The sequence below is a fragment of the Amycolatopsis sp. 505 genome, from assembly GCF_031625235.1.
GTDB lineage: Bacteria > Actinomycetota > Actinomycetes > Mycobacteriales > Pseudonocardiaceae > Amycolatopsis.
Map to the genome: position 1 here is coordinate 1 of NZ_JACKQP010000012.1, position 113,869 is coordinate 113,869.

The following is a 113,869-nucleotide window of genomic DNA, read 5'->3' on the forward strand; positions in this document are numbered from 1 at the left end:
GTAGTGTTTCGGTGGTTATAGCGTCAGGGAAACGCCCGGTCCCATTCCGAACCCGGAAGCTAAGCCTGACAGCGCCGATGGTACTGCAACCGAAGGGTTGTGGGAGAGTAGGACACCGCCGAACTTAATTTAGGAGAGGGCCTGGGCCCGGTCGAGACCAACAGTCTCCCGGCCCAGGCTCTTTTCTCATGTCCGGGACACGGTCAGCTCGGCCGAGCCGGCGGCCGCCGCCGCAATGGTGACGACAACACCAGCGATGTGCTCGTCTCCCCGTACCGCTGCACCTTCTCCAGCAGCTCCTCCAGCTCCGCGGTGTCCCGGCACAGCACCCGCAGGACCCAGCACTCCTCACCCGTCACGTGATCCGCGGCCACCACCTGCGGCAGCGGCAACACCGCCGCCCGGAACCGCGGCGTGTCCAGGCTACGCACCCGCGCCCGGACCAACGCCTCGATCGGCAGCCCCAGCTTCGTCGTGTCCACGCTCGCCGCGTAGCCCGTGATCACTCCGCGCTCCTCGAGACGGCGGACCCGCTCCGTCACCGCCGAGCCCGACAGCGATACCCGGCGCCCCAGCTCCGAGAAACTCAGTCGGCCGTCCTCCTGGAGGAGCTCCAAGAGGCGCCAGTCGACGTCGTCGAGGTGGTCCACCGCAACTCTCCCGGATTCGCAGGGCCAGAACAGGGAAATCCCCGGCCGGGCCGGGCTTCCACGCCGATTCTGCCCTGTCCGGAAACCCGCTGTCCCAGCAGGATTTACCCCATGACGCGCACACTCGCCTTTCCCGCCGCCGCACCCGAGGCCGCCGCCGCGCACTTCGCGGCCGAGCTCGGCTTCGAGGTCGATCCCGACGACCTCGTCCAAGACCTCGAAGCCGCCCGCACGGACGGCTACATCGTCGTCGAAACGCGAGCGCCCGAAGCCTTCGCCCACGCCCGCATCCCCGGCGCGATCAACCTGCCCTACCGGGACATGACACCGGAAAGCACGCAACACCTCGACCGCGACCTCGTGTACGTCTGCTACTGCGAAAGCACCGTCTGCAACGCCGCCACCAAGGGCGCACTCAAGCTCGCCCAGCTCGGCTTCAAGGTGAAACGGCTCTCCGGCGGCATCACGAGCTGGATCGCCGCCGGCTACCCCGTCGAAGGCACCACGGCAGAAGGAGTCAAGACAGAGGGAATCCGCTGTGCCTGCTGACCTACCCTGGACAACGTGACCCGAATCCTGATCATCCAGCCGGACACGTCGGACCCGCTGGGCCCCCTCGGCGACTGGCTGACCGAGGCCGGCGCGGAACTCGACGTCCGCCTGCAGCCGGAGCAAGACCTGCCCGAGCTCGACGGCTACCAGGCCGTCGTCTGCCTCGGTGGCGGCATGGGCGCCGAGGACGACGCGAAGCACCCGTGGCTCGCCGACGTCCGGCGGCTGCTGGCCAAGGCCGCCGCGAAGAACCTGCCCACCCTGGGCATCTGCCTCGGCTCGCAGCTGCTGGCCGTCGCCACCGGGGGCCGCGTCGAGGTCGCCCCGGACGGGCCGGAGGTCGGTCCGCACCTCGTCAGCAAGAAGGACGCGGCGTGGACCGACCCGCTGTTCGCCGACCTGCCGCTCGTGCAGGACGTCCTCCAGTTCCACACCGACGCCATCACCCGGCTCCCACCCGGCGCCGAGCTGCTCGCGTCCTCCCCGCGCTACGCCCACCAGGCCTACCGGCTCGGGCGTTGTGTCTACGGTGTCCAGTTCCACATCGAGACGACGCCCGAAGTCGTCGAGAGCTGGGCCGCGGAATGCCCCGAAGAAGCCGAATTCGCCCGGCCCGGCTCGCTCGAGCACGACTCGCTGGTGACCGTGCACGCCGACATCGAGGAGACCTGGCGCCCCTTCGCCCAGCGGTTCGTCAAGCTCGCCGCCGGAGAACTCGAACCCGCGCTGACAAGTCAACGGACGTTACCGCTGGCTTAACGACAGAGGTCACAACCAGCAACGTCCTGTTAACGCCAGGCGTACCCGTCAGGTACCTTGCGGGAGGAGTCCCCACAAGGGTGCGGAGGTCGGGGTGCAACCCTCGTTGCTGGTCGTGGTCGTCGTCGTCACGGCCCTCATTTTCGATTTCACGAACGGGTTCCACGACACCGCGAACTCGATGGCCACGTCGATCGCCACCGGGGCGCTCAAGCCCCGCGTGGCCGTCGCGATCTCGGCGGTGCTGAACCTGGTCGGCGCGTTCCTGTCGGTCGAGGTCGCCAAGACGATCTCCAGCGGCCTGGTGGACGACACCAGGATCGGCCCGGCGATCGTCTTCGGCGGGCTGATCGGCGCGATCGTCTGGAACCTCGTGACGTGGTTCGTCGGCCTGCCGTCGAGTTCGTCGCACGCGCTGTTCGGCGGCCTGATCGGCGCCACCTGGATCTCCGCGGGGACCGACTCGGTCCACTTCGGAAAGATCGTCGAGAAGGTCCTGCTGCCGGCCGCGGCCAGCCCGGTCATCGCCGGGCTCGTCGCGATGACGGCCACCTACCTCGTCTACCGCTTCCTGGTCCGCGGCCGGCCCGCCACCCGCGGGTTCAAGGTCGGCCAGATCGTCTCGGCGTCCCTGGTCTCGCTCGCGCACGGCACCAACGACGCGCAGAAGACGATGGGCGTCATCACGCTCACGCTCGTCACCGCCGGCAGCCTCCCCGCGGGCGCGTCGCCGCCCATCTGGGTGATCATCAGCGCCGCGTGCGCGCTCGCGCTCGGCACCTACCTCGGCGGCTGGCGCATCACCCACACCCTGGGCAAGGGCCTCACCGACATCGAGGGCCCGCAGGGCTTCGCCGCCCAGACGAGCTCGGCGCTGGTCATCCTGGTCTCGTCGCGGCTGGGCTTCCCGCTGTCGACGACGCACGTCTGCTCCGGCGGGATCGTCGGCTCCGGCGTCGGCCGCCGGGACGCGCCGGTCCGCTGGCGGATGGCCGGCCGGATGGTCGTCGCCTGGCTGTTCACGCTGCCCGCCGCCGCGATCGTCGGCGCGATCTCCGGCAAGATCGCCTCGCTCGGCAACGCCGGCACCATCGCCGTGGGCGTCGCCGGGGCCGGCGTCGGCCTCGGCATCTACCTGCTTTCGCGACGCCACCCCGTCACCGCGCACAGCTTCCAGGTGCCCGAGCCGACGCCCGCCGGGACCGAGCCGGGCCGGCTCGCCGCCTGAGCCGCCATCCCCGGCTACGGTGGTCGGTGATGGCAGACCGCGCGCGAACGACCGCTTCGGCGGCGAGGTACGGCTTCACCGACTCCCGTGCCGAGGGCCAGTTGCGCGCGGCCGGCTGGTGGGCCGACGCCGGCCCGGTCGAGCCGGCCGCCGACGTGCTCGCGGCGTTGTCCCGCACCGCCGACCCAGATCTCGCGCTGCGCGGCCTGGACCGGATCCGTGAGGCCGACGCCGCCGAGTGGGCCGAGCTCGAACCGCAGCTCCGCGGCCACCGCACCTTCCGCGGGCGGTTCCTCAGCGTGCTCGGGACGTCGAGCGCGCTGGCCGACTTCCTCGCCGCGAACCCGGAGCAGTGGCGCTCGCTCATCGGCGACAAGTGCACCGACTCCGCCTGCTACCGCGAGGCCCTGCGCACGGCGCTCCTGGACGACGACGGTTCCGTGCTCACCGGGCTCAAGGCCGAGCAGGCCCTCAAGGTCGCCTACCGCGGCCAGCTGCTCGGCATCGCCGCCGCCGACCTCGGGCACGTCGTCGAGGCCGGGCTCGAGCACCCCCGCTACGCCGAGGTCGCGGCGCAGCTGACCGAACTGGCCGAAGCCGCGCTCGCCGCCGGGCTGGTCGTCGCCGAGGCCGAAGCCGGCGCGTCCGCCGAAGGCACCCTGGCGATCATCGCGATGGGCAAGTGCGGCGGCCGGGAGCTCAACTACGTCAGCGACGTCGACGTCATCTTCGTCGGCGAAGGCGACCTCGGCCTCGCGACGCGGCTGGCGAGCACGATGATGCGGGTCGTCGGCAAGGCGTGCTTCGAGGTCGACGCGGCGCTGCGCCCCGAGGGCAAGGCCGGCGCGCTCGTCCGCACGCTGGACGGCCACCACGGTTACTACCAGAAGTGGGCCAAGACCTGGGAGTTTCAGGCGCTGCTCAAGGCGCGGCCGGTGGCGGGCGACGCCGAGCTCGGCCGTCAGTACGCCGAAATGGTGGCGCCGCTGGTGTGGTCGGCGGCCGACCGGGAGAACTTCGTCGCCGAGGTGCAGCAGATGCGCCGCCGGGTCGAGGGGCACGTGCCGTCCGAGCACGCCGAGCGCGAGCTGAAGCTGGGCCGCGGCGGCCTGCGTGACGTCGAGTTCGCGGTGCAGCTGCTGCAGCTCGTGCACGGCCGGGTCGACGCGGACCTGCGTTCACCGTCCACGATGGACGCGCTCGAGGCGCTCGGCGAAGGCGGCTACGTCGGCCGTCAGGACGCCGCCGAGCTGGGCGCGTCGTATGAGTTCCTGCGGATGATCGAGCACCGGCTGCAGCTGCGGCGGCTGCGCCGGACCCACCTGTTCCCGGCGCCCGCGGACACCGACGAGCTGCGGATCATCGCCCGGTCCAGCGGGATCAAGGCGAGCGGCGGCAAGACCCAGGGCGAGGCGCTGCTCGCGGAGTTCCGGCGGCACGGCAAGGGCATCCGGCGCCTGCACGAGAAGATCTTCTACCGGCCGCTGCTGCAGTCGGTCGCGAACGTGCCGACCGAGGCGCTGCGCCTGACCACCAAGCAGGCGGCCAGCCGCCTGGCCGCGCTCGGCTACACCGCACCCGACGGCGCGCTCCAGCACATCAAGACCCTGACCGCGGGCGTTTCGCGCCGCGCGGCGATCCAGCAGGCGCTGCTGCCGGTGCTGCTCGACCTCTTCGCCGACACCCCCGACCCCGACGGCGGCCTGCTGTCGTACCGGAAGGTGTCCGAGGCGCTCGAAGACACGCCGTGGTACCTGCGGGTGCTGCGCGACGAGGGCACGGTCGTGGAGAACCTCGCCTTCCTGCTGGGCACGTCCCGGCTGGTGCCGGACCTGCTGGTCCGAGCGCCGGAGGTGCTGCAGCTGCTCGGCGACCCGGCCCGGCTGCTGGGCCGCACGCCCGCCGAGGTGGCGACGTCGCTGCGGGCCGCCGTCCGGCGTCAGCCCGGGCTGAACGCGGCCATCGCCGCCGCACGTTCCCTGCGGCGGCACGAACTCCTGCGCGTCGCCTGCGCGGACCTGCTCGGGCTGCTCGACGTCCCGGCGGTCTGCGAAGCGCTGTCTTCGGTCTGGGTCGCGGTGCTGCAGGGCGCGCTGGCCTCGGCGTTCCGCCAGCGGCAGGCCGAACTCGGCCGGACGCCGGCGCGCATCGCCGTCATCGGCATGGGCCGGCTCGGTGGCGCCGAACTCGGCTACGGCTCCGACGCCGACGTGCTCTTCGTGTGCGAGCCGTCCGAAGGGGTCTCGGACTCCGACGCCGTGAAGTTCGCTTCGTCGGTCGCGGAGACCGTCCGGAAGATGCTGGGCGCGCCGAGCTCGGACCCCGCGCTGGAGGTCGACGCCGACCTGCGCCCGGAGGGCCGGAGCGGGCCGCTGGTCCGCACGCTGGAGTCCTACCGCGCGTACTACGCGAGGTGGGGCGAGGTGTGGGAGGCACAGGCGCTGCTGCGCGCCCGGTTCATCGCGGGCGACGACGACCTCGGCGACCGTTTCATCGCGATGATCGACCCGATCCGCTACCCCGAAGGCGGCCTCGACGCGACGAAGGCGCGCGAGATCCGCCGCATCAAGGCCCGGGTGGAGACGGAGCGAATGCCGCGCGGCGCCGACGCGACGCTGCACACGAAACTCGGCCGCGGCGGCCTCGCGGACGTCGAGTGGACAGTGCAGCTGCTGCAGCTCCAGCACGCCCACGAGGTCGAGGGGTTGCGGACGACGTCGACGCTCGACGCGCTGGCGGTGCTCCCGGAGGCGGGCCTGGCCGAGCAGGCCGAGGCGGACTCGCTGGCCGAGGCGTGGCTGCTGGCGACCCGCGTCCGCAACGCGGGGATGCTGGTGCGCGGCAAGGCGGTCGACCAGGTGCCGGGTTCGGGCCGCGACCTGGCGGCGGTGGCCCGCGTCCTCGGCCAGTCGGCGGGCGACGACCCCGGCGAGTTCCTCGACACGTACCGCCGCATCACCAGGCGGGCGCACGCGGTGGTGGAGCACCTGTTCTACGAGGCCTGACCTACAGTGGCCTGGTGACCGATCACGAGCCGTTCCGGACCCGGATCAAGGTCCGGCACTACGAGCTGGACACCCTGGGCCACCTCAACCACGCCGTGTACCACTCGTACGGCGAGGTATCCCGCTTGGAACTCCTCGAAGCGGCGGGCGCGCTGAAGGGGTTGCCGGGCCTGGCTTCGGTGCTCCTGGAGACGCACGTGGTGTTCCGCCGCGAGCTGCGCGCGGGCGACGAGGTCGACGTGACGTGCGAAGTCAAGTTCGGCAGCGGCAAGACGTTCAGGATGGATTCGAACATCCTCAAGCCGGACGGCACGCTGGCGGCGGAGATCACCTGCACGCTGGGGCTGATGGACCTGGAGCGCCGCAAGCTGGTGGCGGACCCGCGCGGCCACTACGAGGCCGCGGGCGCGGACATGAAGCTGCTGTCGCCGTCGGAGTGAGACGAGAAACGCCGGTGGCGAGGGCTGTTCGCTCCTCGCCACCGGCGTGTCCGGGGCGTCCTAGCCGATCACACGTCGTAGTACAGGGCGAACTCGTACGGGTGGGGGCGCAGGCGCAGCGGGTCGATCTCGTTCTCGCGCTTGTACGAGATCCACGTCTCGATCACGTCGGGGGTGAACACGCCGCCCTCGAGGAGGTAGTCGTGGTCCGCTTCCAGGGTGTCGAGGACCGTGCCGAGGTCGCCCGGGACGAGCTTGACGTCCTTGGCCTCCTCGGGCGGGAGCTCGTAGAGGTCCTTGTCGATCGGCTCCGGGGGCTCGATCTTGTTCCGGATGCCGTCGAGGCCGGCCATCATCATCGCCGAGAACGCCAGGTACGGGTTGCCCGACGAGTCCGGGCAGCGGAACTCGGCGCGCTTGGCCTTCGGGTTGTTGCCCGTGATCGGGATGCGGACGCAGGCCGAGCGGTTGCGCTGCGAGTAGACCAGCGAAACCGGGGCCTCGAAGCCCGGGACCAGGCGGTGGTAGGAGTTCACCGTCGGGTTCGTGAAGGCCAGCAGGCTCGGGGCGTGCTTGAGCAGGCCGCCGATGTAGTGGCGCGCGGTGTCCGACAGGCCGGCGTAGCCCGACTCGTCGTGGAACAGCGGCTGGCCGTCCTTCCACAGCGACTGGTGGCAGTGCATGCCCGAGCCGTTGTCGCCGGCGAGGGGCTTCGGCATGAACGTCGCCGTCTTGCCCGCCGCGAACACCGTGTTCTTCACGATGTACTTGAACAGCTGCAGGTCGTCCGCCGCGTGCAGCAGCGTGTTGAACTTGTAGTTGATCTCGGTCTGGCCGGCGGTGCCCACCTCGTGGTGCGCGCGCTCGATCTCGAAACCGGAGCCCTGCAGGTTGCGGACGATGTCGTCGCGCAGGTCGGCGAAGTGGTCGACCGGCGGGACGGGGAAGTAGCCGCCCTTGAACTTCGTCTTGTAGCCCTGGTTGCCGCCCACCTCGTCGGCGCCGGTGTTCCACCAGCCCTCGATCGAGTCGATCTCGTGGAAGGAGGCGTGCTCGGCGGAGTCGAAGCGGACCGAGTCGAAGATGTAGAACTCGGCTTCGGGACCGAAGTAGACGTTGTCGGCGACGCCGTACTCGGAGATGTACTGCTCGGCCTTGCGCGCGATGTTGCGCGGGTCGCGGCTGTACGCCTCACGGGTGAACGGGTCGTGCACGAAGAAGTTGAGGGCCAGCGTCTTCGCCTTGCGGAACGGGTCGATCCGCGCGGTGGCCGCGTCCGGCAGCAGCAGCATGTCGGACTCGTGGATGGACTGGAAGCCGCGCACCGAGGAGCCGTCGAACGCGAGACCCTCTTCGAAGGCCTCTTCGGTGAAGGCCTTCGCGGGAACCGTGAAGTGCTGCATCACGCCGGGCAGGTCGCAGAACTGGACGTCGATGACCTCGACGTCCTCATCGGCGATGAGGCGCTGGATGTCGTCTGGAGTAGTGGGCACCCTCGGTGACTCCTTCTCGTTCGAGCTCGTACGGCAGTGCTCTCTTCGGCTCACGCTAAAAGTGCGGTGTTGCCCGACCGTCACCCGTATGTTTCGCCGGTGTTAACGGGTGGTCGATATCGGGTATCCGACCAGGTCGGATGTGCTCCACGCCACCGGCATACCCTGGACGGGTGGCGAGATGGACCGGTGAATGGCTGCCCGGCACCGGCGACGGTGGTCCGGGGACTGATCAACACGGCTCGCGGTGGCCGGGCGAGAAGTTCGGTTTGCCGGAGTCGGGCGTCGGCTCGGCGGCGAGCGGGGGCGCGCGGCTGCTCGGGCTGATCGTCGACCTCGTGGTGGCGGCCCTGGTCACGGCCATCTTCCTGCACCCGAGCCTGCAGGACCCGGCCGCGATGCAGCAGTTCAACCTCTGGTCCGGCGGCGTGTGGGCGGCCATCTCGGTCATCTCGGCCGGTTTCTTCGGCTTCACGCCGGGGATGGCCGCGGTCGGCATCCGCGTCGCCCGGCTCGACGGCGCCGCGCTGGTCGGCCCGCTGCGCGCGCTGGTCCGGGCCGCGCTGACGTTCGTGCTCATCCCGGCGGCGGTCCGCAACGCCGACGGCCGCAGCTGGCTCGACCGGCTGACCGGCACCGTGGTCATCCGGATGCGCTGACCGGCGCGCCCGGCCGCCACCCCGAGCCGCACGTCGCGAATGACTCATTCGGGACGTGGGAGGTCCCGAATGAGTCATTCGCGGCACCGGCGGCCGAGGGCCCGGGCGAGCGTGAAAAGGCCCCCACCCGGGATTCGGGCGGGGGCCTTCTCTACAGAGGGGTCAGCGGCGGCGGATCGTCCGCTGGACGTTGCGCATCTTCGCGCCGGCCGGCATCGGGCCCTTCGGCAGGGCCGCGCCGCGGTTGCCGAGGGCGGCCAGCTTCGCCTCGAGCGCGTCGACCTGGGCCGGCTTGAGGTTGCGAGGCAGCTTCATCAGGTAGCCCTGGAGCTTCTTCAGCGGGAGCTGGCCGTCGTCGTGGCCGATCGTCACGTCGTAGATCGGCGTGTCGCCGATCAGGCGGGAGACGCGCTTCTTCTCCTGGGCGAGCAGGGTCTTCACGCGGTGCGGCGCGCCTTCGGCGACCAGCACGACGCCGGGGCCGCCGAGGACCCGGTGCACCGCGTCGAGCTGCGTGGTCGCCGCCACGGTCGGCGTCACCTTCCAGCGGCCGCGCAGGTTCTCCAGCGCCCACGCCGCGGCGCCGGGCTGGCCGTCGGCCTTCGAGTAGACCGTCTTCTGGACGCGCCGGCCGAAGATGATCATGGCGAGCAGGGCGCCGAGGATCAGGCCCAGCGGCAGCAGCACCCACTGCGCGTCGAAGAAGAACCCGATGCCGAACGCCACGCCGGCGACGACGACGATCGCCCCGACCATCCACGGGATGAGCCAGGGGTCTTCCTTGCGCTGCATCTTGAAGGCCTCGAAGAGCTGGCCACGGCGTGCCTTGCTCGCCGCGCGCTTCTCCTTCTTGGCCTGCTTGGCCGCTTCCTTGTCCTGCTTACCCGCCATATGACCAGGATACGGCCGCGTGCCCCTGCCCCGTTTCCCCGTCCCCCTCTGCGAGGATGCCGGACGTGACCGGCGTACTTTCACCCAGGAGCCTGAACCGTCTGCTCGATGGCCTCGACCCCGAGCAGCGCGCCGCCGCCAGTGCCCCACGGGGGCCGGTCTGCGTGCTGGCGGGCGCCGGCACGGGCAAGACCCGCACGATCACCCACCGGATTGCCCACTTGGTCCGGTCCGGGCACGTTTCCGCCGGTCAGGTCCTCGCCGTCACCTTCACGACGCGCGCCGCGGGGGAGATGCGGACCCGGCTGCGCGGCCTCGGCGTCGACGCGGCGCAGGCGCTGACGTTCCACGCCGCCGCCCGCCGCCAGCTCCGGTACTTCTGGCCGCGCGTGGTCGGGGACCGGCCGTGGGACCTGCTGGAGAACAAGCTGCGGTACGTCGGCCAGGCCGCGAACCGGGCCAAGCTCGGCACCGAGGTCGAAGTCCTGCGCGACCTGGCGAGCGAGATCGAGTGGGCGAAGGCGTCGCTGATCAGCCCGGACGACTACCCGGCCGTCACCGCACGCGCCCAGCGCGACATTCCGGCACCGGCGGCGCAGGTCGCCGAGGTCTACCGGATCTACGAGGAGCTGAAGAACGCCGCGCAGGTGCTCGACTTCGACGACCTCCTGTTGCACACGACCGCGGTGCTCGAGGAACACGGTGCCGTCGCCGAGGAATTCCGGGACCGCTACCGCTGCTTCGTCGTCGACGAGTACCAGGACGTCACGCCGCTGCAGCAGCGCCTGCTCGACGCGTGGCTCGGCGGCCGCGACGACCTGACCGTCGTCGGCGACGCCAACCAGACCATCTACTCCTTCGGCGGCGCGTCGCCGCGGCCGCTGCTGGAGTTCACGCGGCGCTACCCGGACGCCACCGTCGTCCGCCTCGAACGCGACTACCGGTCGACGCCCGAGGTCGTCGCGCTGGCCAACCGCGTGATCGGCGCGGCGCGGGGACGGCCGGCGGGCTCGCGGCTGAAGCTGATCGGGCAGCGGCCGCCGGGACCGGAGCCGCGCTTCGCCGAGTTCGACGACGAGGCGGTCGAGGCGGGCGCCGTCGCGCGCCGGGTGCGCGAGCTGCTCGACGGCGGCGTCTCGGCGAGCGAGATCGCGGTCCTGTACCGGATCAACGCCCAGTCGGAGGCCTACGAGTCGGCGCTGGCCGACGCCGGCATCCCGTACCTGGTCCGCGGCGGCGAGCGGTTCTTCAACCGGACGGAGGTCCGGCAGGCGATGTCCGCGCTGCGGGCGGCGAGCGGCGACGTCAGCTCCGACCTGGTCACGACGGTGCGGTCGGTGCTCGCGCGGGTCGGCCTGACCGAGTCGCCGCCGGCGGGTGGCGCGGCGAAGGAGCGCTGGGACGCGCTGCTGGCGATCGTCGAGCTGGCCGAGGAGCTCGCCTCGACGGTCGAGGACGCGGACCTGCCCCGGTTCAACGCCGAGCTCGACCAGCGCGCCGCGGCCCAGCACCCGCCGACGGTCGAGGGCGTGACGCTGGCGTCGCTGCACGCGGCGAAGGGCCTGGAGTGGGACGCGGTGTTCCTGGTCGGCCTGGCCGAGGGCACGATGCCGATCCTGCACGCCGACGGCGACGAAGCGGCGATCGAGGAGGAGCGGCGGCTGTTCTACGTCGGCGTCACCCGGGCCCGCGAGCACCTGTGGCTGTCCTGGGCGCTGGCCCGTACGCCGGGCGCGCGGCGCAACCGGCGGCGCAGCCGGTTCCTCTACGGCCTGGTCCCGGAGGACCACCCGGCCGCCAGGGTGGCGCGGTCCCAGCAGCAGAAGCCGTCGACGCCGGTCAAGACGCGCTGCCGCGTCTGCGGCGGGCCGCTGCTCGAGACCCTCGAGGTCAAGCTGGGCCGCTGCGGGCGCTGCCCGTCCACAGTGGATGAAGACCTGCTGGAGCGGCTGAAGTCGTGGCGCGCGGACCGGGCGCGCGAGCTCAAGGTGCCGGCGTTCGTCGTCTTCACGGACGCGACGCTGATGGCCATCGCCGAGCAGCGCCCGGCCGACGAGGCGGCGCTGGTGTCGATCTCCGGCATCGGCGCCACGAAGCTCGAGCGCTTCGGCGCGGAGATCCTCGGCGTCGTCCGGGCGCCGACGGGGTCTTGACCGCGTCCGGACCATGATCGACGCGGCGAACCCGCTGCTCAGGGGCGATCTTCGTAACTTCGAGGATTTTCCCGTTAATTGAGTTGCACCGGTGTGGTGGAGAGCAATAACCTGCCAGTACCGAGCCCGAAGGGCTCGACTGGGGATCTACGGACAGCGCCGCTCGGCGGCCGCGTGTACAGAGTACAGAAGGAGGTGCCGGTGAAATGACCATCAACATGACGCTCACGAACCCGGGCACCCGTCTGTCCTGCGCCGCGGAAGTTGCGGCTGCTCAGCGCCCGGGCACCGGTGTGTTCGCGAGCGCTCACGAGATCCGTGGCATGCGGCGCGTCTCGCGTCGTTGGGCCACCGGTGTCGTCGTCTTCGGGACGCAGGGCGTTCTCGCCGCGTACCCGCAGGCCGATCTGCCGACCATCAAGCAGTTCCGTGTTCCGTTGTCGATACGGGAGCGAAGTTCCTGACCTAGTCAGGACACGAGGCTCACGAAGGCCGCGGAACCGGAGAACCCGGATCCGCGGCCTTCGTGTTTTTGGCTGCACAACCCAAGAGGAACCAGCGTTGCCCAGCTCCAGCACTCAACCGAAAACCCGTACGACACAAGGAGGAACCCCCATGTCTTCGGCCATCGCCTACACCTCGGGTGAGGCAATATTCGCCGACCTGCTCGACCCGATCGACGTCCCCGACGTCGCGCTGCCCTGCCGTTCGGGCGACGCGGACCTGTGGTTCGCGGAGTCCCCGGCCGAGCTCGAGCGCGCCAAGGCGCAGTGCGCGGACTGCCCGGTCCGCGAGGCCTGCCTGGCGGGCGCCCTGGCTCGTCGCGAGCCCTGGGGCGTCTGGGGCGGCGAGATCTTCGAGCGCGGCGCGGTGATCGCGCGCAAGCGGCCCCGCGGCCGCCCGCGCAAGAACGCTGTCGAGCCCGCCGCGGCCAAGGCCGGCGGCGATCACCGGAGCGCCGCCGCATGAGCGTCGAACCGGTCACCACGAGGGATTACGAAGCTCACCCCCGCAGCGAGCAGCTGCAGTTGACGAAGACCGAGATCGAGGAGATCAGCGAGATGTTGCTTTACGAAGAACTGTCCCGGGCCCGAATACGGGACCTGGAGGAGGGGGTCCGCGCCCAGCGGGCCCGAGGTAGCGCCCGCGCCGCCCGGCGATGGTCGCGAGTGGCCCGGTGGGCTGCTCGTCGGGCTGAGCGGTACCAGGACCAGAGCTGAGCGCAGGCCCCTGCCACCCCTGTTGGGGGTGGCAGGGGCCTGCGCGCTTTTGGCGCGCGGTCCGGTGGGCGGGCCGCACGGTTGGGCCCGGTGGGTGGCTGGCCGACGCGGCTCCGGGGATGGTGCTGCGTGGGTTCGGTGATCGGGTCGCGCGGAGCGGTGTGCTCCAGTGGGTGGATGGCCGACGCGGCCCGGTGGGCGGATCGCGCTGCGGGCCCGGGGACGGGACTACGCGGTTTGGTCCGGCGGGTGGATGGCGCGCTGCGGTTGGTCCGGCGGGTGGATGGCGCGGTGCGGTTTGGGTCGGCAGGTGGCGCGCTGCGGTTTGGTTCGGCGGGTGGATGGCGCGCTGCGGTTTGGTTCGGCAGGTGGAGCGGTTCCGCGGCGGCGCGCGACTGGGCCGGAGGCGCGCCGGCAGCGAGTGGTCGCGCGCGGGCGTTCGGCGGTCCGGGGCGGGCTGAGGAGCGTGGCCGGGCCGGGGCGCGCTGGGGAGCGTGGCCGGCCGGGCCGGGCCGGACTGGGGCGCGCTGGGGAGCGTGGCCGGCCGGGCCGGGGCGCGCTGGCGCGTGGTCGCTGTGATGTGGGTGCCGGTGCGCCGTGCCGGGCGGGCCCGGGCGGGTGCGCCGTGCCGGGTGGGGCGGGGTAGGTGCGCCGGGCCGGGGCGGGGTGGGTGCGCTGGTCTGGCTTGGCCTCCTTCGGGTGGTCTCGTTGCGCAGGGCTTCGAGGGCGGGGTGCTGGTGTTGAATGGGGTGATGTCCGGACATTCCCACGGCGACATCGACTGGGCGGACCGCCTGGCTCAGCTGCGCATGGCCGATGCCCTTGATGCCGAGGCGCTTGCGCCCGTTGCTCGGCGGCTGGTCGGGTCCGTTGGGGCTCGGCCGACCGTTGTCGATGTCGGGTGTGGGGCCGGCGGGATGAGCGTGCTTTTCGCGCGTGAGCTCGCCCTTGGCTCCGGCGGGACCGTTGTGCTCTTCGATGCCACTCCCAAGCTGCTCGTCGAGGCCGAACGGGCCGTTGCCGAGGTGGCTGGGGACTCCGTTGAGGTTGTCAGCCTGCTCGGGGACCTCACCGATCCTGCTCTGGCCGTTCCCGCTGCCGATCTTGTCTGGGCGTCCGGGGTGGTGCACCACGCCGGTGATCAGCAAGCCGCTCTGCGGACGCTGGCCGGCTTGTTGCGGGCCGGTGGGGTGCTGGCCGTCTCGGAGGGTGGGCTCGAGATGCGGTGCCTTCCTTGGGAGCTGGGGGTCGGGCGGCCCGGGTTGGAGCAGCGGTTGCTTGCTGCCCGGGGGACTTGGTTCGAACGGATGCGGGCCGGGGTTCCGGGCAGTGTCGGCATGCCCTACGGCTGGCCGCGGGCTCTTCGCGAAGCCGGGCTCGAGGATGTCGAATCTTTCGGTGCTCTCATCGATCACCCGATGCCCGGCTCCGACCTGCTGCGTGAGTACGTCGTTCAGCGCGTCGGGTGGCTTGCGGAGTCGGCCGGGGACTGGCTCGATGCCGATGACCTCGCCGCCGTTGCCCGGCTCACCGATCCACGGAGCCCGGACTTTCTCGGCCGCCGGGACGATCTCTACCTGCTCGGCGCCAAGGCGATCCACTGTGGACGGTTGCGGTGACCGCGCCGGAGCCGGTGGTGTGCACGCGGTGCGGGCGGGCTCGCGCTGCCGATGATGATCCGGCTACGGCGCTCGCCTGGGTGTCCACCCGTGAGCGGGGCGCGCTGCGGTGGCTCTGCCCGGACTGCGCCCGGCAGCATGTCCGGGACATCGAAGGCAAGCTGCCGGACGAGTACTGGTGATCACTTCGACCTCCTGAGCGTGATGGCGGCGTCAGGCCGCGTCGCCGATCGGTGTCTGCGGGACCGCGCGGACCTTGGGGCGGGGTGTGCGGGACGCTTCGCCGTACGCCCTGGCCAGCTCCTGCGCCACCTCCTGGGGGACCCTCTGCAACTGCCTCACTGTGCAGCGGACCAGGACGATCCCCGTCGCCGCCAGGGCCAGGTGGCTGAAGCCGCCTCCGGGGCCCGGGGTGCAGCGGTACTGCCAGGCCAGGCCGAGCTCGTCCCACCAGGCGTCCGCCTCGCCGATGCGGCGGCCGCGGCGGTCGCAGATCGTCTGGTCCCAGCTCGGCGGCGGCAGCGGTACGCGGTCCAGGACCCGGGCGGCCAGGCCGTGCGCCTGGATCGGCCCCTCGTCGAGTTCGCGCAGTACCCTGCGGACCAACGCCGTGCCGCGCTGGGGGCCGGCCTCGAGCTCCGCCAGCAGCTCCGGGCGGTTGCTGAGGCCCCAATACAGCGGCAGCGTCAGCAGGTGCCGGACGCGGGCCGGGTCGGATTCCGAGCGGGCCAGGTCCAGCGTCGCCCTCGCCGGCGGCGCGAACGGGAGGTCGTCGACCTCGACCGGGTCCGGTAGCCGGGCCGTGCGCGCGAGGCGGACGCCTTCGCAGGCCACCACCCGGCAGTGGTGGGGCACCAGGAGGTGGATGTCGCTTTCCGCCGGGCACTTCACGCCGTGGGCCTGCAGGGCGTCGGCGCCGGTGATCACCACCCCGGGCCCGTAGCGCACGACCGCGGCGTGCAGCAGCTGCTGCCGTGTCGGGGCCGTGTTGCGCAGCAGGACGACACCGGGGTGCAGGCGGCGCCACGGCCCTCCCGGGCCGCAGAGCCGCCGGGTTCTTCGGTCGGATATCCCGGCCCGGCGTAGTTGTTCGAGGTTCATCACCTCGCACCCGCGCGGATTACGAATGGTGAGCGGATCGGTGCACTGTGTAGCAGTCATAAAAAGATCATGACCGCTCGGCCAACCGGGTGGAACCCCCTCCCCGCCACCTGTGGACAACTCGACCGGATCCCGCCGTTCGAGGCCGACCCTGTGGACAACTCAGGCAGCGAACCCGGGCTGCCAGCGCTCGACGATGCCGCGGGCCGGGATCTCGGCGTCGAGCTGGCAGAGGATCCCCGTCGACCCCGCCGTCACCCGGTGGATCATCAGGTACTCGGGCGGCAGGTTGAGCGAACGGCCGACCCGGAAGTCGTTGCCGCGGCTGTCGCCGACCCGCCCGGCCTGCTTCTGCATCCAGCGCCGGGTGAAGTGGAACGTCGGCGCCGCCAACGGCTCGGTGAACGGCGCGAGGTAGGCGAGCACCTCCTCCGCGGTCAGGTCGCTGTCCGGCCTGATGAACCGGTTCTCCCGCAGCAGGCGCATCAGCTCGGCGGACTCGCCGTCCAGCGCCAGCCGCGTCATCTCGCCCAGGTGGCGGGGGATGCCTTCGGGCAGCCGGGCCACCCCACCGAAGTCGATGACGCACAGCCTGTGGTCTTCGGTGATCATGAAGTTGCCCGGGTGCGGGTCCGAGTGCAGCAGGTGGACGCGCTCGGGCGACGAGTAGTGGAACTCCGCCAGCAGCCGGCCCGCCAGGTTCCGGGTCTCGCGGTCGCCGTCCGCGATCACCTTCGACAGCGGGGTGCCGTTCGCCCACTCCGTGACGACGACCTTCGGCGCGCTGGCCACCACCCGCGGCACCAGGATGCCGGGGTCGCCCTCGAACGCCTTCGCGAAGGCGCGCTGGTGCTGGGCCTCGGCCTGGTAGTCGAGCTCCTCGTTCATCCGCTCCGAGAGCTCGGCCAGCAGCGGCTTGACCTCGGTGCCGGGCACGAACGCCTGGAACAGCCTGCTGAACCGCTGCAGCTGGCGCAGGTCGCTGCGGAGGGCCTCGTCGGCGCCCGGGTACTGCACCTTGACCGCGACCGCGCGACCGTCGTGCCAGACCGCGCGGTGCACCTGGCCGATGCTCGCGGCCGCCGCCGGCTCGTCGTCGAAGGACGCGAACCGGCTGCTCCAGGTGCGGCCCAGCTGCTCGGCGAGCACCCGGTGGGTCTGCCGGACCGACATCGGCGGCGCGGCGGCCTGCAGCTTCGTCAGCGCCTCGCGGTACGGCTTCGCCATGTCGTCCGGGACCGCCGCTTCGAACACGCTCAGCGCCTGGCCGAACTTCATCGCGCCGCCCTTGAGCGTGCCGAGCACCTCGAACAGCTGCTCGGCGGCTTTCGCCGACAGCGTCGCGTTCACCTGTTCCGCGCTCTGGCCCGCGAGCCTCTTGCCCCAGCCGCCGACCGCCCGGCCGGCGATGCCGAGCGGGAGACTGGCGAGCTTGGCGGTACGGGCGGCACCCTTGCGCGGCATCGCGGTGTCACGATCGGCTGGGTCGCGGAAGTCGGTCACACCCGCGATTCTGCCCTGCGGCCTCGGCCACGCGCAGCCTGCGCACGACGTCTTCGTGGGCTACGTCTCCGAGATCACCTCCCGGGCACCGCACCGGCAGAGCGGGTGCGGCGGCCAGCCCCGGTGCCGGATCCGGCCGTCGAAGGCGTCGATCTCGAGGGTCGCGTTCCACGCCGGCGGGGGCGGCGCGCTCGGGGAGAGCAGCCGCATGGCCTGGGCGACGGCCAGCGACGCGCAGGACTGGACCGCGCCGAGGTCGGGCCGCTGGTGCCGGCCGGCGAGCTGCCCGGCGACGCGTGGCCAGCACGGGTCACGCTCCGTGCGGTGCAGGTCGGCGCAGCGCAGGCAGGAGCTGCGGCCCGGCACGACCAGCGGCCCGACGATCGCCGTGCCGTCGCGGACGCGCGCCGCGAGGTGCGGGACGCCGTCACCCATCAGCTCGGCGACGAGCTCGGGCGCCGGTACGACGGAGTCGGTGAGCAGGGCGAGGTTCGGGTGCCGGTCGTGCAGGCGGGTGACGCGGACTTCGGGATCGACCCGGCGGAGCAGGTCGGCGAGGGCGTGGCGCCGGGACCGGCCCAGGTCCGCGGCGGTGAAGCCGGAGCCCAGGTCGTGCTCGGTCACCGTGCCCGGCACCTGCAGCTCGACGTGCCCGATGCCGGCGTTGGCCAGGAGCACGGCGGCCGCCACCGCCACCCGGCCCTCGCCGTGCACGGAGATCGCGGCGGCGCGCCGCCGCTCGGCCATCGCCGCCTGGTGGTGCCGGGCGCGCAGCGACCAGAGGCCGGGCTCGCCGCGCAAGCCCGGGCCGTCGGGGCGGCCGGCGTCGGTGACCAGGCCGAGCGCGGTCAGCTGCCGCAGGAGCGTGTGCAGCTGCTCGCGGTGTTCGCTCTCCGCGAGCAGAAGCCGCTCGACGGGTTTGCTGCCGTCGAGGGCGCGCACTTTCGCGAGGAGGTGCGGGGAGAGGTTTTCGACGATCACGCCGTGGCGCGGATCGAGGCCGATCTGGATCTCGCGGGGGCCGCGTTCGAGCACGGTGAGGCCCGGGAGCAGGGCAGGGTGGGCGGGCAGGAGTACCGGTGGCATGTCCGCGGTGTCGAGGATCATGTCCGCAGGATCGCACCCGGTCGCGACGGGAAGGCCCCGCCAGAAGCCGGAACGGCCGAGTTGTCCACAAGTGGAACCGGCTGTGGACAACTCGGGTCTGTGACCTCAAGGCGCTCGGAGTTGTCGGTGCCTGGCCTTACCGTTGTCGGGTGGTCGAAGCACGGATGCCCTCACTGAGAGGCCGGGGGGACACGAACCCCTCGTCGGACACACCCGGACACAAGGTCGAAGTGCGGCGCAGCCAGCGCCGGCACCGGACGGTCACCGCGTATTGGAACGACGACACGCTCGTCGTGCTCATCCCCGCGCGGATGACCAGGGCGGAGGAGAAACACTGGGTCGCCGAGATGGAGCGCAAGCTGCAGCGCTCGGAACCACGTCGGCCGGCGTCCCCGAAGACGTCGGACGAGGCCCTGCTGGCGCGCTGCGCGCTGCTCTCGGGCAAGTACCTGGGCGGCACCGCGGTGCCGGCCAGCGTCCGCTGGGTGCCGCCGATGCGCACGCGGTGGGCGTCCTGCACGCCGGTCGACGCGACCATCCGGGTCAGCGAACGGCTGCGGAAGGTGCCTCCGTGGGTGCTGGACTACGTGCTGGTGCACGAGCTGGCGCACCTGCGGGAGCCCGGGCACGATGCGGCCTTCTGGGCGCTGGTGCAGCGGTACCCGAAGACCGAGCGGGCGATCGGGTACCTGGAGGGGTTGTCGGCCGCGGCCGGGTGGGGGATCTCCATGGAGGATTGACGGGGTGACCGCCTGGGGCCGGACAGCAGAAGGCCGGTGTCCCGCTGTTGCGGGGCACCGGCCCTCCGGAGCTCAGTTCAGGACTGCTTGCCGCCCTCTTCCGACGGGGGCTCGTCCTTCTCACGCTCGGAGCGCTCGGCCTGCTCGGCCTGTTCCGTGCGCTCCAGCTCGGCGATCGGGTCCAGGTCGTCGATCGAACCCGCCGAACCCACTCGGTCCGCGAAGTCGATCGGCTCGTCCAGGTCCTCGGCCGTCGGCATCAGGTCCGGGTGGGACCAGAGGCCGTCGCGCTTCTCCGTGCCGTGGCGGTCGCCCACCAGCTTCCACAGGTTGGAGGCGTCCCTCATCCGGCGGGGGCGCAGCTCCAGGCCGACCAGGGTGGCGAACGTCTGCTCGGCCGGGCCGCCCGTCGCACGGCGGCGGCGGAGGGTCTCGCGCAGGGCGTCCGCTCCCGGCAGGCGGTCGCCCACCGCTTCGGCCACCACCACGTCGACCCAGCCTTCGACCAGCGCGAGCAGCGTCTCCAAGCGCCGCAGCGCCGCCTTCTGCTCCTCCGTCGTCTGGGGCTCCAGCAGGCCCGAGGACATCGCCTCTTCGATGCTCGCCGGGTTCGCCGGATCGATGCGGCCGGCCAGGGACTCCAGGGCCGACGTGTCCACCGAGATCCCGTGGGCGAACTCCTCGACCGTTGCCAGCAGGCGCTGCCGGAGCCACGGCACGTGCGTGAACAGGCGCTGGTGGGCCGCCTCGCGGGCCGCCAGGAACACCAGGATCTCGCTGTTCGGCAGCTCCAGGCCCTCGGCGAACTTCTCGATGTTCGCCGGCAGCAGGGCCGAGGTGCCGGCCGGGGCCAGCGGGAGGCCGATCTCCGTCGAGGTCAGCATCTCCGACGCGAGCTGGGCCAGCGCGTTGCCGAGCTGGGAGCCGAAGGCCATGCCGCCCATCTGCCCCATCATCTGGAGCAGCGGGCCCGCGGCCTGCTTGGCCTCCTCCGGCAGCGCCTCCATCCAGGCACCCGACACCTGCCGGGCCACCGGGTCGCACAGCCGCTGCCACGTCGGGAGCGTCTTCTCCACCCAGGACCGGGGCGACCAGGCGACCGTCGACGTCGCACCGGCCGGGTACACCGTGGCCGCGTCGAGCCAGAGCTCGGCCAGGTGGGCCGCGTCGCGGACCGCCGCGTTCGCGTCGTCACCACCTCGGAAGCCGAGCTTGCTCTCGCCGGTGTTGCCGGCGCTGCCCAGGGTCTGGAGGGCGATCTGCTTGGCGAGGTCGTAGTTCACCGGCCCGCTGGAGGTGCCGGCCTGGCTGAGCATCTGGCCCAGCTGGCTCAGCATCTGCCCGAGCTGGTTGAAGGCCTCGGCGCCGGAAGGCTCCGAGGGGTCGTTCTCACCTCGTTTGTCGGGATCGGAAGGTCCGAAGCCGAACGGGGGTTTGCTCATGTGTCCACCGTACGCGGGTCGGGGCCCGCCGAGCGCGTCAACCGTGGCCTTCACCGGGAAGCGAACGCGGTCACCGTACGCTGTCGGTCGTGACCAAGTCCTCCGAGGAGACCGCCCCCGCGAAGAGCGCCCCGGAACCGGCGCCGGAGCCGGCCGGCGAGGCCCGCCGGATGACCCGCCGTGGCTGGACGCTCGTGGTCAGCGGCTCGCTGTTCCTGATCTTCGTGGTGCTCGGCTCGGTCGTGCCGGTGCCGTTCGTGGCCATCAGCCCCGGCCCGACCTACGACACGCTGGGTCGCGACGCGGCGGGCAACCCGGTCATCCAGGTCACCGGGCACGAGACCCACCCGACCACCGGCGAGCTGCGGATGACGACCGTCTCCCTGCACGACGGCGTCACCCTCTTCCAGGGCCTCGGCTTCTGGGCGAGCGGCCGGTACGCGCTGGCCCCGCGCGAGGAGTACTTCAAGCCCGGCGAGACGAACGAGCAGGTCAAGCAGGAGAACATCCAGCAGCTGCAGGACTCGCAGACCAACGCCCAGGTCGCCGCCCTGCGCGAGCTGGGCAACCCGATCAAGGTGGTGGCGAAGCAGATCGTCTCCGGCAGCCCGGCCGACCACGTGCTCTCGCCCGGCGACAAGCTGATCACCGTCAACGGCAAGAAGATCGTCGAGGCCGCCGACGTCCGGGCCGCGCTGACCGGCACCCTGCCCGGCCAGACCGTCCAGATCACCTTCCAGTCCGACGGCCAGCCCGAGCGGACCGTGCCGCTCACCCTCGCCGCGCGCCCGGACCGCAAGGAGGGCTTCATCGGCCTCACCGCGGTCGACCGCGCCGACGTGCCGTTCACCGTCAACATCTCCCTGCAGGACGTCGGCGGCCCGTCCGCCGGGCTGATGTTCACCCTCGCCATCATCGACCGCCTCAAGGGCGACGACATCGCGGGCGGGCGGCACATCGCCGGCACCGGCGAGATCACCGAGACCGGCGAGGTCGGCCCGATCGGGGGAATCTCGTTCAAGGTCGTCGGCGCCCGCGAGGCCGGCGCCACCGACTTCCTGGTGCCCGAGCACAACTGCGCCGAGGCCAAGACCACCGCGCCGGCCGGCCTCAACCTGATCAAGGTGTCCACACTGGACGACGCGCTCGCCCAGCTGGCCAACCTGAAAGCCGGGCGGCCGACGGCGTCCTGCTAGGGCAGCAGCGTGGCCTTCAGCGCTTCGACGAGGTTGGGCGCCAGGTCGGGGCTTTCCACGATCTCGTCCATCGACTCGTCCGTGCCGGCTCCGCGCAGCCGCATCACGCAGGCGCCCTCCCCGTCGCGCAGGACGGCCGCGACCAGGCGCGCCTCCGTGCGCTGCGGGTGGTCGGCGGCCGCGCGGCGGAGGCTCTCGGCGTCCGCTTCGGCGACGTCCGGCAGCTCCGACTCCGAGCCCGGCGGCAGCACGATGATCTCCTGGGCCAGCGCGCACCCGATGACCAGATCCGGCCACGCGATCCGGCCCAGCGCCTCGGCCAGGTCGCCCTCGGGCAGCGCCTCCTGGGCGACCGGCGTCAGCGGGTTCGCCCGGTCGAGCTGCCCGGCCAGCTCCGGCTGCTCGTCCAGCAGCGCCGCCGTCGGCACCAGCGCGAACAGCTGCGGCGGCTGGTCCCAGCCGCCCGCGGCCATGAAGTCCTCGATTTCACGGGCGAGCGCGGCCACGCCGGCCTGTCGCGCTTCGTTCGCTGCCATGCGCACATCGTGTCAGGTCGGCCGGGCCGCCGACGCCGCGAGTCCGGTTTGGGCGGGTCCCGGGAACTTCACCGGGCATCCGTAGAGTTAGGGAATCAGGGGGCGCACGCGCCCCTGCTCAAGTGTTGACGAAGACAGGAGCGTGTGCCGTGGCGACTCGGCCCCCGGTGAGCCTGCCGAAGCTGTCCCGGCGGAGCCGGATCCTCCTCATCATCGCCGCGGTGATCGTGCTGGCGCTGTTGCTCGGGGCCCGCCTCCTCGACACGTACGTCGACTGGCTGTGGTTCGGCGAAGTCGGCGCGCGGCCGGTGTTCACCACCCAGCTGGTCACCCGCGTGATCCTCTTCTTCGCCGTCGGCCTGCTCGTCGGCGGCGCACTGGCGATCAGCCTGATGATCGCCTACCGGACGCGCCCGGTGTTCGTGCCGATCTCCGGCGCCGACGACCCGCTGGCGCGCTACCGCTCGGCGATCGTCGCCCGGATCCGCCTCTTCGGCGTCGGCATCCCGGTGCTGACCGGCCTCATCGCCGGTCTGTCCGCCCAGGGCGACTGGCAGGTCGTTCAGCTGTTCCTCAACGGCACCTCGTTCGGCCAGACCGACCCCGAGTTCGGCAACGACGTCGGCTTCTACGCCTTCGACCTGCCGTTCATCAACTGGCTGCTCGGCTGGCTGTTCATCACCGTCGTCATCTCCTTCTTCGGCGCGCTGATCTCGCACTACGTCTTCGGCGGCATCCGGCTCGCCGGCAAGGGCGGCCAGCTCGCCGGCCCGACCCGCGCGCAGCTCGCCATCACCGTCGGGCTCTTCGTGCTGCTGAAGGCGGTCGAGTACTTCTTCGACCGGTACAACCTGCTGCTGTCCGACCGCGGCATGCCGCTGTTCGTCGGCGCCACCTACACCGACCTCAACGCGGTGCTGCCGGCCAAGCTGATCCTGCTGTGCATCTCGGTGATCTGCGCGATCGCGTTCTTCGCCGGTGCCTTCCTGCGCAACCTGCAGCTGCCGGCCATCGCACTCGTGCTGCTGATCCTCTCCGGCATCCTGGTCGGCGTCGCCTGGCCCGCCATCCTCGACCAGTTCTCGGTGAAGCCGAACGCGAACGAGAAGGAAGCGACGTCCATCCAGCGCAACATGGACGCCACCCGCCGCGCCTACGGCCTCACCGACGTCCAGTACCAGCCCTACACCGGCAAGTCGGACGCCACCCCGGACCAGATCAAGAACGACAACGGGACGATGTCGAACATCCGGCTCCTCGACCCGAACATCCTCTCCGACACCTTCACCCAGCGCGTCGGCCGCGAGAACTTCTACGGCTTCCCGGCCAAGCTGGACATCGACCGCTACACCGTCGGCGGCGTGACGCAGGACTACATCGTCGCCGCCAAGGAGATCAAGACCGAGGGCCTCACCGGCAACCAGACCAGCTGGATCAACAAGCACCTCGTCTACACCCACGGCAACGGCTTCGTCGTCGCGCCGGCCAACACGATCGACCGCGCGGTCAAGGACGCCAACTCCGACGGCGGCTACCCGATCGCGACGACCAGCGACACGCAGAACCCGGCCGGCGCCGGCTCACCCGGCTCCGGCCAGCCCGGCATCGAGGTCAAGGAACCCCGCATCTACTACGGCGAGCTGTCCGCCGCGGAATCCGACTACGCCATCGTCGGCGGCACCACCGGCAACGCGCCCGGCGAGTACGACACCGCCACCGACCGCTACAAGTACACGGGCACCGGCGGCGTCTCGATCGACAACTGGTTCAACCGCCTCGCCTTCGCCGCCGAATACGGCGAACGCAACATCCTGTTCTCCGACGCCATCGGCGACAACTCCAAGATCATGTACAACCGCGACCCGCGCGACCGCGTCAGCAAGGTCGCGCCGTGGCTGACCCTCGACGGCGACCCGTACCCGGCGGTCGTCGACGGCAAGATCCAGTGGATCATCGACGGCTACACCACGCTCAACAACTTCCCGTACGCCCAGCAGACCCAGCTCGGCGCGGCCACGAACGACTCCCTCAACGGCGTCGCCCGCCAGGCCAACAGCTCCATCAACTACATCCGCAACTCGGTCAAGGCCACCGTCGACGCCTTCAACGGCACCGTGACGCTGTACTCGATCGACGACAAGGAACCGGTCCTCAACGCCTGGGAGAAGGTCTTCCCCGGGCTCGTGAAGCCCAGCTCCGAGATCTCCCCGGACCTGCGGGCCCACTTCCGCTACCCCGAGGACCTGTTCAAGATCCAGCGTGAACTGCTGTCGCGCTACCACGTCAGCAACCCGCAGGAGTTCTACTCGCAGCAGGCCTTCTGGAGCGTCCCGCAAGACCCGACCGCCGAAGGCGGCTCCAACCCGGCCGCGGCCGGCGCGGCCAACCAACCCGGCTACTACGTCCTCGCGGACACCCCGGGCCAGACCAAGCCGACGTTCCAGCTGACCAGCTCGCTGACCGGTCTCCAACGCCAATACCTCGCGTCCTGGATGTCGGTCTCCTCCGACCCGGCCGACTACGGCAAGATCCGCGTCCTCCAGCTACCCAGCGCGGCCACCGGAGCCACCCAGGTCGACGGCCCGGTCCAAGTCCAGAACCGGTTCCAGAGCGACTCCCGCGTCGCCCAGGACCGCACCCTCTTCAACAACCCCAACGTCACCCCCATCTACGGCAACCTGATCACGCTCCCGGTCGCCGACGGCTTCCTCTACGTCGAACCCGTCTACATCCGGCAGCGCAACCAGAACAGCTACCCGCAGCTGGCCCGCGTCCTCGTCTCCTACGGACCCAAGGTCGGCTACGGCGCCACCCTCCAGGAAGCCCTCGACCAGGTCTTCGGCGCCGGCACCGGCGAAGCCACCACCACGCCACCCCAAGCCGGCCAGCCCACGACCAACCCACCCACCTCCACCAACCCGACCACCACCCCGCCCGCCAACAACGGCAGCGGCAACGCGGCCCTCGACCGCGCGGTCGCCGACATCCAATCGGCCATCGCCAAACTCAAAGCCGCCCAGCAATCCGGCAACTTCACCGACCAAGGCGCCGCGCTCGCCGCCCTCGACGCAGCCGCCCGCGCGTACGAAGCAGCCAAGACCGCAGCCCCCGGGACCAGCACCGCACCGCCCAGCACCCAGCCCGGAGGGTGACATCGGTAACGCCAACGGCACCTGCTTTGCACCCCCGCGAAACGAGGGCGTAAGGTAGGTGCCACGACGCGGGGTGGAGCAGCTCGGTAGCTCGCTGGGCTCATAACCCAGAGGTCGCAGGTTCAAATCCTGTCCCCGCTACAGAGGTTGGGAGGGGCGTGCTCGCCAAGATCGGCGAGCCGCCCCTCTTTCGCGTTTGTTCTGGGGGTCGAACCCCCAGACCCCCGCCAGGGGGGCTTCGCCGCCCCTGGACCCCGCTGCGGTTGGCTGGGTTTTTACTTGAGCCAGGCTTCTGTTTCTCCTGTTGTGTTTGCTATGTAGCCGTCCGGGCGGATCAAGATTTTTTCCAGGTCGGGCCAGGGGAGGTTGGTTACCTCTGCTACGAGTACCTCTGTGTGGGGGGTTGGTGTTGGGGTTTTTGTCAGCAGGACCCAGTTTCCTTTGTGGAATAAGTCGCTTGCGTGGCCTTCCTTCAGACCGAAGTCGGGGAGGCGGGTTCCTGCTGCCGGGTGGGTTTCCGTTGCCGGGTAGCGGATGTTGAGGCCCGAGATCATTCCTGACAGGTGGTGCTGGACTTCCGGGAGTCCGGTCAGGTCTCGGAAAAGGGCTCTCAGGGCCAGTTGGTTCGGCGTTGTGGGGATCAAGGCGTTCTGGGCCGCCACGTTCTGCAGGACGTCTTGGGCCACCTTGCGGCGTTCCGTTTCGTAAGTTTCCAGGAGACCCGGTGCGGCTCGGTTGCGGAGCTCGGCCGCCAGTTTCCAGCCCAGGTTCATCGCGTCCTGGATCCCCAGATTGAGGCCCTGCCCCCCGGCCGGGAAGTGGATGTGAGCCGCGTCGCCCGCCAGCAGGACTCGGCCCACCTGGTACGTCGCGGCCAGGCGGCTGTCGTCCGAGAAACGGGATGCCCAGCGGATTTCGGCGATCTCCGCCTCCGGGCCGAAGCGCTCCGCGACCGCCTCGCGCACTTCCTCGGGAGTCACCGGGGCCCGGAGGTTTTCCGGGCGGTTCAGCCGGTCTCCGAAGCTGATGCGGTACAGGTTCGGCTCGCCCAAGGGGATCACGCCGACGAACTTCCCCGGGCTCTGCGACGTCACCATGTTCGTCATCGAGCGCCACCGCGTCGGCGCCCCCGGAGGCGTCTTCTCGAACAGGACGTCCGCCGCCACGCCGTGGCCCTGCCCTTCGATGCCCTCGAACCGCAGGTTCAGCGCCTTGCGCACCGTGCTGCGACCGCCGTCGCAGCCCACCAGGTACTTCGCCCGGACGCGCAGGTCGTCCGCCGTGATCGTGACACCGTCGGCGTCCTGGACGAAGCCGGTCAGCTCGTGGCCCCGCCGCACCCGGACACCCAGTTCGTTCAGGCGCTCCTCCAGCGCCGCCTCGACCTCCGCCTGCGGGATGCCCAGCTGGTACGGGTGACGGGTGTCCCAGCCCGCGTAGCTCACCGGGAGCACCGCGAAGTGTCCGTCTGCGACAGTCGCGAACGAGCGGTCCTCCGCCCGGCCCAGCAACCCGCGCAGATCCAGCACTTCCGCCGTTCTCGGCTGGAGGTTCAGCGCCTTCGACAGCCCCGTCCGCTCGTGCATCCGCTCGAGCACCTGGACGTCCACTCCGGCCAACGCCAGCTCGTTCGCCAGCATCAGGCCCGTCGGGCCCGCGCCGGCCACCACCACCTCTGCGGTCAGCTCCTGCATCCCCAGCTCCTTAACAACGTTAAATTGACCTGTCCCGAGAATGCCCTTAACATCGTTAAGCTGTCAAGCCGGGAGTGCGAGGAGACTGCGAAACATGGCCCTGACCAGGCAAGACATCGCGCGATCCGGGCTGAAGCTGCTCAACGACGTCGGGCTGAACGGCCTCACGCTCCGGCTGATCGCCGCCGACCTGGGCGTCAAGGCGCCCGCGCTGTACTGGCACATGAAGAACAAGCAGGAGCTGCTGGACGAAATGGCGACGCAGATGTACCGCGACTCCGTGGCCGACCGGCGGCCGCCGGCGTCGGCGGGGGAGTGGGAAGCCGCCGCGCACAGCGCCCGTGCGCTGCGGCGGATGATGCTCGCCTATCGCGACGGGGGAAAGGTTTTCGCAGGTACGTACCTCGGCGACATGAGCCTGGTCGGCGAGCACCCGCTGCGCCGCAGCATCGAAGCCGGGCTCGACGAGGGGCGGGCGAGCCGGGCGACCTTCACCGTCTACTGCTTCGTCATCGGCTACGTGATCGAGGAGCAGGCCGTGCGGCCCATGCCCGGGGAGTTCGACGAGCGCTACCGCGAGTCGGCGGGCGAGGCCGTTCTCGGGGACGCCGACGCGCGCTTCGAGGACGGGCTGGCCATGGTCCTCAGTGGAGCCCGCCAGTGGCTCGAGACGACGTAAGGGCAGGTCAGCACGTTTCGGGACCCCGGTGCGAAGCCCTTGGCGACCCCGTGTAATCTATTCGAGTACCACAACGGCGCGGGGTGGAGCAGCTCGGTAGCTCGCTGGGCTCATAACCCAGAGGTCGCAGGTTCAAATCCTGTCCCCGCTACCACTCAGAGGCACGTTTCCGGGAAATCCGGAAACGTGCCTTTTTTGTCATGCCGGATCGGCTTTCACTGCCGACTTTTCCGTCCGGCGCGCGGAAAACTGCGGATCCCACGATGTGGACACCCTTCGGGGGTGGTTGCGGTGCGTGTCCGAGGTGCGCCAAGCCGGGGATCGCCGCCCGCCGAACTCACCTGCCTGGACGTGCCGGGGCTGCCTGCGTGCGTCTGGTTGGACCAAAAATCCCTGGGAGCGGTTGCAGAGCGTGTTCACGTCCACAGTGGACCAGGTCGCATTGGGCCGAACGAGGGGATCTGTCTAGCCACAATGGACAGATCCGCTGACCACTGTGGACACAGCGGCCGATAAGTGGGAATCTAGGGGGCGTGTCCGAATTGAATGCAACAGCCGCCGCCTTGCTCGGTCTGCTCCACGACGGTCCCGCCACCGGCGGGCAGCTCGTCGCCGGAGCCGGAGAGCGGTTCGGTGCCTTCTTCAGCGTCACCCGCAGCCAGGTGTACCGGGAGCTCCCGGCGCTGTCCAAGGAAGGCCTCGTCCGGCTCGGCAAGCAGGGCCCGCGCTCCAGCCAGCAGTACCTGATCACCGCCGCCGGCAAGAAGGCCTTCAAGGCCTGGCTGACGTCCGAGGCGGGCCCCGACCACCTGCGCAGCCCGCTCATCCTGCGGCTCGTGCACGCGGGGTCGCTGACCGCGAAGCAGCGCCAGTCGCTGCTCGAGTCGGCCCGGACGAGCTACAGCCAGCAGCTCGACGACGCCCGGGCGGCCACGAAGGCGGCCGAGGGCCCGTACGAGAAGGCCGTCGCCGAGTTCGCCCAGGCCCAGGCCAAGGCCGCGCTGAAGCTGCTCGACGCCATCCCCGCGGCCTGAGGTTCGCGCGCCCACGACCGGTCCTCGCAACCGGTCGTGGGTTTTGCCGTAACCTTGACAAACGTGAGTGATGAGTTCGACGCGGCACTGCGGGACCTGACCGGCAAGCTGACGCAGATCGAGTCGGTGATGGACCTGGACGCGCTGCGCGCCCAGGTGGCCGACCTGGAGCAGCAGGCCTCGAGCCCCACCCTCTGGGACGACCCGGAGGCGGCCCAGAAGGTCACCAGCCAGCTGTCCCACCGGCAGGGCGAGCTGAGGCGCGTCTCCGACCTGCGCCAGCGGCTCGACGACCTCGGCGTGCTGTACGAGCTCGCCGAGGCCGAAGGCGACGCCGGCAGCATGGGCGAGGCCGAGAGCGAGCTCGCCGACCTCGGCAAGTCGATCGACGGCCTCGAGGTCCGCACCCTGCTCTCGGGCGAGTACGACGACCGCAACGCCGTCGTCACCATCCGCTCCGAGGCCGGTGGCGTCGACGCGGCCGACTTCGCCGAGATGCTGCTGCGCATGTACCTGCGCTGGGCGGAGCGCCACGGCTACCCGACCGACGTCTACGACATCTCCTACGCCGAAGAGGCGGGCATCAAGTCGGCGACGTTCAAGGTGAGCGCCCCCTACGTCTACGGCACCCTGTCGGTCGAGCAGGGCACCCACCGGCTCGTCCGGATTTCGCCGTTCGACAACCAGAGCCGCCGCCAGACGTCGTTCGCGCACGTCGAGGTGCTGCCCGAGGTCGAAGAGGTCGACCACGTCGACATCCCGGAAAAGGACATCCGGGTCGACGTCTACCGCTCGTCGGGCCCCGGTGGTCAGAGCGTCAACACGACCGACAGTGCGGTGCGCATCACGCACATCCCGACGAACATCGTCGTCTCCTGCCAGAACGAGAAGTCGCAGCTGCAGAACAAGGCGGCCGCGATGAAGGTCCTCCAGTCGCGGCTGCTGCAGCGCAAGAAGGAAGAAGAGCGCAAGGAGATGGACGCGCTCAAGGACGGCGGCTCGAGCTGGGGCAACCAGATGCGCTCCTACGTCCTGCACCCGTACCAGATGGTAAAGGACCTGCGGACCGAGTTCGAGGTCGGCAACCCGACCGCGGTGCTCGACGGCGACATCGACGGCTTCCTCGACGCCGGCATCCGCTGGCGGAAGCAGACGACCACGGTCTGATCGGCGCGGGGGGTGTTTGCGCGACCGCTCACCGTACGCAAACACCCGCTGCTCCACCCGGGTGGACCGGGCAACCGGGGCTTCACGAGACCGGTGGGTAGTATGCCGAATCGTGATCCGGCTCGAAGAGGTTTCCAAGGTCTACAAGACCTCGACGCGGCCCGCGCTCGAGCGGGTGTCCGTCGACATCGAAAAGGGTGAGTTCGTCTTCCTCATCGGTCCCTCGGGATCGGGGAAGTCGACCTTCCTCCGGCTGCTGCTGCGCGAAGAGACGCCCAGCAAGGGCCGCGTGATGGTGTCCAACTTCGACGTCGCCAAGCTGGCCCGCCGCCGGGTCCCCCGCCTGCGGCAGACCATCGGCTGCGTCTTCCAGGACTTCCGCCTGCTGGCGAACAAGACCGTCGCCGAGAACGTCGCGTTCGCCCTCGAGGTCATCGGCAAGCCGGGCCCGACCATCAAGAAGGTCGTCCCCGAGGTGCTGGAGCTCGTCGGCCTCGACGGCAAGGCCGACCGGCTCCCCAACGAGCTCTCCGGTGGTGAGCAGCAGCGCGTCGCGATCGCGCGCGCGTTCGTGAACCGCCCGCTGGTGCTGCTCGCCGACGAGCCGACGGGCAACCTGGACCCCGACACCAGCCAGGACATCATGCTGCTGCTGGAGCGGATCAACCGCACCGGCACCACGGTCCTGATGGCCACCCACGATCACTCCATCGTGGACTCCATGCGGCGCCGAGTCGTCGAGCTGCAGCTCGGCCGGGTGATCCGCGACGACGCCCGCGGCGTCTACGGCATCGGTCGCTGACCGCAGTCCGGTAACGACGCAGCCCTTCAACGACCCCGACCCCAAGGACCTGCACCCGCCATGCGCGCCAGTTTCGTCTTCAGTGAGGTAGTCACCGGCCTGCGCCGGAACGTCACGATGACCATCGCGATGATGCTGACCACGGCCGTCTCGCTCGCCATGCTCGGCGGCGGTCTCCTCGCCGTCCGGACGATCGACAAGATGAAGTCCAACTTCCTCGCCGACGTCGAGGTTTCGGTCTACCTCACCGACGACATCAGCGCGAACGACCGGAACTGCACGCAGGCGCTGTGCCAGTCGCTGCGGACGTCGCTGCAGAGCAACAACGGTGTCGAGTCGGTCGTGTTCGAGAACCGCGACCAGGCCTTCGACCGGTTCAAGAAGATCTTCGAGAGCCAGCCGGAGCTGATCGCCCTCACCGGTCCCGAGTCGCTGCCCGCGTCGCTGCACGTGAAGCTGAAGGACCCGGACCGCAGCGACGCGATCGTGCAGGAGTACGCGAACAAGCCGGGCGTGCGGAAGGTCGACGACCAGAAGAAGTTCCTCGACCGCGTCTTCAACGCCTTCAACGGGGTCCGCAACATGGCCTTCGGCGCCGCGCTCATCATGGCCATCGCCGCGCTGCTGCTGATCGCCAACACGATCCAGGTGTCCGCGTTCACCCGCCGCACCGAGGTCGGCATCATGCGGCTGGTCGGCGCGACGCGGTGGTACACGCAGCTGCCGTTCCTCCTGGAGGCGGTGGTCGCCGGCGTGGTCGGTGCGGTCCTCGGGATCATCATGCTGGTGCTGACCAAGGCGAGCTTCCTCGACTCGGTGTTCACCGGCGACGTCTTCCCGAAGATCACCATGCTGGAACTGCTGTTCCCGGTCGCGCCGATCCTGCTCGGGGTGTCCGTGGTGATCTCCGCCATCACCGGGTACGTCACGCTGCGGCTGTACGTCCGGCACTAGCTTTAACCAGCTGCTCGTCGCTCCGAGAATCACGTAGAGTGGTCGTATGCCCAAGGAACGTGGCCAGAAGGTGATCGTGTCGAACCGCAAGGCGCGGCACGATTACTCCATCCTCGACACCTACGAGTGCGGTCTCGTGCTCGTCGGCACCGAGGTCAAGAGCCTGCGCGAGGGCAAAGCGTCCCTGGCGGACGCGTTCGCGACGGTCGACGACGGCGAAGTGTGGCTGCGCAACGTGCACATCCCGGAGTACACGCAGGGCACGTGGACCAACCACATGCCGCGGCGCACCCGGAAGCTGCTGCTGCACCGGCGGGAGATCGAGAAGCTCATCGGCAAGACCAAGGAGAGCGGGCTCTCGCTGGTGCCGCTGTCGATGTACTTCAAGGACGGCAAGGTCAAGGTCGAGATCGCGCTGGCCCAGGGCAAGAAGGCCTACGACAAGCGGCAGGCGCTCGCCAAGCGGGACGCGGATCGCGACATCAGGAAGGCGATGGGCCGCGCGCTGAAGGGCCGGTTCACGGAGTGACGCCCGGCCCGGCAACCGATGCGGACGTCGCGCGCTGGACGGCGTCGCTGGGCCTGCCGGGCCTGGTCGACCTGCACGTCCACTTCCTGCCGAAGCCGGTGATGGACAAGGTCTGGGCGTACTTCGACCAGGCCGCCACGCACTACGGCACCGAGTGGCCGGTGTTCTACCGGACGTCCGAAGAGGAGCGTCTGGCGACGCTGCGGTCGCTCGGCGTCACGCGCTTCGCGCCGCTGGTCTACCCGCACAAGCCGGGGATGGCGCAGTGGCTGACCGACTGGGCGCTCGAGTTCGCCGCGCGGGTGCCGGACGCGGTGCCGACCGGGACGTTCTACCCCGAGCCCGGCGCCGGGTCTTCTGTGGACGGTGCGCTGCGCGCCGGCGCCCGGGTGTTCAAGGCGCACGTGCAGGTGGGTGCCTACGACCCGCGGGACGACCTGCTGAAGCCGGTGTGGGGCGCCCTCGCCGACGCCGGGGTTCCGGTCGTCGTCCACTGTGGACACGGTCCGTTGCGGGGCGACTTCACCGGCTTGTCGGTCTTCGGGGAGGTGCTGGCGCGGCACCCGAACCTGACGGCGGTGCTCGCGCACGCGGCGATGCCGGAGTTCGGCGCGGCGTTCGACCTGATGGCGAAGTACCCGCGGGTGCACCTGGACACCACGATGGTCGGGGTGCCGTTCGCCGAGGCGATGTCGCCGCTGCCGCCGGACTGGACCGCGCGGCTGGCCTCGGTCGCCGACCGGGTCGTGCTCGGCACGGACTTCCCGAACATCCCGTACTCCTACGCGACGCAGCTGCAGGCGATCGCCGGCTGGGCGGCCGACGATCGCCTGGGGGAGCCGTTCCTGCGGGCGGTCCTGCACGACACGCCCCGGCGGTTGCTCAGCGCTTGAGCGCGGCCCGCTCGCTTACGGTGACCGCGCGGCCGAGCAGGTCGACGACCGGGAGCTGCTTGCCGGCCAGGAGGAACCCGGCCGTCGCGAGGAGCACCCAGGGCACCGGGCCGCGGGCGATGCCGTCCGACAGCGGGGCGAACCCGTGCGCCGCCAGGCCGAGCAGGCCGCCGGAGGCCAGCAGGCCCGCCACGACCAACTGCGGCGTCCCGGCGGTGACTTGGCCGGTGTCGCGCTGCATCTCGAAGTGGGCGAACAGGCGCAGCAGGCCGGCGAGCACCATCCCGCACGCCGCGAACCACGCCGGCGCCATGATCAGCCAGAACACCGTGCCCGGCGCGGGCGTCTGGTAGCCGAGGCCGTACACCGTCACGCCGGCCACGACGACCAGCGCCGGCATGTGCCAGAGGTAGACGCTCATGAACCGCGCGCCCAGCCAGCCGAGGGCGTCGCCGATGCCGGGGCGCGCCGCGAGGGCGTTGAGCTGCGGGCGGAAGGCGAGCAGCAGGCCGATCTGGCCGACGGCGAGGAAGGCGAGGAGCACGGTGGGCGGGCTCATGTTGGACACCGGCGCGCCCGGCATGCCGATCATGCTGGCCGGGTACGGTCCGAACGCGACCATCAGCGCGGTCACGCCGAACCCGGCGGCGGACAGCGTCAGCGCGCCGCGGCGGGTCAGCGAGCCGAGGCGGCCTTCGACGTAGTGGAAGCCGAGCTGGTGCACGGCGACCCAGACGAAGATCGCGTTGGCGTAACCGATGTAGCCGAAGTCGTTGAAGCGCGCGACGTCGACGAGGACGCCTGCCGCGCCCATGACGAGCGGCACCTTCAGGCCCCAGCGCCGGTGCGCGGCGACCATCAGCGGCGTGAGCAGCACGACGAGCACGTACACGGCCAGGAACCACAGCAGCTGCGCGGCGATCGCGCTGCCGACCTGCAACGGCTGCGGTGGGACGCCCAGACCGCGCAGGAAGTCCGGCACGATCAGCCAGACGGCCATCAACGGCAGCACCGGCACCATCAGGCGCTTGATCCGCCCGCCGAGCCACTGCCGCGTGGAGGCGGCGCGGCGGAAGGAGATCAGGTTGGCCGCGCCGCCCGCGAAGAAGACCAGGGGCATGACCTGGCTGAGCCAGGTGACGACCCACCAGCCCGGCGTCGCGAGGGCGTTGCCGGTGGCGAGGTGCCCGTCGGAGTAGGAGAGCACCGGCATGATCCAGTGCTGGGCGATGACGGCGAGGATGGCCCCCGCCCGGACGACGTCGAGGAATCGGTCCCGGCCCGCTGTTTGCATGCCGTTCAGCCTGGCCGGTCCGACCGGGGAAGACAGCGGTGCTGCCCGGCCTGTTCGGGGTGCTGTTCACCCCCGGTGCGTGCGGGGGTTTCCCCTACCTCAGGTTGTCGGGCTCGGGTTCGTGCTGCGTGGCGGCGACCCGGTACTCCCAGCCGTGCTCGGTGAGGCCGAGCTCGTAGCGGGTCTCGATCTTCGGGCCGCCGTGCAGGTGGATGTGCCGGATGACGGTGCCGGGGATCGGCTCGGCGTCCCCGAGCTCCTGGACGCGGCCGTCGAGCGGGCCGCCGAAGAAGCGGACGCAGCGGATCTCGTCGGACATCTGCGCGCTCCTCTCGCCGCCGGGTCCGCTCATGGTAGGTGAGCGCTCACAGGGGTGCCGCCCGCGGAACGGGTGACTCGTTGTCCACCCTACGGGAGGTCCGGTCACCGTCTGTCGCTCAGCGGCCCAGGTAGGTCAACACCGCACGCACGCGCCGGTGTTCCTCCGCGCTGGCTTCGAGGCCGAGTTTCGAGAAGATGTTGCCGATGTGCTTCTCCACCGCGCCGTGCGAAACGACCAGGGAGTTCGCGATCGCCGTGTTGGACAGGCCCTGCGCCATCAGGCCGAGGACCTCCGACTCGCGGGCCGTCAGCGCGTCCAAGGGGTTGCGGCGGCCGCGGGCCATCAGCTGGGCGATCACGTCCGGGTCGATCGCCGTGCCGCCGCCGGCCACGCGGCGGACCGCGTCCAGGAAGTCCGCGACGTCCGCCACGCGCTCCTTCAGCAGGTAACCGACGCCGCCGGCACCGCCCGAGAGGAGCTCCACCGCGTACGACTCCTCGACGTACTGCGACAGCACCAGGACCGGCAGGCCCGGGATCTCCTTGCGCGCCGCCAGCGCCGCGCGCAGGCCCTCGTCGGTGAACGTCGGCGGCATGCGGACGTCGACGATCGCGAGGTCAGGACGGTGTTCCTTGACCGCGCCGAGGAGGTCGTCCCCGTTGTCGACGGCCGCGGCCGTCTCGATGCCCTCGTCGGCGAGCAGGCGGGTCACCCCGGCCCGCAGCAGCACGGCGTCCTCGGCGATGACTACCCGCATCCGGCCCCCAGGTTCGTGGATGAACGGGGTCCAGAATATTCACCACTGGCAGGGGAGGTCAGCCCGGATCACGGTCGGCCCGCCCACCGGGCTGACCACGGTGATCACGCCGTCGATCGTCGCGGCGCGGTCGGCCAGCCCGGCCAGCCCGCCGCCGGGGCGCACTTCCGCGCCGCCGTGGCCGTTGTCGGTGATCTCGACGACGACGTGGTCGTCGGTCCGCCACACCTTCACGCCGGCTTCGGTCGCTCCGGAGTGCTTCGCGATGTTCGTCAGCGTCTCGCCGACGATGAAGTACGCCGTCGTCTCCACCGCGGCCGGCGGGCGCGGGTCGACGTCGACCGAGACGTCCACCGGGATCGGCGACTTCGCCGCCTGCGCCGACAGCGCCGCGTCCAGGCCTCGGTCGCCGAGGACGGCCGGGTAGATGCCGCGCGCCAGGTCCCGCAGCTCCGACACGGCGAGCTTCGCGTCCGTGTGCGCCTCGTCGATGAGGTCCCGCACCGCTTGGGGGTCCTGGTCGAACTTCGACTTCGCGCGGCCCAGGCTCATGGCGACGGCCACCAACCGCTGCTGTGCGCCGTCGTGCAGGTCACGCTCGATGCGACGGCGTTCGGCTTCGGCCGCGTCGACCCCGCGGGCCCGCGACGCCTGCAGCCGCTCGGCCTTCTGCTCCAGCCGCTTCGTGCGGTTCGGCCCCAGCAGGGCCAGCGCCAGCTCGCCGTGCAGCCAGCCCAGCCACGGCGTCACCCAGATCGCCATCGGCAGCAGCACGACCGACGCCAGCGCGATCGCGAACTCCGCGCACGCCAGCGGGAAGGCGGCCATCAGGTACGCCAGGTCACGCCACGTCGTCGCGTCGCTCAGCCGGACCATCCACCGCCGCAGCAGCGGCTGCCCCTCTTCGTACGGCCGCCGCTGCACCGGGGGCAGCGGCACGTTCAGCAGCTTGCCCGCCCAGCTCCGCTCACGGTCGCCGGACCAGCGCACGAAGCTCGTCGTCGCCAGCAGGATCGGGAACCCGATCCAGATCACCGCGGTCGAGACGCCCACCGAAATGCCGACCACGACCAGCACGAACTGCAGGAGCCGGAAGACAAAGCTGACCAGCATGTAGAGGATCGTGCGAGCCGGGTGCGGCCGCGGGTGTTCCAGCTGTTGCGCCTCGCTCATCCCGCCACCAGGTTCTTCTCTTCCGCGTTTTCCCACCAGCGCTCCATCCGGCGGCGCTGCGCGACCGTCGGCCCCAGCAGCCCCGTCGCCAGCCGGGCGTGCACGCCCGCCAGCGCCCTGGTCAACGCCACCGACAACGCGACGAACAACACCCCGAGCGCTGCCCACGGTAGCGCCTCCACCGTGGTGTCCACGGTCAGCCACGGCAGCTCCGAGTTCGGGAACCGGTATTCGCCACCGGGCAGCCACCGGAAGTAGACGGGCAGGAAGACGAGCGCGAGGCTCGTCGCCCAGAACGTCGTCACGAGCACGAACTCGACCAGGCCCACCGGGAAGAGCAGGGCGAAGTAGGTGAGATCCCGCCAGGTCGAGGGGTCCTTCAGCCGCCCCTTCCACCGCGCGGCCTGCTTGCCGGCCGGCAACGGCAGGTAGGGCAGGTCGATGTAGCGGTCCAGCAGCGCGTAGACCCGCGCCCGCTCCAGCCGGGCGGCCCCCCGCACGGCGAGCACGACCAAGGCGAGCAGGCCCACCCCGACCCACACCACGGCGGTCCCGGCGCCGGCCGACACGAACGCCGTCAGGAACCCGAACGCCAGCACCCCCAGCGGCAGGTTCATCAGCAAGAACACCACCGAACCACCGAACGGCGGATCCCGCCTTTCGTTCACCATGACCCTGCTCCTTCCCACGGACACCAGCATCGACGTTCCGCGAGGCCGGCGACATGGTGCGAGCGGGCATCCCGGCGGTAGGGCTGGCCCCACCCCTCCGGGACTAAAGCGGTCGCGCCGGGCGTTATGATGGACAGGTTGTGATCCCGACAAGGGGGTGAACGGTTTCGACTTTGGACGTTGAGTCAGGGGAAGCGTGCCGGTGCAGGCGAGAGACCACCGTAAGCGTCATCGCAAACCAATAAGCGCCGACTCCAGTCAGCGCGAGTTCGCCCTCGCCGCCTGAGCGAGTGCGACTCTGTCGGCCCGGGTTCGCCTCCGGCCCGGGTACCGGCATCAGCTAGGAGGCTCAGCGGCTGTCCCGGCCACGGGGAACAGTCGTGAAGCAAACAGTGGCTGGGCTCGTCACCTCAGCTTGTTCGCGTGACTGAGGGAGTCAAGTAAAGACGTAGCGGACTGCGCACGGAGAAGCCCTGTCGAGACGCCAGAGGACCCGGGTTCAATTCCCGGCACCTCCACTCAGAGAAGGCCCACGCCCCTTCGGGGCTGGGCCTTCTCTCGTTCTCGGGTGTTTATTTGGGGGTCGAACCCCCAAACCCCCGCCAGGGGGCTCCGCCCCCTGGACCCCCGGGGCCGCTCGCCTTGATCTCGGGGCTCCGGCAAAGTCGGGGTGCCCTCTCGGTCGGGTACCTCAACGGCCCGAACGAGACGCTGACGCCAGACCCGCACCCCACCCAGACCTCCCCCACCGCCCCGATCCGAAGCCCGCACGCGGACGGTGGTGCCGGGTCAAGGCACGCTTTCCCGCCTTGACGCGGTACCACCGTCCGTAGTGACAATCGCGGCTTCGGGGTGGTGGGCACCAAGTGCGTGGTGGGCACCAGGAGTGTGGTGGGGGCCACTTGTGGGTGAAATTTTCGTGAGTGTCATGCTGAGGGCCCGACCATGGCTCCGCACCCGTGGAGCCGGAAGCAGGTGGCCAGATGACCTGGGCCCGACGCAGCGGCAGCTCCCTTGCCAACGACGAAGACAGCCGGATGGGTGTGATCCGGGCTGAAGAGGCCGTCCGGCTCGGTGAACAGAACGATCGAGCCGTCCTGACGGTGGCCGGGCACTCCTCCGACTCGCGGGAATGTGCCGAACTGCTCGCCATGCTCGGGCTCGACGCCGGGCGGCTGCGGCACAAGACCGCCTGATCACACCAGGTCCGCCACGTGGACCACCTTGTTCCGGCCCGTCGCCTTCGCGTGGTACAGCGCGGTGTCCGCCGCGTCCAGCAGGCGCTGCAATGACGTCCCCGCCTCCGGGTACACCGCGATGCCGATCGAGACCGTCAAACCCGTGATCGACAGCTGACCCGCCGGGACCGCCAGCGCGCTGATCGCCCGGCGGATCCGCTCCGCCACCGGGCCGACGTCCGGCCGGGTGATCCCCGGCAGCAGCACCACGAACTCCTCGCCACCGAACCGGCCCACCGCGTCACCCCGGCCGCGGACCGCCGAGATGATCGACTGGGCCACCGCCTTCAGCACCGCGTCGCCCGCCAGGTGGCCGTACGTGTCGTTCACCTGCTTGAAGTGGTCCAAGTCCAGCATCAGCAACCCGAACGTCGTGTGCTGGCGGGCTGCTGCCGCCAAGGTTCGCTCGGCCAGCGCGTGCCAGCCGCTCGTGTTGTACAGACCCGTCTTCTCGTCGCGGTGGGCGGCCACCTCCAGCTGCTTCACCAGCACCGTCCGGTGCAACAGCAGCAACGGCGGGAACACCAGCACCACCAGGCCCGGCAACGTCGCCAGGGCCACCGCGTTCAGCGCACCCAGGCAGAGCGTCGCCACCTCGAGGCCGTTGTCCGCCCACGTCCCGAACAGCGCCTCCGGCGTCCGGCCGACTTCGCGGCGGGCCGGGAGGACCAGGAGGGCGTTCACCGCGAAGAACGTCACTCCCGCCGCCGTGATCGCGAACGTTCCCGCCCAGCCGTGGGTCATCGCCGCGCGGACGTCGGCGAAGCCCGAAGCGCGCAGGACCGACTGGGCCGCGTAACACGACAGCACGATGATCGCCGCGTTGCTGACCGTGCGGGACGCCGGGACCCGCTGCAGGCGGTACCAGCTGCGGATCGCCAGGTGCGTGTACAGGCCGCCGACCAGGACCGCCAGCAGGAGCGGGGGCAGCAGGAGCACGCCGGCGAACGTCCAGACCGACGTCATGTTGATGTGCGGGGTGCCCGACACGCGACGGCGGATGCGCTCCACGCGGCGGCCCGTCTCCGACTGCACCACCCCGAGGACCAGCAGCACCAGCAGGATCGACAGCGTCCGGCGGTCCACCGCGACCGGCGACGGGCGCAGCGTCAGCACCACCGCCGCCGCCTCGCTCACCAGGCAGTAGCCGACCACGCGCGGGCCCTGGCGCCACAGCGCCCAGTGGCGTGGTGCCACGAGGACGTCACGAATCCGCGGCCCAGTGCGCGGAATCCCGCCCCCGGTCCGCATACTCATGGTGTCCGGCCGGTGACGGAGCCGGTCCGGCCCGGGGTCGTGAAGGGAGGCGCACCATGTGCGGTCGCGACAACTGAGGTCATCGCTCCTCCAGCCCGACCCGGCGCCACGCCCTCGCGATCGGCACGGCCACCGCGGCACCCGCCGCTCCAGCCGCGGCGATGGTGTGCGCCGGGCCCAGCACGTCGGCCAGCGCGCCCGCCGCGGCCGCGCCGACGCCCTGCACCGTGATCAGGCCGGCCGAGTTCACGCCGGCGCACTGCGCGCGGTGCTCGTCCGGCACCCGCCGCATGAACGACACCGTGCCGGTGATGTTGTAGCCCGTCGCCAGCAGGCCGGACGCCGCCAGCAGCACCACCGACGGCACCAGGCCCGGACGGCAGACGAACACCACCAGCGGCAGGCCCGCCGCGATCCCGAGCCAGGCCAGGACGCGCAGCTGCACGCGCTCCGGGATCCACTTGCCGAACACGACGCCGCCGAGCACACTGCCCGCCGGGTCCGCCGCCATGAGCAGCCCCACCAGCGTCGCGCCCGCGCCGATGCCCGCCGCGTACGGCGCGGCCAGCGCCTCCGGCACGACGTAGAACCCGGCCAGCCAGTTGAGCGCCACCAGCGTGCGCAGCGCCGGGTCGCGCCAGATCAGCCGGATGCCCGCGCCGGTCGTGGCCAGCCAGGCGGGCCGGACCGCCTGCGCGATCGCCGCCCGCCGCCGGACGCCGGTGACCAGGAACAAGGCCGAAAGCAGGAAGGTCGCCGCGTCCAGGCCCAGTGCGGCGGACGGGGTGAGCGCGGTGATCAGCACGCCGCCGCCGGCGAACCCGGCCAGCTGAGCGGCCTGCATCGTCACGTTCCGCAGGGCCATCCCGACGAGGTACCGCTCGCCGACGAGGACCGACGGCAGCAGCGCCTGCTGGGCCGCCTTGAACGGCCCGCCGAGCGCCGTCATCACCGCGACCAAGACGCACAGCACCCACAGCGGGACGCCGGGGATCGCGATCACCGCGACCAGCGCGGCCCGCGCCAGATCGGTCGCGACCATCACGTCGCGGCGCGGCCACCGGTCGCCCGCGCCGGCCAGCAGGATGCCGCCGAGCAGGGACGGCACGTACGTCAGCGCGTAGGTGAGGCCGGTCAGCGCGGCCGAGGACGTGCGCTGGTAGACGAGCACCGCGAGCGCGACGCGGGCAAGCTGGTCGCCGCAGATCGACAGCAGCTCGGCGGTCCACATCGCCCGGAATTCGGCGACGGCGAGTACCGCACCGAAACCGACCTTCTTCACGCGTGCGTCATCCATCGGTGCCCCTCGAACCCGCTGTTCAGTCAAGGTAATCACCCACCGGAGTGGAATCGAGCCGTTCGGTGACAGTTGCCCCGTTCGCACCAGCCCCGGCGCCCGGACGGCCCGCGACGGCGGTCAGGCCGGGTGGCCGCCGATCCGGGTGGTCAGCTCGGCTGCCGTCGTCGCGACTTCGGCGGCGAGGTCCGGCCACGTCTCCGGGCACGGCTCCGCCGCGCAGTGGTGGCGCAAGGTGACGCTGATCGCGGCCAGCGGGCGGGCGCCGTGGTCGAACACCGGGCAGGCGACCGAGGCGAAGCCGTCGGTGACGTGGCCGTCCTCGACCGACCAGCCGAGGCGGCGTTCCGCGGTGAGCGTGCGGCGCAGTTCGGCCAGCGTGCGCGGGCCGCGGCCGGTGCGGAGGACGAACGCCGAGGCCGCGGGGAACAGCGCGCGGACGTGCGGGGCCGGCAGGTGCCGCAGGATCGCCCGGCCGGACGCGGTCAGCTGGGCCGGCAGCCGGACGCCGACCTCGGTCACCAGCGTCTCCGGCCGGGCCGGGCGTTCCTTGATCAGGTACAGCGACTCGTTGCCGTGCAGGACGCCCAGGTGGGCGGTGTGGCCGACGCGGTCGACGAGCTTGCGCAGCAACGGCCCGGCCAGGCGCTCCAAGGGGTCGTGGCGCAGGTAGGCCGACCCCAGCTCGAAGGCGGCGATGCCCAGGCCGTACCGGCGTTCCGCGGGCAGGTGCACGACGAAACCGGCCGCTTCGAGCTCGTTGAGCAGGTGGTACGTCGTCGAGCGGGGGAGTCCCGCCTCCCGGGCGATGGCCGCCGCTGTGACCGGGCCCGGGCGGGTCGCCAGCAGGCGCAGCACCGCCAGCCCGCGGCGCAGCGCCGGGACCTCACTGCTCTCGCCCATGCGCCGAGCTTACGTCTGGGATACCAGACAGAACCATCCGTTGAGGCATCCCACCAGCGGGAAGGACGAGGTCCAATGAGGCCATGCCGGAAAAAGTGCTCCTGGGCCCAGAGCCCCTGACCGCCGCCCAGGTCGTCGACGTCGTCCGGGGCCACGCGCCCGTCGGGCTCACGGACGCCGCCGAGAAGAACCTCGCCGCGACGCGCCAGCACATCGAGAACCTCGCCCACGCCGTCACGCCCACCTACGGCGTCTCGACCGGCTTCGGGGCGCTCGCCACCCGCCACATCCCCGTCGAGAGCCGGACCGCACTGCAGCGCAGCCTGATCCGCTCGCACGCCGCCGGCGCCGGGCCCGCCGTCGAGCCCGAGGTCGTCCGCGCGCTGATGCTGCTGCGGCTGCGCACCCTCGCCAGCGGCTACACCGGCGTTCGGCCGGGCACCGCGCAAACGCTTGCGGCCCTGCTCAACGCCGACATCACGCCGATCGTCCACGAATACGGCTCGCTCGGCTGCTCCGGCGACCTCGCGCCGCTGGCCGCCGTCGCGCTCGCGCTCATGGGCGAGGGCGAAGTGACGTACCGCGGCGAAGTGATGAAGGCGGAAGAAGCGCTGAAGCACGCCGGGATCGAGCCGGTCGTCCTCGCCGAGAAAGAGGGCTTGGCGCTCACCAACGGCACCGACGGCATGCTCGGCATGCTCCTGCTCGCCGCCGCCGACCTGCACAAGCTCTTCGACATCGCCGACCTCACCGCCGCGATGAGCGTCGAGGCCCTGCTCGGCACCGACCGCCCGTTCGCCGCCGACCTCCAGGTCCTGCGCCCGCACCCCGGGCAGGCCAAGTCCGCCGCCCGGATGTGGCAGGCGCTGCAGGGCTCGAAGATCGTCGAAAGCCACCGCGGCCCGGACTGCAACCGCGTCCAGGACGCCTACTCGCTGCGCTGCGCCCCGCAGGTCCACGGCGCCGCGCGCGACAGCCTGACCCACGCCGAGCTCGTCGGCGAGCGCGAGCTGATGTCCGCTGTGGACAATCCGGTCGTCCTCGCCGACGGCCGCGTCGAGTCCAACGGCAACTTCCACGGCGCGCCCGTCGCCTACGTGCTCGACTTCCTGGCCATCCCGATCGCCGACGTCGCCAGCATCGCCGAGCGCCGCACCGACCGGATGCTCGACAAGGCGCGCTCGCACGGCCTGCCGCCGTTCCTGGCCGACGACCCCGGCGTCGACTCCGGCCACATGATCGCCCAGTACACCCAGGCCGCCGTGGTCAGCGAGCTCAAGCGGCTCGCCGTCCCGGCGTCGGTCGACTCCATCCCGAGCAGCGCCATGCAGGAGGACCACGTCTCCATGGGCTGGTCGGCCGCGCGGAAGCTGCGCAAGGCCGTCGACGGCCTGACCACCGTCCTCGCCATCGAGCTGCTCACGGCGGCCCGGGCGCTGGACTTCCGCGCGCCGCTGGAGCCGTCGCCGGTCACCGGCGCGGTGCGCGACCTGCTCCGCACGAAGGTCGCGGGCCCCGGCCCCGACCGGCACCTGGCGCCGGAAATCGCGGCCGCCGAAGAACTCGTCCGCTCCGGCGCCGTCCTCGACGCCGCCCGTCTGGAGGTCTGATGTCCCGCGTCGTCCGTGCCGCCCGCGGCACCCAGCTCACCGCCAAGTCGTGGCAGACCGAAGCCGCGCTGCGGATGTTCCACAACAACCTCGACCCCGACGTCGCCGAGCGCCCCGAGGACCTGGTCGTCTACGGCGGCACCGGCAAGGCCGCCCGCAACTGGGCCAGCTTCGACGCGATCACCCGCGAACTGACCACTTTGGACGTCGACGAGACGCTGCTGGTGCAGTCGGGCAAGCCGGTCGGCGTGTTCCGCACGCACGAGTGGGCGCCGCGGGTGCTCATCGCGAACTCGAACCTGGTCGGCGACTGGGCGACCTGGCCGGAGTTCCGCCGCCTCGAGCAGCAGGGCCTGACGATGTACGGGCAGATGACCGCGGGCTCGTGGATCTACATCGGCACCCAGGGCATCCTCCAGGGCACGTACGAGACGTTCGCCGCCGTCGCGAAGAAGAAGTTCGGCGGGTCGCTTCGTGGAACCTTGACCGTCACCGCGGGGCTCGGCGGCATGGGTGGCGCGCAGCCCCTCGCCGTCACCATGAACGACGGTGTTGCGCTGGTCATCGAGTGCGACCCGCAGCGTGCGCACCGCCGTGTCGAGACGCGCTACCTCGACGAGGTCGCCGACGACCTCGACGACGCCATCGCCCGCGTCACCAAGGCCAAGCAGGAAAAGCGCGCGTTGTCCGTCGGTGTCGTCGGCAACGCGGCCGAGGTGCTGCCGGAGCTCCTGCGCCGGAACGTCGAGGTCGACATCGTCACCGACCAGACGTCCGCGCACGACCCGCTGTCCTACCTGCCCAAGGGCGTCGGCGTCGACGACTGGCACGACTACGCGGCCAAGAAGCCCGACGAGTTCACCGACCGCTCGCGCGAGTCGATGGCCGACCACGTCGAGGCCATGCTCGGCTTCCTCGACCGCGGCGCGGAAGTGTTCGACTACGGCAACTCCCTGCGCGGCGAGGCCAAGCTCGGCGGCTGCGAGCGCGCGTTCGACTTCCCCGGTTTCGTGCCCGCCTACATCCGCCCGCTGTTCTGCGAGGGCAACGGCCCGTTCCGCTGGGCCGCGCTGTCCGGCGACCCCGAGGACATCGCCGCGACCGACCGCGCGATGCTGGAACTGTTCCCGGAGAACGAATCCCTCGCCCGCTGGATCCGCCTCGCCGGCGAACGCGTGGCGTTCCAGGGGCTGCCCGCCCGGATCTGCTGGCTCGGCTACGGCGAACGCCACCTGGCCGGCCTGCGGTTCAACGAGATGGTGGCCGGCGGCGAGCTGAAGGCGCCGGTCGTCATCGGCCGCGACCACCTCGACTCCGGCAGCGTCGCATCGCCGTACCGCGAGACCGAGGGCATGGCCGACGGTTCCGACGCGATCGCGGACTGGCCGCTGCTCAACGCCCTGGTCAACACGTCCTCCGGGGCGAGCTGGGTGTCGATCCACCACGGCGGTGGCGTCGGCATGGGCCGGTCCATCCACGCCGGGCAGGTCAGCGTCGCCGACGGGACGCCGTTGGCCGCGCAGAAGCTGGAGCGCGTGCTCACCAACGACCCCGGCATGGGCGTCATCCGGCACGTCGACGCCGGGTACGACCGCGCGGCCGACGTCGCCGACGAGCGGGGTGTGCGCGTCCCGATGCGGGAGCAGGCGTGACGGCTTCGGGCCTGCTGGCCGAGATCGGCGACGTCGGGCGCGACCCCAAGCGCGGCGGCTACTCGCGGCACGCCTTCGACGCGCCCGAGCACGACCTGCGTGAGTGGTTCGTCGAGCGCGCGCTGGGGCTCGGGCTGGACGTCGAGACCGACCGCAACGGCAACATCTGGGCGTGGTGGGGGCCGCCGGGGCGCAACGCCGTGGTCACCGGCAGCCACCTCGACTCGGTGCCGGGCGGCGGCGCGTTCGACGGCCCGCTCGGCGTGGTGAGCGCGCTGACCGCCGTCTCGGACTTGCAGGCCAAGGGCTTCCGGCCGCGCCGGCCGCTCGCCGTCGTGGTGTTCGCCGAGGAAGAAGGTGGCCGCTTCGGCGTGCCGTGCCTGGGGTCGCGGCTGCTCACCGGCACGATCGACGCCGACAAGGCGCGCGGCCTGCGGGACGCCGACGGCGTGACGTTCGCCGAGGCGGCCGCGAAGGCGGGTGTCGACCCGGCTCGGATGGGCCCGGACGCCGAGCGGCTCGACCGGATCGGGCACTTCCTCGAACTGCACGTCGAGCAGGGCCGCGGGCTGATCGACCTCGGCGCGCCGGTGGCCGTCGGCAGCACGGTGATCGCGCACGGGCGGTGGCGGTTTTCCTTCGCGGGGCAGGGGAACCACGCCGGGGCGACGCTGCTCGCCGACCGCGCCGACCCGATGCTGCCCGCCGCCGCGACGGTGACGGCCGTCCGGCGGCTGGCCGCGAAGGTGCCGGACGCGCGGGCGACCGTCGGCCGGCTCGTGCCGACCCCCGGCGGGACCAACGTCATCGCGTCCACAGTGGACCTATGGTTGGACGCGCGGGTGCCCGGCGAGGGCACGCCGGGGCTGGTCGCCGAGATCAGCCGTGCGGCTGCGGAGGCGGCCGCGGCGGAGGGCTGCCGGGTCGCGGTGACGCGCGAGTCCTATTCGGACGACGTCGTGTTCGACGACGGCCTCCGGCGCGACCTCGGCGCGTGGCTCGGCGTTCCGCCGGAGCTGCCGACCGGCGCCGGCCACGACGCGGCCATCCTCGCCGGGTTCGTCCCGGCCGGGATGCTCTACGTGCGCAACCCGACCGGCATCAGCCACTCGCCGGAGGAGTTCGCCGAGGCCGACGACGTCGAAGCCGGCGCGGCGGCGCTGGCCACGGCCCTGGAACGGCTCGCGCAGTGACCCTCAACCCGACCTCCGACCCGCGGGGGCGCCCCCCGGTTCCAGCCTATCGCGCGGCACCGACAGTTTTCTGGTGCGAGCAAGCCTGGCTGCCCGGCGGGATCGCGTCCTCGGTGCGCATCGACGTCGCCGGCGGCCGGATCACCGGCGTGGCACCCGGGTCGCCGCGGTCCGGGACGGTGCTCGGCGGGCTGACGCTGCCGGGCTTCGCGAACGGCCACTCGCACGCCTTCCACCGCGCGCTGCGGGGCCGGACGCACCACGAGCGCGGCACGTTCTGGACGTGGCGCGAGCGGATGTACGCCCTGGCCGCGCGGCTCGACCCCGACACGTACTACCGGCTGGCCCGCGGCGTCTACGCGGAGATGGTGCTCGGCGGGTACACGAGCGTCGGCGAGTTCCACTACCTGCACCACGCGCCCGGCGGGAAGCCGTACGCCGACCCGAACGCGATGGGGGAGGCGCTGCGGCAGGCCGCGGCCGACGCCGGGATCCGGCTGACGCTCCTGGACACGTGCTACCTGGCCGGCGGCATCGGCGTCGAACCGGACGAGGTGCAGCGGCGCTTCTCCGACGGCTCGGCGTCGGCGTGGGCTTCGCGGGTGGCCGCGCTCAAGGAAGACGAGCTGTTCCGGGTGGGTGCGGCGATCCATTCGGTGCGCGCGGTGCCGGCCGATCAACTGTCGCTTGTGGACAGCGCGCGGGTCGTGCACGTCCACCTGTCGGAGCAGCGGGCCGAGAACGAGCAGTGCCAGGCCGCCTACGGCCGCACGCCCGCCGAGCTCCTGGACGACCGCGGGGTGCTGACCGAACGCCTGGTCGCCGTGCACGCCACACACCTGACGACGTCGGACATCGACCGGCTGAGCGGAGCGCGCGCGTGCTTCTGCCCGACCACCGAACGCGACCTCGGCGACGGCATCGGCCCGGCCCGCGCACTGCGGGACGCCGGGGTGCGGCTCAGCATCGGCAGTGACAGCAACGCCGTCGTCGACGCCTTCGAGGAGACCCGCGCGCTGGAGCTGGACGACCGGCTGGCCAGCGAAGAACGCGGCCGGTTCAGCGCCGAGGAGCTCCTCGAAGCGGGCACGGACCACGCCGCGATCGGCTGGGCCGAGGTCGGCGCGCTCGCCGAGGGGGCGGGCGCGGACTTCGTCACCGTCGCCCTGGATTCGGTGCGGACGGCCGGGATCGAGCCGTCGGGGGTCGTGTACGCGGCTTCCGGCTCGGACGTCCGGCACGTCGTCGTCGCCGGCCGCGAGGTCGTCCGGGACGGTGCGCACCTGCTCGTCGACCGACCGGAAACCGTTCTGGCGAAGGAGATCGAGGCACTGTGGCAGTCCTGATCACGGGGATCGGCGAACTCACCACCAACGACCCGGCGCTGGGCCGGCTTTCCGACGCGGCCCTGGTGCTGGACGGCCCGCGCGTCGCCTGGGCGGGTCCGGCGGCGAGCGCACCGGCGGCCGACGAACGCGTCGACGTCGGCGGCCGCGCGGTGCTGCCCGGCTGGGTCGACAGCCACACGCACCTCGTCTTCGCCGGTGACCGCACCGCCGAGTTCGAGGCGCGGATGGCCGGAAAGCCCTACACCGCCGGGGGAATCGCGATCACGGTCGGCGCGACGCGGGAGGCGTCCGACGAGCAGCTGGCGGCGAACCTGCGGCACCACGTCGACGAGGCGGCCCGGCAGGGGACGACCTGCCTGGAGACGAAGACGGGCTACGGGCTGACCGTCGCGGACGAAGCCCGCAGCGCCCGGATCGCCGGCGAGGTGGCCGACGAGGTCACCTTCCTCGGCGCGCACCTGGTCCCGCCCGGCGCCGACGCCGAGTCCTATGTGGACCTAGTCTGCGGCGAAATGCTCGACGCGGTGGCGGAAAGCGTGCGCTGGGCGGACGTCTTCTGCGAGACCGGTGCCTTCGACGAGGCCCAGTCGGCGCGGGTGCTGAAGGCCGCCGCCGAGCGCGGGCTCGGCCTGCGGGTGCACGGCAACCAGCTCGGCGAGGGGCCCGGCGTCCGGCTGGCGGTGGAACTCGGCGCGGCGAGCGTCGACCACTGCACGTACCTTTCGGACACCGACGTCGAAGCGCTGGCCGCGTCCGAGACGGTGGCGACGTTGCTGCCCGCCTGCGATTTGTCGACCCGGCAGCCCCTGGCGCCGGCGCGGCGGCTGCTCGACGCGGGCGCGACGGTCGCGCTGGCCAGCAACGCCAACCCGGGCAGCTCGTACACGACGTCGATGGCGTTCTGCGTCGCGACGGCGGTGCTCCAGATGCGCATGACGATCGAGGAGGCGGTCTGGGCCGCGACGGCGGGCGGGGCGAAGGCGCTGCGCCGTGACGACTTGGGCGTGTTGCGGCCCGGCGCGCGGGCGGACGTCCACGTGCTCGACGCGCCTTCGGTGACGCACCTGGCTTACCGGCCGGGCGTGCCGCTGACCCGCGCGGTGTGGCGGGCCGGGGTTAAAGTGGCAGGGTGAACGGCGTGCACGTCGGCGCGTAGCTGTCGTCGAGGGCGTGGAGGATCAGCCCGGTGACGTTCGGGTCGATCGCCTGGCCGAGGTGGCCCGACAGATCGGACGGGCAGAAGTCCTGCAGCACGACGTCCGTCGTGCCCGGCTCGCCGAGGATGCCGCTCGTGTACGGCGTCACGACCTCGTCGTACTTGCTCACGATGCTCGTGTACGCCGGGCCGGCGACGTGGACGCCGCCGCGGGCGAGGTCGTCCAGGAACGCCGAGGGGGCCAGGTACTCCGAGCACGCGCCGCACGCCGTGCGCAGGACCGCGGCGAGGCCGGGCACGGACGTGAGCAGGGCCTTGGCCAGCGCGTCGAGGCCGCCGAGCGTCGTCCCGCGGTAGTTGGCGCCGAAGCCGACGAAGTGGGCGACCTTGGCGGCGCCACCGCCGAACTTCAGGTAGTACGCCGGCATCGTGCTGCCTTCGGAGTGGCCGACGATGTCGACTTTCGCCGCTCCGGTCGTGGAGCGGACGCGGTCGACGAACCGGCCGAGCTGCGCCGCGCTGTCCCGCATGGACGCGAGCCCGCCGACACCCGGGCCGAGGACGCCGGTGCCGTACGTCAGCGAGAAGACGCAGTAGCCCTGGGCGGCGATCTTCGGCGCGTGGAAGAACCAATTGACGGTGTCGTTCGCGCCGAGGCCGTGCACCAGCACGACGGGCTCCGGGTGCGCGGCCGACGGACGGCAACCCCAGTCGTTCCAGCCGCTGCTCGGAGCCGCTTCGGCGATCGACGGCGCGACCGCGCCGAAGGTGAGCGCCGCGGCGAGCACGGCCAGGGTTCGCTTGACACCGCCGTTGGTGACCCGCATTCCGTTGCCTCCAGTTACCCGTCAGTACGTGACGCAGATCATGATCGGTCACATTCCGCTGGAGACGACCTGGGAAAACGCTCAGAGTTGCCCGGCGTTCGTTGTGACGGGTGACAACGACGGTCGGCGCGCAATTACCGCGATCCCGGCCACCGCGATCAGCCCGCAGAGCCACGCGAACCAGTCGCCGAAGCGGGCGTACGGCGTCTTGCCCGGCCCGATCGGGAGGTCGGCAACGACGACGGTGAACGGGCGTCCGCCGGTGTGGGCGTCGGCCAGGACGCGGCCCTGGGCGTCCGAGAGCATCGGTGTCCCGCGGGCCGCGCTCCACGCCACCGAGAAGCCGTTCTCGACGCCGCGGATCAGCGCCGTGCGGCTGTGCGCCCAGCCGTCGACGTCCTCGTCGGACGCCGGGATGAGCACCAGGCCGGTGCCGGCCTCGCCGTAGTCGCGGCTGGGGTCGGCGAAGTTGACGTCCATGCACACCATCAGCCCGACTCCGGCGAGGTTCGCGAGCTGGGTGCCGGAGCCGAGGTTCGGCGAATCCCCGTTGTGCCACTTGCGGTATTCGACCGGCGGGCCCGACGGCGGGATCGCCAGCGCGGCGTTGAACCGCCCGTCCGGGGTCGTGTCGATGACGCCGGTGACGACGTCGAGGTTCCGGCTGCGGGCGACTTCGGTGAAGGCGTCGACGAGCCGCGGCCGGCTGGTCTGGTCCACCGCGAAAGCGGCTTCCGGGAGCACGACGGCTTGGACGCCGTCCGGCACCCGTTCGATTTCGTTCACATAGGCCTGCACGGTGGTCCGGCCCTCGAACGTGCCGACGTCGGCCGCCCAGGGACCCTTGTCCATGGCGATCAGGGCGACCCGCGTCGACGGCCCGGCCAGGGGTGGTGTGGTCCAGACGACGAGACCGGCCAGCACCGCGGCGGTCACGACCAGCCCGGCCACTCGTGCGAGGCCGCGGACCCGTGGGGCGAGCGCGGCGGCGACGGCAGCGGGGACGAACAGCACTAGGAATTCGACCCCCCAGCCGCCGGTCACCGTGGCGAGCCGCAGCACGGCCGGCCGGTCGGCCTGGGTCGTCATCAGGGTGTCCATCACGCCGGTCGGGTTGAGCAGCGAAACGACGTAGAGCACGACTGTCCACAACGCCGGTGCGGCGATCGCCGCGAGCAAGCCGTGGCCCCGGCGGACCAGCAACCGGAACAGGCCCGTGGCCAGGGCGAACAGCAGCGCGCTGCCGCCGAGGATCGCGATCGCGGCGGGACGCGGGACCGACAGCGAGTGCCAGAAGTAGCTCCAGCTGCCGGCGCTGCCCGCGAGGTAGGCGGCGAACGCGCACGCCATCGCCGCCGCGCCGGGCACGCGGGGTGCGAGCAGCAGGATCGGCAGGGGTGCCGCCCAAGCGAGTTCGGGCACCGGATCCAAGCCGGTGCCGAAGAAGAACAGCACTGCCGACCCGACGGTCGCGACGACCGCCCACCCCAGCTTGTTCATCGTGGCCCCTTTCGCCCGGTTTCGAGGATTTCAGGTGGGGTGGGCGGGCACATTGCGGTGAACCACCGAGTCTTGGTGGGGTTTTCCTCACCCCGGTTCACGGAGAGTTCAGTAAGCCGTCACACGACAGGGATCGGAGCCGTCCCTGTCGATCAGTAGCGTTGCTAACGAACAGCAACGAAAGTGGGCCGCCCATGGACTTCTCGCTGATCGTGCTGGTGGTGATCGTCGCCGCGCTGGCCTTCGACTTCACCAACGGCTTCCACGACACCGCCAACGCGATGGCCACCTCCATCGCCACCGGGGCCCTCAAACCGAGAGTCGCCGTCGCCGTCTCGGCCGTCCTGAACCTCGTCGGCGCGTTCCTCTCGGTCGAGGTCGCGAAGACGATCTCCGGCGGGATCGTCGACGACACGAAGGTGACACCGGTGATCATCTTCGCCGGGCTCGTCGGCGCCATCGTGTGGAACCTGGTGACCTGGCTGATCGGGCTGCCGTCGAGTTCGTCGCACGCGCTGTTCGGCGGGCTGATCGGCGCGACCTGGATCGCCTCGGGCTCCGACGCCGTCCACTTCGGGAAGGTCGTCGAGAAGGTGCTGATCCCGGCGCTCGCCTCGCCGATCGTCGCCGGGATCGTCGCGACGCTGGGCACCTTCCTCGTCTACCGGATCACCGCGCGCGCGAAGCAGGACACGGTCGGCCGGACCTTCAAGGCCGGCCAGATCGCGTCGGCGTCGCTGGTGTCCCTCGCGCACGGAACGAACGACGCGCAGAAGACCATGGGCGTCATCACGCTGACGCTGATCGCGTCCGGCTCGCTCGCGCCGAACTCCGGCCCGCCGATCTGGGTGATCCTGACCGCCGGCCTCGCGATCGCGCTCGGCACCTACCTCGGCGGCTGGCGGATCATCCAGACGATGGGCAAGAAGCTCACCGAAATCCAGACGCCGCAAGGGTTCGCGGCGGAGACCAGCGCCGCGGCGGTCATCCTCACCTCGGCCCACCTCGGCTTCGCGCTGTCGACCACGCACGTCTGCTCGGGTGGCATCATCGGCTCCGGCCTCGGCCGCAAGCTCGCCGAAGTCCGCTGGGGCGTCGCGGGCAAGATGGTCGTCGCCTGGGCGCTGACGCTGCCCGCCGCGGCGATCGTCGGCGCCGTCGCCGCCGAGGTCTCGACGCTCGGCACCTGGGGCACCGTGCTGGTGGGCCTGGCCGGCGTCGTCGTCGCCCTCGGCATCTACCTCGCGTCGAAGCGCAACCCGGTCGGCGCCCACTCCATCACCGACTCCGAGCCGGCCGCCCAGCCGGCCAACGCCTGAGGAGCGCCGTGCACATCGATTGGGGTTCCCTCGGTCTCGTCTTCCTCGTCGCGCTGGGCGCGGTCGTCGTCCTGACGAGCCTGTTTTCGTTCGGCGTGGTCGGGCTTTCGCAGCGCGACTCGGCCCGCGCGGCGGGCGGCTCGGGTTCCGCCCCGCTGGCCGGAGCGGTCATCTGTTTCGCGCTCTGCGCGGCGATCGTCGGCTACGGGATCTACTTGATCGTCGCCTGAACGCGGTCCCGGAACCCCTCGGGCAGGCCGGCGAGCATCGGCTTGAGCGTTGCCCGCCGCGCCTCACTGAGGTGGGTCAGCAGGTCGAGCGCCGGCGCCCAGAGGTCTTCGTCGTCGCCGGCGGCGGTGACCAGCCGCCCGAGCCGGTGCGCCGGAAGCAGGCCGACGACGTGATCGATGCGGCGTTTGTCGTCGAGCACGAAGGCGATCCGCAGCAGCGACGGGTCGTCGATCTGTTCGAGGGCCCGCCGCACGGTGAGGTCGGGCAGGTGCCCGACGAACCGGCCGAGGGTGATCCAGTCCTCGTTGCGCGCCAGTTCCCCGGCGACGGCGAGGACGGTGTCCAGCGGGATCCGGCTGATGATCGCGCTCGCCCGCCGCGGATCGAGCTCCGCGGCGACCTCGGCGAGGAAGTGCGGACTGAGCCGCTTGGCGACATCGACGCCCCGCCCGACGTCGACCAGCCCGGCGATCCGGGCGCACAGAAGCGGGCCGAACACTTTCTCGGCAATCTTGGCGAGCACCCCGACGGGCACGACCCGAGCGGCCAGAGCCATCCGCTGCAGGGCGGCGGCGTTGGCGTCGAAGAGTGTGTCGGTGACCTGCTCGCGGAAGGCCTGCAGATCGTCGGCATCGACGCGGGCGAGGTATGCGAGGCGCGCGGGCTCGACGTCGAGGACGCGGGCCAGCTTGAGGATCTCGGCCTCGGCTGCGTAGTTTGCCGCGGTGGGTTTGTCGGGTGTCACAGGCCCACGGCCTTCCGGACGGCGCCGCGCAGCAGGGCGGGGACGTACCGAAGGCCTTCTTCGCCTGCTTCGGCGAGCGCTTTCGCTTGCCGCCTGCGCGCGTCGCGCAGGGCGTTGGCGAGGTCCTGCCGCTCGTGCTCTTCGAGGGCCTCGATGCCTTCGGGGAGATAGCCGCCCAACTGATCGGCGAGTGTGCGCTCGGCCATGGTGGATCATCATGCAACACAGTCGGCGCGGCTGCTCGGATATGTGCGTCGAGACGCCCACCGCCCGTGTCGGGGAGGGGCTGCCGTTCGTGTCGGGCGGGCTGCCCGCGGTTCGTGTCCGCGAGAGGCCTGCCTGCCGTCCATGCGGGCGGGGATGCCCGCCGTCCTTGGCGGCGAGTGTTCGCCCTGTGTGGGCGTGTTGCGTGACGGAGCGGTGCTCGCCGTTGTGAGCACTGCTCTCGCTTTGAGGGGTAGCGGTGCTCAGCTTTGAGAGCGCTGCTCTGTTACGAGAGCGCCGCTCTCGCCGGACATGCAGTTGGTGCGCACAATCGAGAGCACTGCTCTCGTGTGGCGGCATGCGCTGGGGCTTAGCGGTGCGTAGCGGCATGTGCTGGTGGTGCGTGCCGCCCACAGCCGCGGTCGGCGGCTGGTGTTTGGGCGCCGCTTGCCGTCGCTTCGGTGCGGTGCTCCGAATCGAGAGCAGTGCTCACGTCATCGTCGTGAGCGGTGCGCAGATTCGAGAGCAGTGCTCACGAAAGTGCTCCGCGTTCGCGCTGTCCCGGCGCTGACGCCGCGGTCGTCGGCAAGCCTTGACGGTTGACTTTCGGCAGTGGTCGACCGTCGTCGCGGCTTGTAGCTTCGGATCGTGCGGACGGTGACGAAGCGTAGGTGGCAGGTGGCGCTCGACGTTGCCCTCGGGTTGTTCCTCGCCTTCACCGTTGTCGTCGGCACGCTCGATGCCCGTTCCTACGCGGAGCTGGTCGGTGGCCTTCTCGTCGTCGCCGGCTCCGTTGTGACCGCTCGGCGGTATCCCGCCCTCTCGCTCGGCATCGCCCTGGCCGGGGCGCTGGCCGTTCCGTTCCCGTACGGCGATCACGTGCCTGTATGGGTGGTCTTCGTCCTCGTCGCGATGAGCTACCAAGCTGGGCTGCGGATGCCCCGGGCGCGGCCCGGGATTCTGACCGGCACTGCCATTGCGATCCTCGGGCTGCCGATCGCCCTCGTCTTCGGGCCGGACGGGCTGGGGGACTGGGCGGCTATGGTCGCGATCCTCGTCTTCGCCGGGCTGTCGCCGTGGCTGCTCGGCCGGTACGTGCGGGTCCGCGGTGAGCTGGCCCGCACGGGCTGGCGCCGGGCCGAGGAAATGGAGAGCCGGCAGCGGCTGGTCGCCGAGCAGGCTCGGCTGCGGGAGCGTGCGCGGATTGCCAGCGACATGCACGACTCGCTCGGGCACGAGCTGAGCCTGATCGCCGTCCGGGCCGCCGCTCTGGAGGTTGCGAGCGGGCTCGACGACGCCCAGCGCGACGCCGCCGCGCAGCTGCGGACCAGTGCCGCGACCGCGACCGAGCGGTTGCGGGAGATCATCGGCGTGCTGCGGGAAGACGCCGCGCCGGTCGAGCCGGTGCAGGGGGATCTCGGCGAGCTGATTGCTCGGGCACGAGCGTCCGGGTTGCTGATCGAGTCCACAGTCGACACTGCGGACGCGCCGCCGATGGTGGCTCGTGCCGCCTACCGCGTCGTGCAGGAAGCTCTGACGAACGTCGCGAAGCACGCTCCGGGCGCCGCCGTCACGGTTCGGGTGACCAGTTCCGGCGCGCGGACCGATGTCAGTGTCGTCAACGCGGCGCCGCCCGCCGGGCCGTTGCCCGGGGCCGCTTCCGGGCACGTCGGGCTGATCGGGCTGCGCGAGCGCGTCCGGCTCGTCGGTGGCACGCTGCGGGCCGGGCCCGACGCCGCCGGTGGGTTCGGTGTTGCCGCGATGCTGCCGCACGGAGCCGAGCCGGCCGAACTGGGCGCTTCTCCGGATGACGATGGCGAGCCGTCGACGTCGGCCCGGGCCCTCGAGCTGGCCCGGCGGGATGTGCGGCGCAGCCTGATCCAGGCGGTCGCCGTCCCGCTCGGGCTGTTCGCGATCGTGCTCGGGGTCGCCGGGATCGCGTTCCTGTACCTGTGGAACTCGTCGGAACTGCCGCCCGGCGTCTACGAGCGGCTGCGGATCGGGCAACCGCGGGCCGAGGTGGCTCCGCAGCTGCCCGAGCGTGAGCGCGTCGCCCGCCCGAACCGGGGCGAGCCGCCGTTGCCGGCCGTGCCCGGGGTCGCCTGCGAGTACTACGGCACGGGGAGGTCGTGGCTCGACAACGACTACGCCGCCTACCGGCTGTGTTTCGCCGGTGGGAGACTGGTCGCCAAGGACAGGTTCGCCGAGGGGGCATCGTGATCAGGGTCGTGCTGGCCGACGACGAAGCGATGATGCGGGCGGGGGTGGCGGCGATCATCGCCGCGGACGCGGAAATCGAGGTCGTCGCCGAAGCCGCCGACGGCCGTTCGGCCGTCTCGCAGGTCCTCGCCACGCACCCCGACGTCGTGCTGCTGGACATCCGCATGCCGGGACTGGACGGCCTCGGCGCGGCCGCCGAGATCCGGCGGCTGCTGCCCGCGACCGGCGTCATCATGCTGACGACCTTCGGCGAGGACGACTACATCGAGCGCGCCCTGAGCCTGGGCGCGGGCGGATTCCTGCTCAAGTCGGGCGACCCGCGTGAGCTGCTGGCCGGCGTGCACGCCGTCGCGGGCGGGGCCGCGTTCCTCTCGCCGAAGGTGGCGCAGCGGGTGATCGCCCGGCTTTCCGGCGGACAGCTGGCGCGTGCGGCCGCGGCCCGCGGGCGGATCGCCGCACTGACCCCGCGTGAGCGGGAAGTGCTGACCCTGCTGGGTTCCGGACTGTCCAATGCGGACATCGCGGCGAAGATGTTCGTCGTCGAGGGCACGGTGAAGGCGCACGTGAGCACCATCCTGACCCGGCTCGGCGCGAAGAACCGGGTCCAGGCGGCGATCACGGCGTACGAGGCGGGGCTGGTCGGGGGAGACGCGGCGGCGCCCACCCCGTGATCCCCGCGCCGACGCGGGCCGTGGCCCTGGCCGGCAGGCCCTTCAGCAGGGCCGTGCGCAAGGTGGTCGCGACCGGGTTGGTCAGCTGCGGGCCGAGCTTGCCCATCCGGACCGACTCGCGGACGACGTGCTGGCTGCGGGGCCGTCGCTGCCGGTCGTAGCGCACGAGAGCGGTGTCGATGTCCTGTGTGGACACCACGTGGGCGAGCACGACGGCGTCCTCGATGGCCTGGCCGCCACCCTGGCCGAGGAACGGCGGCATGGCGTGCGCGGCGTCGCCGAGCAGCACGACCCGGCCGCGCGTGTAGGTGGGCAGCGGCGTGCCGAGGTAGTACAGGTCGTGGTGCAGCACGGCTTCGGCCGGGGTGGCGGCCAGCAGGGCCGGGATCGGGTCGTGCCAGCCCCGGAAGGCCGGTTCGAGGTCGGACCGGCGGGTGCCCGGCGCGGCGAGGGCCGAGATCCACCAGTAGACGTCGCCGCCGGTCAGCGGCAGGACGCCGACCTCGGTGCCGCGGTCGAAGCTCGTGCTCAGCCCGGTGCCGGGGAGGTGCGCGACGCCGCGGAACGCCGTGCTGCCGGCGTAAACGGGCTCCGGGTGGTCCGGGAAGAGCGCGTGGCGGACCCGGCTGTGGATGCCGTCGGCCGCGACGACGACGTCGGCTCGCAGTTCTTCGCCGCCTACGCGGACCAGGCCGTCTTCGCGGACTTCGGTGACTTCTTCGCCGGTGCGCAAGCTCTCGGCGGGGACCGCGTCTCGCAGGGCGGCGATGAGGTCCCGCCGGTGGATCGCGCCGAGCGGCCGCCCGTGCCGGCGTTCGAACTCGGCGGCGTCGAAGCGGGTGATCCGGCGGCCGCGCCGGTCGCGGAAGCCGCCTTCCCGCTGCGGGGCCAGGCGGTCTCCGAGGTCGACGCCGAGTTCGTCGAGGCCGCGCTGGGCGTTCGGCCAGAGGGAGATGCCCGCGCCGACGTCGCCGAACTCGGGTGCCTTCTCGAGGACGGTGACCGTCCAGCCGACCCGGTGCAGCCCCGCGGCCGCCGCCAGTCCGCCGATGCCGCCGCCGACCACTATCGCGTGCATGTCGCCTCCTCTACATCTGTAGAGGACTCTACACCTGTAGAGTGCGATGCGTGGAACGGGTTGACGTGATCGCCGACGCGGCGATCTCCGTGATCGCGGCGGAGGGCATGCGCGGGCTGACCCATCGGGCGGTGGATCGCGAGGCGGGGCTGCCGGTCGGGTCGACGTCGTACTACGCGCGCACGCGGGCGGCGCTGCTGGAGCTGACGATCGCGCGGATCGTGGTGCTGGACCAGGCGCCGCCGCGGTCTTCGGGCTCGATGGCGGAATTCGTGGCGGGTTACGCGTTCGACGCGATCACTTCGGGACGGACGCGGATGCTGGCGCGGTACGAGTTCGCGCTGGAGGCCACGCGGCGGCCGGAACTGCGCGCGGTGTACGACGAGGGCGGGTTGCAGATCCGGCGCCAAGCGGCGGCCGCTCTGGAGGCGGCCGGGTCGCCGGCCCCCGAGCGGCACGCGAGGATCGTGGTGGACTGGATGGAGGGGACGATCTTCGGCGCGCTGGCGGGGACAGGCTCGCTGGCGCCGCCCGGCCTGGCCGAGCTGGAAGCGAGCGCCCGGGAGATCCTCGCGGGAATCGGCGTGGAGTGACCTCGCGGCCGCGAGCCGGACGGATCACCCGGCTTCTCGTCCGGCCAGGTAAGTGCGGGTGGCGAGGGTGCGGGGATGGTCCGGTCCCAGCACCCGCACCTGGTCGGCGAGCAGTCCTTCGAGCTCCTCCGCGGCCCCGTCGGGGTCGCCGGAGAGCACCCGCCAAGCGGCGAGATTGGTGCGAACGCTGTGGGTCTGCGGGTGGTCCCCGCCGAGAACCCGCAGGTGGTCGCGGAGAACTTGCTCCAACTCTTCGACCGCGTCGGCGGGTTCGCCCGCTCGGCCCCGCAGATCGGCCAGGTTGATCCGGGTGATCAACGTGCGAGGGTGGTCCGGGCCCAGCACCCGCAGCTGGTCGGCCAAGAGCTCCTGGGCCACTTCGGCAAGGTCGGCCGTGTCACCGGCGTCTCTGCGCATGGCCACGAGATTGCTGCGGGTGAGGAGGATCTGGGGGTGGTCCGGACCGAGCACCCGCAGCTGGTCGGCGAGTAGCTCCTCCAGGGCCCCGACGGCGCCGGTGAAGTCGCGTCCTTGCGCACGGCAGAACGCGATGTTGCCGCGGGTGACGAGGGTGAGGGGGTGGTCCGGACCGAGGAGCCGCACCTGGTCGGCGAGGAGCTCCTCGTAGGCCTGGGCGGCGGCCGCGAAGTCCCCGCTTTCCCCGCGCCAGTGGGCGAGGTTGCTCCGGGTGCTGAGCGTGTGGGGATGCGAGGGGCCCACCACGCGCAGGTGGTCGGCGAGCAGCTCCTCGAGCGCCTCGACAGCGGCGGCGGGATCGCCGGCGGCCCCTCGCCGGCCGGCGAGCTCGGCGCGGGTGCTGAGGGTGTGGGGATGGTCCGGACCGAGAATCCGCAAGCGATCGGCCAGCAGCTCCTCGAGCGCTTCGACGGCGCCGGCGGGGTCACCGGCTTCGCCGCGCCACCGGGCGAGGCTGTTGCGGACGGTCAGTGTGCGCGGGTCGTCCGGCCCCAGCACGCGGCGATAGTCGGGCAGCAGTTCCTCGAGCATCCGGGCCGCACCGGCCGGGTCGCCGGCCTCACCCCGCCAGTAGGCGACGTTGTTGCGGGTGATGAGGGTGGTCTCGTCGTCCGGGTCGAGGAGGCGCAGCTGGAGGTCGAGCAACTCGCCGAGCGCTTCGGCCGCGCCGGCCGGATCGCCGGCTTCTCCGCGCCGGGCGGCGAGGTTGGCTCTGGTGGTCAGGGTGTCGGGGTGGACCGGGCCGCAGAGCCGCAGCCGATCCGCGAGCAGCTCCTCGAGCACCTGGACGGCGCCGGTGGCATCTCCCGCCTCCCCGCGCCACGTGGCGAGGTTCGCGCGGGCGATGAGGGTGTCGGAGTGATCGGCGCCGAGATAACGGAGCGCGCGGTTGTGGAGCCGGGTGGCCGCGGCGATGGCCGATTCGAGCAGACCGGCCTCGCCGAGGCTCTCCACCGCGCGGAAGTTCAGCGGGTGCCCGGCCGGGTCCCAGAGCGCGTGCTCGCCGGTCTCCTGGAGGGCCACGGTGTTGGCGTGCAGGGCCCGGCGCAGTTCGTGGTCGTCTTCGATGCCGGGCCAGACGTCGGACAGCGCGTCCGCGGCGGCCCACGCCAAGTCGTCCAGGGCCTCTTCACCGAGTGAGTCACGAACGGCGCGCTGGACGAGCGCGTGTACCCGGACGGCGCGCTGGGGCTCGGCTGGATCCAGGGACAGCAGGCTGAACCGGTGCAGGAACTCCAGCCCGGCCTCGACCTGCCCGGCCGTGACCTCGCGCCCGAGGCGGTCGGCGAGGTGGTTCGCGACCGCCTCGGTGGTGAACGCCGCGAGCGGGATGCCGGCGGGATCGAGAAGCGCGCTGAGCTCCAGGACCGGCCGGGCGACACCGGCGGGCTCCAGCCGGTCGGCGGCGTCGATCGACACCGCCCAGGTCGCAGCGACGGTCTGTTCGTGCTCGTCCGGAAGCTCCTGCTCCTTCGGGAGCACGTCGCGCAAGGTCGTCCGGCGTTCGGCCAACCGTCCGCGGTAGCCGGCCGTGTCGAGCAGGGGCTTGTTGATCAGGTACGCGGCGGCCTGCGCGAGCGCCAGCGGTAGGTGCCCGAGGTCGTCCGCCAGGGCCGTCAGCTCCGCCTTCCCGCTGTCGGTGCGCGCGCGGTCCGGGAGCTTCTCGGTCAAGTAGCCGAGCCCTTCGGACGGCGTGTACAGGCCCACTTCGACGATCTGCCGCCGGTGCCCTCGCAGCGCGGCGTCACGGCGGCGGGTGGTCGTCAGGACCTGGCCGGAGGCCGAGTGCGGCGGCCACAGACCGGTCAGGTCGTCGGGCTGCTGGAGGTCGTCGAGGACGATCAGCCACCGGCGGGCGGTTTCGGCCAGCCAGCTCAGCAGCCGCCGCACCGCGCGTTCCGGCGCTGCCGGGTCCGCGCCGAGCAGATCCGCGGCGACGTCGGTGTAGGCCGCGATGATCGCGTCGCGGCTGCGCGCCGGAATCCACAGCACCAGGTCGACCGCGCCCGTGTCCCACGCGGTGTGGGCGTGGTCGGCGGCGACCTGGGTCTTGCCCACCCCGCCCAGCCCGGTGAGGACGCTCGTCGAGCCGGCGCCCGCCAGCTGCCCGGCGACGTCCCGGTGCCGGAACGCGTCGGCCCGGACCGGCACCGCGCCGAACAGCCGCCGCTCCTGCCGCGGGTCCGGTGTCCGGGGCCGCGGGGTGTTCTCCAGGAACTCCGTCAAGGTGTGGTGGTGGCCGCGAAGCCGCTTGAGCGTGGCTTCGAGGGACAGGTCGACCCCGTTGGCGCGCCCGACGGCGACGCAAGCCTTCGCGTACGCGGCGACCCGCTCCCACGGAGGGGCTTTCTTGAACTTGCCGGCCAACAGGTCCGAGAGAGAAGTCCTGGTCAGCGCGTACTCGTAGTCCTGAACGCAGGCCAGCAGCTGCTTCTGCGACGGATTTCCGGCCGCTGCGAGCAGCTCGGCCAGTTTGGCGGCGAACCACTTCTGCGGACCCGTCTCTGCGTCCACCGGCCCTCCTGTTCCGGAACCGTCCGGATCCCGGACCCCGGAAATCCCGCCCACCAGCTCGGCAGCGCGGCCCATCCGGATCGCACCGGGATCGACCCTACCGAACGGCGCCGTCCCCCATCGTGGTCGACAGCACGCCGGTCACCACCACGAGGAGGAAAGTCATGCGCCGGTACCAGCCCCGCCCGTTGGTCCGCACGGTGCTCACCGGGATCGTCTCCGGAATCGTCCGCACCCTGCTCGACGTGCTCGTCCGCCACCTGGGCGGCTGACGAGGCCGGGTCCGGCCGAGGAGACTCGGCCGGCCCCGGACGTCAGGCGTCCCGGCGGCGCAGCACCGCCGTACCCGCCAGCAGCGCCACGGCCGCCCATGCCGCGCAGATCAGGAGACCCACCCAAGGTGCGTACGGCGCCACCGTCATCGTGATCGGGTTCGGCTGTCCCGCCTCCACCATGGCGTTCACGCCCGCGATGCCCGGGAAGTACGGCATCGCCTCCGGCAGGCCCAGCGAGGCCACGATCAGCGGCAGCGGAACCAGCAGCACGATCACCGACACCAACGTCCCGGCCGCGCTGCGCAGCGCCCACGCCAATCCCGTGCACAGCAAGCCGAGCAGGGCGAAATAGCCGCCCATGCCCGTTGCCGTCGTGAAGCCCGCTTCGAGGGACGTCGGCAGGCCGTGGCCGTCCATCACCACGCGGGCCAGCACCATTCCCGCGCACGACAGCAGCACTCCGTACGCGAACAGCACCGGCAGGACCACCGCCGCCTTGGCCAGGGCCACGCGGGGCCGGACCGGGGTCCACAGCAGCGTCGAACGGATTCCGCCGCCCGCGTACTCGCTCGTCACGAACAGCGTCGCCAAGGCGATCACCGCGAACTGGGCCAGGTAGAAACCTCCGCCCAGGGCGATCGTGTGGGCGCCCTGGGGCTGGTCGCCGATGCGCTGGGCGATGGCCGACACCGTGCTGTAGAACAGCATCAGCGCCGTTCCGCCCACCAGGCACCACCAGGTCGCGCGGACCGACCAGAACTTCGTCCACTCCGCCGCCACCGCGCCCGGCAGGCCGCCTCCTCGCACTTCCACTGCCGCCGTCATGCCGAAACCCCGTATTCCACCGAAGAAGCCGTCAGTTCCATGTACGCCTGCTCGAGCGACGCCGTCCGCTCGGCGAGGCCGTGCACCCGGATCCCGAGCTCGTGCACCAGGTCGCCGACGCGGGTGACGGCGATGCCGTCCACCACCAGTTCGCCCGGCTCGCCCGGGTGCGTCAGCCCGCCTTCGGCGCGCAACCGCGCGTCGAGCGAAGCGCGCTCGGCGTCGGCCGGGACGAGGACCGAGACCGTCGTGCGGGAATTGCCCGCGATGAACTCCGCCACCGGGGCGTCGGCCAGCAGCTTGCCCTTGCCGATCACCACCAGGTGGTCGGCGGTCAGCTGCATCTCGCTCATCAGGTGGCTGGAGACGAACACCGTCCGCCCCTCGGCCGCCAGGGAGCGCATCAGCTGGCGGACCCAGCGGACGCCGTCCGGGTCGAGGCCGTTGACCGGCTCGTCGAACAGCAGCACTCCGGGGTCGCCGAGCAGCGCGCCCGCGATGCCCAGCCGCTGGCCCATGCCGAGCGAGAACTGACCGGCGCGCTTGCCGGCGACGTCGGACAGCCCGACCGTCGCCAGCACTTCTTCGACGCGGCTCGCCGCGATGCCGTTGCTGCGGGCCATGGCCAGCAGGTGCTTGCCGGCGCTGCGGCCGGGGTGCAGGGCCTTGGCGTCGAGCAGCGCGCCGACCTCGCGCAGCGGGTGCCGCAGTTCCGCGTACCGCTTCCCGCCGACCAGGGCTTCGCCCGCCTGCGGGTGGTCGAGCCCGACCGTCATCCGCATGGTCGTCGACTTCCCGGCGCCGTTGGGGCCGAGGAAGCCGGTCACCTGGCCCGGTCGGACGTCGCAGGTGAGCGCGTCGACGACGGTTTTCTCCCCGTAGCGCTTCGTGAGTCCCCTGAGTGTGATCATGCGTCGAAGTCTGCGGCCCGCGGGGGTGCGCGGGCATCGGACGACGGTCGCGGGCCGCCCCCGACTTTCGTCAGGTGCGGCGGCGGGTGTGCCGGGTCGGGACGGCGCCGGCCGGGTCCTCCGGCCAGGGGTGCTTCGGGTAGCGGCCGCGCAGGTCGGCGCGGACGGCCGGGTAGCCGGACGTCCAGAACGACGCGAGGTCGGCGGTGATCGCGGCCGGGCGGCCGGCGGGGGAGAGCAGATGCAGCACCACCGGGACGCCGGCGATCACCGGGGTTTCGGTCCAGCCGAACGTCTCCTGGAGCTTGACCGCCAGCACGGGCTGGTCACCGCGGTAGTCGACGCGGATGTGCGACCCCGACGGCACTTCGAGGCGGTCCGGGGCGAGGTCGTCGAGTTTCGCCGCTTCCGGCCAGGGGAGGAGGGCCTTCAGGGCGGTACCGGCGTTGATGTTCGCCAGGTCGGCTTTCCGGCGGGCCGTGCCGAGGTCCAGCCAGCTGTCCACATCGGACAGCAGGGCGGTGTCGTCGACCGGTGGCCACGGCGGGCCGAGGACACGGTGCAGGAAGGCCAGCCGCTCGCGGAGGCGGGTCGCGTCCTGGCTCCACCTGAGGAGGCCGAGCCCTTCGGCTTTCAGGCCGGCGACGAGGGCGTCGTGGACGTCGGCGTCCTTGAGCGGCTTCTCGGACAGGACGATGGCGCCGAGCTTGCGGACGCGCCGGGCCACGACATCGCCGTCCCAGGTCACTTCGTCCACTTCGGACACCTGCCCGGCGCGGACGGCGAGGGATTCGTCGGCGGCCGCGGCGAGCCGGATGGTGCCGTGGACGCGGCCGGGATCGCGGGTGGCTTCGGCGATCGCGAGCCACTCGGCGTCGAGGCCGCTGCCGGGCGGGAGTTCGGCAGCGGTGCCGCCGGCCATGAGGTAGACGGGCGCGCCACCCGGACGCCGCCGAGCCAGCCGCTCCGGATGCGCGAGGGCGACGACGAGGGCGGGGTCGGCCCGGCCTGCCGAGGGAGCCGAAACCAAGCCCTCCAGCCGTCGCGCCTCCCGCTTCCAGCGTCGCGAACCCTCATCGCCCGCCGAGCGCAGGCGGCGCAGCTCCGCGTTGACGTCCGTCAGCGTCGCGCCCGCGTCCAGGAGCGCCACCACCTCCGCCGCGTGGCGAGCGCCCACTTCCGCCGCCCCGTCGAGCAACGCCCGCGCCAGCCGCGGGTGCAAGCCCAGCTCCGCCATCCGGCGGCCGCGCGGGGTCACCGTTCCGTCCTCGGCCGTCGCGCCCAGCGTCACCAGCAGTGCCCGGCCCGCCGCGAGCGCGCCCTCGCCCGGCGGGTCCCACCAGGCCAGCCCGCTGCCGTCCGGGGTCGACCAGCACGCCAGCTCCAAGGCCAGCCGGGCCAGCTCGGCCGTGCGGATCTCCGGCTCCGGGTACGCCGGCAGCGTCGCCTGCTCGTGCTCGGCCCAGCAGCGGTACGCCCGCCCCGGCGCCTCCCGTCCCGCGCGGCCGGACCGCTGCGCGGCCACCGCGGCCGAGACCCGCACCGTCGCCAGACCCGGCAACCCGCGCCGGTGGTCGACGCGCGGGACCCGCGCCAAGCCCGAGTCCACCACCGCGCGCACGCCCGGGACCGTCAGGCTCGACTCCGCCACCGCCGTCGCCAGCACCACCCGGCGCCGGTCGCGTGGCCGCAGGGCGTCGTCCTGGTGCGCCGCCGACAACCGGCCGTGCAGGGGGAGAACGTCCACATCGGACAAAGACAGCAAGCTCGAAGTGCGGGCGATTTCCCCGGCTCCGGGCAGGAAGGCGAGCACATCGCCCTCGCCCGAGGACAACGCCGTCCGGACCGCCCGGGCGACGCAGGCCTCGATGCGCTCACCGCGGGCCGGCGGGACGTAGGAGAACTCCACCGGGTACGTCCGGGCTGTGGCCTCGACCACCGGGGCGTCGCCGAGCAACGCGGCCAGCCGCCCGGAGGCGACCGTCGCCGACGTCGCCAGCAGGCGCAGGTCCTCCCGCAGCCCCGCGCGGACGTCCAGGAGCAGCGCCAGCAGCAGGTCCGCGTCCAGGTGCCGCTCGTGGCACTCGTCGAGCAGCACCGTCGACACCCCGGGCAGCTCCGGGTCACCCTGCACCCGCCGGACCAGCAGCCCCGACGTCACGACCTCGATGCGGGTCCGTGCCGACACCTTCCGGTCGCCGCGCACCGCGTAACCCACCGTCTCGCCGACCGGCTCACCCAGCAGCGCCGCCATCCGCGCCGCCGCCGCGCGGGCCGCCAGCCGGCGCGGCTCGGCGACCACGACCCGGCCCTCGCTCGCCGCGGCCAGAGCCAGCGGGACCAGCGTCGTCTTGCCCGTGCCGGGCGGCGCCACGAGCACCGCGGCACCACGGGCGTCCAGCGCGGCGACGACGTCGGGCAGCACGGACCGGACCGGCAGGTCGGGCAGCTTCACTTCGACGTGACCTCGGGGGGCGGGGGCAGCTGGTAGCCGGACGGGCCGATGTTCGCGTTGAGCGAGCGCAGCCATTCGCCCGAGGAGATCATCTTCCGGATCGCGTCGTCGACCGCGGACACCCCCTGGGTGTCGTCCTTGCGCAGGCCGATGCCGTAGTTCTCCTTCGAGAACGGCTTCCCGACGATCTTCAGCAGCTCCGGGTCGCGGGCGACGTACCCGGCGAGGATCACCGCGTCCGTGGTCACCGCGTCGATCTGCCCGGCGAGCAGCGCGGTCACGCAGTCGGAGTACCGCGGGTACTCGACCAGCTGGACGGCCTGGGCGTACTTGTCCTTCACCTGCTGCGCCGGCGTCGACCCGGTCACCGAGCACAGCCGGCGGCCGTTGAGCGCCTCGGGCCCGGCGATGTCGGCCGACGTCCGGCGCACCAGCAGGTCCTGGCCGGTGGTGAAGTACGGGCCGGCGAACGACACGACCTGCTTGCGCTTGTCGGTGATCGAGTAGCTGGCCACGACCAGGTCGACGGCGCCGGAGGTGAGGTCGGTCTCCCGCGTCGCCGACGTCGTCTCGCGCCACGTGATGTCTTTCGCGGGGACACCGAGCTCACTCGCGACGAAAGTCGCGACATCGACGTCGAACCCGACGAACCGGCCGTCGATGGTGTGCTCCGAAAGCCCCGGCGCGTCGAACCGGATGCCGATGGTCAGGTGATCCGTGGCACTCGCCCGGGTGACGAGCGAGTCCGTGGGCGACACCTTCGCCGGACCGCACGCCGACGCCGTGACCAGCAGCAACGCCGAGCCGAGGAGCGTGCGCCACCGCATCCGGCCGCTCCCTCCGCCTCACGTTGTTCTCAGGTCCCCCCGTTAGCCTAAGTGCGTGGTGCGACCGTCCCAACCCGTGCTGAACACCGTCGGCACGCTCGCCCGGCTCGGGCTGGCGGCCGTCTGGCTCGTTTCCGGTGCGCTCAAGCTGGCGGATCCCGGCCAGACGCTGATCGCCGTGCAGGCGTACGAGGTGCTGCCGGACGCACTCGAAGACGTGGTGGCCATCGCGCTGCCGCTCGTGGAACTCGTGCTCGGGCTCCTCCTGCTCGCGGGCCTGGCGACCCGGTGGGCCGCCGCGGCCGCGCTGGGGCTGCTCGTCGTGCTCATCGCCGGCATCGCCCAGTCGTGGGCGCGCGGGCTGAGCATCGACTGCGGGTGCTTCGGCGGCGGCGGGCAGGTGGCGGCGGGGCAGACCGAGTACCCGCAGGAGATCCTCCGCGACACGGGGTTCGCGCTGCTGGCCGGCTGGCTGGTGGTGCGGCCGCGCACGTGGCTGTCGCTCGACGGGTGGCTGGCGCGAGGTCGCGGGAACTCGGGCGAGCCCGGGCACGACTACTCGGGTATCGCGGAAGGGAACTGATACACAGTGGGTGGAGCTGAACGGACCGCGCGGAAACGCCGTCAGGCGGCGCAGGCCGGTTCGAACGTGGTCGCGCAGGCCAGGGGAACGTCCGGGGACCGGCGGAAGTGGATCATCGGGATCGGGGCCGTAGTCGTCGTGGCCGCGCTGGTGATCGGCGGCGTGATCTGGACGATCGCGGACCGGAACCGGACCGAGGGCCAGATCATCGACGCGGGCAAGACGACGAACTCGCTCGCGGGCGACGTCACGCAGAAGCGCGACGGCGTGGTCGTCACCGTGGGCAAGCCGGGCGCCAAGGCCTCGATCGACGTCTACGCCGACTTCCTCTGCCCGATCTGCGGCGAGTTCGAGAAGCAGTACAAGAGCGACATCGAGCAGGCGATCAACGACGGCAAGCTGCAGGTGCGCTACCACATGGTGCCGCTGCTCAACGAGCGCTCCAGCCCGCCGGGCTACTCGCTCGACTCGGCGAACGCGGCGCTGGCCGCGGCCGACGCCGGCAAGTTCCTCCAGTTCCACGACGCGCTGTTCGCCAACCAGCCCGAAGAGGGCAAGCGCGGCTACGACAAGGCGCAGCTGATCGAGCTCGGCAAGAACGTCGGCATCACCGACCCGGCGTTCGCCCAGACGGTCAATGCCGGCACCTACGACCAGCAGCTGAACACCGCGTTCCAGCAGATCGAGAACGACCCGAAGCTGGCGCAGGACTTCGGCGGCGGGCAGTCCGGGTTCGGCACGCCGACGGTCACCGCGAACGGCTCGATCGTGTCCTGGCAGGACCCGGGCTGGCTCGCCAAGGTCACCGGCTGACTCCGGGCAATTCGCCCACTCGGGTCCGGGTGGTCGACTAGGCTGTTTCCCTGAGCAGGGGAACCGGGGGTGTCACGCGCACGTCGCACCCCTGGTGACAGGGAGGGCCAGTGGACGGTTCGGGGTTTCACGTCGATGAGGGCGCGTACACGCGGTACGCGCGCGAAGTCGACCCGCTCGGCGAAGACGTCAAAGGCGCGGCCGAAAAGCACGTAGGCCCGCACGTGACGCTCGGCGGCCACGGCTTTTCGGAGATGGGCACCGAGTCCGGCTTCTCCGGCGCCTACAGCGGCCGGATGCGCGCGCTGCAGGAGAAGCTGCACCGCGTCGGCGGCGGCTGGGGGCAGGTCGGCGAGGCCGCGCGGCAGACCGATCGCAACTACGCGGCGGTCGAAGGCGAACACGGCGATGTCCTCCGGCGGCTCGGCGGCGATTCGTGACCGAGCACACCGACCAGCTCGTCCGGCACCACCTGGACACGACGAACCAGTTCGCGCAGAAACTGCGCCACGACCCGGCGGCCATCGGCGGCGCGCGGGACGCGCACCACGCCCTGCAGACGTCGGTGGGCCGCTCCCGCGACGTCGCGTCGGAGCAGCGCGTCAACCTGGCTTCGGCCACCTCCGGCTCGACGACCGACCGCGCCACGGCGACGTCGCAGAGCCTGGAGAAGGAGGTCCAGGACCTCCTCGACGAGAGCGCCGAGATCGAGAAGGCCGTCGCCGAGGCGGCCGAGACGCTGCACGTCGGCGAGATCAAGAACGACCAGGTCCGCGACCAGATCATCAAGGAGATCGCGGCGTCGATGAAGGCGCTGGAAGCGGTCAAGACCATCCAGCCGCCGGAGAGCCGCGGCGCCGCCTCGCGCGACATCCTGATGAAGCTGCAGACGAAGATCAGCCAGCTCACCGGCCAGGCGGCGACGTTCAGCGAGCAGACGATCAACGACCTGACCGCCATCGGCACCCGCCTCGGCGGCGAGGAGCAGGCGACGTCGTCCTCTTCGGCGTCCTCGACGAAGGTCGGGTCGTCGTTCAACAGCAACAGCGGGTACTCCGGCGGATCGGACGGCGGCGGCGGCGGTGGCGGGGGCGGCGGCGCCGTCCACAAGCCGCGGCTGCCGGTCGCGATCCCGCCGCAGCCCGGCAGCGGCGTCGCGATCAACCTGCCCGGCGGCAAGCAGGTGATGGCGCCGAACGAAACCGCGGCCAAGGCGGTGCGCAACGCGCTCGCGCAGCTGGGCGTGCCGTACGTCTGGGGCGGCACCGCCCGAGGTGTCGGCCTCGACTGCAGCGGGCTGACCATGACGTCCTACCAGGACGCCGGCCTGCAGCTGCCGCGGACGGCGGCGCAGCAGACGGTGGGGGCCGAGGTGCCCTCGATCGACCAGCTGCTGCCCGGCGACCTCGTCGTCTGGTCCGGTCACGTGGCGATGGTGATCGGCGACGGCCAGATGATCGAGGCGGGCGACCCGGTGCAGATCAGCAAGATCCGCACCACGAACGCGGGACAGTCGTTCATCGGTTTCTACCGGCCCACGGGGTGATGGCTTTGGCTGACTTCGACGTCGAACTGGCGTCCGCGCGGATCGCCGAGCAGGCGTCCCGGGCGGGCGCCGAGGTTTCCGCGCGGCTCGAGCGCTCGGGCCCGGTAGTGGGCAAGGCCGCGTCCGGGGGCATCGAGGTCCAGGTGGCGCCGGGCGGGTTGCTGACCGGCCTGTCGATCCACCGGTCCGAGCTGCGGCAGGGGTCCGCGGTGCTGGCCGACCGGATCTTCGAGCTGGCCCAGCGCGCGACCCGGCGGGCGGGCGACCGGATGTACCACGCGCTGTCCTCGGCCGTTCCCGCGGAACAGCTGGAAACCCTGGGCTACCAGCCGATCCCGGACGACGACCCGGACGCCGAGACGTACTCGTACGGAGAGGGACAGCGGTGATCACGACCCGTCAGCTGATCGCCCAGGCCCGGGCGCGCGAAGAGGCGATGTCCCGGGTCGAGGAACTCCTGGCGTCGGCTTCCGGCACGGCGCACGACCGCGACGGGCAGGTCGAGGTGACGGTGGACGCGCGGGGGAAGCTGCTGCGGCTGTGGCTCGCGCCGTCGGCGGTCGAGCTGGGGGAGGGCCTGGGGCCGCTGGTGGTGGAGATCGCCCAGGCGGCCATGCGCGAGGCCACGCAAGACGGGTACAACAAGGTCGCCTTGCTGGTGGGCGAGGACATGACGTTCATGATCGAGCAGATGACGGGGATGCCGGCGCCGGCCCGGGCGGCGGACGACGACCCGGGGATGACGGTCGAGGAGTTCCAGCGGCTGCGGGAGGAGCGGCTGGGGTCCGCGCCCGCTGCCGCTCCCGCTTCTCTCGCTTCGAGTGTCGAAGACGAGGACGCCTACTGGGAGAGCTTCGACCCGGCTTCGCTGCGCTCGGATCGGTGAGCAGCCCCCGTTTTCCACGCTACCGGAGGGGGCCGACACTTTGAGCACTCGCAGGGTGGTTGCCTGGCCGGGTTTCCACAACACGCGGGATCTGGGTGGGCTGCCGACGACGTCCGGACGGACGACCCGGTTCGGGGCCTTCTTCCGGGCGGCGGACCTGCGGTTCGTCACCGGCGAGGGCTGGGCGCAGGCGCGGGCCGCGGGGGTCCGCACCGTCGTCGACCTCCGGAACGCGGACGAGATCCGGCCCGCGACGGACGCCCGGACCGCGCTCGCGGGTTCGGCGCAGTTCACCCCGGACACCGCGGGGCCGGTCACCCCGGCCGGGATCGCGCGGCTCGAAGTCCCGCTCGACGACGTCGACGACCTCGCGCTCTGGCAGCACATCAACAGTGCCGGGCTCAACGGCTCCCCGCTCTACTACCCGGTTTTCCTCCGGGAGAAGGCCGGCCGCTGCGCCGCGGTCGTCAAGGCGATGGCCCACGCCGATCCCGGCGGGGTGCTGTTCCACTGCGGCATGGGGCGCGACCGGACGGGCCTGGTCACGCTGCTGCTGCTCGCACTGGCCGACGTCGAACCGCGGGCGATCGCCGCCGACTACGCCCTGTCGGCCGAAGCCACTGCGGCGCTGGTCGCCGCGATGGGTGCCGCTGACCAGGGGCCGTTCATCCGGGCAGCCCTGGCGAAGCACGGGACCACGCTCGAAGGGGCCGTGCTGGCGACTCTCGATGGTTTCGACGTCGAGCGGTACCTGCTCGGTGCCGGTGTCACCGGGAGTGAACTCCGCGCCGTCCGTACCCGGCTGGCCGGGTAGCGCTTTCGGCCGGCGGTCCCGCTGAGCGGAAACCGAGTTCGCTGAGAGGTCTGGACCAGCTGCGTACTGCTGTGCCTTAATCCAAGGCGTGAATTTTGGTCTCTCGACGAGGAGGACCCGGATGCGCCTCGGACGCAGGCTGGGCATCGGCGCGCTGGCCGTGGGCCTGCTGCTCACCTCGGAAACGCCCGCGCTCGCCGGAAACGGCCCCGCCTACAAGGATTCCTGGCGCCCGGTCAAGGTCCGGGTGGCCGATCTGCTCTCGCGGATGTCCCTCGACGACAAGCTCGGCCAGATGATGCAGGCCGAACGGCTCGGCGTCAAAAGCCCGGCCGACGTCACCACCGGGCGGCTCGGGTCGCTGCTCTCCGGGGGCAGTTCGCAGCCGACGCCGAACACGCCCATCACCTGGGCCGACATGTACGACGGCTTCCAGAAGGCCGCGCTCGCCACACCGCTGGGCATTCCGCTCATCTACGGCGTCGACGCCGTCCACGGCCACAACGGCCTCTACGGCGCCACCGTTTTCCCGCACAACATCGGCCTCGGGGCGACGCGCGATCCGCGGCTGGTCGAGAAGATCGGGCGCGCCACCGCCGAAGAGGTGTCCGGCACCGGGATCGACTGGGACTTCGCGCCCTGCCTGTGCGTCGCGCGCAACGACCGGTGGGGCCGGACCTACGAATCCTTCGGCGAGGTTCCGCAGCTCGCCACCGAAATGACGTCGATCATCACCGGGCTGCAGGGGAACCGGCTGGACCGGCCCGGCTCGGTCCTCGCCACCGCCAAGCACTACGTCGGCGACGGCGGCACCACCGGCGGGGTCAACGAAGGCAACACTGAGCTCAGCGAGCAGGAGCTGCGCGCGATCCACCTGCCGCCGTTCAAGGCCGCGATCCGGCGCGGGGTCGGCTCGGTGATGATCTCCTACAGCAGCTGGAACGGCGTCAAGATGCACGCCGGCTCGTACCTGGTCAACGACGTCCTCAAGAAGGAACTCGGCTTCACCGGGATCGTCGTCTCCGACTACAACGGCGTCGACAAGATCGACGGCAAGTCCGGGTTCACGCCCGAAGAGGTCGAGGCCTCGATCAACGCCGGCATCGACATGGTCATGGTGCCCTTCGAGTGGCAGAAGTTCATCGACACGCTGCGGTCGCTGGTCGAACAGGGCCGCGTGCCGATGGCGCGGATCGACGACGCCAACCGGCGCATCCTCACCAAGAAGTTCGAGCTCGGCCTGTTCGAGCACCCGCTGACCGACCGGCGGTTCCTGGCCACCATCGGCAGCAGGCCGCACCGGGAGCTCGCGCGCCAGGCCGTGCGGGAATCGCAGGTGCTGCTGAAGAACGAGCACCACGTCCTGCCGCTTTCCCAGCGCAGCAAGATCTTCGTGGCCGGCAAGAGCGCCGACGACCTCGGCAACCAGTCCGGCGGCTGGACGGTCGGCTGGCAGGGCACCAGCGGGCCCGTCATCCCGGGCACCACCATCGTCCAGGGCATGCGGCAGAAGTCGCCGGACGTCACCTTCGCCAAGGACGGCACGGGGATCGACGGCAGCTACGACGTCGCCGTCGCGGTCGTGGGGGAGACGCCGTACGCCGAAGGCAAGGGCGACCGGCCGCAGGGGATGGGCCTGGACGCGACCGACCTCGCCACGCTGCAGAAGCTGAAGGACTCCGGCGTGCCGACGGTGGTCGTGCTGGTGTCCGGGCGGCCGCTCGACATCGCCGCGCAGCTGCCGGACTGGGCCGGGCTCGTCCAATCCTGGCTGCCCGGCAGCGAAGGCCAGGGCGTCGCCGACGTCCTCTTCGGCGACTACAACCCGACCGGCAAGCTGCCGGTGACCTGGATGCGCAGCGCCGACCAGCAGCCGATCAACGCCGGCGACGGCAAGCCCGCGCTGTTCCCGTTCGGCTTCGGCCTGCACTACTCGCGCCACTGGTGATCCCCGTCCCCCACCGGAAGGAACACGCATGCCCCGCCGTCCCCTGCTCAGAATTCTCGCCTTCTTCGCCGCTTGCCTAGGACTTTCGCTCGGTGCTCCGGCGGTGCACGCCGCGACGCCGTTCAAGGTGCTGGCCTTCTACAGCGGCAGCTACGACGCCGCGCACATCAGCTTCGAGAAGGAAGCCAACGTCTGGTTCCCGCAGCAGGCGGCGGCCAACGGATTCACCTACACCGCGACGACCGACTGGAACCGGCTCACGAGCCTCACCAAGTCCACCGCCGACGTCGTGCTGTTCCTCGACGACCAGCCGCAGTCGGCCGCCCAGTTCCAGGGCTTCCAGAATTACATGCAGAACGGCGGCGGGTTCTTCGGCTTCCACGTCACCGCCTACAACGACAGCTCTACGCCGTCGTACGCGAACTGGTTCCACAACGAATTCCTCGGCACCGGCCGGTTCACGTCGAACACCTGGGGCCCGACGCCGGAGACGTTGAAGATCGAGAACCGCACGCACCCGTCGACGGCGAACCTGCCGGCGACGATCCGGTCGTCGACGTCGGAGTGGTACGCCTGGCAGAACGACCTGCGGCAGAACGGCAACATCACCATCCTGGCGTCGATGGACCAGTCCACGTTCCCGATCGGCACCGACCCGAACCAGACCTGGTACAGCGGCTACTACCCGATCGCGTGGACGAACAAGAACTACAAGATGCTGTACGCCAACTTCGGCCACAACGCGATGAACTACGAGACGAACACGGCGCTGTCGTCGACGTTCGAGAGCGCCGACCAGAACCGGTTCGTGCTGGACGGCCTGAAGTGGCTCGGCGGCGGCTCGACCGGCCCGACCGACCCGGGCACGATCGACCCGGCGGCCTGGTACGCGGTGACGAACAAGGCGTCGGGCAAGTGCATCGACGCCCGCGCGGCCGGCAGTGCGAACGGCACGGTGATCCAGCAGTACACGTGCAACGGAACGACGGCCCAGCAGTACCAGTTCGCCCCGACGAGCGGCGGTTTCGACCGGATCACCAACCGGACGAACGCCGCCCAGGTCATCGACGTGACGGACGTGTCGACGGCGGACAACGCGGGGCTGCAGCTGTGGTCCTACAGCGGCGGCGCCAACCAGCAGTGGCAGCCGGTGTCCGAGGGGAGCGGGTACTACCACTTCGTCGCCCGCCACAGCGGCAAGTGCCTGACCGTGCCGGGATCGTCCACCGCGGACAGCGTCCAGCTGGTCCAGGCGGCCTGCAGCGGCAGCGCCGCTCAGTCGTTCAAGGTCGCCTAGCGGGTCGTGCGTGGCAAGGCGGGTTCTCACCCGCCTTGCCACGCACGACCGTCAGTCGCGCTCGATGAGGTGGCCGACCACGTCCGGGCCCGGGTGGGCGTGGCCTGAGCCGTCGCGGCGGACGTCGATCTCCGGGAGCTCCACCGGGTCTCCGTTGCGGGCCGCTCCGGCCGGGCGGGGGCCGATCCAGGCCACGCGCAACGCCGTCTCGCCCTTGAGGAAACGCTGGGCCCGGACGCCTCCGGTCGCGCGGCCCTTCGCCGGGTACTCGCTGAACGGGGTCACCTTCACGCTCTGGCCCGTTGCCGTGATCACCAGTGGTTCGCCGTGCTCGTCGTCGTCCGTGCGGACCGCTCCGAAGAACACCACCGAGCCCGAGCCGACGTTCATGCCCGCCATGCCGCCGCCCTTCAGGCCCTGCGGGCGGACCAGGGACGCCGCGTACTTCAGCAGCGACGCCTCCGACGACACGAACGCCAGCGTCTCCGAACCGTCCGTCAGCCAGGTCGCGCCGACGACTTCGTCGCCGTCCTTCAGTGAGATCACTTCGAACTCGTCCGAGCGGACCGGCCACTCCGGTGCGCAGATCTTCACGACGCCGGCCTTCGTGCCCAGGGCCAGGCCCGGGGAGCCCGCCGCCTGTTCGCCCAGCGGCGCGATGCCGATCACCGTCTCGCCCTTTTCCAGGGGGACCAGCTCGCGAGCCGCCATGCCGCCGCGCAGCGAGACCGTGCCTGCCTGCTCGGGCAGCACCGGCAGCGGCAGGACATCCGTCTTGAACGCGCGGCCGCGGCTGGTCACCAGGAGGATCTGCCCGCGCGCGGTCGTGTGGACCAGCGCCGCCACCGCGTCGTGCTTCACGCGGCCGTTGCGGCGACGCGTCTCCGTCGCTTCTTCGGACTCGGCCGCGGTGCGGGCCACCAGGCCGGTCGCCGACAGGATCACCTGGCACGGGTCGTCCGCGACCTCCAGGGGGCCTGACGGCTTCGACGCGGCCAGGACCTCCTTCAGGTCACCGTCGATCAGGGCGGTGCGGCGCTCGGTCGGGAAGTCCTTCGCGATCTTCGCCAGCTCCGCCGAGACGAGCTTCTTCAGCACCGACTCGTCGTCCAGGATCTTGGTCAGCTCCGCGATTTCCTCGCGCAGCCGCTCCTGCTCCGACTCCAGCTCGAGGCGGTCGTACTTGGTCAGCCGGCGCAGCGGCGTGTCGAGGATGTACGTCGCCTGGATCTCCGAGAGCTTGAAGCGCGTCATCAGGCCGTCTTTGGCCGCCTGCGCGTTCTCGCTTTCGCGGATGAGCCGGATCACCTTGTCGATGTTCAGCAGCGCGATCAGCAGGCCGTCGACCAGGTGCAGCCGCTCTTCGCGCTTGCGGCGGCGGTACTTCGTGCGCCGCGTGACGACGTCGTAGCGGTGCCGCAGGAAGACTTCCAGGAGTTCCTTCAGGCCCAGGGTCTGCGGCTGGCCGTCGACGAGCACCAGGTTGTTGATGCCGAACGACTGCTCCAGCGGCGTGAGCCGGTACAGGTCGGCCAGGAGCGCCTGCGGGTTGACGCCGACCTTGCACTCGATGACCAGCCGCGTGCCGTTCTCGCGGTCGGTGAGGTCCTTGACGTCGGCGATGCCGGTGAGCCGCTTGGACTTGTTGACCTCGTCGGTGATCTTCTCGATCACCTTCTCCGGCCCGACGCCGTAGGGCAGCTCGGTGACGGTGATCGCCTGCCGCCCGCGGCTGCCTTCCAGGGGGCCGGTCTCGACGTTCGCGCGCATCCGGACCACGCCGCGGCCGGTCTCGTACGCGCGGCGGACCTCGTCGAGGCCCAGCAGCTTGCCGCCGGTCGGCAGGTCGGGGCCGGGCACGAACTCCATCAGCTTGTCGAGCGTCGCCGACGGGTGCGTGATCAGCCACCGCGCCGCGGCGATGACCTCGCCGAGGTTGTGCGGGATCATGTTGGTCGCCATCCCGACCGCGATCCCGGACGTGCCGTTGACCAGCAGGTTCGGGAACGCCGCGGGCAGCACGGACGGCTCTTCGAGCGAACCGTCGTAGTTCGGGCGGAAGTCGACGGTGTCTTCGCCGAGCTCGCCGACCAGCTGCATCGCCTCGGGCGACATGCGGGCTTCGGTGTACCGGCTGGCGGCCGGGCCGTCGTCGGGGGAGCCGAAGTTGCCGTGGCCGTCGATCAGGGGTGCGTTGAGGGAAAAGTCCTGGGCCAAGCGGACCATCGCGTCGTAGATCGCGGTGTCGCCGTGGGGGTGGTACTTGCCCATGCAGTTGTGGACGGCGAACCCCTCGACCACGAACTCGTGTGCTTCGCTGCCGACCTGGATGTCGTAGGTGACGTCCGGCTCGACGGGCTCGACCGACACCACTTCGAGGAACGAGAACCCCTTCAGCGCGTCCAGCCGGTCGGCCAGCGGAGAACCGATGCGGCGCAGCTTGTCGATCCAGCCGTCCTGGTGCGCCCGCGCGAGCGGGAACGAGCGATCGGCCAGTGCGGTGCCGTGCCGGTCCTTGCCGTAGCGGACCTTGGCCCCGCTCACCGCGGACAGCGAAGCGCGGAAGGCGGTTCCTTCGGTGTCGCGGAACCAGCCGCCGCCGAGGTGGGCCGCGGAGAACTCGGCCATGACCACCTTGTTGGGCAGCCGGTCGTTGCCCTGCTTGCCGCCGTAGCCGTAGGTGATCTCCGTGAGCTTTTCCAGATCGCTCTTCTTGTAGCCGATCGTGATCCACGGCGCCAGGATGCCGGCCAGTGCCGCGGCGTCGGATCCGCTGACCGAGAGACCGAGCAAGGTCTTGTGGCCGCCGGTCTCCGGATTGGTCCAGTGGTGACCGTGGATCCCGAGGTCCGCGAGCATCGCGTAGACCTGCCGGACCAGCGTCTCGCTCGTGCTGACGTAGACGATCTCGCGGTTGCTCTTGCGGATGTGGCCGTCGCCGTCGAAGAGTCCCGCGAGGAACGGCGCCCAGCTCGACCGGTCCGCGAGAACCTCCGCCGGGACGACCTTCGCGTCGCTGAGCGGGCCACCGGCCGCAAGGAGGCCTTCGTGCCGGGCGAAAGTGAGAATGTGCTGGTCGCGCCAACTCGGCTTCGCCGCGGTGCGTGTCCCCCGCGACACGCCCAGGCCGTGAGCCGTTGCCCAGGCGTACACCGCGTCGAGCGGCTCCACGTCGCACATGTGGATCCGGACCCGGCCGTCCGCGTCGCGGTTGCGGTCGACCGCGAACCCTTCGGCCGTGATCAAGCCGAGGAGGTAGGCGTAGCGATCTCCGCCCGTCGAACGGTTTTCGCGGCGTGCGCTCCCGTAGGCAACGGTCTGTCGCCCGGCGAGGTCGCGGGCGTCCGTCCACGTCAGACTCGAGTCTTCCGCCACCGTCCGGAACCGCTGGCCCGGCGTCACGAGCATCGTGTGCCCGTTCGACCACGTGACCCGCACGAGTGCGGACACCGGGTTCTCGTAGACCTCGGTGACCGGCACGGCGGCACCACGGCGGTCGAGCACCTGGTCGCCGAGTTCGATCTCTTCGATCGGCCGCAGTCCGCCCGGGGTGGAGACCAGTGCGCCGCGGACGAAGCAGTCGCCGACCACGCGGGACGACTTCACATACGCGTGTGTGGGCCGGTACCCCTGCTCGTGCATGGAAAACAGGATCCGGCGGTGCACCGGCTTCAGCCCGTCACGCGCGTCCGGGAGGGCGCGTGAGTGGATGACCGAGTACGCGTACTCCAGGTAGGAGTCTTCGATCTCGGTCTTGAGCGAGTTGTCGAAGACGTGCGCACCGGGGGAGTCGAACGCGCTGGGATCGACCTTGGTGGTGGTGCCCTTGCGGCGTGCCACGGCAGAACTCCTTGGTAGCTGAGAAAACTTAAGCGTCGATGGCTTCGCGGTCGATCCGGTCCGAAGAGGCGACCAGCCAGTTCCGCCGGGGCTCGACCTTCTCGCCCATCAGCAGTTCCAGCGCGCCCTCGGCGGCTTCGACGTCGTCCATGGTGATGCGGCGGACCGAGCGGGTGGCCGGGTTCATCGTGGTCTCCCACAGCTCGTCGGCGTCCATCTCGCCGAGACCCTTGAACCGGGGCACCGGGGTGACGATGTTCTTGCCGGCCTTCTCCAGCTCGGCGAACTTCGCCTCCATCTCCTGCTGCGTGTACGTGAAGTGCGTCTCCGGGTTGCGGCCCTTCGTGACGAGCTTGTGCAGCGGCGGCATCGCCGCGTACAGCCGGCCGTCCTCGATCACCGGGCGCATGTACTTCGCGAACAGCGTGATCAGCAGGGTGCGGATGTGCGAGCCGTCGACGTCCGCGTCGGCCATCAGGATCACCCGGCCGTAGCGCATGGTCGTCAGGTCGAACGTGCGCCCGGTGCCCGCGCCGAGCACCTGGACGATCGACGCGATCTCGGCGTTCTTCAGCGTGTCGCCCAGCGACGCCTTCTGGACGTTCAGGATCTTGCCCCGCAGCGGCAGCAGCGCCTGGTACTCCGACACGCGCGCCATCCGCGCCGACCCCAGCGCGCTGTCACCCTCGACCAGGAACAGTTCGCTGCGGGAGACGCCGGTGGTGCGGCAGTCGACCAGCTTCGGCGGCATCGCCGCGCCCTCGAGGGCGGTCTTGCGCCGGGCGGCGTCCTTCTGCTGCTTCTGGGTGAGCCGGACGCGGGAGGCGTCGACCACCTTCTGCAGCACGACCTTGGCCTCGGACTTCGTCTTGCGATCCTCGGTCCAGGCTTTGACGTGCTTGTCGACGATGCCCTGCAGCACGCGGGTGATGCCGGCGGTGGACAGCTCGTCCTTGGTCTGCGACGTGAACTGCGGCTCCGGCAGCCGGACGTGGATCACGGCCGTCATGCCCTCGAGGACGTCCTCGATCGTCGGCATGTCCTCCTTGGGCTTGAGCAGCCCGCGGGTCTTGGAGATCGCCTCCTGCAACGCCTTCGCCATCGCGCGGTCGAAGCCGCGGCGGTGGGTGCCGCCGTGGACGTTGCGGATCGTGTTGGTGAAGCACTCGACCGTGCGCTCGTAGCCGGTGCCCCAGCGCAGCGCCACCTCGACCTCGGCGTGGCGCTCCACATTGGACTGCATGACGCCGGCGGCGTCGGCCGCGTTCTCCTTGTACGTGCCTTCGCCGGTGATCAGCAGTGTGCCGCAGACCGGCTTCTCACCCGACGGCGTGAGGAAGTCGACCATGTCGGCCAGGCCGTTCGGGAAGTGGAACGTCTCTTCGTTGATCGTGTCTTCGATCGCGGTGCGCAGCACGTACGTGACGCCCGGGACGAGGAACGCCGTGTTGCGCAGCTTCGACCGGACGCCTTCGACGTCGAGCGCCGCGCCGGACTCGAAGTAGCGCGCGTCGTACCAGTAGCGGATGGACGTGCCGCTGCGCTCGCCGCGCTTCATCTTGCCGACGACGTTCAGCCCGGACCGGCGGGTGAACTTCGCCTTCGGGCCCGGCCCGTCGAACGTGCCCGGGACGCCGTGCTTGAACGACATCTGGTGGACCTTGCCGTCCTGCTTCACCGTGACGTCGAAGCGGTGCGACAGCGCGTTGACCGCCGAAGCGCCGACGCCGTGCAGGCCGCCGGAGGTCTTGTAGCCGGAGCCGCCGAACTTGCCGCCGGCGTGCAGCCGCGTCAGCACCAGCTCGACGCCGGACAGACCGGACTTGGCGTGGGTGCCGGTGGGGATGCCGCGGCCGTCGTCGTCCACCTGGACGCTGCCGTCGGCGTGCAGCGTGACGACGATCTTCGTCGCGTGGCCGGCGACACCCTCGTCCGTCGAGTTGTCCACCACCTCGGAGAAGAGGTGGTTGATGCCCCGGCTGTCGGTGGAGCCGATGTACATCCCGGGTCGTTTGCGGACGGCTTCGAGACCCTCGAGATGCGTCAGGTCGTCGGCCCCGTACAAGGTCTCGGCAGTCACAGGGTCGTTCTCCCGGATCGTGGCTCGCGAAAGTGCTGGTGGTGGTGCGGACTCGCCTGCACCGTAGTGCAGGATATCCGCCACCCCCGACAACTTTCGCGCGCTCCCGCTCCCGGAGTGGCGTGCGCCGCCCCCTAACGGGGGTCGTAGCCCAGGTCGGGCCACAGGCCCAGCAGGGCTTCGATCTTCCGCGGGACCTGGAAACTGTTCCGGAAGTTCGGCTTCTCGCCGATCGCGGCGAGGGCTTTGCGGAGGTCGCCGAACGCCGGCTTGGCGGCCGACTGCCGGGTCAGCACGTAGCAGTACGTCCGGCGGGGGTAGGCGAACTCGTCGACGTGCGCCTGCAGGACGAGCCCGGGGGCCTCGATCCGCGACCCGACGAGGGGACGGCCCTGCTTCTGGCTGTAGACGGGGATCACGTGCACGCCCGCGCGCAGCGTGCGCGGCGGGTCCTGGCCCTGGCCGTCGTCGGCCCAGAACAGCTCGACGCGGAACGGCGATTCGCCGTCTTCGCCGGGGTGGGTGTACTCGCGGGACAGCTCTTCCAGGCGGTACTCCGCCTCGGCGGACGGTTCGCCGCCTTCGACCAGGCTGACCAGGTAGAGCTCGGCCGGGCGCGGCCAGGACGGGCGCGGCACGTCGGTGGTTTCGGCGGTTTCGGCGGCTTCCGGCTCGGCCGCAACCGGTTCCGCGATAGCGGGCTCGGTGGCGGCGGCCGTGGTTTCGGGCGAGCCGGCCTCGGCGGCCGGGAAACCCGCCTCCGGCTGCGCCGGGCGGGCGGGCTCGGCGGGCGACGGCGCCGGAGACCCGGTGGCCGGGGCGCCCGGCGTGGGGGAAGCGGCGGCGGGGGCATCGGACACTGCCGGGCGCACCGGCGACGCGGGCGGCGTGGCCGGGCGGACCGGCGACGGCGCGGGCGCCGCGGGGCGGACCGGCGAGGGCGGTGGCGTCGCGGCCGCGGGGCGGACCGGGGTCACCGGGCGGCTGGTCACCACCGGCCGGGCGGGGGCTGCCGCGGTCCGGGTCGCCGCCGCGGGGCGGGCCGTGACCGGCTTGCCCGCGCCGTACTGCTCCAGCAGCGGCTCCAGGTCACCCGCGGTCAGCGAGGGGCCCGCGAGGTCGCACCACTCGAGCCAGGCCTCCTGGGCCTCCTCGACGGTGTGCCGCTCGTGCGAGAGCGTGACGGCCTCGAACAGCTGCCGCGGGCCGGCGGCGGTGACGTCGGCCGAGCCGACCACCACGAACGACGGGTCGTCCTCCGCGATCACCAGCTTCGCGTTCAGGCCCCGCAGCGAGTGCACGATCACGCCCGCCTTGACCCAGTGCAGCAGCGCGTGCGGGCTCGTCGCGCCGGACAGCACGGTGTCCAGGCTCGCGTCCGTGATCAGCGTGTCACCGGGTTGCAAGGGCAGCAGGGCCGCCGCGCCGGGCCCGACGTGACCGAAGGCGGCCACCAGGTTCCGGCGCGGGGCGAGCAAGGGGGTGATCGAGGCCCAGATGTCGCGACCGGCGAGTAGTCGTACCGAACGTTCTGCCAAACCCAGCCGAGCGAGCTCCGCGTCCATGCCCCCGACCTTAGCCGGTGCCCCTCGGACGCCTGACGGCCGGAATATCTCTTGCTTGGAAGTAGTTGAACGCGCATGTAAGATGGTGCTCGCGAAGGGAGCAGGTCATGCAGTTCGGAATCTTCACGGTGGGCGACGTCACGACCGATCCCACGAACGGAACCACGCCGACGGAGCACGAGCGGATCAAGGCGATGGTCCGCATCGCGCTCAAGGCCGAAGAGGTCGGCCTCGACGTCTTCGCGACCGGCGAGCACCACAACCCGCCGTTCATCCCGTCGTCGCCCACGACGATGCTGGGCCACATCGCGGCGCAGACGTCCAAGCTGATCCTCTCGACGTCGACGACGCTCATCACCACGAACGACCCGGTGAAGATCGCCGAGGACTTCGCGATGCTCCAGCACCTCGCCGACGGCCGCGTCGACCTGATGATGGGCCGCGGCAACACCGGCCCGGTCTACCCGTGGTTCGGCCAGGACATCCGCCAGGGCATCCCGCTCGCGATCGAGAACTACGCGCTGCTGCGCAAGCTGTGGCGCGAAGACGTCGTCGACTGGTCCGGCAAGTTCCGAACCCCGCTGCAGGGCTTCACGTCCACCCCGCGGCCCCTGGACGGCGTCCCGCCGTTCGTGTGGCACGGTTCGATCCGCAGCCCGGAGATCGCCGAGCAGGCCGCGTACTACGGCGACGGCTTCTTCGCCAACCACATCTTCTGGCCGAAGGAACACTTCCAGCAGCTGATCTCCTTCTACCGCCAGCGGTTCGAGCACTACGGCCACGGCTCGGCGGACCAGGCGATCGTCGGCCTGGGCGGCCAGGCGTTCATCCGGCCCAAGTCCCAGGACGCGTGGAACGAGTTCCGGCCGTACTTCGACAACGCGCCGGTGTACGGGCACGGGCCGTCCCTGGAGGAGTTCACCGATCAGACGCCGCTGACCGTGGGCAGCCCGCAGGAGGTCATCGACAAGACGCTGACCTTCCGCGAGCACTTCGGCGACTACCAGCGCCAGCTGTTCCTGATGGACCACGCCGGCCTGCCGCTGAAGACCGTCCTGGAACAGCTCGACCTGCTCGGCGAGCACGTGGTCCCGGTGCTGCGCAAGGAACTCGACGCCCTGCGCCCGGCGCACGTGCCGGACGCGCCGACGCACGAATCCCTGAAGGCGGCGGCTTCGGCCGCGGTGGAGGCGACGGTATGAAGCTCGCAGTGGTGACCGCGGGCCTGTCGGTGCCTTCGTCGACCCGCCTGCTCGCCGACCGCCTGGCCGCGGCGACCGTCGCCGCGGCCGGGGAACCGGTCTCGGTGTCCGTGGTGGAGCTGCGGGACATCGCCTTGGACGTCACGAAGAACCTGCTGACCGGCTTCCCGAGCCCCCAGCTGCGCACCGCGATCGAGACGGTGACCGGCGCGGACGCGGTGATCGCGGTGACCCCGGTGTTCACGGCCGGCTACAGCGGGCTGTTCAAGTCGTTCTTCGACGTGCTCGACACGGATTCGCTGGTCGGCAAGCCGGTGCTGCTCGCGGCCACCGGCGGCACGGAACGGCATTCGCTGGTGCTGGACTACCAGCTGCGGCCGTTGTTCGGGTACCTGAAGGCGGATCCGGTGGCCACCGGCGTGTACGCGGCATCGTCGGACTGGGGCAGCGGCGAGGCTTCGGGGGCGTTGCAGCGGCGGATCGAGAAGGCGGGGGCGGAACTGGCTTCGTCGGCCTCGGGGCGGGTCGCCGCCTCGAGCGAGCCGGATTTCGTTCCGTTCGAGCAGTTGCTGGCGGCCGAGTAAGGCGGTCACGGGTGGTGGACCCGGTACCGGAGATGGGTGACCCCTTGTCCGGCAACGACTTCCACCTGCTCCAGCTCGGACTTCCCGAGGTCGGGGCGCCCGAAGTACCGCACCCCTTCGCCGAGCAGCACCGGCACCAGGTCGATCCGCAGCTCGTCGAGCAGCCCGAGCTCCAGGCACTGCTGCGCGATCGACGGCCCGGAAACGCCGACCGTTCCGTCGCCCGCCGACCGGGCCTGCTCGACCGCGGTCGCGACGTCCGGGCAGAACGTGAAGGGCGCCAGGTGGTCGGCGGGCCAGTCCGCCGGGGGCGGGCGGTGGGTCACGACGAACGCCGTGCCACCGCCCGGCGGCCGGCCGCCCCAGCCGTGCGTGTACTCGAACACGCGGCGGCCGCACACGAACGCGCTGTGGCGCACCGAATCCAGGAACGTGCCCAGGTACTCCGCGCTCGCCGCCGCGACCCGGAACGTCATCGGGTAGCCGATCATCGGCAGCTCGACGTCCCCGGCCCGGTACCAGTCGAAGAGCGGCCCGACGCTGTCGTCGGGCCGGGCCACGAATCCGTCGAGCGACATGCAGAAACTCGCCACCACTCCGGGCATCGCCCGCACCTCCTGGTCAACCATTTGGTTTATCAACCGATGGATTGAGTAAATCACGGGAAGGTGCCGAAAGTAAGGGGTCGTCCCGGTCGTCCGGCAGCGGCGGCCGCCACCCCGCGCTGCCTACCTTCACCCCATGATCAGGCTTCTCCTCGCGCTGGCGGCCCTCCTGACGGCCACGGCGACCCCGGCCGCGGCGGCCCCGCGCCCGGACATCGACAGCTACGTCCGCGCCTACCTGGACCACACCGGCCTCCCCGGCGCGGCCGTCGCGATCACCCACGGCGACGAAGTGGTCCGGACCGCCGGCTACGGCCACGACGCCGCGGGCGCGCCGCTGACCGCGGAGACCCGGCTGCCGATCGCGTCGGTGAGCAAGTCCATGACGGCCATCACCGTCCTGCAGCTCGCCGAAGCCGGCCGGCTGCGGCTGGACGAGCCCGTGACGCGGTACCTGCCCGACTTCCGGCTCGCCGATCCGCGCGGCGCGAAGATCACCGTCCGGATGCTGCTGGACCAGACGTCCGGGATGGCCGACTCCGCCTTCCCCGACCTGACCCTGCCGCAGCCGCACACCCTCGCCGAGGCCGTGGCCCGGCTGAAGGACGCGGAACTCGCCGGCGAGCCGGGCACCACGTTCCACTACCACAACCCGAACTACGAGGTCGCCGCGCGGATCGTCGAGGTCGTGGCCGGGCAACCGTTCGCGGACCACCTCGCCGGGCACCTCTTCCGGCCGCTGGGGATGACCGGCAGCACCGCCGTGGACGCGCCGCCGTCCGGGACCGAGGGGTACGTCCGGGCGTTCGGGATCGAGGTGCCGGCGTCCGAACCGGACTGGTTCACCGGCGGCAGTCACGGCGTGCTCAGCACCGCGGCGGACCTGGCGAAGTGGCTGCGGGCGCAGCAGGACGGCGGCGGGGTGCTGACCCCGGAATCGGTCCGGACCGCCCACACGCCCGCGCCCGGACGCGACTACGCGCTGGGCTGGCGCGTCCGGGACGGGCGGACGTCGCACACCGGCGAGTTGTTCACCCACACCGCGGCGCAGGTGCTGCTGCCCGGCGGGTACGGCATCGCCGTGCTCGCGAACACCGGGCTGGCCCTGGACAACGACGCGGAGCTGCTGGCCCAGGGCCTCGCGAGCCTGCTGGAAGGCGGCACGCCGGAGCCGGCCCTGCCCGCCGGGGTGGTCGCGGACCGGGTGCTCGGCGCCCTGGCGCTGCTCGTGGTGGGCCTCGCCGTCCTGGGCGTCCGCCGGGCCGGGCGGAAGCCCCGGTGGTGGCGGGTCGCGCCGCCGCTGCTGCCGCTCGTCCCGCTGGTGTTCCTGCCGCAGCTGCTCGGGTGGGTATTCGCCGGACGGCGGGGTACCTACGCCCAGGTGCTCTACGTCTGGCCGGGGCTCGTGGCCGCGCTCGGCGTGGCCGCGCTGGCGGGGCTGACGGTGGCCGCGGCCAGGGCCCGGGTCCTGGCGAGTGGCACGCGGCGCCGCGACCAGGAACAATCGGGGAAGACGAGGGGAGACGCCCAGTGGGCATCGGCAAGCAGGCGAAGCGGATCCTGATCACCGTGGCGGGTGCGGTCCTGCTGGTGGTCGGCGTGGTGCTGCTCGTCCTCCCCGGCCCCGGGCTGCTGCTCGTGCTCGCCGGGCTCCTGGTGCTGGCCTCGGAGTTCCCGGCGCTGGAGAAGTACGTCGACCCGGTGCGCGACCGCGCGATGAAGGCGGCCGAGGACAGCGTGTCGTCGCCGCTGCGGATCGCCGGATCGGTGCTGGCCGGGCTGGCGCTGCTGGCGGCGGGGATCGTCTGGGGCACGGTGAAGTCGCTGCCGTTCAGCGGCTGGAGCACCGGGTCGAGCCTGATCCTGTCCTCGATCATCCTGTTCGCGCTGCTGGGCTGGAGCTACCACCGGGTCAAGTCGCGGCGCGAGACCGGGGCGAAGGCGTCGACCGACCGGTAGCCGCGGCGCCATGGTCGCCCGGCAAGGGTGAAGGACGGCCCGGGGACCGCGGTCCCCGGGCCGTCCGGTTGGTTTCCTACTTCCCGCTCGAGTACAACGCGCTCACGTCCGAATCGGACAGGGCCCGGTCGTAGACGTGGACCTGGTCGACCGCCCCGTTGAGGAAGTCGACCGGGCCGCCGCCGTACTTGCCGCGGCCGATCACCGTGTGGCCCGTCGACGCTTCGCCGAGGCAGACGCTCTTCGTCGCCGCCAACTGACCGTCCACGTACAGCTTGAGCGTGCCCGCGGCCGCGTCGCGGACGCCGACCACGTGGTACCAGCGGTTCGCTTCCGGAGCCGTGGGCGCCAGGGCCCGCGTGCCCACGAAGCTCATCGCGAGCCGGTGGTCCGCACCCGAGTACTGCAGGAAGAACGCGCTGTTGCTGTCGCCGTCCTGGCTCACGATCGTCTGGAAGCCGTCGCCGACCGCGTTGAAGCGGACCCACGCCGCCGCGCTGTAACTGCCTTCGGTGTTCACCAGGGCCGCGCCGGTGTCGGCGAACTGGCCGGAACCGTTGGTGGCCAGCGCCGACCCGCTCTTGCCGGCCGTCCAGGACGCGCCGCCGACCAGCGTGGCGTCGTGGCTGCCGACGACGTCCTCGGCCACCGTGCCCACGTTCTCGTCGAAGGGGTAGGCGGCGATGCCGTCGATCCCGGGCGTTCCGGCGGGAACGGACGGACCGGACACCGGGGCGCCGGTGGCCCCCTTGATCACCGCGAGGTTCGCCGCGCGGACCGCCGCGAAGTCCATCTTCTTCACCTGCCGGTCGTAGGTGAAGAAGCCGTTGACCTCCTTCTCGACGTCGGTGGTCTGCGTGTAGACACCCGCGGACACCCCGCACCGCTGGGCGACCAGCAGCAGGCGCTGCTGGAGTTCGCCGTAGCGCCGGGTCAGCGTCGCGCTGTCGGGTTCCATTTCGTAGGCGAAGCTGCCCGCCGGGTCGAACTCGTGCCCGGCGACCTTGAGGCCGAGGCCGCCGTACTCGCCGTCGACCGCCGCGCGGGTGCCGCTCTGCGCCGGGGTGCCCGGGCCGGTGTAGGTGTGGTCGTCGTAGACGTCACCCTTGCCGCTGTCCGGTTCGGACCGGCAGCAGTTGACGCCGGATTCGGCGTTCACCAGCCGCGTCGGGTCCCAGGACTTGACCAGGTCGGCGATGCGGCCGACTTCGTAGTCGCCCCAGCCCTCGTTGAACGGCACCCAGCTGACGATCGACGGGAAGCTGCGGTGCTGGTCGATCATCCGCTTCAGCTCGGACTCGAAGTTGACGCGCGAAGCCGCGGACGGCTCGACGTCGTCCTTCATCGCCGGCATGTCCTGCCAGACCAGGAGACCGAGCTTGTCGGCGTAGTAGTACCAGCGGTCCGGCTCGACCTTGATGTGCTTGCGCACCATGTTGAAGCCGAGCGCCTTCTCCTGCTCCAGGTCGAACTTCAGCGCGGCGTCGGTCGGCGCGGTGTAGATGCCGTCCGGCCAGAAGCCCTGGTCGAGCGGGCCGACCTGCATGACGAACTTGCCGTTGAGCAGCATCCGCTGCTTGCCGTCGGCGGTCTTGCCGAGCCCGACCGTGCGCAGCCCGAAGTACGAGCCGACCTCGTCGCCCGACGGGACGAGCTTCACCCGCAGGTCGTACAGGAACGGGTCGTCGGGCGACCACAGGTGCGGCCGGTCCACCTTGAGCTTCAACGGCTTGTTCGCGTCGCCGGACACGCGCCCGACCGGGCGGCCGTGGTCGTAGGCCGTCGCTTCGACGCGCTGCTTCACCGGCCCGCCGACGACCGCGGTCACCGTCACGGAACCGAGGTCCGGCGTCACGTCCAGGCGGTCGATGCGCGCGGACGCGACCGGTTCCATCCAGACGGTCTGCCAGATGCCCGACGACGGCGTGTAGAAGATGCCGTCACCGGGTTGGCGCTGCTTGCCGATCGGCTGCCCGCCCTGGTCGTTCGGGTCGGCGACGCCGACGATCAGCTCCTGGTCGCGGGCGGTGGTCAGGGCGTCGGTGACGTCGACCGAGAAGGCGTCGTAGCCACCGGTGTGCCGGGAGACGGTCTTGCCGTTGACGATCACCGTCGTGTCGTAGTCGACGGCCTGGAAGTGCAGCAGGATGCGCTGGCCCCGCCAGTCGCGCGGCAGCTGGAACGTCCGCCGGTACCACATGTTCGTCTCGTGGCGCATGATCCCCGACAGCGCCGACTCGACCGGGTACGGCACCAGGATCCGCTCGCCCAGCGTCCTGCCCACCGGCGCGGCCTCCCCGGGCTTGGCCGAGGAGAATTCCCAGACGCCGTTGAGGTTCTGCCACTTCGCGCGGGTCAGCTGCGGTCTCGGGTAGTCCGGCAGGGCGTTGGTGGGGGAGACGTCGTTCGTCCACGGCGTCGACAGCGGCGGCGCGAGCCGCTGCCACTGCGGTGGCGCCGCGGCGTTCGCGGTGGGCACCGCGAGTCCGGTGAGCGCCAGGGCCAGCACGGCGGCCAGGCGGGCGGGGCGGAGCATCGTCGAACCTCCTGGTAGGGGACAGGGGTCAGCGGGTACGGGAGCGCGCGAGCAGGCGCTGGATCACCACGACGACGAGCAGGAAGGCCCCGCTCACCACGGTCTGGTAGTTGGAGTCGAGGGTGCCGATCTGGTTGATGACGTTCTGGATGAGCGTGCGCAGCAGCACGCCGACGAGCGTGCCGATGATCGTCCCGGCGCCGCCGGTGAGCAGCGTGCCGCCGATGACCACGACGGAGATCGCGTCGAGTTCGGTGCCGACACCGATCACCGTGACGCCGGATTGCAGGTAGGCGGCGGTGAGGATGCCCGCGACGCCGGCGAGCGCGCCGCTGAGCGTGTAGAGGCCGATCTTGGTGCGGGCCACCGGAAGTCCCATCAGCATCGCCGACTGCTCGGCGCCGCCGATGGCGAACACGGACTGGCCGAAGCGCGTGCGGCGCAACAGGAGCCCGCCGAGGGCGAACAGGACGAGCGTCAGGTACACCGGGACGCCGATGCCGAAGATCGTGCCCTGGCCGAGCCAGAGGAACGCCGAACCGGCGTCCACTTTGTACGTCGTCGCCCCTTCGGACGTCAGCGCCAGCAGCAGTCCCCTGGCGAACAGCAGCGACGCGAGCGTGACGATGAACGGCGCCATCCCGGTGCGCGCGATGAGCACGCCGTTGACGAACCCGATCAGCGAACACACCGCCAGGGGCAGCAGGATCGCCACGACCAGCCCGTACTGGGCGCCGTACGCGGCCAGGACGCCGCCGAGCGCGTAGTTCGACCCGACCGAGAGGTCGATGCCCCCGGAAATGATGACGAAGGTCATCCCGAGCGCGATCACCGCCAGGAAGGAGCTCTGGAGCGCCAGGTCCCGCAGGTTGTCCGCGGACCCGAAGCGGGGGAAGGCGAACCACGCCGCGGCCATGCCCAGCACGAGCACGACGGCCGCGCCCTGGCGTTGCAGGACTCCGGCGAAGGCGGCGTTGCGTTCCGTGGTCTGCGTTGCGGTCATCGGCTGCTCCGCTCGCGAGCGACGTAGACCGCGACGACGATGATGGCCGCTTGGACCATCTGCGCGGTCGAGTCCGGCAGGTTGTGCTTGATCAGGGTGGCGTGGACGAGCTGCATGAGCAGCGCACCGAACACGGTGCCGAGCACGCGGACCCGGCCGCCGGTCAGCGGCGTACCGCCGACGACGACCGCGGTGATCGCGGACAGTTCCATGAGCAGCCCGAGGTCGTTGGGGTCGCTGGCGCCCAGTCTCGACGTCGCCAGCACGCCGGCCACCGCGGCCAGCGCCCCGGAGATGACGTAGACGCCGACGAGCACGCGTTTCACCGGCAGCCCGGCCAGGGTGCTCGCCGCGCGGTTGCCGCCGACGGCGACCAGGTGCCGCCCGAACGTCGTGCGCTGGACGACCAGCCCGGCCAGCACGGCGAGGACACCCGCGACGACGACCATGATCGGGACGCCGAGGACGTCACCGGTGCCGAGTTCGAGGAAGTCCCGGTTGTGCAGCTGGACGAGCTGGCCGTGCGCGATGACCAGCGCGAGCCCGCGGCCGCCGACCAGCAGGGCGAGGGTCGCGATGATCGGCTGGATGCCCAGGTAGGCCACCAGGTACCCGCTGAACAGGCCGGAGACGATCCCGGCGATGACGGCCACGATGATCGCCGTCAGTGGCCCCGCGCCCAGGTAGAGCGGGATGAGCGCGGCGGCGATCGACATCACCGAGCCGACCGAGAGGTCGATGCCCTCGGTGCCGATCACCAGCGCCATGCCGAGCGCGACGATGCAGACCGGCGCCGCCTGCACCAGCTGGGTGCGGAAGTTGGCCGCCGACAGGAAGTTCTCGGTGAACACCACGTTGAACAGCAGCAGCACGACGACGGCCAGGTAGACGCCGTAGTTCTGCAGCCACGCGGTGACCTTCGCGCGCTCAAGGGTGGCCGTGGACATCGTTGTCACCCCCGGTGGTTTCCGCCGCGATGGCCGTCAGGACGTTCTCTTCGGTGATGCGGTCGCCGGTCAGTTCGCCGGCCACCGAGCCGTCGCGCAGGACGACCACGCGGTCGGAGCCGTCGATCAGTTCCTCCAGTTCGGACGAGATGAGCAGGACGCCGAGCCCTTCCTGCGCGAGTTCGTCGATCAGCGCCTGGACCTCGGCCTTCGCGCCGACGTCGATGCCGCGGGTCGGCTCGTCGAGCAGCAGGATCTTCGGGCCGGTGGCGAGCCAGCGGGCCAGCAGCACCTTCTGCTGGTTGCCACCGGACAGCTCCGACACCCTCTGCTCGGGACTGGCCGCCTTGATCCGCAGCCGCTCCATGAAGACCTGCACGATCCGGTCCTGCTTGGCCTTGCTGACCAGGCCGAACGGCGAGAGGGCCGGCAGTGCGGCGAGCACGATGTTCTCGCGGACGGACAGGTTCGGGATGATCCCGTCGGTCTTGCGGTCCTCGGCCAGCAGCGCGATCCCGGCCCGCATCGCTTGGGCGATCCGGCCTTTCTTGAGCGGTTTCCCGGCGAGCAGCACGCTGCCGCCGTCGAGGGGGAAGGCGCCGACGATGGCCCGGGCCGTCTCGCTGCGGCCCGAGCCGAGCAGCCCGGCCAGGCCGACGACCTCGCCGGGCCGGATGCTGACCGAGACGTCGTGCAGCTTCCGCATGCCGCTGAGGTTTTCGGCCTTGAGCAGCGGCTCGCGCTCGACGTCGTGCTCCTCGCCGAACGCCGTGACGCCCTCTTCGCGGATCTGCCGGATCTCGCGGCCGAGCATCAGCGACACGAGCTCGATGCGCGGCAGCGGCTTCAGCGGTCCACTGTGGACGACGCGGCCGTCGCGCAGCACGGTGACGCTGTCGCAGACCCGGTACAGCTCGTCCATCCGGTGGCTGACGTAGACGATCGCGATGCCGTGGGCGTGCAGCCGGTTCAGCACCTCGAACAGCGTCTCGACCTCGCGCGGTTCCAGCGAGGACGTCGGCTCGTCCATGATGACGACCTTGGCGTCGGTCGACACCGCGCGGGCGAGGGCGACCATCTGCTGGGCGCCGACCCCGAGGGTGTGCAGCGGCCGTTTGACGTCGTCGGTGATGCCGTAGCCCTTGAGCAGCTCGCGGGCGTCGGCGTACATCTTCGACCAGTCGACCAGGCCGGCCTTCGTGCGCGGCTCGCGGCCGAGGAAGACGTTGCCGGCGATGCTCATCAGCGGGACGAGGTTGACCTCCTGGTAGATCGTGGAGATCCCGGCGCGCTGGGCGTCGATCGGCCGCTTGAACGTCACCGGCTCGCCGAGGTGCCGCACTTCTCCCTCGTCGGGCTGGTAGACGCCGGTGAGCACCTTGATCAGCGTGGACTTGCCGGCGCCGTTCTCGCCGACCAGCGCGTGCACTTCGCCCGGGGCCAGCGCGAAGCTGACGTCGTCGAGCGCGAGGGTGCCGGGGAACCGCTTGGTCACCCCGGTCACCTCGAGCACCGGTGCGGTCCGCACTTCGGTGGTGGCCGTCATTTGTAGGAGTTCCCGACCTTCTGCGCCGCGTTCGTCTCGTCGTACTGGTCGTCGGTGATGACGATGCTGGGCGGGATGGCCTCGCCGTCGGCGAACTTCTGCAGCGTCTGGAAGGCCAGCGGGCCGAAGCGCGGGTTGGACTCGATCACCGCGTTGTAGCTGCCGTCGACGATGAGCTGCACGGCGTTGCGGGTGCCGTCGATGGAGACGATCTTGACGTCCTTGCCGGGCGCCTTGCCCGCCGTCTTCAGCGCGTTGACCGCGCCGACGCCCATCTCGTCGTTCTCGGCGTAGACCGCGGTGATGTCCGGGTGGCTCTGGATGAGCTGCTCCATCACGGCCTGGCCCTTGGAGCGGTCGAACTCGCCGGTCTGCTCGGCGACCACGGACAGCCCCGGCGTCTTCGCGAGCTCGTCCTTGAAGCCCTTGGTGCGGTCGGTGGTGACGTTGTTGCCGGACGAGCCGAGCAGGATCGCGACCTTGCCGGTGCCGCCGGTGACCCGCGCGGTCTCCTGGGCGGCGCGCTTGCCCTGCTCGACGAAGTTCGAGCCGATGAAGGTCAGGTAGTCGGTGCACGGCTGGGACGTCACCTTGCGGTCGATGGTGACGACCGGGACCTTCTTGGCCTTCGCCGCGTCGAGGGCGGGCTGCAGGCCGTCGGAGTTCAACGGCGCGACGATCAGCAGCTGGGCACCGCGGTCGAGCATCGACTTGATGTCGCTGATCTGGCGGTTCAGGTCGCTCTGGGCGTTGGTGACCAGCAGGTTGCCGATACCCAGCTTCGCGGCTTCGTCGCGGATGGACTGCGTCTCGGTGATCCGGAAGGGGTTGGCCTCCTTTTCGGACTGGGAGAAACCCACCACCGCGGTCTTCAGGTCGACCTTGGGGTAACCGGTTTTCTGGAGCGTGCAGCCGTCGGCGGACGGCGCGGCGGACTGGGCGCTGGCGGCCGGTCCGCCGCCGCTGGAGGGCGCCGCGGGGCTTTCTTCCCGGGCGGTGCAGGAGGTGAGGGTCAGCGCGGCGGCGGCCGCGGTGACCAGGACCAGTCGGGGACGGGAGGGCAAGAGCACGTCGACTCCTCGGGCAGCGTCGTTGGTGACCCGCTCGCCGGGGTGATCGGGGTCACCACGGGAGCCTTGGGGTACTTTTTACATCGTTGGAACAACGTTGTAAACCGGCAGCCGTTGGCTACACTTCGTGCTCACTCTCTGAAGGGACCGCCCGTGACCGTGACGCTCAAGGACGTCGCCACGCTTGCCGGAGTGTCGGTGAAGACGGTGTCGAACGTCGTGAACGGCTACGCCTTCGTCAAGCCGGAGAACCGGCGGCGCGTCGAAGAAGCCCTCGCGGCGACCGGGTACCGGCCGAACGTCGGGGCGCGCAACCTCCGCCGCGGCCGCACCGGCTTCCTGGCGCTGATGGTGCCGGAGCTGTCCATCCCGTACTTCGGCGAGCTGGCCGGCCTGGTGATCACGGCGGCGCAGAAGCGCGGCTGGAGCGTCCTGATCGAACAGACGCAGGGGACGCGGCCGCGGGAGCGGGAGACGCTTTCGTCGCTGGGGCCGCACCTGGTCGACGGCGCCCTGGTCCACCCGGAAGCCCTGGAGGCGGCGGACTTCCCGGCCGACCCGGGCGGAATCCCGCTGGTCATGCTGGGCGAGCACGCGGTGGACGTGCCGATCGACCACGTGGCGATCGACAACGTCCTGGCCGCGAGCACGGCGGTGTCCCACCTGGCCTCGCTGGGGCGCACACGCATCGCGGCGATCGGGCGGAATCCCTCCCGCGGGACGTCGTCGCAGCGCCTGGCCGGCTACCGGGCGGCGCTGGCCGCGGCGGGTCTGTCCTATTCGGACACGCTGGTGGCCCCGGCGGAGAAGTGGCACCGCTCGGTGGGCTCGGCGGCGATGAAGTCGTTGCTGGCCCTGCCTTCGCCGCCGGACGCGGTGTTCTGCTTCAACGACCTGCTGGCCATCGGCGCGCTGCGCGCGGTGGCCGAGCTGGGCCTGCGGGTGCCGGAGGACGTGGCGATCGTGGGTTTCGACAACAACGAAGAGAGCGCATTCTCACTGCCGTCGCTGACGACGATCGCGCCGGACAAAACGGCCCTGGCGGAGGCCGCGGTGGACCTCGTGCACCGCCGCATCACCGGCGACAAGACGTCCCCGCCGCAGGACATCCAGACCCCGTTCGCCCTGGAGATCCGCGAAAGCACCGGCGGCCGCTGACCCGCGTACCCACCCGGACGACACGCGTACCCGGCCGGACGACACGGCCTCCGGGCCGGACGACACGCGTACCTGGCCGGACGACACGCGTACCTGGCCGGACGACACGCGTACCTGGCCGGACGACACGCCCTCCGGGCCGGGGTTCGTCGTGTCGTCCGTTCCGGTACGCGTGTCGGCCCGCTGGGTACGCGTGTCGTCCGTTCCGGTACGCGAGCCGGGGGTCAGCGGGCCGGCCAGTGCCAGGACGGGCGGTCCAGACGGCCCTGGCCGGACACCTTCGTCTCGCCGTACTCCTTCTCCAGCTCGACCGTGCCCACGTCGGTCACCTCGGCCAGGGCGCGGATCAGGGGCCGGGCGTGGGACACCACCACCAGCTGGGTCTCCTTCGCCGCCGTGGCGATCAACGTCGCCAGGGCCGGGAGGAGGTCCGGGTGGAGGCTCGTCTCCGGCTCGTTCAGCACCAGCAGCTCCGGCGGGCGCGGGGTCAGCAGGGCCGCCACCCACAGCAGGAACCGCAGCGTTCCGTCCGACAGCTCCGCGGCCGACAGCGGGCGCAGCAGGCCGTGCTGGCGGAACTCGACCGACAGCAGGCCGTCCTCGGAGCGGCGCACCTCCACGGTCGAGCCCGGGAAGGCCGCGTCGATCACGTCCTCGAGCTCCGCGGCCCGGCCCACCTCGATGATCGTCTGCAGGGCCGCCGCGAGGTCGGCGCCGTCGTGGGACAGCACCGGCGTGCGCGTGCCGATGCGGGGCTGGCGGGCCGGGGCGCCGGCGTCCGTGCGGAAGTGGTCGTAGAACCGCCACGACCGGATGCGTTCGCGCAGCACCACCAGCTCCGGGCACGCCCGCGGGTCCGCGAACTCGCTCAGCATGCTGTCGGTCAACCGGATCTTGAACCGTTCGTCGCCCCACGCCCCGGACGTCACGCGCGTGCGCACCGACGGGCCCGCGCGGTCCGCGAGCAACGCGGCCGGCCGCAAGTAAGGGCCCGACCAGACCGCTTCCCGCTTGAACTCCGGGTCGAGGTTGAACAGCGTCGCGCCCGGTACCGGCAGGCCCAGGTCGAGCGCGTAGCCGAACTCGTCGCCCGCGAAGCCGAGCCGCAGCCCGACGGCCTTCGTGTGCACCTTGCCCTGGACCCGTGTGGTGCCCCGGCGGACGCCGTTCTCCGGGCCGGCCCACAGCGTCGACGGTAGCCCGCCCTCCCGGGCCAGTGCCGCCACCGCGCCGTTGCGGGACGCGTCCGCCAGCAGCCGCAGTGCCCGGTACAGGCTCGACTTGCCGCTGCCGTTCGGCCCGGTGACGACGGTCAGGCCGGACAGCGGCAGCACCAGGTCACGCAGCGAGCGGTAGTTCTCGACGGCCAGCGTGGTGAGCATGTCCCCGAACCTAGCCTGTCCGGCGGCGCGGAAGGCGGCCCGGCCGCGGCCGTCGGCCGGTGATCGGCGGGCTGCGGTGAGCGGCTCGTCCGCCCCGGGGCATCACGCGTGACCTATGGGCAGCACGCCGATGCCGCCCCGATCACGCGTGATGCCCCTTCGCGCACGCGTGAAGCCCGTCAGCGCACGGGCATCGTGACTTCGTAGACGCGGGAGGCGGCCTTGCGGGCGCCGGTGAAGCCGTTGGCCCACAGGGATTCCACCTGCGACGCCTCCTGGGCGTTCGGGTCGGCGTTGGTGCAGGACGGGCCGGGGCCACCGCCGGACATCAGTTCCGAGCACGGGCCTTCGTAGTGGTCCGGCAGGCCCAGCGCGTGCCCGGTTTCGTGGGCCGCGATGCGGGTCTGGTCGTACTGCTGGGCCTGGGTGTAGTCGATGAAGATCGTGCCGCTGCCGTGGCCGTCGGTCTGGGCGTACGACCCGCGCGGGTCGTTGCCCTCGGTGTAGTGCAGCGACGCACCCGAGGAGCTTTCCTGGAGCTTGACGTTCGACACCGCCGCGTTCCAGTGGGCCGCGCCCGCGTTGATCACGTCGCGGAAGCTGGGGGCGTCCGAGGTGTCGTAGTAGACGATCGTGGCCGCTTCCGGGGCCGCGAAGGCCGGGCCGGCCGTCAGCGGGGTCGCGATCATCGCCAGGGCGGCGGCAGCTCCGGGCAGCAGGTACTTCCTGGACATCGGGACGACTCCTTGCCGTGGGGAATTTACCGGGTCTGCGCGCGCTGGGTGTCGAACTTACGGAATCGCCCGGCGTTTGTGACCCGACTTTCGTACCGGCTTGGGGCCGTTCGGCTCAGCCGACCGGATCGGCCAGCGGGATCTCGCCTTCGCCCAGCCAGGATCCGCGCCACGCCAGATCGCCCCTGGCCAGGGGTTTCCCGCAGGCGTCGCACTTCGCGCCCGGCCGGGTGGCCTGCCCGCAGCGGGTGTGGACCAGCGTCGTCGGCCCGGCTTCCGAGGAGGTGTAGGTGTGTCCCCACGTGCCGAGGGCGTGCAGCACCGGCAATGCGTCCGAGCCGGCCTGGGTGAGGCGGTACTCGTGGCGGGTGCGGCCGCCGTCGCGGTAGGGCAGCTTCGTCAGCAGGCCGCGGTCGACGAGCTTGGCCAGCCGGGTGGTCAGCACGTTGTCGGCGATGCCGAGCTGGGCGCGGAAGTCCTCGAACCGGGTGGTGCCCGCGGTGGCGTTGCGCAGGATCAGCAGCGTCCACGGCTCGCCGAGGACGTCGGCGGCGCGGGCGATCGGGCAGGCGGCGTCCGCCCAGGTGATGCGACGGCTCATCGTGTGATCCCTTCGACCTGACTTGCTTGAAGCAAGTCTACGTCGTAGTGTCGTCCTCAGCTAGCTTGCAACGAGCAAGCCAGGTGCGAGAGGAGTTCGTCATGGAGATCTCGGGTGCGGTGGCGCTGGTCACCGGAGCCAATCGGGGCCTCGGCCGCCGGTTCGCCGTGGAACTGCTGGACCGGGGTGCGGCGAAGGTGTACGCCGCCGCGCGGAATCCGGAGTCGATCGACCTGCCGGGGGTGGTTCCGCTGAAGCTGGACGTCACCGACCCGGAGTCGATCCGGGAAGCCGCCGCGCTGGCCGGCGACGTCACGCTGCTGGTCAACAACGCCGGCTCGTCGACCGGGGCGTCGTTGCTCGGCGGGTCCATCGAGGACATCCGGCTGGAGATGGACACGCACTTCTTCGGCACCCTGGCCGTGACGCGCGAGTTCGCGCCGGTCCTGGAGCGCAACGGCGGCGGCGCGGTGCTGAACGTGCTTTCGGTGCTTTCCTGGTTCACCGCCCCGCGGGTCGCGGCGTACTCCGCGGCGAAGTCGGCGGCCTGGTCACTGACCAACGCGCTGCGCCTGGAGCTGGCCCCGCAGAAGACGCAGGTGACCGCGCTGCACGTCGGGTACATGGACACCGACATGGCCAAGGACGTCGACGGTCCCAAGGTCGATCCGGCGGTCGTGGCGGGGCTGGCCCTGGACGGCGTCGAGGACGGCCGGTTCGAGGTGCTCGCCGACGACGTCAGCCGGAACGTGCGGGCCGGGCTCGCCGGAGATCTCACCGGGTTGTACCCCGCGCTGGTTTCCTGAAGGCGTTTTCGCCGACCCCGGAATACCGGGGTCTCCGGCGCGGGCGTATGAATAGGCGGGTGGCGGAACGCGTCGAAGCCGGAATGGGACGGACGAGAAACCGCTGGGGCGAAGGCGAACGGTTGCGCGGCGAGATCCTGGCCGCGGCCGGCCGGCTGCTCGCCGAGCTCGGCGGCGAGGACGGGCTGACGATCCGCGGCGTCGCCCGCGCCGTCGGCATCGCCCCGGCGAGCATCTACCAGCATTTTTCCGACCGTGCGGAATTGGTTCGCGGGCTGCTCGACCACGAATACGCGCGGCTGGCCGATTCCATGCGCGCGGCGGAGGAGTCAATCGGCGAAACCGACCCCGTCGGCCGGATCCGGGCGCAGATTCACGCCTACTGCGCGTTCGCGATGCAGAATCCGGGGCATTACCGGCTGATGCTCGCGAACGGCGCGTCCGACCTGGAGCCCGGCACCCGTCCGACGGGCCCGCTGCTGGACGTGATCGACCGGCTGACGGCGGGCTTCGAGCGCTGCGTCGAGGCGGGCCGCGAGCTGCGCGTGACCCCGGGCCGCGCGGCGGCGGTGGTGTTCGTCGGCGCGCACGGCCGGGTCGCGTTGTTCCACAGCGCGCTGAACCGGACCGGGGCCGAGCTGGTGGAGCCGTTCGTGGACGAGCTGGTGTCGCTGGTGTTCGCCTGATCGGACGGTGGCGGGGTCGCGGGAAGATGCTTAGCATAGCTACGTAAATTTCCGACGGCTCCGGGAGGTGTCCGGTGGACGGCGTGCCCGCGTTTCCGATGACCCGGCGGTGTCCCTTCGACCCGCCCGCCGAACTCGCCGAGCTGCCCCCGGTGTCCCGGGTGCGGCTGTGGAACGGGAGCACGCCGTGGCTGGTGACGCGCTACGGCGACGTCCGCGCGCTGCTGCGGGATCCGCGGGTCAGCGCCGACTCCGACCACCCGGGCTACCCGCACCAGAGCGCGGCTTCGGCGGCCCGCCGCCACCGCGCGAAGTCGTTCATCACCATGGACGGCGCCGAGCACGCGGCCCGGCGCAAGCTGCTGACCGGCGACTTCCTGGTCAAGAAGATGGAGGCGCTGCGCCCGGCGATCCAGCGCATCGTCGACGACCTCGTCGACGGGCTGCTGGCCGGCCCGAAGCCGGTCGACCTGGTGCCGGCGTTCGCGCTGCCGGTGCCGTCGCTGGTGATCTGCGAACTGCTCGGCGTGCCGTACGAAGACCGCGAACTGTTCCAGGACATCACGAAGGTGATGGTGTCGAGGACGGCGACGCCGGAAGAGGCGGTGGAAGCCACCGAAGAACTGCTGGCCTACCTCGGCGGCCTGGTCGAGCGGAAGGTGGCCGACCCGGGTGACGACGTGCTGAGCAAGCTGGCGGTCACGCAGTACGCGACGGGGAAGATGACGGCCGAAGAGGTGGCGTCGACGGGTCAGCTGCTCCTGGTGGCCGGCCACGAGACGACGGCGAACATGATCGCCCTCGGCACGGTGGCGTTGCTGGCGCACCCCGCGCAGCTGGAGCTGGTGCGCACGGGGGACGCGGACGTGCTGCGCCGCGCGGTCGAGGAGTTGTTGCGCTACCTGAACATCACGCACACGGGCCGCCGCCGCGTGGCGACCGAGGACATCGAGATCGGCGGCGAGACGATCCGCGCGGGCGAAGGCATCATCGCGGCGGGCGACGCGGCCAACCGCGACGCGGCGGTGTTCGACGACCCCGGCCGCCTCGACGTGACGCGCGAAGCCCGCCACCACGTGGCGTTCGGGTACGGCGTGCACCAGTGCCTCGGCCAGACGCTGGCCCGGGTGGAGCTGCAGGTGGTGTACGGGACGCTGTACCGCCGCATCCCGGGACTGCGGCTCGCGGTGCCGATGGAGGAGCTGTCCTTCAAGGACGACATGCTGGTGTACGGCGTGCACAGCCTGCCGGTCACGTGGTGACGGCGGCCTCGCCGAAGACCATGCGGTGGCCGCGGGCGGTGTCCATGTACTCGCGGACGCGGTGGATGCGCCCGTCGCGGAGTTCGAAGACGAAGCAGTAGTCGTTGGCGTAGTGGTTGCCGTTGGCCAGGGTGGCCGTCATCGTCTCCTCCACGACCACCCGGTCGCCGTCCGCGTGGAAGCCGTGGAACGTCACGGTGACGTCGCCGGCGAAGAAGCGCGGGAAGTCCTCGGCGAGGAACCGCACGATCGCCGGCCGGCCGACGAGGTGCGAGGGGCCGCCCAGGGCGACCGCGGTGGCGTTGCCCGGCGGGGCCAGCCATTCCGCATCCTCGGTGAAGACGGCGGCGATCCGGTCCGCGTCGTGGGTGGCGAAGGCTTTCCAGGCGTTCTCGACGATGTCGCGGCTCGGCATGTCCGCGACCCTAACGGCGCGCGGCCTCGGCGGGCTGGCGGATTCGCGACGTCATCCCAAGGCGGCCAGGTTCTCCGCCAGCCACGCCGAGACGAACCGCTCAGGCCCAGGTAAACCCGGTACAACGTCAGCCTCCGCCGGGCCGGGGCGTCGAAGGCGCCCGTGCCGTATCCCGCCAGAAATGGCTCGTCCGGTTCGTGGAACAGCGTCAGCGAGACGAACTCCGCCGCCGGGTCGCCTCAGAACGCCCTCTCCGCGTCGATGATGCCCGACACCCGGCCGTCCCGGACCAGGATGTTGCCCGGCCACAGGTCGAAGTGGACCAGCACCGGTGTCGTGACCGATGCCAGCAGGGGCTCGTGGCGGCGCACCACGTCGGGTGCAGGGGTCCTGGAGGTAGCCGAAGCCGTCGCCGGTCGTCTCGTGCAGGCGTGCCACGATGGCGCCCAGCTCGGTGCGCAGGTGCGGGCCGGTGCCGGGCGTGCGGTTCCACGGCGTCCCCGGCACCTCCGTCATCAGCAGGAACCCCGGCCCCGCACCCACCACCGTCGGCAACGGCCCGGAAGCCAGGCGGTAGTACTCCGCCTCCGTCGCCAGCAGGTCGTGCTCGTACGTGAGGCCGGGCCCGGACGGCGCGATCTTGAGCACCAGCCGCCGTCCGTCCGCCAGCGTCACCCGGACCGCCCGGTTGTACGTCCCGCCGCCGAGGTCCTCGGCCGCCACCACCGAAGCCGGGTCGATGCCCGCTGCCGTCAGCTCCCCGTCCACCCCGCCGAGTCTTCCAGCTTTTCCGCCGCGTCGGCCAGGTCGTCCGGCGTCGGGGCGTCGTCCTGGGTCAGGCTGCGCCGCCAGTAGCCGGTGAACTCGATGGCGCTCTTGGGCAGACCGCGTTCGACGAGGTGGCGGCGCAGCGCACGGACCGTCGACGCCTCCCCGGCCAGCCACGCCGCTTCCGGGAGGGCCGTCCCGCGCACCGCGTCCAGCAGCCGGCTGCCGTGCTCGGCGCCGTCCCGGTGCAGCCACCGGACGCCGGGCAGCGGCTGCTCCTCCGCCGCGTCCGCGACCTCGAGGAAGACCACCGCATTGTCCACTTCGGACAGGATGGACGCGGCGGCGGGGATCGCCGTCTCGTCGCCCGCGCACAGCAGCCCGTCCGCTGTGGACAGTGGACGGCGGTACGCCGGGTCCGGCCCGTACCGGCCGAGGACGTCCCCCACCGCCGCCCGCGCGGCCCAGGCGGTGGCCGGGCCCGCGTGGCCGGTGTGCAGCACGAAGTCCACGTCGATCGTGTCGCCGTCCCGCGCGCGCACCGTGTAGCTGCGCATCACCGGGCGTTCGTCCGCCGGGATCGCCAGGTACGCCTGGTACCAGCGCATGACGTCGTCGTCGGCCGGTGGCAGCCGCACCGGGCGGCCCGGCGGCGGGAACAGGAGCTTGAGCTGCTGGTCCGGCCACGCCTCCAGCTCGGCCAGGCCGTCGCCGGTGAAGGTGACGCGCACGACGCGCGGCGTCACCCGGCGCACCGCCGTCACCTCGAGCAGTCCGGTCGGCTTCACGGCTTCCCCAGGTATTCGCGCAGGTGGCGGGCCGTCAGCGTCGAGGCGTCCGCGACGAGCGCGGCCGGGGTGCCTTCGAAGACGACCCGGCCGCCGTCCTGGCCGGCGCCGGGGCCGAGGTCGATCAGCCAGTCGGCGTGGGCCATCACGGCCTGGTGGTGCTCGATGACGATCACCGTGTTGCCCGCGTCGACGATCCGGTCGAGCAACGCCAGCAGCTGGTCGACGTCGGCGAGGTGGAGCCCGGTGGTCGGCTCGTCGAGGATGTACGTCGAGCCCTGTTCGGCCATCCGGATCGCGAGCTTGAGCCGTTGCCGCTCGCCGCCGGACAGCGTGGTCAGCGGCTGCCCGAGGGTCAGGTAGCCGAGGCCGACGTCGGCGAGGCGGTCGAGGACCGTCCGCGCGCTGCCGCCCGCGAAGAACTCGCGCGCCTCGGCGACGGACATCGCCAGGACCTCGCTGATGTTCTTGCCGCGCAGCTCGCACGTCAGCACCTTCGGGGTGAACCGCTTGCCCTCGCACTCTTCGCAGACCGACGCGACCCCGGCCATCATCGCCAGGTCCGTGTAGATCACGCCGAGGCCCTTGCACTTCGGGCAGGCGCCCTCGGAGTTGGCGCTGAACAGGCTCGCCTTGACGCCGTTGGCCTTGGCGAACGCCGCCCGGATCGGGTCGAGCAGGCCGGTGTAGGTCGCCGGGTTGGACCGGCGGGACCCGCGGATCGCCGACTGGTCGACCACGACGACGTCGTCACGGTGGGCCAGGGAGCCGTGGATCAGCGACGACTTCCCGGACCCGGCCACCCCGGTGACCACGGTCAGCACGCCGAGCGGGACGTCGACGCCGACGTCCTTCAGGTTGTGCAGGCGAGCGCCGGTGATCGAGACGTGCCCGGTGGGCGTGCGGACCTGGTCCCGGAGGGTCACCCGGTGGTCGAGGTGGCGGCCGGTGAGCGTGCCGGACGCGCGCAGGCCGTCGACGCTGCCGGTGTAGCAGAGCCGGCCACCGTCGGTGCCCGCGCCGGGGCCGAGGTCGACGACGTGGTCGGCGATCCGGATCGTCTCCGGCTTGTGCTCGACGACCAGGATCGTGTTCCCCTTGTCCCGCAGGCACAGCAGCAGGTTGTTCATCCGCTCGATGTCGTGCGGGTGCAGCCCGACGGTCGGCTCGTCGAAGACGTAGGTGACGTCGGTGAGGCTGGAACCCAGGTGCCGCACCATCTTCACGCGCTGCGCCTCACCGCCGGAGAGCGTCGCGGACTCGCGGTCGAGGGAAAGGTAGCCGAGACCGATCTCGACCAGCGAGTCGAGGGTGTCGCGCAGGTTGCCCAGCAGCGGCCGGATCGACGGCGCGTCGAGGTTGCGCACGAACTCGGCGAGGTCGCTGATCTGCAGCGCGGCGCAGTCGGCGATGTTCTTGCCGTCGATCTTCGCCGCCAGCGCGGCCTGGTTGAGCCGGGCGCCGCCGCACTCGCCGCAGGTGGCGAAGGTCGCGGCCTTCTCGATGAACGCCCGCAGCTTCGGCTGCAGCGATTCGACGTCCTTGTGCAGGTAGAGCCGCCGGACCTTCACCGCGAGACCCTCGTAGGTGACGTTGGTCTTGCCGACCTTCACCTTGCAGGAGTCCTTGTGCAGCAGGGCGTCCAGCTGCTCCGGCGTGAAGTCGCGGATCTTCGCGTCCGGGTCGTAGAAGCCGGAGGAGAGGTAGGTCTGCACGTACCAGGTGTCCGGCGTGAAGCCCGGCACCTGGATCGCGCCTTCGTTGAGCGAGAGGTCGAAGTCGAGCAGGGCGTCGACGTCGAGGTCGGAGACCCGGCCGAGGCCCTCGCAGGCCGGGCACATGCCCTCGGGCAGGTTGAAGCTGAACGCGCCGGAGGTGCCGACGTACGGTTCGCCGAGCCGCGAGAAGGCGATCCGCAGCATGGCGTAGGCGTCGGTCGCGGTGCCGACCGTGGAGCGCGAGTTGGCGCCCATCCGCTCCTGGTCGACGACGATGGCCGCGCTCAGGTTCTCCAGGAGGTCGACGTCCGGGCGCGACAGGCTCGGCATGAAGGACTGGAGGAAGGCGCTGTAGGTCTCGTTGATCAGCCGCTGGGACTCGGCCGCGATGGTGCCGAAGACCAGGGACGACTTGCCGGAGCCGGAGACACCGGTGAACACCGTGAGCCGGCGCTTCGGGATGTCCAGGTCGATGCCGGTCAGGTTGTTCTCCCGGGCCCCCCGGACCTCGATCACGTCGTGGGTGTCGGCGGCCCGCCTGGGTGAAGTCATACCGTCCTTCTTTGATACTTTAGGGCGTAAAGTGATTCTCCAGCGTACATTACTTTAGGGTGTAAGGAGTCGGCAAGGTGGTCGTCTTCGCGGGTCAGGGCGACGCCCGGCGGTCCATGGAGCTGCTGTGGGGGCCGCGCGTGGTGGCGCCGCGCACCGGCCCGGGGCCGAAGCCGGGCCTGTCCGTCGAGGCGATCGTCGCGGCGGCGATCGAGATCGCGGACGCCGACGGCATGGCGGCGCTGTCGATGCGGTCGGTCGGCGAACGGCTCGGCCGCACGGCGATGGCGCTCTACACGTACGTGCCGGGCAAGACCGAGCTGGTCGACCTCATGTACGACCGCACGCTGGGTGAGCTGCCGTCGTCGTTCCCGGATTCTTCGGGGTGGCGTGCGGCCGCCCTGGCGCTGGCCGACGCGCTGTGGGACCTGCACCTGAGGCACCCGTGGCTGCTCCAGGTGTCGCCGGCGCGGCCGGTGCTCGGGCCGGGGGAGTTCCACGTCCAGGAGACGCTGCTTTCCGTCCTGGCCTCGACCGGCTTGCCGTTGTCCCGGGTGCGCTGGGTGGTGGCGGCGTTGTTCAACATCGTGCGCGGATCGGTCCAAGCGGCGGCGGAATCCCGGCAGGCGGCGCGCGAGACCGGGCAGTCCGAAGAGGACTGGTGGTACGCGCGGTCGGCGTTGCTGGCGGAGCTGGCGCCGGACCTCCCGGCCCGGTTCCCGACGGTGGCCCGCCTGGGGGAAGAGGGCGAGTACGAGGCGTCCGGGTCCGACGAGCCCTACCTGGAGCGCGAGGCCCGGCTGTCGTTCGAAGCGGGCTTGGAACTGCTCCTGGACGGCGTCGAAGCCGCGATCGTCAAGGCTTCCGGGCCTCGATGAGGAACCGGGTCGTGTGGGCGGCGAACGGGCCGTCGCGCTCGATCAGCTCGTGCAGCTCCCGCAGCTTGTCCTGGTACTGCCCGACCGTGAACCCCGGGACCATCCAGATCACCTTGCGCAGGAAGTAGACCACCGCACCGATGTCGGAGAACTCCGTGCGCAGCGACTCCGAACGCAGGTCCGTCACTTCGAGCCCGGCCTCCACGGCCGCCCGCACGGCGTGGTCGGGGTGACGGCTGTTGCGGGCCTCCTCCGGCTGCGGGCCGAGGAAGAACTCGACCAGCTCGAACACGCTCGCCGGGCCGACCTGCTGGGAGAAGTACGTTCCGCCGGGCCGCAGGACGCGGGCGATCTCGCGCCAGTCGGTCGTCACCGGGTGCCGGCTGCTGACCAGGTCGAACGCGTTGTCGCGGAAGGGAAATCCCGCGGTCGCCACCAGCAGGGCGCCGCGCGGCCGCAGCCGGGCCGACGCCTTCGCGACGTTCGGCGGCCACGACTCCGTCGCGATCGTGACCGGCGGCAGGGACGGGCAGCCGTCGAGGACCTCGCCGCCGCCGGTCTCCAGGTCGAGGGCCGCTTCCGCGACCGCGAGCCGGGAGCCCAGCAGGCGCTGGTAGCCCCACGAAGGGCGGGCCTCGGTGGCGCGGCCGTCGAGCCAGGAGAAGTCCCAGCCGTCGACGGACACCGCGGACGCTTCGGCCACCAGGGTGTCGAACTTCGACTTCCGGACCGGCGGCGGAGGCGCCGGCTTGGCCAGCGTGACCGCGGAGAACGCCACCACGACCGGGCCGCGCCGGGTCCCGATCGTGCAGGAGACGTCGTCGCGGGCCACCAGGTCGCCGAGCGCGTCGGTGAAACCGCCGTCGATGCGGTAGCGCACGACGACCCGCGTGCCGAGCGGGAGTTCCCGCAGCAGCTTCACGAAACCACCTCCGAAACCGAGGCCCCGGCGTCCGCCGGCTCGGGGTGGCCCAACTCTGTCAGCCAGCCGCGGAACACCCGGTGCAGGGCCTCCGCCCCGACGACCTCGCCGGGAAACGCCAGTTCACGCGGGTGCACCACGAAACCCCGCTGCTGCGGCCCGCCCAGCCCGCCGTGCGAACCCACGTGCGTCTCGAACGGCGACGCCTGGTCCGGCTCCGGGTCGTAGCGGCTGTTGATCATCACGTCCGCGCAGTGCGGGAAGGTGTCCACCCGGCGGATCAGGTCCGCCGCGTGCGGGCCGTACGGTGTCAGCGGGTCCTCGCCGATGACGACGCCGGTGGCGAGCCGGTGCAGGCCGTCGCGGCCCAGCACCACCGGGCCGAACTCGCGGCTGCGGACCAGCAGGAACCCGACACCGGGGTGGTCCACCAGGGACGGCAGCAGGTCCGGGAACTCGCGCTCGATCGTCTCCAGCTCGACGCGGCCTTCGTGCTCGGTGAACGACACCATCGCGAGGTGCCCGGACACGACCACCACCACGCCGGGCGCCACGCGGGTCACCGCGCCCGGCGAGCCGGACGCCGTGCGCGGACGGTCTTCGGCGCACTCCGCGTCCTCCACCCGGGCACGCAGCCGGCGTGCGATCAGGCCGCCGCTCTTGGTCGCCTCCGCCAGGGCCGCGTTGATCTGCCAGCTCTCGGCCTGCCGCCGCTTGCCGGCGGACGGCGACGGCGACCCGCCGCACAGCCGGCCGACGTACGCCTCGATCGTCTCGCCGAACCGCTGTGAGAACGCCTGGCCCTGGGTCTGGCCGTGGTCCGACAGCGCCACGACGTGGTAGCGGCGCGGGGCCAGCCTGCTCGCCCGGTGCAGCCGCGCGATCTGCTGGTCGATCGAACGCAGCACCGACAGCGTGTCGAACCGCTCGATACCGGAGTGGTGCGCGACCTCGTCGTAGCCGAGGAAGTCCGCGTACACCGTGGGCCGGCCGGCGAGCATGTCGCCGAGGATCGCCGACACGACGACGTCCCGCGCGATCACCGTCGTGCCCGGCCGGGCCAGGGGGTACCAGCCGCCGCGCGGGATCCGCGGCACGACGCCGGCGCGGCGCTGGCGGACCGACGCGCTGATCTCGCGGAAGACGTCCACGAGCGCGACGGCGAACGTGCGCAGCGCGTTGACCGGGTTCGCGAAGTAGGCGTAGTAGCCCGCACCGACGCGGTCCCGGTGCCGGCGCTGCAGCTTCTTCGGCACCAGCACCGGGATCGAGCTCATGGTGAGGCTGACGTGGGCGGCGTCGCCGGAGAAGAGGTTGCCGCGGCTCGCGCCGTCACCGGCCAGGAGACCGCGGCCGTCGGAGTGCCGCGCCTCGATCTCGGCCGCGTCGGCCGGGTGCGCGCACGCCATCACGTGGTCGCGGTCCTTTTCGTACCAGCGGAAACCGAGGATGTCGTGGTTGGAGCCGTGCAGGATGCCGCAGACGCTGGCCCCGGTCTGGGAGCTCCAGTCGGTGTGCCACCGGTTCAGCGTGTGGCTGTCCTCGGCGAGCCAGGCGGCGAAGGTCGGCATGTCGCCGTCGCGGATCGCGCGGCGGACGGTGTCGTACCCGAGGCCGTCGATCTGCAGGAACAGCACACCGGGCGGAAGCTCGGTGCCGGGCTCGTGGTGGTGACGTCGTCGTCGGCGGGCGGCGCGGCGGAAGAAGATCTCGTCCTCGTCGACGGCGAGCAGGCTGGAGATGAGCGCGCCGACCGCGGCCATGCCGAGCGTCACGATCACCGCGGTCCGGAAGCCGGCGACCTCGACGCCGGGAACCGTGCGGAAGACGGCGAGGGTTCCGGCGCCGAGCAGCAGGAACCCGAAGCCGCCGAAGGTGAAGAACGCCAGCGGGTAGGCGATCCGCATGACCAGCGGCCAGACGACGGCGGTGAGCAGGGCGAGCAGGAGCGCGCAGACCGTCGGCTGCCACCAGTGCGTCATCCGGAAGCCGGGCAGGAGGACGTCGAGCAGGCGCAGCGCGCCGGTCACCGCGATCCAGACCGCCACCGCGCGGGCGACGGCCCGGCCGCCGCGCAGCAGCCTGCCCTTCGGCGCGGTCGTCGTCACACCGGCTCCTTGGTCTTGCGCCGCCACCGGGCGATCAGGTTGGCCAGCACGGTGACCAGCAGGACCAGCACGGTCGCCAGCAGCGTCGCGATGAGCGGCGAGTCGAAGATGCCGCCGGAGACGATGCCGAGCACGGCGTAGGCGCAGGCCCAGAGCACGCAGGCGCCGAGCGCGGCGGGCAGCAGGCGCCGCCACGGGTAGCTCAGCGCGGCCGCGGCGAGCAGCACCGGGATGCGCCCGGCCGGGACGAGCCGGCCGATCACGACGAGCTGCCAGCCGCGGCGGGCGAACTGCTCGCGGGCCTTCTCGAGCCGTTCGGCGGGCTGGCGGCGGCTGATCCAGCGGAAAGCGGCTTCGCTGCCGAGCCGCGGGATCCCGAACGTCACGACGTCACCGACGTACGCGCCGAGGACGGCGAGGACGATCACGAGCGGCAGGGAGAGGTGGCCGGTCGTCGTCGCGACGGCGGCCGCGGCGCCGACGACCGCGCCGGTGGGCACGATCGGGACGATCGAGCCGAGCAGCACGCCGCCGAACACCGCGGGGTAGCCGATGGCGGCGGGGTCGGTCCAGTTCACGAGCGGTCCTTCGGCGCGGGCAGGACGACGTCGGCGCCGGGCTCGGTGAACAGCACTTCGGTCCGGCCGTTGACTTCGGCGGCGAACACGCGCGGCGGATCGGCGAGCAGGCGTCGCATCCGGGCGGTGCGCCGGACGCCGGGGAGGGCGAGGGTGCCCCAGTGCACGGGGACGGCCGCGCGGGCCTGGACCAGCGCGGCGGCCTGGGCGGCGCGGGCGGGGTCGAGGTGGCCGGGGCCGAGGTTCGGTCCCCAGCCCCAGACGGGCAGCAGGGCGACGTCGACCGGGCCGAGGTCGCGCATGCCGTCGAAGAGGTCGGTGTCGCCGGCGTTGTAGACCTTCTTGCCGTCGCCCTCGATGAGGTGGCCGAGCGCCGGGCTTTGCGGCCCGTGCGTCAGGCGGGGGCCCCACCGGTGTCCGGAGTGGATGGCCTCGGTGGCGGTGATGGTGACACCGCCGTCGGTGAGCGTCTCGCCGGGCGCGATCTCCTCGACGTTGCGGAAGCCCTTCTTGCCGAGCCACGAGCCCGCCCCGCGGGGGACGACGATCCGGGTCCGGTGGCCGAGCAGCTTGAGCGACGGCAGGTGCAGGTGGTCGCCGTGCAGGTGGGACAGCAGGACGAGGTCGACGTCGGCGTAGCTCTCGGGCGGCGGCGGGGGAACGACCCGGACGAGCCCGCCGACGCGCGCGGTGAGCACGGGATCGGTCAGGAGGACACGGCCGCCGAGGTCCAGGCGGACGGTCGAATGGCCGAGGAACCGCAGGCTGAAGCCGCTCACGCCCCGAGTATCACCTCCCCCGGCGGGGAATGCCCGGCGGAGTGGCCAGGGCAACGCCGGCGTGTGATCGGGAAGCCGGCACGCGTGATTGGAGCGTCGGCACGCGTGATTGGAGGGTCGACACGCGTGATTGGAGGGTCGACACGGCGGTCAGGGGGTCGGAAGCAGGGCGGAGATGCGGAGTGAGGACGTGCCGATGCCGGTCGGGCCGCCGAAGACCGGGGCCGGTGTGGGGTGGTAGCCCAGCTCGGGTTCGGTGTAGCGGGCCGTGTTTTCGTGCCAGTGCACGATTCCGGCCATCCAGTCGCGCAGCTGCTGGACGAACGCGAGCAGCGTCTCCTCGGTGGTGTCGTCGCGGTACAGGGCCGGCAGCTCGGTCGCCGCCGCGTGCTCGAACTCGGCCAGGCGGGCGTGGATCAGGTCGGCGACCACCTCGGCCGCGCGCTCCTCCGTGCAGTCCAGGAAGTTCCGCACCACCAGCACGGCATTGTGCAGCTCGCCTTCGTACTGGACCTCCTTGCGGAAGGAGTACAGGTCGTTGGCCAGGCCGGCCACGTCCGCCGCCGCGTGCTTGAGCGTTTGCACCGGCCGCAAGCGCTGCAGGGCCGGCGGCACCGCGTGGCCGCGCGAGAGGCTCATCGTGAGGTCCGCGCCGAACGTCCGGCGCCGCATCTCGACGTAGTCGATCGGGTCCGGGATGCGGTTCTGGGCCTGGTTCGCCAGCTCCCAGAGCCAGCCGGCCGCCATCGCCTCGACCGCCCGGCGCACGGCGGGCCGGCTCTCCGCCGGGGTGCGCGGCCAGAGGTCGGCCAAGCCCGCTTCCAGCGGCGTCGTCGGCACCGGCATCGGCGCGCCGTCCGCCGGCATGAACGCCGACAGGCGGCGATTGGCCGCCTTCGCGCCGGCGAGGTCGCGCGTCGCGCCGAACACCAGCGGGTAGTGGTCGTCGGCGTGGGTGCGCCAGGTCAGCCAGTCGCTCGTGACGTCGAGGGCGTCGGCCGTCGCGTCCGGGTGGATGCCCGCCGCGCACAGCGGCAGGTCGGCCGCCCGCAGCTTCCGCTCGTCCCACACCACGCCGTCGAGCAGCCCCATCCGCCGGGCCCAGTCGACGTTCCGGGCGCGGGCCGCGGAGAGGTGCGGGCTGAGCCGCGGCGGCAACGGCAGGTCGAGCGACGGCCGCGGGACGTCGGTCGCGCGCAACGGCGTCGAGCCGTACGCCCGCAGCCGTTGCGGTGCGGTCGCGAGCACCGAAGCGAAGATGCGTGCCGCGGACGTGCCGCGGCCGGCCAGCGCGCCTTCGTTCATGTACCGGCTGGACCGCAGGTGCCATTCGTGTCCGCCGGATTGCCAGTCCTGCAGGCCTTTCACGTAGGCGAAGGTCGCCGCGCGCGCCGCCGGGTCGACGCAGTGGTCGTCGAGCAGCGCGGGCACTTCGGTGAGCGCGGTGTGCTCGAACTGGTGCAGCCGGGAGGTGATCAGGTCGTTGACCGCGTCGGCCGCCTGCTGGGTGCCCAGCCCGAGGAACTTCTCGAACACGAGCACGCCGTTGGACAGCTCGCCCTCGTCCTGCACTTCGCGCTGGTAGGAGAACAGGTCGTTGCGGAGGTGGACGCTGTCGGCGAAGCAGTCGCGCAGGACCTCCATCGGCCGGGACGCGGCGATCGCGCCGGGGACTTCCGCGTGCACCGAGTGCTCGACCAGGTTCGCCGACCACGGCGCGCCGCCGACCTTCCGCCGCATTTCGACGTACTCGATCGGGTTGGCGAGCCGGCCTTCGTTGATGTTGGCCAGCTCCCACAGCGACTCGTCCAGCAGCGCCTTGGTGCTGGCGGCGAACCGGCGCCGCCAGCCGGCCGACCGCTGCGGGACCGTCCGGTGCCACAGGTCGGCGAGGCCGCGCTCGACCGGGTTCTCCGGGGTCGCGGTGATCTCGCCCTCGGCGGGCATGAACAGCTCCAGCCGGTCGAGGTAGGCGCGGGCGCTCTCGATGTCGCCGGTGCACTTGTACAGCTCGAGGAAGTGGTCGTCGAAGTAGAAGACCCAGACGTACCAGTCGGTGATCAGGTCGAGCTCGCCGGCACCGGCGTCGGGGTGGGTGTACGCGCAGAGCAGCGCGTAGTCGTGGGCGTCGAGGTCGTGCTCGGTCCAGATCACCGTGCCGTGCTGCGGCACGTCGATCATGTCCAGCTCGCGGGCCCACGCCTTGCTGTGCTCGCGCGCCCGGTCCAGGTGCGGGTTCAGCCGCGCCGGGTGAGGCAGGTAGAACTCGGGGAGGACGAACGGCTGTTCAGGCACACCGCGAGGCAACCAGCCGGCCGCGGTGTCCGCCAAGGGGAACAGCCGGGATGCACACGAACGGGACGGCCGCTTCCCCCGGCCGGCCCAGCGGGCTTCCCGGCCCGATCGGCACGCGGTGGCGGGCCGTCGCACGATGGGGAGTCCGGCGAGCGAGGAGAGCAGATGACCGACGAAAACCGGGTGGCCGACAACCCGGACGAGAACCGCTACGAGCTGTGGCAGGGCGAGAAGCTGGCGGGGATCGCCCAGTACGACCGGCGCGGCGACCTGACGGTGTTCACCCACACCGAGATCGACGACGCCTTCGCCGGGCAGGGCCTCGGCAAGGTCCTGGCCGCGGGCGCGCTCGACGACGTCGTCGCCCACGGCCGGACGATCGTGCCGGTCTGCCCGTTCATCGCCGGGTACCTGCGGAAGAACCCGGGGTACGAGGACCACGTCCGCTGGCCGCGCGAGTAGGCCGGAAGGGGAGACGCGTTACGCCGTTCGGGGCGATCTGAGAGGTATGTCCGGATAGCTTGGTTATTAACCAACCTTCGTCGGTAGTGCGTTGGTTGCCTGGCAACGAAAGTGTCGGCACAGGCTTCGAACGGCAACCTGGAGGAAGTTGATGACTCCCCGGAAGACCGCCCTCAAGACCCTCGCCGTCTTGTCGGCCGCCGCGCTGACCAGCGGTGTTTGCGCCTCGGCGGCCACCGCGTCCCCCCTGGCCTTCGCCGAACTGCAGGCCAATGCCATCGCGGGCGCCACCCAGGTGGCGGACGCGCTCGGTACCGCGTCCGGCGGCATCTACCTCGAAAACGGCAAGGCCGTGGTGAACGTCGTCGACGACGCCGCGGTGCAGCGGGTGCAGGCCGCCGGCTTCACCGCGAAGAAGGTCAAGCACACCTTCGCGGCGCTCACGGGCGTCAAGAACCAGCTGGACGCGGTGAAGAACGTGCCGCAGACCGCGTGGGGCATCGACACGAAGACCAACCAGGTCGTGGTGAAGGTGTACGACGCGGCGAGCAAGGAGACCGCCGACAAGGTCTCCGCGGCCGCCGCGAAGTACGGCGACAGCGTCCGCGTCGAGCACCGCACCGGCAAGCTGTCGCTGTACATCGCGGACGGCGACGCGATCCAGAACAGCCAGGGCCGCTGCTCGCTCGGCTTCAACGTGACGCGCGGCGGCTCGCCGTTCCTGCTCACCGCGGGCCACTGCACCAACCTCGGCGGCACCTGGTCCGGCGGCGACGTCTCCGGCGCGCAGGTCGTCGAAAGCGACTGCCCCGGCGCCGACTCCGGCCTGCTGACCCGCCCGAACGGCACCGGCCCCGGCGAGATCAACACCGGCCAGCAGATCACCAGCGCGGCCACCCCGACCGTGGGCGAGCAGATCCAGAAGCAGGGCTCGACCACCGGCGGCGGCAGCGGTGAGGTCACCTCGGTCGACGAGTCGGTCAACTTCGACGTCGGCGTGCTCAACCACGAGTTCGGCACCACCGCGCACACCGACCACGGCGACTCCGGCGGCCCGGCCTACGACGGCTCCAAGGGTCTCGGCACGCTGTCCGGCGGCGACACCGTGACCAGCTACTTCTACCCGCTCACCCTCGAGCTGCAGGCCTACGGCCTCGAGCTCGCCTGAGCGAAGGCCGCGGGCCCGCTCACCTTCCGTCGGGGGAGGTGAGCGGGCCCTCGTTCCGTCACGCGTCCAGGCGCCGCGCGCGGTAGACAGCGTCGGTGTGGTGGCCCTCGCCGCGCGTCTCGCACGTCTCGACCACCCACTGCCACGGGTCGCCGAGGTACCCGGTGATCTCCTCGGGCTCGAAGTACAGCTCCTCCGGCGGCTTCTGGCCGTCGAACTGCCGCATCGCCTTCGGCGAGTGCC

General features: G+C 71.4%; 101 protein-coding genes, 2 tRNA genes, 1 rRNA gene, 1 other RNA gene and 2 pseudogenes (1 of these 107 cut by a window edge). 57 read left to right on the forward strand and 50 right to left on the reverse strand.

Annotation, left to right across the window (positions count from 1 at the left end; genetic code table 11):
- Window positions 1-7: 7 nt before the first annotated feature.
- Window positions 8-124: ribosomal RNA gene (rrf, locus tag H5965_RS37350) — 5S ribosomal RNA — on the forward strand.
- Window positions 125-203: 79 nt separating this feature from the next.
- On the opposite strand, the gene H5965_RS37355 is transcribed toward rrf, so the two are convergent.
- Window positions 204-650, reverse strand: coding sequence for an Lrp/AsnC family transcriptional regulator (locus H5965_RS37355; RefSeq protein WP_310975765.1), 447 nt, complete (start codon window positions 648-650; stop codon window positions 204-206).
- A gap of 111 nt (window positions 651-761) precedes the next feature.
- Between H5965_RS37355 and H5965_RS37360 the strand changes: the two genes are divergently transcribed.
- The 5 genes from H5965_RS37360 (at window position 762) to H5965_RS37380 (ending at window position 6,634) form a co-directional block, all read left to right on the forward strand.
- Window positions 762-1,199, forward strand: a complete 438-nt coding sequence (locus H5965_RS37360) for a rhodanese-like domain-containing protein (protein ID WP_310975766.1) — start codon at window positions 762-764, stop codon at window positions 1,197-1,199.
- Window positions 1,200-1,214: 15 nt separating this feature from the next.
- A complete protein-coding gene (locus H5965_RS37365) occupies window positions 1,215-1,961 on the forward strand; it encodes a type 1 glutamine amidotransferase (protein ID WP_310975767.1) in 747 nt (248 codons plus the stop codon).
- A gap of 94 nt (window positions 1,962-2,055) precedes the next feature.
- The gene (locus H5965_RS37370) at window positions 2,056-3,189 is read left to right on the forward strand and encodes an inorganic phosphate transporter (RefSeq protein WP_310975768.1); all 1,134 of its coding nucleotides are present in this window, start codon (window positions 2,056-2,058) and stop codon (window positions 3,187-3,189) included.
- A gap of 29 nt (window positions 3,190-3,218) precedes the next feature.
- Window positions 3,219-6,194, forward strand: a complete 2,976-nt coding sequence (locus H5965_RS37375; RefSeq protein WP_310975770.1) for a bifunctional [glutamine synthetase] adenylyltransferase/[glutamine synthetase]-adenylyl-L-tyrosine phosphorylase — start codon at window positions 3,219-3,221, stop codon at window positions 6,192-6,194.
- Between the two features lie 14 nt (window positions 6,195-6,208).
- Window positions 6,209-6,634, forward strand: coding sequence for an acyl-CoA thioesterase (locus H5965_RS37380; RefSeq protein ID WP_310975771.1), 426 nt, complete (start codon window positions 6,209-6,211; stop codon window positions 6,632-6,634).
- A gap of 68 nt (window positions 6,635-6,702) precedes the next feature.
- Here H5965_RS37380 and glnA read toward each other — a convergent pair whose 3' ends face one another.
- Window positions 6,703-8,127, reverse strand: coding sequence for a type I glutamate--ammonia ligase (glnA, locus tag H5965_RS37385; RefSeq protein ID WP_086850227.1), 1,425 nt, complete (start codon window positions 8,125-8,127; stop codon window positions 6,703-6,705).
- A 269-nt stretch (window positions 8,128-8,396) separates the two neighbouring features.
- Between glnA and H5965_RS37390 the strand changes: the two genes are divergently transcribed.
- Window positions 8,397-8,786: an RDD family protein gene (locus H5965_RS37390; protein ID WP_310976043.1), complete on the forward strand. Its 390-nt coding sequence runs from the start codon at window positions 8,397-8,399 to the stop codon at window positions 8,784-8,786.
- A 162-nt stretch (window positions 8,787-8,948) separates the two neighbouring features.
- Here the strand turns inward: H5965_RS37390 and H5965_RS37395 are convergent, their stop codons facing one another.
- On the reverse strand, window positions 8,949-9,677 hold the full coding sequence (locus tag H5965_RS37395; RefSeq protein ID WP_310975772.1) for a DUF4191 domain-containing protein: 729 nt from the start codon (window positions 9,675-9,677) through the stop codon (window positions 8,949-8,951).
- Window positions 9,678-9,733: 56 nt separating this feature from the next.
- On the opposite strand from H5965_RS37395, the gene H5965_RS37400 reads away from it, so the two are divergent.
- The 6 genes from H5965_RS37400 (at window position 9,734) to H5965_RS37425 (ending at window position 14,851) form a co-directional block, all read left to right on the forward strand.
- Complete coding sequence (locus H5965_RS37400; RefSeq protein ID WP_310975773.1) at window positions 9,734-11,830, forward strand: ATP-dependent DNA helicase UvrD2; 2,097 nt, start codon at window positions 9,734-9,736, stop codon at window positions 11,828-11,830.
- 206 nt (window positions 11,831-12,036) lie between these two features.
- Window positions 12,037-12,294 carry a hypothetical protein gene (locus H5965_RS37405; protein WP_310975774.1) on the forward strand — a complete coding sequence of 86 codons (258 nt, stop codon included), beginning with the start codon at window positions 12,037-12,039 and terminating at the stop codon, window positions 12,292-12,294.
- A 151-nt stretch (window positions 12,295-12,445) separates the two neighbouring features.
- Window positions 12,446-12,799: a WhiB family transcriptional regulator gene (locus H5965_RS37410; protein ID WP_310975775.1), complete on the forward strand. Its 354-nt coding sequence runs from the start codon at window positions 12,446-12,448 to the stop codon at window positions 12,797-12,799.
- On the forward strand, window positions 12,796-13,050 hold the full coding sequence (locus tag H5965_RS37415) for a hypothetical protein (RefSeq protein ID WP_310975776.1): 255 nt from the start codon (window positions 12,796-12,798) through the stop codon (window positions 13,048-13,050). Before H5965_RS37410 ends, H5965_RS37415 begins: the two co-directional genes overlap by 4 nt.
- A gap of 752 nt (window positions 13,051-13,802) precedes the next feature.
- A complete protein-coding gene (locus tag H5965_RS37420) occupies window positions 13,803-14,669 on the forward strand; it encodes a methyltransferase (RefSeq protein ID WP_310975777.1) in 867 nt (288 codons plus the stop codon).
- On the forward strand, window positions 14,666-14,851 hold the full coding sequence (locus H5965_RS37425; RefSeq protein ID WP_310975778.1) for a hypothetical protein: 186 nt from the start codon (window positions 14,666-14,668) through the stop codon (window positions 14,849-14,851). Before H5965_RS37420 ends, H5965_RS37425 begins: the two co-directional genes overlap by 4 nt.
- 31 nt (window positions 14,852-14,882) lie before the next feature.
- Here the strand turns inward: H5965_RS37425 and H5965_RS37430 are convergent, their stop codons facing one another.
- The 3 genes from H5965_RS37430 to H5965_RS37440 all read right to left on the reverse strand — a co-directional run bounded on the left by H5965_RS37430 (window position 14,883) and on the right by H5965_RS37440 (window position 18,380).
- On the reverse strand, window positions 14,883-15,770 hold the full coding sequence (locus H5965_RS37430; protein ID WP_310975779.1) for a hypothetical protein: 888 nt from the start codon (window positions 15,768-15,770) through the stop codon (window positions 14,883-14,885).
- A 162-nt stretch (window positions 15,771-15,932) separates the two neighbouring features.
- On the reverse strand, window positions 15,933-17,273 hold the full coding sequence (locus tag H5965_RS37435; protein WP_310975780.1) for an AarF/ABC1/UbiB kinase family protein: 1,341 nt from the start codon (window positions 17,271-17,273) through the stop codon (window positions 15,933-15,935).
- Window positions 17,274-17,333: 60 nt separating this feature from the next.
- The gene (locus H5965_RS37440) at window positions 17,334-18,380 is read right to left on the reverse strand and encodes a ThiF family adenylyltransferase (RefSeq protein ID WP_310975781.1); all 1,047 of its coding nucleotides are present in this window, start codon (window positions 18,378-18,380) and stop codon (window positions 17,334-17,336) included.
- A 230-nt stretch (window positions 18,381-18,610) separates the two neighbouring features.
- Between H5965_RS37440 and H5965_RS37445 the strand changes: the two genes are divergently transcribed.
- On the forward strand, window positions 18,611-19,120 hold the full coding sequence (locus H5965_RS37445) for a M48 family metallopeptidase (RefSeq protein WP_310975782.1): 510 nt from the start codon (window positions 18,611-18,613) through the stop codon (window positions 19,118-19,120).
- A 77-nt stretch (window positions 19,121-19,197) separates the two neighbouring features.
- Here H5965_RS37445 and H5965_RS37450 read toward each other — a convergent pair whose 3' ends face one another.
- Window positions 19,198-20,562 (reverse strand): zinc-dependent metalloprotease, encoded by a 1,365-nt coding sequence (locus H5965_RS37450; protein WP_310975783.1) that lies wholly within the window; start codon window positions 20,560-20,562, stop codon window positions 19,198-19,200.
- 170 nt (window positions 20,563-20,732) lie between these two features.
- Between H5965_RS37450 and H5965_RS37455 the strand changes: the two genes are divergently transcribed.
- The gene (locus tag H5965_RS37455) at window positions 20,733-21,758 is read left to right on the forward strand and encodes a PDZ domain-containing protein (RefSeq protein WP_396136983.1); all 1,026 of its coding nucleotides are present in this window, start codon (window positions 20,733-20,735) and stop codon (window positions 21,756-21,758) included.
- Here H5965_RS37455 and H5965_RS37460 read toward each other — a convergent pair.
- A complete protein-coding gene (locus tag H5965_RS37460; RefSeq protein WP_310975785.1) occupies window positions 21,755-22,294 on the reverse strand; it encodes a PPA1309 family protein in 540 nt (179 codons plus the stop codon). The genes H5965_RS37455 and H5965_RS37460 overlap by 4 nt on opposite strands.
- 149 nt (window positions 22,295-22,443) lie before the next feature.
- On the opposite strand from H5965_RS37460, the gene H5965_RS37465 reads away from it, so the two are divergent.
- Window positions 22,444-25,446 (forward strand): UPF0182 family protein, encoded by a 3,003-nt coding sequence (locus tag H5965_RS37465; protein WP_310975786.1) that lies wholly within the window; start codon window positions 22,444-22,446, stop codon window positions 25,444-25,446.
- Window positions 25,447-25,513: 67 nt separating this feature from the next.
- Window positions 25,514-25,587 (forward strand) — tRNA-Met (locus H5965_RS37470).
- Between the two features lie 134 nt (window positions 25,588-25,721).
- Here H5965_RS37470 and H5965_RS37475 read toward each other — a convergent pair.
- Window positions 25,722-27,140: an FAD-dependent monooxygenase gene (locus H5965_RS37475; RefSeq protein ID WP_310975787.1), complete on the reverse strand. Its 1,419-nt coding sequence runs from the start codon at window positions 27,138-27,140 to the stop codon at window positions 25,722-25,724.
- Window positions 27,141-27,234: 94 nt separating this feature from the next.
- Between H5965_RS37475 and H5965_RS37480 the strand changes: the two genes are divergently transcribed.
- From H5965_RS37480 to H5965_RS37515, 8 genes are all read left to right on the forward strand, one after another.
- Complete coding sequence (locus tag H5965_RS37480) at window positions 27,235-27,819, forward strand: TetR/AcrR family transcriptional regulator C-terminal domain-containing protein (protein WP_310975788.1); 585 nt, start codon at window positions 27,235-27,237, stop codon at window positions 27,817-27,819.
- 77 nt (window positions 27,820-27,896) lie between these two features.
- Window positions 27,897-27,973, forward strand: a tRNA-Met gene (locus H5965_RS37485).
- Window positions 27,974-28,352: 379 nt separating this feature from the next.
- The gene (locus H5965_RS37490) at window positions 28,353-28,853 is read left to right on the forward strand and encodes a PadR family transcriptional regulator (protein WP_013223153.1); all 501 of its coding nucleotides are present in this window, start codon (window positions 28,353-28,355) and stop codon (window positions 28,851-28,853) included.
- Window positions 28,854-28,916: 63 nt separating this feature from the next.
- On the forward strand, window positions 28,917-30,020 hold the full coding sequence (prfB, locus tag H5965_RS37495; RefSeq protein WP_310975789.1) for a peptide chain release factor 2: 1,104 nt from the start codon (window positions 28,917-28,919) through the stop codon (window positions 30,018-30,020).
- Window positions 30,021-30,132: 112 nt separating this feature from the next.
- On the forward strand, window positions 30,133-30,822 hold the full coding sequence (ftsE, locus tag H5965_RS37500; protein WP_003082104.1) for a cell division ATP-binding protein FtsE: 690 nt from the start codon (window positions 30,133-30,135) through the stop codon (window positions 30,820-30,822).
- A 60-nt stretch (window positions 30,823-30,882) separates the two neighbouring features.
- Window positions 30,883-31,776 (forward strand): permease-like cell division protein FtsX, encoded by an 894-nt coding sequence (gene ftsX / locus H5965_RS37505; protein ID WP_310975790.1) that lies wholly within the window; start codon window positions 30,883-30,885, stop codon window positions 31,774-31,776.
- Window positions 31,777-31,822: 46 nt separating this feature from the next.
- Window positions 31,823-32,305: an SsrA-binding protein SmpB gene (gene smpB, locus H5965_RS37510; protein ID WP_003082092.1), complete on the forward strand. Its 483-nt coding sequence runs from the start codon at window positions 31,823-31,825 to the stop codon at window positions 32,303-32,305.
- A complete protein-coding gene (locus tag H5965_RS37515) occupies window positions 32,302-33,198 on the forward strand; it encodes an amidohydrolase family protein (RefSeq protein WP_310975791.1) in 897 nt (298 codons plus the stop codon). Before smpB ends, H5965_RS37515 begins: the two co-directional genes overlap by 4 nt.
- Here H5965_RS37515 and H5965_RS37520 read toward each other — a convergent pair.
- From H5965_RS37520 to H5965_RS37540, 5 genes are all read right to left on the reverse strand, one after another.
- Window positions 33,188-34,492 (reverse strand): acyltransferase, encoded by a 1,305-nt coding sequence (locus tag H5965_RS37520; RefSeq protein ID WP_310975792.1) that lies wholly within the window; start codon window positions 34,490-34,492, stop codon window positions 33,188-33,190. The two genes, H5965_RS37515 and H5965_RS37520, sit on opposite strands and share 11 nt — an antisense overlap.
- Window positions 34,493-34,586: 94 nt before the next feature.
- Entirely contained in the window at window positions 34,587-34,811 is a 225-nt protein-coding gene (locus H5965_RS37525) for a hypothetical protein (RefSeq protein WP_310975793.1), read from the reverse strand.
- Between the two features lie 118 nt (window positions 34,812-34,929).
- Entirely contained in the window at window positions 34,930-35,571 is a 642-nt protein-coding gene (locus tag H5965_RS37530; RefSeq protein WP_191315430.1) for a response regulator transcription factor, read from the reverse strand.
- 39 nt (window positions 35,572-35,610) lie between these two features.
- Complete coding sequence (locus H5965_RS37535) at window positions 35,611-36,744, reverse strand: sensor histidine kinase (RefSeq protein WP_310975794.1); 1,134 nt, start codon at window positions 36,742-36,744, stop codon at window positions 35,611-35,613.
- Window positions 36,741-37,415, reverse strand: a complete 675-nt coding sequence (locus tag H5965_RS37540; RefSeq protein WP_310975795.1) for a sensor domain-containing protein — start codon at window positions 37,413-37,415, stop codon at window positions 36,741-36,743. The genes H5965_RS37535 and H5965_RS37540 overlap by 4 nt, the downstream gene beginning before the upstream one ends.
- Window positions 37,416-37,568: 153 nt before the next feature.
- Here H5965_RS37540 and ssrA point away from each other — a divergent pair.
- Both ssrA and H5965_RS37550 read left to right on the forward strand, forming a co-directional pair.
- Window positions 37,569-37,936: a transfer-messenger RNA gene (ssrA, locus tag H5965_RS37545) on the forward strand.
- A gap of 462 nt (window positions 37,937-38,398) precedes the next feature.
- Window positions 38,399-38,611, forward strand: a complete 213-nt coding sequence (locus H5965_RS37550) for a hypothetical protein (protein ID WP_310975796.1) — start codon at window positions 38,399-38,401, stop codon at window positions 38,609-38,611.
- On the opposite strand, the gene H5965_RS37555 is transcribed toward H5965_RS37550, so the two are convergent.
- The 3 genes from H5965_RS37555 to H5965_RS37565 form a co-directional block, all read right to left on the reverse strand.
- Window positions 38,612-39,850, reverse strand: coding sequence for a GGDEF domain-containing protein (locus tag H5965_RS37555; RefSeq protein ID WP_310975797.1), 1,239 nt, complete (start codon window positions 39,848-39,850; stop codon window positions 38,612-38,614).
- A gap of 139 nt (window positions 39,851-39,989) precedes the next feature.
- The gene (locus H5965_RS37560) at window positions 39,990-41,207 is read right to left on the reverse strand and encodes an MFS transporter (RefSeq protein WP_310975798.1); all 1,218 of its coding nucleotides are present in this window, start codon (window positions 41,205-41,207) and stop codon (window positions 39,990-39,992) included.
- A gap of 120 nt (window positions 41,208-41,327) precedes the next feature.
- Window positions 41,328-42,110 carry an IclR family transcriptional regulator gene (locus tag H5965_RS37565; RefSeq protein ID WP_310975799.1) on the reverse strand — a complete coding sequence of 261 codons (783 nt, stop codon included), beginning with the start codon at window positions 42,108-42,110 and terminating at the stop codon, window positions 41,328-41,330.
- An 83-nt stretch (window positions 42,111-42,193) separates the two neighbouring features.
- Here H5965_RS37565 and hutH point away from each other — a divergent pair, with 83 nt between their 5' ends.
- The 5 genes from hutH to hutI all read left to right on the forward strand — a co-directional run bounded on the left by hutH (window position 42,194) and on the right by hutI (window position 49,047).
- A complete protein-coding gene (hutH, locus tag H5965_RS37570) occupies window positions 42,194-43,720 on the forward strand; it encodes a histidine ammonia-lyase (RefSeq protein ID WP_310975800.1) in 1,527 nt (508 codons plus the stop codon).
- Complete coding sequence (hutU, locus tag H5965_RS37575) at window positions 43,720-45,372, forward strand: urocanate hydratase (RefSeq protein WP_310975801.1); 1,653 nt, start codon at window positions 43,720-43,722, stop codon at window positions 45,370-45,372. Before hutH ends, hutU begins: the two co-directional genes overlap by 1 nt.
- A complete protein-coding gene (locus H5965_RS37580) occupies window positions 45,369-46,565 on the forward strand; it encodes an allantoate amidohydrolase (RefSeq protein ID WP_310975802.1) in 1,197 nt (398 codons plus the stop codon). Before hutU ends, H5965_RS37580 begins: the two co-directional genes overlap by 4 nt.
- 113 nt (window positions 46,566-46,678) lie before the next feature.
- Window positions 46,679-47,911 (forward strand): formimidoylglutamate deiminase, encoded by a 1,233-nt coding sequence (locus tag H5965_RS37585; protein ID WP_310975803.1) that lies wholly within the window; start codon window positions 46,679-46,681, stop codon window positions 47,909-47,911.
- Window positions 47,899-49,047 carry an imidazolonepropionase gene (gene hutI / locus H5965_RS37590; protein WP_310975804.1) on the forward strand — a complete coding sequence of 383 codons (1,149 nt, stop codon included), beginning with the start codon at window positions 47,899-47,901 and terminating at the stop codon, window positions 49,045-49,047. The genes H5965_RS37585 and hutI overlap by 13 nt, the downstream gene beginning before the upstream one ends.
- Here the strand turns inward: hutI and H5965_RS37595 are convergent.
- Both H5965_RS37595 and H5965_RS37600 read right to left on the reverse strand, forming a co-directional pair.
- Entirely contained in the window at window positions 49,031-49,897 is an 867-nt protein-coding gene (locus H5965_RS37595; protein ID WP_310975805.1) for a lipase, read from the reverse strand. The two genes, hutI and H5965_RS37595, sit on opposite strands and share 17 nt — an antisense overlap.
- Window positions 49,898-49,978: 81 nt before the next feature.
- Entirely contained in the window at window positions 49,979-51,397 is a 1,419-nt protein-coding gene (locus H5965_RS37600; RefSeq protein WP_310975806.1) for a nitrilase-related carbon-nitrogen hydrolase, read from the reverse strand.
- A 194-nt stretch (window positions 51,398-51,591) separates the two neighbouring features.
- Between H5965_RS37600 and H5965_RS37605 the strand changes: the two genes are divergently transcribed.
- Together H5965_RS37605 and H5965_RS37610 are read left to right on the forward strand one after the other, a co-directional pair.
- Complete coding sequence (locus tag H5965_RS37605) at window positions 51,592-52,716, forward strand: anion permease (protein ID WP_310975807.1); 1,125 nt, start codon at window positions 51,592-51,594, stop codon at window positions 52,714-52,716.
- A gap of 8 nt (window positions 52,717-52,724) precedes the next feature.
- Entirely contained in the window at window positions 52,725-52,946 is a 222-nt protein-coding gene (locus tag H5965_RS37610; RefSeq protein ID WP_310975808.1) for a hypothetical protein, read from the forward strand.
- Here the strand turns inward: H5965_RS37610 and H5965_RS37615 are convergent.
- Both H5965_RS37615 and H5965_RS37620 read right to left on the reverse strand, forming a co-directional pair.
- Entirely contained in the window at window positions 52,928-53,692 is a 765-nt protein-coding gene (locus H5965_RS37615; RefSeq protein ID WP_310975809.1) for a hypothetical protein, read from the reverse strand. The two genes, H5965_RS37610 and H5965_RS37615, sit on opposite strands and share 19 nt — an antisense overlap.
- Window positions 53,689-53,898, reverse strand: coding sequence for a hypothetical protein (locus tag H5965_RS37620; protein ID WP_043776570.1), 210 nt, complete (start codon window positions 53,896-53,898; stop codon window positions 53,689-53,691). The genes H5965_RS37615 and H5965_RS37620 overlap by 4 nt, the downstream gene beginning before the upstream one ends.
- A gap of 646 nt (window positions 53,899-54,544) precedes the next feature.
- Here H5965_RS37620 and H5965_RS37625 point away from each other — a divergent pair.
- Entirely contained in the window at window positions 54,545-56,116 is a 1,572-nt protein-coding gene (locus H5965_RS37625) for a histidine kinase (RefSeq protein WP_310975810.1), read from the forward strand.
- The gene (locus H5965_RS37630; protein WP_310975811.1) at window positions 56,113-56,787 is read left to right on the forward strand and encodes a response regulator transcription factor; all 675 of its coding nucleotides are present in this window, start codon (window positions 56,113-56,115) and stop codon (window positions 56,785-56,787) included. The genes H5965_RS37625 and H5965_RS37630 overlap by 4 nt, the downstream gene beginning before the upstream one ends.
- On the opposite strand, the gene H5965_RS37635 is transcribed toward H5965_RS37630, so the two are convergent.
- Window positions 56,732-57,865, reverse strand: a complete 1,134-nt coding sequence (locus H5965_RS37635; protein ID WP_310975812.1) for an FAD-dependent monooxygenase — start codon at window positions 57,863-57,865, stop codon at window positions 56,732-56,734. The genes H5965_RS37630 and H5965_RS37635 overlap by 56 nt on opposite strands.
- Before the next feature lie 50 nt (window positions 57,866-57,915).
- Here H5965_RS37635 and H5965_RS37640 point away from each other — a divergent pair, with 50 nt between their 5' ends.
- Complete coding sequence (locus tag H5965_RS37640) at window positions 57,916-58,458, forward strand: TetR/AcrR family transcriptional regulator (RefSeq protein ID WP_310975813.1); 543 nt, start codon at window positions 57,916-57,918, stop codon at window positions 58,456-58,458.
- A 24-nt stretch (window positions 58,459-58,482) separates the two neighbouring features.
- Here the strand turns inward: H5965_RS37640 and H5965_RS37645 are convergent, their stop codons facing one another.
- From H5965_RS37645 to H5965_RS37665, 5 genes are all read right to left on the reverse strand, one after another.
- Window positions 58,483-61,449, reverse strand: a complete 2,967-nt coding sequence (locus H5965_RS37645; protein WP_310975814.1) for a tetratricopeptide repeat protein — start codon at window positions 61,447-61,449, stop codon at window positions 58,483-58,485.
- 314 nt (window positions 61,450-61,763) lie between these two features.
- Window positions 61,764-62,549, reverse strand: a complete 786-nt coding sequence (locus H5965_RS37650) for an ABC transporter permease (RefSeq protein ID WP_310975815.1) — start codon at window positions 62,547-62,549, stop codon at window positions 61,764-61,766.
- Complete coding sequence (locus H5965_RS37655) at window positions 62,546-63,460, reverse strand: ATP-binding cassette domain-containing protein (protein WP_310975816.1); 915 nt, start codon at window positions 63,458-63,460, stop codon at window positions 62,546-62,548. Before H5965_RS37655 ends, H5965_RS37650 begins: the two co-directional genes overlap by 4 nt.
- Window positions 63,461-63,530: 70 nt before the next feature.
- Window positions 63,531-65,915 (reverse strand): ATP-dependent helicase HrpB, encoded by a 2,385-nt coding sequence (hrpB, locus tag H5965_RS37660; protein ID WP_310975817.1) that lies wholly within the window; start codon window positions 65,913-65,915, stop codon window positions 63,531-63,533.
- Window positions 65,912-66,742, reverse strand: a complete 831-nt coding sequence (locus tag H5965_RS37665; protein ID WP_310975818.1) for a glutamate ABC transporter substrate-binding protein — start codon at window positions 66,740-66,742, stop codon at window positions 65,912-65,914. Before H5965_RS37665 ends, hrpB begins: the two co-directional genes overlap by 4 nt.
- 76 nt (window positions 66,743-66,818) lie before the next feature.
- On the opposite strand from H5965_RS37665, the gene H5965_RS37670 reads away from it, so the two are divergent.
- From H5965_RS37670 to H5965_RS37710, 9 genes are all read left to right on the forward strand, one after another.
- Window positions 66,819-67,325, forward strand: coding sequence for a MauE/DoxX family redox-associated membrane protein (locus H5965_RS37670; RefSeq protein WP_310976044.1), 507 nt, complete (start codon window positions 66,819-66,821; stop codon window positions 67,323-67,325).
- 66 nt (window positions 67,326-67,391) lie between these two features.
- Window positions 67,392-68,138, forward strand: coding sequence for a thioredoxin domain-containing protein (locus H5965_RS37675; protein ID WP_310976045.1), 747 nt, complete (start codon window positions 67,392-67,394; stop codon window positions 68,136-68,138).
- Between the two features lie 110 nt (window positions 68,139-68,248).
- Entirely contained in the window at window positions 68,249-68,578 is a 330-nt protein-coding gene (locus tag H5965_RS37680; protein ID WP_310975819.1) for a hypothetical protein, read from the forward strand.
- A complete protein-coding gene (locus H5965_RS37685; RefSeq protein WP_310975820.1) occupies window positions 68,575-69,684 on the forward strand; it encodes an NlpC/P60 family protein in 1,110 nt (369 codons plus the stop codon). Before H5965_RS37680 ends, H5965_RS37685 begins: the two co-directional genes overlap by 4 nt.
- Window positions 69,684-70,073, forward strand: coding sequence for a YbaB/EbfC family DNA-binding protein (locus H5965_RS37690; protein ID WP_310975821.1), 390 nt, complete (start codon window positions 69,684-69,686; stop codon window positions 70,071-70,073). The genes H5965_RS37685 and H5965_RS37690 overlap by 1 nt, the downstream gene beginning before the upstream one ends.
- Window positions 70,070-70,570 (forward strand): YbaB/EbfC family nucleoid-associated protein, encoded by a 501-nt coding sequence (locus H5965_RS37695; RefSeq protein ID WP_310975822.1) that lies wholly within the window; start codon window positions 70,070-70,072, stop codon window positions 70,568-70,570. Before H5965_RS37690 ends, H5965_RS37695 begins: the two co-directional genes overlap by 4 nt.
- Window positions 70,571-70,610: 40 nt before the next feature.
- Entirely contained in the window at window positions 70,611-71,384 is a 774-nt protein-coding gene (locus H5965_RS37700) for a tyrosine-protein phosphatase (protein ID WP_310975823.1), read from the forward strand.
- 121 nt (window positions 71,385-71,505) lie between these two features.
- On the forward strand, window positions 71,506-73,332 hold the full coding sequence (locus H5965_RS37705; RefSeq protein WP_310975824.1) for a glycoside hydrolase family 3 N-terminal domain-containing protein: 1,827 nt from the start codon (window positions 71,506-71,508) through the stop codon (window positions 73,330-73,332).
- A gap of 28 nt (window positions 73,333-73,360) precedes the next feature.
- Window positions 73,361-74,629 carry an RICIN domain-containing protein gene (locus H5965_RS37710; protein WP_310975825.1) on the forward strand — a complete coding sequence of 423 codons (1,269 nt, stop codon included), beginning with the start codon at window positions 73,361-73,363 and terminating at the stop codon, window positions 74,627-74,629.
- Window positions 74,630-74,680: 51 nt separating this feature from the next.
- Here the strand turns inward: H5965_RS37710 and H5965_RS37715 are convergent, their stop codons facing one another.
- The 3 genes from H5965_RS37715 to H5965_RS37725 form a co-directional block, all read right to left on the reverse strand.
- On the reverse strand, window positions 74,681-78,469 hold the full coding sequence (locus tag H5965_RS37715) for a DNA topoisomerase (ATP-hydrolyzing) (protein ID WP_310975826.1): 3,789 nt from the start codon (window positions 78,467-78,469) through the stop codon (window positions 74,681-74,683).
- Window positions 78,470-78,497: 28 nt separating this feature from the next.
- Complete coding sequence (locus tag H5965_RS37720) at window positions 78,498-80,549, reverse strand: DNA topoisomerase IV subunit B (protein ID WP_310975827.1); 2,052 nt, start codon at window positions 80,547-80,549, stop codon at window positions 78,498-78,500.
- A gap of 134 nt (window positions 80,550-80,683) precedes the next feature.
- Window positions 80,684-82,114, reverse strand: a complete 1,431-nt coding sequence (locus H5965_RS37725; RefSeq protein ID WP_310975828.1) for a hypothetical protein — start codon at window positions 82,112-82,114, stop codon at window positions 80,684-80,686.
- Window positions 82,115-82,221: 107 nt separating this feature from the next.
- Here H5965_RS37725 and H5965_RS37730 point away from each other — a divergent pair, with 107 nt between their 5' ends.
- Together H5965_RS37730 and H5965_RS37735 are read left to right on the forward strand one after the other, a co-directional pair.
- Window positions 82,222-83,316 carry an LLM class flavin-dependent oxidoreductase gene (locus H5965_RS37730; RefSeq protein WP_310975829.1) on the forward strand — a complete coding sequence of 365 codons (1,095 nt, stop codon included), beginning with the start codon at window positions 82,222-82,224 and terminating at the stop codon, window positions 83,314-83,316.
- A complete protein-coding gene (locus tag H5965_RS37735) occupies window positions 83,313-83,900 on the forward strand; it encodes an FMN reductase (RefSeq protein WP_310975830.1) in 588 nt (195 codons plus the stop codon). The genes H5965_RS37730 and H5965_RS37735 overlap by 4 nt, the downstream gene beginning before the upstream one ends.
- Window positions 83,901-83,905: 5 nt before the next feature.
- Here the strand turns inward: H5965_RS37735 and H5965_RS37740 are convergent, their stop codons facing one another.
- Window positions 83,906-84,505 (reverse strand): dihydrofolate reductase family protein, encoded by a 600-nt coding sequence (locus H5965_RS37740; RefSeq protein WP_310975831.1) that lies wholly within the window; start codon window positions 84,503-84,505, stop codon window positions 83,906-83,908.
- 136 nt (window positions 84,506-84,641) lie between these two features.
- Here H5965_RS37740 and H5965_RS37745 point away from each other — a divergent pair, with 136 nt between their 5' ends.
- The gene (locus H5965_RS37745) at window positions 84,642-86,069 is read left to right on the forward strand and encodes a serine hydrolase domain-containing protein (protein ID WP_310975832.1); all 1,428 of its coding nucleotides are present in this window, start codon (window positions 84,642-84,644) and stop codon (window positions 86,067-86,069) included.
- Window positions 86,036-86,464 carry a PGPGW domain-containing protein gene (locus tag H5965_RS37750; RefSeq protein ID WP_310975833.1) on the forward strand — a complete coding sequence of 143 codons (429 nt, stop codon included), beginning with the start codon at window positions 86,036-86,038 and terminating at the stop codon, window positions 86,462-86,464. The genes H5965_RS37745 and H5965_RS37750 overlap by 34 nt, the downstream gene beginning before the upstream one ends.
- Window positions 86,465-86,540: 76 nt before the next feature.
- Here the strand turns inward: H5965_RS37750 and H5965_RS37755 are convergent, their stop codons facing one another.
- From H5965_RS37755 to H5965_RS37775, 5 genes are read right to left on the reverse strand one after another with little or no spacing between them, the layout of a single operon-like run.
- Entirely contained in the window at window positions 86,541-89,000 is a 2,460-nt protein-coding gene (locus tag H5965_RS37755; protein WP_310975834.1) for a LamG-like jellyroll fold domain-containing protein, read from the reverse strand.
- 28 nt (window positions 89,001-89,028) lie between these two features.
- The gene (locus tag H5965_RS37760; protein WP_310975835.1) at window positions 89,029-90,003 is read right to left on the reverse strand and encodes an ABC transporter permease; all 975 of its coding nucleotides are present in this window, start codon (window positions 90,001-90,003) and stop codon (window positions 89,029-89,031) included.
- Window positions 90,000-90,950 carry an ABC transporter permease gene (locus H5965_RS37765; protein ID WP_310975836.1) on the reverse strand — a complete coding sequence of 317 codons (951 nt, stop codon included), beginning with the start codon at window positions 90,948-90,950 and terminating at the stop codon, window positions 90,000-90,002. The genes H5965_RS37760 and H5965_RS37765 overlap by 4 nt, the downstream gene beginning before the upstream one ends.
- The gene (locus H5965_RS37770; RefSeq protein ID WP_310975837.1) at window positions 90,931-92,496 is read right to left on the reverse strand and encodes a sugar ABC transporter ATP-binding protein; all 1,566 of its coding nucleotides are present in this window, start codon (window positions 92,494-92,496) and stop codon (window positions 90,931-90,933) included. The genes H5965_RS37765 and H5965_RS37770 overlap by 20 nt, the downstream gene beginning before the upstream one ends.
- Window positions 92,493-93,566 (reverse strand): ABC transporter substrate-binding protein, encoded by a 1,074-nt coding sequence (locus H5965_RS37775; protein ID WP_310975838.1) that lies wholly within the window; start codon window positions 93,564-93,566, stop codon window positions 92,493-92,495. The genes H5965_RS37770 and H5965_RS37775 overlap by 4 nt, the downstream gene beginning before the upstream one ends.
- A 153-nt stretch (window positions 93,567-93,719) precedes the next feature.
- On the opposite strand from H5965_RS37775, the gene H5965_RS37780 reads away from it, so the two are divergent.
- Entirely contained in the window at window positions 93,720-94,724 is a 1,005-nt protein-coding gene (locus H5965_RS37780) for a LacI family DNA-binding transcriptional regulator (RefSeq protein WP_310975839.1), read from the forward strand.
- 224 nt (window positions 94,725-94,948) lie between these two features.
- Here the strand turns inward: H5965_RS37780 and H5965_RS37785 are convergent, their stop codons facing one another.
- The 3 genes from H5965_RS37785 to H5965_RS37795 form a co-directional block, all read right to left on the reverse strand.
- Window positions 94,949-96,106 carry an AAA family ATPase gene (locus H5965_RS37785; RefSeq protein ID WP_310975840.1) on the reverse strand — a complete coding sequence of 386 codons (1,158 nt, stop codon included), beginning with the start codon at window positions 96,104-96,106 and terminating at the stop codon, window positions 94,949-94,951.
- A 179-nt stretch (window positions 96,107-96,285) separates the two neighbouring features.
- Window positions 96,286-96,840 (reverse strand): snapalysin family zinc-dependent metalloprotease, encoded by a 555-nt coding sequence (locus H5965_RS37790; protein WP_310975841.1) that lies wholly within the window; start codon window positions 96,838-96,840, stop codon window positions 96,286-96,288.
- Window positions 96,841-96,955: 115 nt separating this feature from the next.
- Window positions 96,956-97,441, reverse strand: a complete 486-nt coding sequence (locus H5965_RS37795) for a helix-turn-helix domain-containing protein (RefSeq protein ID WP_310975842.1) — start codon at window positions 97,439-97,441, stop codon at window positions 96,956-96,958.
- Between the two features lie 101 nt (window positions 97,442-97,542).
- On the opposite strand from H5965_RS37795, the gene H5965_RS37800 reads away from it, so the two are divergent.
- The 3 genes from H5965_RS37800 to H5965_RS37810 all read left to right on the forward strand — a co-directional run bounded on the left by H5965_RS37800 (window position 97,543) and on the right by H5965_RS37810 (window position 100,195).
- Window positions 97,543-98,247 (forward strand): SDR family oxidoreductase, encoded by a 705-nt coding sequence (locus H5965_RS37800; protein WP_310975843.1) that lies wholly within the window; start codon window positions 97,543-97,545, stop codon window positions 98,245-98,247.
- Window positions 98,248-98,330: 83 nt separating this feature from the next.
- Entirely contained in the window at window positions 98,331-98,933 is a 603-nt protein-coding gene (locus H5965_RS37805; RefSeq protein WP_310975844.1) for a TetR/AcrR family transcriptional regulator, read from the forward strand.
- Window positions 98,934-99,031: 98 nt separating this feature from the next.
- Entirely contained in the window at window positions 99,032-100,195 is a 1,164-nt protein-coding gene (locus tag H5965_RS37810; protein WP_310976046.1) for a cytochrome P450, read from the forward strand.
- Here the strand turns inward: H5965_RS37810 and H5965_RS37815 are convergent.
- The 4 genes and pseudogenes from H5965_RS37815 to H5965_RS37830 all read right to left on the reverse strand — a co-directional run bounded on the left by H5965_RS37815 (window position 100,185) and on the right by H5965_RS37830 (window position 104,436).
- The gene (locus H5965_RS37815) at window positions 100,185-100,610 is read right to left on the reverse strand and encodes a nuclear transport factor 2 family protein (RefSeq protein WP_310975845.1); all 426 of its coding nucleotides are present in this window, start codon (window positions 100,608-100,610) and stop codon (window positions 100,185-100,187) included. The two genes, H5965_RS37810 and H5965_RS37815, sit on opposite strands and share 11 nt — an antisense overlap.
- 239 nt (window positions 100,611-100,849) lie before the next feature.
- Window positions 100,850-100,999: pseudogene (locus H5965_RS37820) on the reverse strand (phosphotransferase); the annotation flags it as partial.
- A 363-nt stretch (window positions 101,000-101,362) separates the two neighbouring features.
- The gene (locus tag H5965_RS37825; protein WP_310975846.1) at window positions 101,363-102,166 is read right to left on the reverse strand and encodes a siderophore-interacting protein; all 804 of its coding nucleotides are present in this window, start codon (window positions 102,164-102,166) and stop codon (window positions 101,363-101,365) included.
- On the reverse strand, window positions 102,163-104,436 hold the full coding sequence (locus H5965_RS37830; RefSeq protein ID WP_310975847.1) for an excinuclease ABC subunit UvrA: 2,274 nt from the start codon (window positions 104,434-104,436) through the stop codon (window positions 102,163-102,165). The genes H5965_RS37825 and H5965_RS37830 overlap by 4 nt, the downstream gene beginning before the upstream one ends.
- 77 nt (window positions 104,437-104,513) lie before the next feature.
- Between H5965_RS37830 and H5965_RS37835 the strand changes: the two genes are divergently transcribed.
- Window positions 104,514-105,314, forward strand: coding sequence for a TetR/AcrR family transcriptional regulator C-terminal domain-containing protein (locus H5965_RS37835; protein ID WP_310975848.1), 801 nt, complete (start codon window positions 104,514-104,516; stop codon window positions 105,312-105,314).
- Here the strand turns inward: H5965_RS37835 and H5965_RS37840 are convergent.
- From H5965_RS37840 to H5965_RS37865, 6 genes and pseudogenes are all read right to left on the reverse strand, one after another.
- Window positions 105,292-106,020 (reverse strand): class I SAM-dependent methyltransferase, encoded by a 729-nt coding sequence (locus tag H5965_RS37840; RefSeq protein ID WP_310976047.1) that lies wholly within the window; start codon window positions 106,018-106,020, stop codon window positions 105,292-105,294. The two genes, H5965_RS37835 and H5965_RS37840, sit on opposite strands and share 23 nt — an antisense overlap.
- Before the next feature lie 12 nt (window positions 106,021-106,032).
- Window positions 106,033-106,236 (reverse strand): annotated as a pseudogene (locus tag H5965_RS37845) (ferrous iron transport protein A); the annotation flags it as partial.
- Window positions 106,233-108,344, reverse strand: coding sequence for a phage holin family protein (locus H5965_RS37850; protein WP_310975849.1), 2,112 nt, complete (start codon window positions 108,342-108,344; stop codon window positions 106,233-106,235). The gene H5965_RS37850 and the pseudogene H5965_RS37845, both read right to left, overlap by 4 nt.
- Window positions 108,341-108,922: a VTT domain-containing protein gene (locus H5965_RS37855; RefSeq protein WP_310975850.1), complete on the reverse strand. Its 582-nt coding sequence runs from the start codon at window positions 108,920-108,922 to the stop codon at window positions 108,341-108,343. Before H5965_RS37855 ends, H5965_RS37850 begins: the two co-directional genes overlap by 4 nt.
- Window positions 108,919-109,701 carry an MBL fold metallo-hydrolase gene (locus tag H5965_RS37860; RefSeq protein ID WP_310975851.1) on the reverse strand — a complete coding sequence of 261 codons (783 nt, stop codon included), beginning with the start codon at window positions 109,699-109,701 and terminating at the stop codon, window positions 108,919-108,921. The genes H5965_RS37855 and H5965_RS37860 overlap by 4 nt, the downstream gene beginning before the upstream one ends.
- Before the next feature lie 150 nt (window positions 109,702-109,851).
- A complete protein-coding gene (locus H5965_RS37865; RefSeq protein WP_310975852.1) occupies window positions 109,852-111,996 on the reverse strand; it encodes a terpene synthase family protein in 2,145 nt (714 codons plus the stop codon).
- A 165-nt stretch (window positions 111,997-112,161) separates the two neighbouring features.
- Here H5965_RS37865 and H5965_RS37870 point away from each other — a divergent pair, with 165 nt between their 5' ends.
- Complete coding sequence (locus H5965_RS37870) at window positions 112,162-112,458, forward strand: GNAT family N-acetyltransferase (RefSeq protein WP_310975853.1); 297 nt, start codon at window positions 112,162-112,164, stop codon at window positions 112,456-112,458.
- Between the two features lie 151 nt (window positions 112,459-112,609).
- Complete coding sequence (locus tag H5965_RS37875) at window positions 112,610-113,626, forward strand: S1 family peptidase (protein WP_310975854.1); 1,017 nt, start codon at window positions 112,610-112,612, stop codon at window positions 113,624-113,626.
- Between the two features lie 58 nt (window positions 113,627-113,684).
- Here H5965_RS37875 and H5965_RS37880 read toward each other — a convergent pair whose 3' ends face one another.
- Window positions 113,685-113,869: the 3' end of a class I SAM-dependent methyltransferase gene (locus H5965_RS37880; RefSeq protein ID WP_310975855.1), read on the reverse strand. 439 nt of this gene lie beyond the right edge of the window; the window shows 185 of its 624 coding nt (coding positions 440-624); its start codon lies off the right edge, out of view; the stop codon is at window positions 113,685-113,687.

Bases quoted from the DNA above. Each gene is read 5' to 3' on its own strand.
- H5965_RS37440 (WP_310975781.1), bottom strand. From the start codon at position 18,380: ATGATCCTCGACACCGCGGACATGCCACCGGTACTCCTGCCCGCCCAC.
- H5965_RS37430 (WP_310975779.1), bottom strand. From the start codon at position 15,770: ATGAACCTCGAACAACTACGCCGGGCCGGGATATCCGACCGAAGAACC.
- H5965_RS37730 (WP_310975829.1), top strand. From the start codon at position 82,222: ATGCAGTTCGGAATCTTCACGGTGGGCGACGTCACGACCGATCCCACG.
- H5965_RS37600 (WP_310975806.1), bottom strand. From the start codon at position 51,397: ATGAACAAGCTGGGGTGGGCGGTCGTCGCGACCGTCGGGTCGGCAGTG.
- H5965_RS37450 (WP_310975783.1), bottom strand. From the start codon at position 20,562: ATGAGCAAACCCCCGTTCGGCTTCGGACCTTCCGATCCCGACAAACGA.
- H5965_RS37405 (WP_310975774.1), top strand. From the start codon at position 12,037: ATGACCATCAACATGACGCTCACGAACCCGGGCACCCGTCTGTCCTGC.
- H5965_RS37755 (WP_310975834.1), bottom strand. From the start codon at position 89,000: ATGCTCCGCCCCGCCCGCCTGGCCGCCGTGCTGGCCCTGGCGCTCACC.
- H5965_RS37875 (WP_310975854.1), top strand. From the start codon at position 112,610: ATGACTCCCCGGAAGACCGCCCTCAAGACCCTCGCCGTCTTGTCGGCC.
- H5965_RS37595 (WP_310975805.1), bottom strand. From the start codon at position 49,897: ATGCGGGTCACCAACGGCGGTGTCAAGCGAACCCTGGCCGTGCTCGCC.
- H5965_RS37395 (WP_310975772.1), bottom strand. From the start codon at position 9,677: ATGGCGGGTAAGCAGGACAAGGAAGCGGCCAAGCAGGCCAAGAAGGAG.
- H5965_RS37605 (WP_310975807.1), top strand. From the start codon at position 51,592: ATGGACTTCTCGCTGATCGTGCTGGTGGTGATCGTCGCCGCGCTGGCC.
- H5965_RS37525 (WP_310975793.1), bottom strand. From the start codon at position 34,811: ATGTCCGACGAGATCCGCTGCGTCCGCTTCTTCGGCGGCCCGCTCGAC.
- H5965_RS37805 (WP_310975844.1), top strand. From the start codon at position 98,331: ATGGGACGGACGAGAAACCGCTGGGGCGAAGGCGAACGGTTGCGCGGC.
- H5965_RS37705 (WP_310975824.1), top strand. From the start codon at position 71,506: ATGCGCCTCGGACGCAGGCTGGGCATCGGCGCGCTGGCCGTGGGCCTG.
- H5965_RS37620 (WP_043776570.1), bottom strand. From the start codon at position 53,898: ATGGCCGAGCGCACACTCGCCGATCAGTTGGGCGGCTATCTCCCCGAA.
- H5965_RS37460 (WP_310975785.1), bottom strand. From the start codon at position 22,294: ATGGCAGCGAACGAAGCGCGACAGGCCGGCGTGGCCGCGCTCGCCCGT.
- H5965_RS37815 (WP_310975845.1), bottom strand. From the start codon at position 100,610: ATGCCGAGCCGCGACATCGTCGAGAACGCCTGGAAAGCCTTCGCCACC.
- H5965_RS37870 (WP_310975853.1), top strand. From the start codon at position 112,162: ATGACCGACGAAAACCGGGTGGCCGACAACCCGGACGAGAACCGCTAC.
- ftsX (WP_310975790.1), top strand. From the start codon at position 30,883: ATGCGCGCCAGTTTCGTCTTCAGTGAGGTAGTCACCGGCCTGCGCCGG.
- H5965_RS37795 (WP_310975842.1), bottom strand. From the start codon at position 97,441: ATGAGCCGTCGCATCACCTGGGCGGACGCCGCCTGCCCGATCGCCCGC.
- H5965_RS37520 (WP_310975792.1), bottom strand. From the start codon at position 34,492: ATGCAAACAGCGGGCCGGGACCGATTCCTCGACGTCGTCCGGGCGGGG.
- H5965_RS37560 (WP_310975798.1), bottom strand. From the start codon at position 41,207: ATGGATGACGCACGCGTGAAGAAGGTCGGTTTCGGTGCGGTACTCGCC.
- H5965_RS37765 (WP_310975836.1), bottom strand. From the start codon at position 90,950: ATGTCCACGGCCACCCTTGAGCGCGCGAAGGTCACCGCGTGGCTGCAG.
- H5965_RS37480 (WP_310975788.1), top strand. From the start codon at position 27,235: ATGGCCCTGACCAGGCAAGACATCGCGCGATCCGGGCTGAAGCTGCTC.
- H5965_RS37690 (WP_310975821.1), top strand. From the start codon at position 69,684: ATGGCTTTGGCTGACTTCGACGTCGAACTGGCGTCCGCGCGGATCGCC.
- H5965_RS37760 (WP_310975835.1), bottom strand. From the start codon at position 90,003: ATGACCGCAACGCAGACCACGGAACGCAACGCCGCCTTCGCCGGAGTC.
- H5965_RS37745 (WP_310975832.1), top strand. From the start codon at position 84,642: ATGATCAGGCTTCTCCTCGCGCTGGCGGCCCTCCTGACGGCCACGGCG.
- H5965_RS37785 (WP_310975840.1), bottom strand. From the start codon at position 96,106: ATGCTCACCACGCTGGCCGTCGAGAACTACCGCTCGCTGCGTGACCTG.
- H5965_RS37650 (WP_310975815.1), bottom strand. From the start codon at position 62,549: ATGACGGCGGCAGTGGAAGTGCGAGGAGGCGGCCTGCCGGGCGCGGTG.
- H5965_RS37635 (WP_310975812.1), bottom strand. From the start codon at position 57,865: ATGCACGCGATAGTGGTCGGCGGCGGCATCGGCGGACTGGCGGCGGCC.
- H5965_RS37735 (WP_310975830.1), top strand. From the start codon at position 83,313: ATGAAGCTCGCAGTGGTGACCGCGGGCCTGTCGGTGCCTTCGTCGACC.
- H5965_RS37790 (WP_310975841.1), bottom strand. From the start codon at position 96,840: ATGTCCAGGAAGTACCTGCTGCCCGGAGCTGCCGCCGCCCTGGCGATG.
- H5965_RS37415 (WP_310975776.1), top strand. From the start codon at position 12,796: ATGAGCGTCGAACCGGTCACCACGAGGGATTACGAAGCTCACCCCCGC.
- H5965_RS37565 (WP_310975799.1), bottom strand. From the start codon at position 42,110: ATGGGCGAGAGCAGTGAGGTCCCGGCGCTGCGCCGCGGGCTGGCGGTG.
- H5965_RS37710 (WP_310975825.1), top strand. From the start codon at position 73,361: ATGCCCCGCCGTCCCCTGCTCAGAATTCTCGCCTTCTTCGCCGCTTGC.
- H5965_RS37375 (WP_310975770.1), top strand. From the start codon at position 3,219: ATGGCAGACCGCGCGCGAACGACCGCTTCGGCGGCGAGGTACGGCTTC.
- hutH (WP_310975800.1), top strand. From the start codon at position 42,194: ATGCCGGAAAAAGTGCTCCTGGGCCCAGAGCCCCTGACCGCCGCCCAG.
- H5965_RS37810 (WP_310976046.1), top strand. From the start codon at position 99,032: ATGACCCGGCGGTGTCCCTTCGACCCGCCCGCCGAACTCGCCGAGCTG.
- H5965_RS37655 (WP_310975816.1), bottom strand. From the start codon at position 63,460: ATGATCACACTCAGGGGACTCACGAAGCGCTACGGGGAGAAAACCGTC.
- H5965_RS37770 (WP_310975837.1), bottom strand. From the start codon at position 92,496: ATGACGGCCACCACCGAAGTGCGGACCGCACCGGTGCTCGAGGTGACC.
- H5965_RS37830 (WP_310975847.1), bottom strand. From the start codon at position 104,436: ATGACTTCACCCAGGCGGGCCGCCGACACCCACGACGTGATCGAGGTC.
- smpB (WP_003082092.1), top strand. From the start codon at position 31,823: ATGCCCAAGGAACGTGGCCAGAAGGTGATCGTGTCGAACCGCAAGGCG.
- H5965_RS37420 (WP_310975777.1), top strand. From the start codon at position 13,803: ATGTCCGGACATTCCCACGGCGACATCGACTGGGCGGACCGCCTGGCT.
- H5965_RS37725 (WP_310975828.1), bottom strand. From the start codon at position 82,114: ATGGACGCGGAGCTCGCTCGGCTGGGTTTGGCAGAACGTTCGGTACGA.
- H5965_RS37400 (WP_310975773.1), top strand. From the start codon at position 9,734: ATGCCGGACGTGACCGGCGTACTTTCACCCAGGAGCCTGAACCGTCTG.
- H5965_RS37530 (WP_191315430.1), bottom strand. From the start codon at position 35,571: ATGCGGGTAGTCATCGCCGAGGACGCCGTGCTGCTGCGGGCCGGGGTG.
- H5965_RS37455 (WP_396136983.1), top strand. From the start codon at position 20,733: ATGACCCGCCGTGGCTGGACGCTCGTGGTCAGCGGCTCGCTGTTCCTG.
- H5965_RS37550 (WP_310975796.1), top strand. From the start codon at position 38,399: ATGACCTGGGCCCGACGCAGCGGCAGCTCCCTTGCCAACGACGAAGAC.
- H5965_RS37535 (WP_310975794.1), bottom strand. From the start codon at position 36,744: ATGAGCGAGGCGCAACAGCTGGAACACCCGCGGCCGCACCCGGCTCGC.
- H5965_RS37740 (WP_310975831.1), bottom strand. From the start codon at position 84,505: ATGCCCGGAGTGGTGGCGAGTTTCTGCATGTCGCTCGACGGATTCGTG.
- H5965_RS37360 (WP_310975766.1), top strand. From the start codon at position 762: ATGACGCGCACACTCGCCTTTCCCGCCGCCGCACCCGAGGCCGCCGCC.
- H5965_RS37475 (WP_310975787.1), bottom strand. From the start codon at position 27,140: ATGCAGGAGCTGACCGCAGAGGTGGTGGTGGCCGGCGCGGGCCCGACG.
- H5965_RS37665 (WP_310975818.1), bottom strand. From the start codon at position 66,742: ATGCGGTGGCGCACGCTCCTCGGCTCGGCGTTGCTGCTGGTCACGGCG.
- H5965_RS37800 (WP_310975843.1), top strand. From the start codon at position 97,543: ATGGAGATCTCGGGTGCGGTGGCGCTGGTCACCGGAGCCAATCGGGGC.
- H5965_RS37410 (WP_310975775.1), top strand. From the start codon at position 12,446: ATGTCTTCGGCCATCGCCTACACCTCGGGTGAGGCAATATTCGCCGAC.
- H5965_RS37540 (WP_310975795.1), bottom strand. From the start codon at position 37,415: ATGGTGAACGAAAGGCGGGATCCGCCGTTCGGTGGTTCGGTGGTGTTC.
- hutU (WP_310975801.1), top strand. From the start codon at position 43,720: ATGTCCCGCGTCGTCCGTGCCGCCCGCGGCACCCAGCTCACCGCCAAG.